Consider the following 114,813-nt stretch of genomic DNA (forward strand, 5'->3'; position numbering starts at 1 on the left):
GCCGCCGCCCACGGCGATATCGAGCAGGTCACGCCGCTGTTTGCCGCGCTGCTGTCGATCCCGACCGGCGAGCGCTATCCGCCGCTCGACTTGTCGCCGCAACAGCAGAAGGACGCCACCGTCGCAGCGCTGGTCAACCACTTCCTCGGCCTCGCGCGCGAGATGCCGATGGTGATGGCCTTCGAGGATCTGCATTGGATCGATCCGACCTCGCGCGAGGTGGTCGACCTCCTGGTCGACCGGGTGCAGAACCAGCCGATCCTGGCCATCATCACCGCGCGCTCCGAATTCCAGCCGAGCTGGAACGCGCATTCGCACATCACCACGCTGGTGCTGAACCGGCTCAGCCGGCCGCTGCGCACCACGCTGGTCGAGCGCGTCGCCGGGCGCGAATTGCCCAAGGAGGTCGTCGAGGAGATCATCGTCAAGACCGACGGCGTGCCGCTGTTCCTGGAGGAGCTGACCAAGACGGTTCTCGAATCCAACCTCCTGACCGAGCGGCATGGCCGCTACGTGCTGTCGGGCCCGTGGCGGCAGCTCGCGATTCCGGCGACGCTGACGGACTCGCTGATGGCGCGTCTCGACCGGATGGGGCCGTTCAAGCGGATCGCGCAGATCGGCGCCACGATCGGCCGCGAGTTCTCCTACGAGACGCTGCATGCGGTCGCCAACACGCCGGCGGAGCAGATCGAGGCGGCGCTGACGCATCTCGAGGAGGCCGGCCTGATCACGCGGCGCGGCCATCCGCCGGATGCGCTCTACTCCTTCAAGCATGTGATGATCCAGAACGCGGCGCATGCCAGCCTGTTGCATAGCGAGCGACGCAAGCTGCATGCGAGCATCGTGCAGGTGCTTGCCGAGATGTATCCGGAGAAGACCGAGCGCGAGCCGGAGCTGCTCGCCCATCATCTGACCGAGTCCGGCCAGAGCGAGGGCGCGGCGAGCTTCTGGCTCAAGGCCGGCAAGCAGGCGGCGAAGAGTGGCGCCAATCTCGAGGCGATCGGCCATCTGCGCCGCGGCTTGAGCGTCGTGCAGGCCAATGCGCGCATGCAGGGCGCCGACGAGATGGAGCTCGAGCTGCGGATCGCGCTCGGCAACGCGCTGATCGCCGCCAAGGGCTATGCCGTGCAGGAGGTCGAGGAGAACTACATCCGCGCCCTCGAACTCGGCCAGCAGCTGGACGATGACGAAAAGACCTTTGCCGCGACCCGCGGGCTCTGGGTCTGCCATTTCATCCGCGCCGATCTCACCCGTGCGCACGATCTCAGCGTCGAGCTGCTGAAATTCGCCAAGCGCGAGCGGGTGAACGAGGACGCTGCGCAGCAGACCGGCTATCTGATCGAGGCGCACCGCTCGATCGCGATGACCATGCTCTATCGCGGGCGCTTCGCAGCCGCGCAGCATCATCTGCACCGCTGCATCGATCTCTACAGCCCCGATCTGCACTCCGACCTGATGGAGCGTCACGGCACCGATCCCGGCGTGGTCTCGCTGTCCTATCTCGGCTATCTCCTCTGGTTCCTCGGCCAGCCCGATGCGGCGCGCCAGCACAGCGAGCAGGCGATCCTGCTTGCGGAGAAGATCCGCCATCCGTTCTCGCTCGCCTTCGCCTTGGTGTTCGGCGCTTATCTCTGCCAGCATTTGCGCGACATCGAGGGTACGCGCGATCACGCCAACCGCGCCATGATCATCGCCACCGAGCACAATTTCCTGCACTGGAAGCAGCAGGCCGCGATCCTGCGCGGCTGGGCGCTGGCGCAACTCGGCGAGGCCGACGAGGGCATCAGCCAGATGCGGTTCGGCCTCGACGAATACGAGGCGATGGATTCCTGGCTTGCCGGCTGCTGGTTCCGCTGCCTGCTCGCGGAGGCCTATGCCAAGGTCGGCATGCGCGACGCCGCCTTGCGCGCGCTGGACGGTGCGCTCGCGACCGCACGGCGGACCGGCGACCACTCCTACCTTGCCGAGGTCTATCGCCTGCAGGGCGAGATCACCCTGTCGGACGGCAATCCGGCCTCGGTGCAGGAGGCGGAGGATCTGTTTGGCCTGTCGCTCGAGACGGCGCGCAAGCAGGGCGCGCTGTCCTGGGAGCTCAGAACCGCCGTGAGCCTCGCGCGGCTGTCGCACGAGGCCGGCAAGCGCGAACATGCAAGCCTTTTGCTGGTGCCGATCGTCGGCAGGTTCAACGAGGGGTTTTTGACGCCGGACCTGAAGCTGGCCATGCAGCTCGTGCACGAGCTCGGTGGAGACACGCCGGCTCGTCCGCAGGCCGATCCGGTGAAATGAGCGATCTGCTCGCCGCCCGTGCGCGCTATGTCGAACTGATTGCGAAGCGCGAGCGGATATCCTCGCCGCGCCTGCTCTCGGCGCTGGCGACGATTCCGCGTGAAGAGTTTCTGGCGAAGGGGCCCTGGCGCATCAAGAGCGAGGCGGCGCGCAACTACCGGCTGACGCCTGACGCCGACCCCGTTCATCTCTACGACAATGTGCTGGTCGCGATCGATGCGCGCCGCAAGCTCGACACCGGACTGCCGAGCCTGTGGGCGCACTTTATCGATCTGCTCGACGTTGGACAGAAGGACCGCGTGGTCCAGATCGGTTGCGGGCTCGGCTATTTCTCCGCGATCCTGTCGGAGATCGTGGGCCCGAAGGGCAGGGTGCAGGCCATCGAGTGCGATGAGCGGCTCGCGGCGCGCGCCGCGGCCTATCTTCGCGCCTACCGGAATGTCGAGGTCATCAACGGCGACGGCTGCCGGGAAATCGGCGAGACGGCTGACGTCATCATCGTCCATGCCGGCTTCTCGCATCCGCATCCGCTCTGGCTTCAATCGCTCCGGCCCCGCGGCCGCCTGCTGGTGCCGCTGACGCAGCGGGACCGCGAAGGTGCCGCGCTCAAGATCACGCGCAAGGGCAAGGGATTCGAGGCCGAAGCGGTGCAGCAGATCCGGATCTTTCCCGGCCATGGCCGCGGCGTGACGGCGCTCGACGATCGCGTCGCCGACTGGTGGCAGCGGGCGTCGTCGCTCGCGCCGCTGCGCTTTCGCGGCATCGCGCAGGGGCTGCCGTCGGATGGCTAGATGCGGTCCCGCGCCAGGACTGACACGTCCTCTCGCACGTCCTTCTCACACATCCTTCGTGAACTTGCTGATGACGTCCATGAAGGGCTTCGGCTTGAACTCGCCATCGAGTGGCAGCGGGCGGTTCGGCTGCTTGTCGGGGCGCTTGACCAGGCCGTTGATCCAGCTGTAGCGGTCGGAAATGCCCCAGGTCAGTATCGAGCGCGCCGGCCCGCTGGCAGAGATCGCCGTCAGGAGATCGTTAACGCGCTTGGCAACGATGGCATCGCGCTCCGAAGGACTACCCGTCAGCTTCTCGTCGTTGACGTCGAGCTCGGTGACGTAGACCTCGAGGCCCCACGCGCGGAGCTCGGTCACGAACTCGGCGAGCCCGTGGGTGTCGATCTCGAGCTCGGCATGCAGATGCGATTGCAGGCCGACGGCGTGCAGCGGCACGCCCTGGTCGAGCAGACTCATGATGAGGTTGCGGTAGGCCGCGCGCTTGGCGATGAACGAATCCTTCGCCGACTCGATGTCGTATTCGTTGATCGCGAGCTTGACGTAGGGATCAGCCGCGGCCGCCGTGCGGAAGGCGAGCGGAATCCAGCGATCGCCGAGATGCTGCGTCCAGAACGTGTCGCGCTGGTCGGTGATGCCTTTGGGATTGTCGGGGATCGGCTCGTTGACGACGTCCCACGAGGTCAGCTTGTCCTTGTAATAGGACACGACGGTGTTGATGTGATCGACATAGGCGCGCTCGACGCCCTTCGAATCCTTGATCTGCTTGGTCCAGTCGGGAATGTCGTGATACCAGGCGAGCGTATGGCCGCGCATGGTCAGGTCGTTCTTCTGCGCGAAATCATAGATGGCGTCGGCGCGCTCGAAGGCGAAGGTGTGCGCGTCCGGCCGCAGCATCGGCCATTTCAGTTCGAGCACCGGCACCACCTGCGTGCAATAGGTGCTGATGGCCTCGCCGAGCCGCGGATCGGCCTGCAGGTCCCAGAGCGTGGCGGCGGCGCCAAAACCCGGACGGCGTTGCGCAAGTTTCGACACCGGAAGTGCGGATGCAGATGCGCCCGCCGCGAGCGTTGCGGCGCTGCCGAGGAGAAATTCGCGTCTGTCGAGCTTCGTCACGTGGCGGCCGTCCTTTCGGAACCAACGCGCCAATGTACCAAGCGGCGCCTTGTGACGCCGTGATTTCCCGTTGTTGGGTTAACTTTTGCGGACGGTCGTCTCAGCGCGCCCGGTGCTGCATCACGGCTTCGGCGATGGCGTAATAGTGAAGCGCGCCTTTTTCGAGCGTCAGTTTGTCCATCACATAATCGCGAGGTGCAAAGTCGCTCGCGCTGACCTGCGACCAGAAGTCGCTCCAGCCCGAGACGAAGCCGTTCGCGTCGACGAACGTGCGGCCGCAGCATGCGTCGAAATAGGGCACGGAGGACACGCCGCCTTCATATCTCACCCTGTCCGGGAAATAATCCGGATCCTGCCACGGTCCGCCGCGATTCCACGCGAACACGGGCACGCCGCTCGACAGTGCCTGCTGGCAGGCGATGCCCTGGCTCTCGTGCTCGCAAAGAAAGACCATGCTGCGGCAGCGCGCCAGTGCCGCCTTGTAGTCGTCTTCCTTGTAATGGCCGTAGCGGATCACTTCGACCGAGCGGCCGCTCGCCTCGAGATGCCGGCGGATCGGGTCGATCAGCTCGCTCTCATAGCGCCCGTGTTCCCAGCGCACCTTGTCGTAAAGCAGCACGTCGACGCTCTTCTGCGCGGCCGGCGTTGGCGTCCACAAATCGGTGTCGATGCCGACCGGCCATACTTCGATATGCGGCCAGTATGGCCGGCACATCTCCGCATACCAGTCGCAGGGCACCAGGATGGTTTGGGTCAGCAGGTCCTGGTGATGCGCGGGGACGTCCACGGGATGGTTGTACATGACGACCCCGAGCAGGAGCGGGTTCCTCCACGCGAACCAGTCGAGCACGAACGGGCGCCCGAGGATGCAGGCGAGCTCCTCCGGATGCTTCTGGATGTAGCTGTAGTCGTTGACGCGATAGGGAATGCCGACCCGGTCGAGCCCGGCGCAGAGATTGAGGAACACGCGGCGCTGGCCGCTGATCCAGGATTTTCCGAGCAGCATCCGCCGCAGCAACGGCCGGACGTGGCGGTCGCCCGGAAACCAGCGGTCGTCACGCTCCTCGAAGAACAGATTGAGCGTCATCCGCTCGCCGCCGTCCGCGGGGGACGCCGGGACCAGGGACGCATCCGTCCCGCCATGGGGCAGGGAGGCCGGATTTGCTCGCAAACGCTCGACAACGTCCATCTTAGTCACGTCCACGCATTAACCAAAGGTCGGGCGGCGACCTGAAATCATGGTTTCTTTTCGGTGATCGCGGCGGCCCGTTCAAGGACAGGGCAAATTTAACGCTAACGCGCGAAAGCGGTGGGACCGCCCCCGTTCGGCGGCCGATTTGCAGACTTAAATGACTATCTTGGGAGATGCTGCGGCGCGGTCCGACCGCCAAGCCTTTGATCGCCACGCCAAGGTCCAACTGATCAACGGCCACTGCATTTCAAGGCCGCCAGTCCCGTGCATCCATGCTGAACCGCCATTTCTCCATTTACCTCGCCAGCTACATCCTGTCCGCGGCGGTGGGATTCTTCGCGGTCACCGCCTACACGCGGCTGCTGACGCCGGCGGAGTATGGCGTCTACGTCGTCGGCATGAGCATCGCGGGCATTCTGGGCGCGATCTTCTTTGCCTGGATCAAGCTGTCGGTGTCGCGCTATCAGGCGATGTCGGCGGAGGTGGATTTTCGTGCCACGGCGATGGTCGGCTTCGCGCTGACGGTCGCGGCCATGTGCGCGGCGACCCCGCTGGTGTTCCTGTTCCGCAACGACGTCGGTGTCGAGCTGGTGCTCGCCAGCATGTTCGTCGCGATCATGTCGAATGCCTTCGACGTCGGCCAGGAGTTCGAACGCGCCAAATTCCGGCCTTTCCGGTTCGCGGCGATATCGATGGTGCGCAGCCTGTCGAGCATCGGATTCGGCCTGCTCGGGATCTGGCTCGGCTGGGGTGGCATGGGCCTGCTCGCGGCAATTGGCCTCGGCTCGCTCACCGGCGTCATCCTCAATCTCGTCAGCGACCGCGCCAGGATGGCGAGCTTTTCGCGCAGCCAGTTCATGCAGCTCGCGCGCTACGGCCTGCCGTTGACGCTGGCCGGACTGTCAGTCGCAGTTTACTCGGCCAGCGACCGGCTCATCGTCGCCTATCTGCTCGGCAAGGACTCCGCCGGCATTTTCGGCGTCGCTGCCGATCTGCCGCGTCAGTTCATGGTCATGATCGCCACCAGCGTTGCCGCGGCCACCGTGCCGATGGTGTTCCGCTCGCTGTCGGAAAAGAACAATGACACGACGCGGGAGCGGTTGACCGAGAGCCTCGAACTGCTGCTCGTCGTCGTAGCACCCGTCGCAGTCTGGCTTGCGCTCGCCGCCGACCAGGTCGCCGGCACGCTCGTCGGTGTCGATTTTCGCGCCGGCGTGTCCGCGCTGCTGCCGACATTGGTGCTCGCCCGCTTCTTCGGCATCGCCAATCAGTTCTACGTCCAGCTCAGCTTCCAGCTCGCCGAGCGGCCCTTCATGCTGGCGGCACAGTCGTTCCTCACGCTGGCCGTGAGCGTGGTGCTGATGTTCGCGCTGGTCGCGGGCTACGGCATCTACGGCGCCGCGCTGGCGACGCTCGCAACCGAGGCGATCGGCTTCGTCGTCGCCGTCGTGCTGATGCACCGCGCCCATCCCGTGCCGTTCGATGTCAACCGGCTCGCCGGCGTCGCCGCGTCGGCTGCGGCAATGGCAGGCGCCATCCTTGTCGCGCGGTTACAGGTCAACGGCGCCGGTATCGTGGCGCTGATCATCGTGAGCGTTGCGGGTGGCCTTGCCTATGTGGCCGCAGCCTGGCTGCTGAATGTCGCGAACGTGCGGACGCTGTCGCTGCGCTTCCTGCGGACATTCAATCGCAAGGCGCTCGGCGTCTGACCGCCTGACGAGGCGCAGCTTCGTCCGGAGCAACGTTCCCGCCCGCAAGTTCCTGCTTGCGTTCTATTCCTTGTCGCGGAATGCTGAGGGCCGGCCGGACAGCCGCATCACATTTCATAGCGGCGGCCCGAGCCATGTCCTGTTGCGCTTGAAAAGCAAAGTTCGTTCTGCTCATAAGAGGGCTGAAATTGCGCTGCAACATGCGCAAAAGAGCCCATCGACTAAAGTCGATAGCCAGCGAGGAAACACATTATGCGCAAGCTCACTTTGGCCATTGCCGTGATCGCCCCGATGCTCGGTCATGCAGCGTCGGCTGAGGACACGCTCAAGATCGGCTACATCGATCCGCTCTCCGGCGGCGGCGCCAGCGTCGGCGAGGGTGGTCTGAAGACCTTCCAGTATCTGGCCGACGAGCTCAACGCCAAGGGCGGCATCCTCGGCCACAAGATCGAGATCATCCCGCTCGACAACAAGACCAATCCGCAGGAGAGCCTGGTGCAGGCCCAGAAGGCGATCGACGCCGGGGTTCACTACATCACGCAAGGCAACGGGTCGTCGGTCGGCGCGGCGCTGACTGACTTCGTCACCAAGAACAATTCGCGCAATCCCGGCAAGGAAGTTCTGTACTTCAACTACGCCGCCGTCGATCCGAGCCTGACCAACGAGAAGTGCAGCTATTGGCATTTCCGCTGGGATGCGAGCTCCGACATCAAGATGGAAGCGCTGACGAACTACATGAAGGACACCGCCTCCATCAAGAAGGTGTACCTGATCAACCAGGACTATTCGTTCGGCCAGTCGGTGCGTACCGATGCGCGCAAGATGCTCGGAGCCAAGCGGCCTGACGTCCAGATCGTCGGCGACGAGCTGCATCCGCTGCTGAAGGTCACGGACTTCTCGCCCTACATCGCCAAGATCAAGGCGTCCGGCGCCGACAGCGTCGTTACCGGCAATTGGGGCCAGGATTTCGCACTGCTGCTCAAAGCCGCGGCCGATGCCGGTCTGAAGGTCAACTGGTACACCTATTATGCCGGCGGCGCCGGTGGTCCGACCGCGATCAAGCAGACCGGTCTCGATGGGCAGGTCTTCCAGATCACCGAAGGCTTCGCCAACTCCGGTAACAAGGCCGCGATGGACTACGAGAAGGCGTTCCGCGCCAAGGTCAATCTGTCGCTGTGGTATCCGCGTGCGGTCAACGAGATGCGCATGTTCAAGGCCGCGGCCGAGAAGGCCAATTCGATCGACCCCGTGAAGGTGGCGGCGGCGCTCGAGGACCTGAAGTTCGAGGTGCTGGACGGTGGCCAGGGCATCATGCGCAAGGACGACCACCAGTTCTTGCAGCCGATCTACATCTCCTCCTTCGGCAAGCTGACCGAGAGCGAGCCGTTCGACGAGGAGAGCACCGGTTGGGGTTGGCATCTGGTGTCGAAGATCGACACGCCGCAGGCCATGGTCTCCACGACCTGCAAGATGGTGCGGCCGTAATCACGCAGCCTGTCGTCGTCCCGCGACCATCATGGGCCGCGGGGTGACGGCAGCCGGACGATTTTTGATTAGGCGATGTTCACCGGGGCCATCAGGCCCCGGATATCCATGAGTGCGCTGTGCTTGAACTCATTGTCATTTCGACCCTGAACGGTGTGCTGTTCGGCATGCTGCTCTTCCTGCTGTCGAGCGGGCTGACCGTCATCTTCAGCATGATGGGCGTGCTCAACTTCGCCCATGCCAGCTTCTACATGCTCGGCGCCTTCTTCGGCTTCCAGCTTACGAAGTGGATCGGCTTCTGGCCGGCGCTGGTGCTGGCGCCGCTTCTGGTGGGCGCAATCGGCATGGTGGTGGAGCGCTACGGCCTGCGCAACACCCACAAGCACGGCCATGTCGCCGAGCTCTTGCTGACGTTTGGCCTCGCTTTCGCGATCGAAGAGATCGTCTCGATGATCTGGGGCAAGAGCCCGCTCGACTACCGCGTACCGGCCCTGCTGGACTTTCCGGCCTTCACGATCTTCTCGACCAACTATCCCGCCTACAAGATCTTCATGCTGGCGGTGTCGGTCATCATCTTCGTGGCGCTGCTAATCGTGCTCAAACGCACCCGCGTCGGCCTCATCGTGCAGGCAGCGCTGACGCATCCGCACATGGTCGGGCATCTCGGCCACAATGTCGGGCGCGTCTTCATGGCGGTGTTCGGGGTCGGCAGCGCGCTGGCCGCCCTTGCCGGCGTCATTGCAGGTCCCGCCTTGGTGACCCAGTCCGACATGGCGGCTTCGCTCGGGCCCATCCTGTTCGTGGTCATCGTGTTCGGAGGCCTCGGCTCCTTGCCGGGTGCCTTCATCGCGTCGCTCGTCATCGGACTGGTGCAGACGTTCGCGGTGGCGCTCGATGGCTCGCTGGCGAGTGCCTTCGGGCCGCTCGACCCGTCGACGGGACCGTCCGTCCTCACCGACATCTGGAACGTCACGATCGCCCAGGTCGCGCCGATCGTTCCCTATATGCTGTTGGTGCTCATTCTGATCGTTCGCCCCATGGGCCTGATGGGGACGCGCGAATCATGACCACAGCGACCACTTCGGCATCGAAGGTTGCGGCCAAGCCCGTCGGCGGAAGCCTGCGCTTCTACGGCGTCTGGCTGATCGGCATCATCGCGCTGATCGTCCTGCCGATGATCTTCTCATCGGGCGGCTCGCTGACATCCTTCAGCCTGATCGGCATCGCGATCGTGTTCGCGCTGTCCTACAACATCCTGCTCGGCCAGACCGGCCTGCTGTCGTTCGGCCACGCCGTTCACTACGGCCTCGGCGGCTTCGCGGCCTGCCACATGATGAATGCGGTGGTCTCGCATGGCTGGCCGATCCCGCTGCCGTTCATTCCGCTGTTCGGCGGCTTCGGTGGCCTCGTGTTTGCGATCATCATCGGCTGGGTCATGACCAAGCGCGCCGGCACGGTGTTTGCGATGATCTCGCTCGGCATCGGCGAACTGGTGGCGTCCTCGTCGCTGATCCTGCGGTCGGTGTTCGGCGGCGAGTCCGGCATCACCACGGACCGCACCGCGCTGCCGAAAATGCTCGGCTGGTCGTTCGGGCCGCAGCTTCAGGTCTACTATCTCATCGCGTTCTGGCTGGTGCTGTCGGCGATTGCGATGTACGCGCTGACGCGGACGCCGCTCGGGCGGATCTGCAACGCCGTCCGCGACAATCCGGAGCGCGTCCAGTTCATCGGCTACGATCCGCACGTCGTCCGCTACATCGCCTTCTGCTTTGCCGGCTTCTTCGCCGGCATCGCCGGAGGACTGGCCGCGATCAATTTCGAGATCGCGAATTCCGCCTATCTCGGCGCGATCCAGTCCGGCCTCGTGCTGTTCTCGACCTTCATCGGCGGCACCGCGTTTTTCTTCGGCCCGATCCTGGGTGCGATCCTGGTGACTTATCTTCAACTCGGGTTGACCAACCTCACTACGGCCTGGCAGCTCTATTTCGGCATCATCTTCATCGGCATCGTGATGTATGCGCCGGGTGGCATTGCCGGCCTGTTGATGATGCATCGGCCGCTGATCCGCGCCGGGACGCTGTGGACGGTGATCCCGTCCTACCTCGTCGCGATCGTGCCGACGGTCGCACTGGCCTGCGGTGTAATCCTGATCATCGAAACCGTCGCACGCTTCTCCGGCGGCGACGCGATCAATTTGTTCGGCATTGCCTTCAACCCGACGTCGCCGGTGACGTGGATGACGGCCGTGGTTCTCGTTGTCGGCGGCGCGTTCGTCGCGCGGTTGACCTGGCGGCGGATCGCGGAGGCGTGGGACCGGGCTGCCACGGTTGCTCGTGACCGGGGGTATCTCGCATGAGCGGAGCGGTATCTGAAAAGAGCGCAGCCATCGAAGTCCGCGCCGTCGAGAAGCGCTTCGGCAATGTCGGCATCATCCGTGACCTCAATCTGAGCGTCGCCAAGGGTGAGCGTCACGCCATCATCGGGCCGAACGGCGCCGGCAAATCCACCACGTTCAACCTGATCAGCGGTCACATCGCGCCGACCTCGGGCGAGGTGAAGCTGAATGGCGACCTGATCTCCGGCCTGCGGCCATTCGAGATCAACCGTCGTGGCCTGTCGCGCTCGTTCCAGGTCACCAACGTGTTCGCGCGCATGTCGGTTTGGGAGAACGTGCGCTGCGCGGTGCTGTGGGCGACGGGACATCGCTACGCGTTCTGGAAGAACGTCGACAGCCTGCCCGAGGTACGCGAGCGCACGGCGCAGATCCTCGACGACATTCATCTGATGCACCGGCGCGACGTGCCGGCGGGTCTTCTGACCTATGCCGAGCAGCGCGAGCTGGAGATCGGCATCACCATCGCGAGCGGCGCCACCGTCGTCATGCTGGACGAGCCGACCGCGGGCATGAGCAACGCGGAGACCGAACGTGCCGTGGCGCTGATCCGGCGGTTGACCGAGGGCAAGACGCTGGTGATCGTCGAGCACGACATGAGCGTCGTGTTCGGTCTCGCCGACCGCATCTCGGTGCTGGTTTACGGCCACATCATCGCCTCGGGCACGCCGGAAGAGATCCGGCGCGATCCGAAGGTCAAGGAAGCCTATCTCGGCGAGGAAGCGCACTGATGCTCGAGGTCCGGGATCTCCACGCCTATTACGGCAAGAGCCACATTCTTCAGGGTGTCGATCTCGACGTCGGCGCCGGCGAGGTCGTCAGCCTGCTGGGGCGCAACGGCGTCGGCCGCTCCACCACGGTCAAGGCGATCATGGGCGAGGTCGCCCCGCAAGGCACGATCCGCTTCAAGGGCAAGGACATCGCCGGCCTGCCCAGCTACAAGATCGCGCATCTCGGCCTCGGCTATGTGCCCGAGCATCGCGATATCTTTCCGAGCCTGACGGTGCGCCAGAACCTGCTGCTCGGCATCAAGGACACGCGCCGCCCCGGCAAATGGCGGCTTCAGGACATGCTCGACATGTTCCCCAATCTCGCCGCGCGTGCCGATACGGCCGCGGGCGTGTTGTCCGGCGGCGAAAAGCAGATGCTCACGACGTGCCGGACGCTGATGGGCGATCCGGACCTGATCATGATCGACGAGCCCACCGAAGGCCTCGCGCCGCTGATCGTCCAACAGGTCGGCGATCTCATCGCGCGAATCGCGCAAGCTGGCGTCGCCATCCTCCTCGTCGAGCAGAAACTGTCGATCGCGATGCGCATCTCCAAGCGTGTCTACATCATGGGGCACGGCCGCGTGGTGTTCGAAGGCACGCCGGACGAGCTCAAGGCCAATGCCGCCGTACGGCAGGAATGGCTCGAGGTCTGACGGCTGCGGCCTGCGCATACGCATCTGTATTCTGCGCTACATCTCACGCCCGCTAATCGAGGTATCGTCCCCGCCGCCGCCATCGTGAGCGATGCGGCCGATGATAACCAAGAACAGAAGTGGAGGACGTTGACCGCGGCCTTGCGAGGGCGCGCGTCGATGCACTCTGCCAGGGAAGGAGATGCCGCGCATGCCCGGCTACACATTCAAGTTCATCGGCGGAGCCGTCGCTCTGCTCACTGTGCTGGGCGCTGCCTCGGCCGTCAGGGCCGGAACCTACGACACCGGCGCGACCGACACGGGCATCAAGCTCGGCCAGACCATGCCCTATTCGGGACCGGCGTCGGCCTATTCCGCGATCGGCCGCGCCGAGATCGCCTATTTCAAGATGCTCAACGAAAAGGGCGGCATCAACGGCCGCAAGGTCGATCTTCTCAGCATGGACGATGCCTATTCGCCGGCGAAGACCGTCGAGCAGACGCGCCGGCTCGTCGAGAGCGACGAAGTTTTGGCGATGTTCTCGATGCTCGGCACCGGCCCGAACATCGCCGCGCAAAAATACCTCAACGTCAAGAAGGTCCCGCAGCTGTTCCCGTCGAGCGGCGCCAGCCGCTGGAACGATCCGCAGCATTTCCCCTGGACCACCGGTTCGCAGCCGACTTACAGGACCGAGGGACGGATCTACGCCAAGTGGATTCTGGCGAACAAGCCCGACGCCAAGATCGCCGTCATCACCCCGAACGAGGATCCCGGTCGCGACTATCTTGCCGGCTTCAAGGAGGGTCTCGGCGAGCACGTCAACCAGATCGTGTCGGAAGCGGTCTACGAGACGACGGACGCGACCGTCGACTCCCAGATCGTCAAGTTCAAGGCCGCCGGCGCCGACGTTCTCTTCAACGAGTGCACGCCGAAATTCGCAGCGCAGGCGATCAAGAAGGTCGCCGAGCTCGGCTGGAAGCCGCAGATCATCGTTCCGGCCGTCTCCAATTCCGTCGGCTCCGTGCTGGCGCCGGCCGGGCTCGAGAATTCCGTCGGCATCGTCACCGGCGCCTTCCTGAAGGATCCCGGTGATCCCCGTTGGGAGAACGATTCCGGCATGAAAGCCTGGCGCGAATGGATGAAGACCTATAATTCCGGCGCCGATCCCGCCGACATCTTCAACGTCACCGGCTACACCATGGCGCAGATGATGGAGATGGTGCTGCAGCGGGCCGGCAACGATCTCACGCGTGCGAATTTGATGAAGCAGGCGCAGTCCTTCAAGGAGGTCGAGCTGCCGATGCTGCTGCCGGGCATCAAGCTCAACACCTCGGCCGAGCAGGTGACGCCGATCCGTCAGTTGCAGATGGCGCGCTTCAACGGAAAATCCTGGGAGCTGTTCGGCGACGTTCTCGGCGAATAGTCTCGATCGATCGTGACAAGCGGGCAGGGCACGAGCCTTGTCCGCTTGTAACGCCCACCGTGAATGCTTCCTCCAACGACAGTGAAGAGACGATGGCACCAACCGGCCCCCTCAGCGGAATCCGTGTTCTCGATCTGACGAGCGTGCTGTTCGGTCCCTACGCCGCACAGATGCTCGGCGACTGGGGCGCCGACGTCATCAAGATCGAGCCGCCGTCGGGCGACACCTGGCGCTATACCGGCGTGTTTAGGAATCGCGGCATGAGCGGCCAGTTCATGGCGGTCAACCGCAACAAGCGCAGCCTTGCGCTTGATCTCAAGCATCCTGACGGCAAGGCGGCACTGGCGAAGCTGATCCCGACGGTCGATGCGCTCGTCACCAATGTGCGGCCGGCCGCAATGGCGCGGCTCGGCTTCGGTTATGGAGACTGCGCAAAGCTCAACCCGCGGCTGATCTATGCGGCCGCGACCGGTTTCGGCCAGGACGGTCCGTGGGCCGCGCGGCCTGCCTTCGACGAGATCATCCAGGCGGCATCGGGCCTCGCATCATCGATCGGATCCGACGAGGAGCCGGAATTCGTTCCGAGCCTGATCGGCGACAAGATCTGCGCCATGGCGATGGTCGGTGCGGTGTCGGCCGCCTTGTTCAGGCGCGAGCGCACGGGCCAGGGCCAGATGGTCGAGGTGCCGATGCTGGAGACGATTGCGGGCTTCAACAGCATCGAGATGCTGGGCGGACACGCCTTCGATCCGCCGATCGGCCCGACCGGCTACAAGCGCATGAAGAACCGGCGTCCGGTGAAGACCAAAGATGGCTGGCTGACGATGCTGCCTTATTCCGGGGACAATTGGTGCGCCTTCTTCGAGGCCGTCGGCCGGCCGGAATTGAGCGACGAGCTCGGCGTGCGCGATCCCGTGCTGCGCTCGCAGAATATCGACAAGATCTACGACCGCATGAGCGAGATCGGGCCGACCCGCACCACGGCGGAGTGGGAGGAGCTATTGCTGCAGCTGGACGTGCCGCACACCGCCTTTGCCAAATTGACCGAGATCGGCGAGCAGCAGCATCTCGCGGCCGTCGGATTGTTTGCGGATATCGATCACCCGACCGAGGGGAAGATTCGCCAGGCGCGTCCGGCGACGAAATTTTCGGAGAGCCCGGCGGGCATCCACCGCATGGCACCGCGCCTGGGCGAGCATTCGCGCGAGGTGCTGCGCGAGGCCGGCCTGAGCGACGCCGAGATCGAAGCGCTCGTCGCAAACAAAGCCGTTGGCGCGCCATAAAAGCGGCGCGCCAATCGGGGAACGTTACCGCTTGCTGCCGGCCGACGCCGTCATGGTCGCCGGTCCAAAGCTCTGCTGCCAGTACATTTCGACCTGCTGGACCAGGGTTTGCGGCAGCGGAACATAGTTGAGCGTTTCGGCCTCTGTCTTCCCGTTCTCCAGCGACCAGCGCACGAAGTCGATGGCGGCCGCCGATCGCTCCGGCGCCTTCGGCTGCTTCGGCATCACCACGAACGTCGTCGCCGTGATCGGATAGGCATCCGCGCCCGGCGCGTCGGTGAGGACGAGATGGAAATCCCTGTCCGCCGTCCAGTCCGCGCTCGAAGCCGCCGCCTGGAACGACGCGGCGTCGGGAACGACGAAATTGCCGGTGCTGTTCTGCACCACGCCGAACGAGATCTTGTCGAGCCGTTGCAGCGCATAGGCATATTCGAGGTAACCGATTGAGCCGGGCACGAGGCCGACAAGCGAGGCGACACCGTCATTGCCGCGTCCGCCGACGCCGACCGGCCATTCGACCGCAGTGCCTTCGCCGACAGCACTCTTCCATTGCGGGCTGACCTTGGAGAGGTAGTTCGACCAGTTGAAGGTCGTACCGGAGCCGTCGATGCGATGCACGACGGTGATCGGCGCGTTCGGCAGCCTCAGTTCAGGGTTGATGGCGCGAATGGCCGGATCGTTCCAGCTCTTGATCCTGCCGAGATAGATGCCCGCGAGCACCTCGCGCGAAAAATGCATCTGGCCGGGCTTCACGCCGTCGATGTTGACGACCGGAACGACGCCGCCGATCACGATCGGAAACTGGATCATGCCGAGCTTCTCGAGTTCCTTGGGATCGAGCGGCATGTCCGTGGCGCCGAAATCGACGGTGGCCTTCTTGATCAAGCCGATGCCGATGCTCGATCCAACCGCCTGATAGCTGACCGTGTTGCCGGTCTTCGCCTTGTAGGCGTCGATCCATTTCGCCATCACGGGCGAGACGAAGGTTGAGCCGGCGCCCGTGGTGTCGGCGGCGAAGCTCTGCGTCGCGACGACGAGCGCGGTGAGGACGATCGGGAGTCTGAGATGTTTCATCATGGGCGCGAAGCTAGCAGCGCGCTCCACGAGCCTCTGTGGTTTACGTCACAAAAATGTAATGGAAATCAGAACCATCTGGTTCGGTTGCAATGTGATGTGAAGCCGGTGCGACTCACGATCCGAGATTGCGGGCAACTGCGATCAGGACAGCTGCAAGCACGGCCAGCGACAGCGAGACCGCAAGGCTTTTAACCAGGCTCGTGGTCGCGCCTCTGGAAAAGACGATGAAGCCGGTCGCGAGCAGCGCCAGCCCGGCCACGGTCGCGGCAATCTGCGAGAGAGTCGAGGACACCCGTTCATCCTCCGGTGCGCTGTTTGGCGAATTTACCGCCAATGTTCCCGCGGCCTGACGCAATTCTCTGTGATTCCAGTCACATCCCGTCGGGGCGCCTCCAAGGGCTGACATTCTGCCGCAGCGCGCCGGCCAGCTCCGGGCCAGCCCCGGCCCCGAACCGCCCTTCCGCCCGCACGGACCGTCGTATATGAGAGTTTCGTCGCCGGAACGGACCGAATATCGCCGGAAACGGAACGGATGGTGGCTGCGATTTCTTAATCCAAAGATCGCAATCTGATCGGTGATCGACGCAAGTGCGGACACGCAACCGGGGAATGGCATGAAAGACCTGATGACGACGGCGCAATCCAGGAAAGCGATGCGGCGTTGGAGGGCTCCCGGAATCGTGATGTTCGCGGCGGCGGTCGCGCTGGCTGCCCCGAGCGAGGCCCTTGCCGCCAAGCAGCCGCGCCAGATCGCCGAGGCGGTGGCGCAGCGCGAGGCCGGCGAACCGATCATGGCGATCGTGTCGATCAAGAGCCAGCAGGTCACGTTCTACGATGCCGAGGGCTGGATCCTCCGCGCGCCCGTCTCGACCGGCACGACCGGACGCGAGACGCCCGCCGGCGTCTTCGCCGTCGTCGAGAAGGACAAGGACCACCACTCCTCGATGTATGACGATGCCTGGATGCCGAACATGCAGCGCATCACCTGGAACGGCATCGCGCTGCATGGCGGGCCGCTGCCCGGCTATGCCGCCTCGCACGGCTGCGTGCGCATGCCCTTCAACTTCGCCGAGGGCCTGTTCGACAAGACCAATATCGGCATGCGGGTGATCATCTCGCCGATGGATGCCGCTCCGGTCGATTTCTCGCATCCCTCGCTGTTCGTGCCGAGCAAGGAAGCCATTGCGGCGGCGCCCGCGCGTGCCGACAAGCTCTCCGCGCAGGCGGAGGAAGTAATCCAGGCCGCCGACGAGGCGAAGAAGGCCGCGACGGCAGCGGCGAAGGACGCGCAATCGCTTCCGGCGTCGCTGCGCAAGCTCGAGCAGCAGAAGGCCCGCGCCGATGCCGAGAATGCCTATGCCGACAAGCTCGTCGCGAACGCCAAGACCGACCAGGCCAAGGCAAAGGCCGATGAGCTGAAGCAGAAGGCCGCGGCAAAGGCGACGGATGCCGCGACCCAGCTGGACGCCGCCAAGGCTGCGGCGCAGCCGAAGCGCGATGCGGTTGCCGCGACAAAGGACGCCGCCAAGGCGGCCGCGACCAAGAAGGCCGAAGCCGTGAAGGCTGCGACCGACGCAAAGCTCGCGATGGAGCCGGTCTCGGTCTACATCAGCCGCTCGACACAGAAGCTCTATGTCCGGCGCAACACCCACAAGCCGGCGCCTGATGGCGGCGGCGAGGTGTTCGACACCAGCATCGAGGTTCCCGTCACCATCCGCAATCCCGACCAGCCGCTCGGCACGCACATCTTCACCGCCATGGCGAAGAACGACAGCGGCCTGCGCTGGAGCGTCGTCACCATCGACGAAGGCGACAGCGCGAAGGACGCGCTCGACCGCATCACGATCCCGCAGGAGGTGTGGGATCGCATCGGGCCGACCGCATTGCCGCGCTCGTCGATCATCATCTCGGACGAGCCGCTGAGCGCCGAGACCAACTACCGCACCGAGTTCGTCGCGGTGTTGAGCAACCATCCGCAAGGCGGCTTCATCACCCGCAAGCCGACCGCACCGCCGGTGGAAATGGCGAGCGACGATGGCTGGGGCAATGGCGGCGCATTTGGCGGCAATGGCTTCTTCTTCTTCGGGCAGCGCGATCCGAATCCGCAGCCCGTCAATCCGCGCCGCCGCGCTGGCCAGTACCAGTACTATCAACCGGCGCAGCCGATGCAGCGGAGCCTTTGGTAGGCACGGGGCGTGAGCGTAGCGGCTCCTGCCGCTACGGCCTCGCCGTGATCACCAGGGCCTGAATCTTCGCCTCGACAGGCCCGGATCCATGACGCTTCCGGATCGCCTCGGCAACGGCATCGGTCGCGGCCTCGAGCTTGCTCGCATCCCTGGCCTCGATCTCGCCGCGCAGCGGCGTGCCCTGGCAATACGCGATCGCCACGTATTCTGCCGAGGGCGCGCGGCTCATCGCCGTCAGCGTTTCGATCGATATGTCCTTGAAGCCCGCGCGTTCGAGATCGGCCTTGATGACGGCCTTGTCGTGATAGCCGTGCGGCGTCCGCGCCATGAACAGCGGCGGATTGTCGGGAAACATCTTGCCGAGCGTGATCGTCGCGTCGTCGGCGAACACATTGTCTTCGATACGATCCCAGACACTGAACAAATACGTGCCGTTCGGCTTCAACACCCGCTTCGTTTCCGCATATCCCTTGCTGCGATCCGGGAAGAACATGGCGCCGAACTGGCAGCAGACGACGTCGAACGCAGCGTCGTCGAAGGGCAGCGTCAGCGCATCGGCCTGACGCCAGGTCATGCGCGGGTCATCGCCCTGACGCTGCTTCGCGACCGCGAGCATGGGCTCGTTGAGGTCGGTCGCGACATAGCGGACACCGGCGGGCAGCAGCGCCGCCACGGCCCGCGTCACGGCGCCGGTGCCGGCGGCGATCTCGAGCAGGTCCGAGGGCGACAGCGCAGCGACGCGCTTGGCAAGGTCGTCGGCATAGATCGAGAAGATCAGCGGCACCAGATATTCGTCGTAGAGTTTTGGAACCGAGCCGGCGAAAACCTTGTCAGTGCTGGACATGCTTGCCTCGCTGAAGGTTGGCTATCACGGGCAGGATAGCACGGTTCGACCGCCCGGGAACGCGGGCGAGGTTCCGAGGCGAAGAGGTTCTACGACTTCGCGCCGCCAACCTCGCGGATCGGCCGCGTGCCGTCCCAGTTCATCGCGGCCTGCCGGACCTTCTCGAAGAAAGGTCCCTTGGTGCCGCTGATGTCGGAGATCTCGATGATCGTGCCCGGGTGGGCTTGCGTATCGAAATAGGCGAAGCGTCCTCTGTCGCCGCCGATCTGGCCTTCATGGCCGATCCTGTAGCCAAGCCCCAACGCCTTGTCGTAGAGCGCCTGGTAGTCGTGGCTCCAGTAGGACATGTGCTGCAGGCCTTCATGGCCCGCATCCAGGAACTCCTTGTAGAGTGAGGGCGCGTCGTTGCGTTGCTGGATCAGCTCGATCTGGAGATCGCCGGAGTTCGCCAGCGCGATGCTCATCTCGACGGATGAGTCCCGGCCGCGATGGCGGAACCAGTCGGTCTTGACGCGGTCCATGTAGTACCAGGGACCGACGCCCATCACCTCGATCCAGTGTGTCATCGCGGCCTGGATGTCCCGCACCACATATCCGTTCTGGCGCACTGCGCCGAAGATGCGGCTCATGCCCGCGCTCCCTCAATTACCTTGCTCACTTGACCTCGATGCCCGCGTCCTTGGCAACCTGCTTCCAGGCCGCGATATCGCGCGCATTGATGTCGCGCTGCTCGTCGCCGGGGACGAATTGCGGGGTGATGCCAAGGCCCAGCAGCTTTTCCTTCACCTCGGCATCGCCGAGCGCGTCCTTCAGCGCCGCCGACAGCTTTTGCGTGATCGGCGGTGCAAGGCCCGCCGGCGCATACATCGCCCAGGACAGGCTGCGGTCGAACGGCACGCCCTGTTCTCCGTAGGTCGCAACGTCAGGCAGGCTCGGTGAGCGCTCGCCGCAGGCGGCCAGTGCCTTGATCGAGCCGTCCTTCACCAGCGGCGTCGCGGTCGCCATGTCGAGCGTCGCGAGCGAGATGTGGCCGCCCAGCAGGTCGCCGGCGAGCTTGGCGATGCCGTTGAACGGCACGTGCTCCATCTTGATGCCGGTCTGCTGCATCAAAATTTCCGCGCAGAACTGCCCGGTCGAGCCGATGCCCCAGCTTCCGTACTGGATCGGCTCGCCCTTCTTGGCGAGCGCAACCAGCTCTTTGATGTTATTGGCGGCAAAATCCCTGGTCGCCACCAGCATGATCGCGGAGACGCCGATACGGCCGATGGTCGTGAAATCCTTGATCGAATCGTAGGGCAGCTTTGGATAGATCGCGGGCGCCAGCACATGCGTGGTCATGCCGCCGACGGTGACGGTGTAGCCGTCATTGGGCGAGGTTGCGACCATCTGCGTGCCGAGCGTCCCGGCCGCACCGGTGTGGTTCTCGATATAGATGCTCTGTCCGAGCGTCTTGCCCATCTTGTCGGCGAGCCGCCGGCCGATCACATCGCCGCCGCCGCCGGCCGCGTAAGGCAGCAGCATGCGGATCTTGTGCGTCGGATAGGCGGCAGGATCCTCGGCCCGTGTCGGCGCCGTGGCCGACAGCAATGCGAGAAACGAGAGCGTGACGGTGCGCAGCATCATGACGGCATTCCCCTATTCCCAAAAACGAAATCTGTAAGCGTCTCCGTGTCGTGTCACGCGTCCCGCAGTCGGCGACGGAAAATGGCCGGTGAGCAGATAGCTCGGCGTATCCGCGAGCTCTTCCAGCAGCGCCATCCGGGTCGCGACGGCGGCAGCCGGATCGACATCGGCGGCATTCGAGAGCCACGGTGCCGCGCACTGGATCGGATGATGGATCACGTCGCCCGACATGACCGCGTGATCGTGGCCGCCGTTGAGATGGATCTGCATGTTGCCGGCGGTGTGGCCCGGCGCCGGCGCGAAGCGCAAGGCAGCGTCGCGATCGCCAAACAGGTGATGATCGGTCTCGACGAATTCGGCGAGGCCGGCCGCAACCACCGGCAGCACGGAGTCCTCGAACGAGCCGTGGTTCACCGGGCTCTTTGGTCCCGCCTTGTGTACGGTCTCAAAATGCCGGTACTCCTCGCGCCCCATCAGATAGCGCGCATTGGGGAAGGTCGGCACCCAGCTTCCGTCGATGAGGCGCGTATTCCAGCCGACGTGATCGACATGCAGGTGCGTGCACATCACGAAGTCGACCTGTTCGGGCGCAACGCCCAGCGCCTGCAGGTTTTCCAGATATGGCTGGTTGAGATCGTTCCACACCGGTACGCGCGGCCGCTTCTTGTGATTGCCGCAGCAGGTGTCGACGATCGCGGTCCAGCGCGGCGTGCGGACCAGGTAGGAGTGATGGCTGAGGATGAAGCGGCCGGTCTCGGGCTCGATATAGCGATGATCGAGCCAGTCGCGGTTCGCCGCAATCACCTCGTCGGTGACATTGGCGAACAGCCACTTTTTGTCGAAGGCAAGCGAAGGGATCTCGCTGACGAGGTCCACCCGCATGCTGCCGATCGTCACCTGCCGCATGCTTTAGTTCTTCAGGAGGTCGCCGAACGGCACCCATCGCGTGCCGTCGAAGCGGATGAGCTGGAGGCTCGTCATCGGCGTGTAGTGGTCGGGCGCGTTGTTCACGGCAGTGCCGTTGATCAGCATCGGCAGATGCACGTCCTTCAGGCTTGTCGCCTGCTTCATCACATTGGCGCGGGTGAGGTCGTTGCCGGCGGCCTTCAGCACCGTCACCAACGTCTGCGCGATGGTGTAGCCATAGACGTTGAGCCAGTCGTTCTTGTTGGCGTCAGGCAGATACTTGTCCATGAAGGCGACCCATTCCTTGTAGCCGGCATCGTCCTTGTTGGCCGGATCGGTCGCGTCCTTCAGGTACTGGCTGGAGATGACGCCGGTGGAATTGTCCTTTCCGGCCGGCTCCAGCACGCCGCTGATCGAGGCCGAGACGTTGGAGATGATGGTTGTCGGCTTCCAGCCGATCTCGCCGATCCTTCGGATTGCCTGCGCCGCGAATTTCGGCGTGGCCGCAACCAGCACGACATCAGCGCCGGCAGTCTTCAATTGCAGGATCTGGGTATCGACCGTCGGTGCCGAAGTCTCATAGGCCGCGCGCGCGACAATCGCCTCGCCGCCGCCGAGCCCTTCCTCGAGCGCCTTCAGATAATCCTTGCCGAGATCGTCGTTCTGGTAGAGCACGCCGATCTTCGCATTGGCATGGCTCGCCTTGATGTATTTGGCGTAGGCGATCGCCTCGTCGCGATAAGTCGGCTGCCAGCCGACGGTCCACGGGAAGTTCCTGGGATCGTCCCACTTCGCCGCACCCGAGCCCAGGAAGAGCTGCGGCACCTTGCGGTCGTTGAGATATTTGTGCACGGCGCTGTTGGTCGGCGTGCCGACGCCGCCGAAGATCAGCAGCACTTCGTCGCTCTCGACCAGCTTCCGCGTCTGCTCCACCGTCTTCGGCGGGCTGTAGGCATCATCGGCGATGATCATCTGGATGCGCCGTCCATTGACGCCACCATCGTCGTTGACCTTGCGGAAATAGGCTTCCGCCGACTTCGCGATTTGCGCGAAGGCGGAGACCGGGCCGCTCAGCGGCGCCGTGGTGCCGATCTTGATCGTCTTGTCGTCGGCGCCGGGATCGTATGTCGCGGTTTGGGCAGAGGCGGTGCTGGCTGCGAGCAGCAGAACGCAGGCCGCGGCAAGGCGAAGGCGGGCAAAGCGCGCCATGAGGTCGTCTCCCCAAATTTGCTCTCCGCTTCTCGAGGGAGCGGAGTTGAAACGCGAGAACAGTGGCCACGCGAGGCTTGCGGGCCGCGACCGTCGCCGCCAGACTGGCAAAACGAACGATCGTTCGTACGCTTGACTAGCGAACGATCGTTCGTTAGTCAAGCCGCATGGCTCTCACCACCTCCAGCGCGGCGGAAGCGGCTGCGCCCACGACCCGCGAGCGCATTCTCACCGAGGCGCTCAACCTGTTCGCGCAGAGCGGCTATGGCGGCGCCTCGATGCGCGAGCTGGCACGCCGCGTCGGCATCCGCGAGAGCAGCCTGTACAATCATTTCGCCGGCAAGGCCGCGATCCTGGAAGCGATCGTCAGTGAGCACGGCCCGGCAAGCTCCGCGAGCCGGCTGGAGGAGCCGCGCTACAAGCAGCTCGCGCGCCAGCCCGCCGCGTTCTGCCGGCAGTTTGCACTGGACCTCGTCGAGCAATGGTCCGACCCGCGCGAGCACCAGTTCCAGAAGGTCATCACGGCCGAGCGCAATCGCGTGCCCGGCATCCGCGCCAAGTTCGCCGATCATTTCTATGCGCGCGAGCAGAGCATGATGACGGATTATTTTCGCGGCTTTGCGCTCGCCGGCCTGGTCAAGACGTCGGATCCGCGCGAGACCGCCCGGCTGTTCGCCGCCGGCCTCATCTATATCCGCCTCGAACATTACGTGATGGGCGCGGCGCCGTCGCCGCGGCCGAAGGTGATCGAGGCGATCGAGCGCTATCTCGCCTTCTTCCTGTCGCTGATCGCGGCGGATGGCGGGACCGACGACAACAAGAAACGAAAAACCAAGGGAGAAACGCGTGGCAAGGCTGCCCCTGATTGATCCGGACACGACGAGCGGCGACATCCGCGCTTCGTTCGACCGCATGCCGGTCAAGCTCAACATCTTCCGCATGATGGCCCATGCCGAGGCCAACATGATCCCGGCGATGCGGCTCGGCAATTCGATCCTGCACAAGCAGAAGCTCTCGGCGGTCAATCGCGAGCTCTTGATCCTCCAGGCCGCGCAGCTCGAGGGCGGCGCCTATGAATGGCGCCAGCACGTGCCGATCGCGCTCGGGGTCGGCTGCACGCAGGGCCAGGTCGATGCGGTGGAGCGTTGCGACTATGACTCGGCCGCACTGAGCGAAGCCGAGCGCGCACTGCTGAAGTTCGGCCGCGAGGTGGTCGAGAACGTCCGTGTTCCCGAGGCGATCTTCGCTGCCGCGCGAAAACATTTCAGCGACCAGGAAATCGTCGAATCCATCGTCGCGCTTGGCTTTTACATGATGATGGCGCGCGTCACCGAAGCCACCGAAACCGATCTCGATCCCGCGGCCGGCATGAAGGTCTATGACGGCGGCAAGAAGTAGGCGGCTGAGATGGCAGAGACCGATAGCAAGCCGGAGCGTTACGTCCGTCCGCCGAGCGCCGAGTCGTTGGGCGAAGCGCCGGGCAGGGGACGCCTGAAGGGCCGTCGCATCCTGATCGTTGGTGGTGGCCAGCGCGTGTTCGATGCCGCCACCGATCCCATCGGAAACGGCCGCGCCATGAGCATCTTGTGCGCCCGTGAAGGGGCGAAAGTCGCAGTCGCCGATCTCAACCACACTTCCGCGCAGCAGACGGTCAAGCACATCACTGATGAAGGCGGCGAGGGCTTTGCCATTGCGGCGGACGTCACGTCAGAGGCGGACGTCCAGCGCATGATCGAGGAAGCGCATCGCGCCATGGGCGGCCTCGACGGCATGGTGCTGAACATCGGCACCTTCGGCAAGACCGGCCTCGACAATGTCAGCCCCGAGGAATGGAACAGGATCTACGACGTCAACGTCCGCGGTCCGATGCTGTGCTGCCGCGCGGCGATGCCGAGCTTCGAGGAGGGCGGCGCCATCGTCTTCATCTCCTCCATCGCGGCGCTGAAAGCGGGATCACAGATGGCGGTGTATGACTCGTCGAAAGCCGCGCTCGGCGGCCTGATGCGCAACATCGCCCATCTCGGCGCGCGCCGCGGCATCCGCGCCAACCTCGTTTATCCCGGACTCGTCGACACCCCCAACGGCCGCGAAGCCGGCGCCGGCCGCCCCAACCGCGGCAAGGGCCACGTTCCCTTCGGCCGGCAAGCGACCGCCTGGGAGATCGCCTACGCGGTGCTGTTCTTCCTGTCGGACGAGAGCGTGTATGTCACCGCGCAAACGCTGGCGGTGGATAGCGGGCTGAGCGGGATGTGAGCCTATCGCTCCGGCGAGAGCGTGCGCCCGATCAGATAGTCCAGCGAGATGCGTCCCGGCCCGTAGGCCATGATGCCGAGCGCCATCGCGGCCCAGGTGATGTGGACCGGCCAGCCGTCAGGCACGGTCAGCTCGACGACCAGGGTCATGAACAGCAATCCGGCGCCCGCGAACCGCGTACCGAGGCCGAGCACCAGCAGGATCGGAAACATGATTTCTCCGCAGCCGGACAGGAAAGCCATCACCGTCGGCGCGGGAAAGTGATAGGGGCCGCCCGGCAAATGCAGCATGAACTCGTCGCTGAACAGCGTCACCGCGGTGTCGTTGAGCCTGAGGAAGCCGCCCCATTTCAGGATGCCCGAGCGCCAGAACGGCACGGCTAGTGCGAAGCGCAGCACGAGCTGAACCAGCGACGGCGTGGCGATTGTCTGCACGAGCTGATTGGCCTTGTCGACGAGCTGCCCGAGTGACGGCAGGCTGCCGCTCGCGGTCATGCGTTGGTCGGTGATCATCATGCCTCTCCGAGAGCGATTGAGGTGAATGCCCCGGCCGCGATCAGGCCGGCGATGTTGGTGGCAAGGTCGAAGTCCGCGTGCGCATCCAGCGCAACGCCGGCGGCCTCGCCGAGCCGCTGGCCGGATGCCAGGCAAGCGGCAAAGACGGCGCCACCGGGCGGAAGGAGTCGGACCGCGACGTCGAAGTCGGGCCGCGTAATCAGCGCGTCCTCCGGCGTGGACGCATCGATGCGTTGAGTCGATGCGCCGTCGCGGTTGGCGGCGAAGATCGTCACCGCCGAAAATGCCGAGCGCACGATCCGCATCGCATGGTGCGGGACGAAGACGGTCTCAGCCAATCGTTCAGGGGCGATCGCAGCGAGCCGTGCGGACGACAGCGGCGCCGCGTCGCGCGCATGGTAGGCGTCGAGCCAGGCCCGTTCGATGCGCGCGACGTCGGCGAGCCAGGGTATCGTCTGCGCGTATTCGTAGCTGGCGATGAAATCCGGAAAATCCCGCCCATAGTCGAACAGCAATGGTGAGGTCGGCGGGCTGCTGCGAACATGCAAGCGAGCCATGGCGCGGAAGAAATCCGGTCCGGTGATGCGCTGCGTCGCCGGGTAGATCGCGGCGAGCGCCTCGATCAGGCTCACCGTGACGTTGTTGCGGTAGACGGCGAAGCGTTTGTCCGCCGCCTTTCCGTTCGGGCCGGTCACAGTCTTGGGCGCGGCCTGTGTTGGGTCGAGCAGGGCCGGTGCGAAGTCTGCGGCAAAGGATACATGCTGCTCAGGCGGCATGACGGTTCTCCATCAGCGCCGTCTCGGCGCAATGGTCGAGAATGGTCTGCGCGGCGGCAGCCTCCGCTCGCAGCATCGGCCAGTCGGGAATCTTGCTGTCCCATTCGATCAGCGTGGGCACCGGCCCGCGACGTTGGATCACGATCTCGTAGAGCTTCCATACGGCATCGGTGACCGGGCCGTCATGGCTGTCGATCAGCAGCAGATCGCCCTCGTCGTCAGCCTGTTCGGCATGACCGGCGAGATGGATTTCGCCGACATGCGCGAGCGGAAAGTCTGCAAGGTATTCGAGCGCGGAGAAGCCATGATTGGTCGCCGATACGAATACGTTGTTGACGTCGAGCAGCAGGCCGCAGCCCGTGCGCTCGGCAACGCTACGGATGAAGTTGGTCTCGCTCATCGAAGAGTCTTGGAAGGCGACATAGGTCGACGGATTTTCAAGCAGCAGCGGACGGCGGATCGCCTCCTGCACCTGATCGATATGGTCGCAGACACAGCGCAGCGTCGCATCCGTGTATGGCAGCGGCAGCAGATCGTTGAAGAAGCTGGTCTCATGCGTCGACCAGGCGAGATGCTCGGACACCAGCGCCGGCTGGTAGCGCGCGACGAGGCCGCGGAAGCGCGCCAGGTGCGCCTTGTCGAGCGGCTGAGGTCCGCCGATCGACATGCACACGCCGTGCAGAGATAACGGATGATCGCGGCGGATCGTCTCCAGCGCGCGATGCGGTGGCCCGCCCGCGCCCATGTAGTTTTCGGCATGGACTTCGAAGAAGTCCCGTTGCGGGCCTGCATCCAGGATCGCAGGGAGATGCTCCGGCTTGAAGCTCGTCCCGGCAACACCGCCGACGGGGGTGGAATAGCGGAGTGGCACCGAAGGTGCGTTGGGCACAATGGCCGCCATCATGGTGTCTCTCCGCTGTTCCCTGTTGTCGTGGTTGCGACGCGACGCGTCAAACCGGCTTGAGCGAGCCCTTCTTGCCGCCCGGCAGGTCGATGCTCGTGCAGGTGCCGCCCTGAACGAATTTCCAGGCGTTGCCCTGGAAATCGGTGGTCGAGGTGCCCTGGCAGGTGGTGCCCGGTCCGGCCGCACAATCGTTCTGGCCCTTCAGCGCAACGCCGAAGCACTTCTCCTTCTTGGCGGCGATGGCTGCATCGGCCTCCGCCTTGGTCAGCGGAGCGGCGGCGGCGAGTGTCGCGAGCGCGGTCGACATCGCGCCGGCGAGAACGATCGAAGTGACGACATGCTTGGCAGACATTGGGTTTCTCCGTTTGAGATGGCATCGCTTGGCAAGCGAAAAGCGCATTGTCTCGTTCGCCTCGTTGACGACCCGCGTTACCGCCGCGCCGCTCACGAGTCCGTGAGACTGTTGAGGTGGGTGCGTACAGACCGTGTGGTCCGGCCGCGATTAACAGGCGAGCCGCCGGTCAAATCCAATGCCTTGACGCTATCGAGACGTTAGCAGGAGGGCATTGGCGGGCACGGGTGGGACTTGCGAGACGTAACGAACGGCCGAAGCCTGCGTACAGCGATGTCAGGAGCGGTATTTGGTCCAGAGGCGGAACCAGCGATGAATGTCGATCCCGGACGGCAGTTTCGCGAGATTGCCAGGCTGGCCGTCAGCATCCGTCTTGCCGTCTCGGCCCTGGTGCTGACCGCGATCCTGCTTACCGCGGCGCTATCGAGCCTGTTGTGGTGGCGCACGGCGGAGGCGACCAGCCGGCAGCTCGCCTCGACCATCAACGAGCAGATCGTGGCAGCGGTCCGCAAGGAGGTCTCCGCCATCGTCGACGAGGCGCGGGCCGCGCACACCGCCATTCGCACCCTGTTCCTCCAGAACGTGCTCGACACCCGTGAGGCCGACAAGCGCGAATTCGTGTTCCTGTCGCAGCTTCAGTCCCAGGCGACGATCTCGTGGGTCGCCTTCGGCTGGCCCGACGGATCGTTCTTCGCCGCGCACAAGCTCGGCGATCGCCGCCTGGAGATGATGGAGATATCGCTGACCGATCACCCGGGTGAGCGTCGCGTCGATGAATACGACGTGGTGCCCGGCGATATCGAATTCGCCAATCGCCGCTTCGAGCCGACCGATTTTCGCGTTGCCGATCAGGCCTGGTTCAAGGCCGGGCTCAGCGCGGATAACCCGCAATGGTTCGAGGTCATGGACCATCCGACCGACCGGCGGCCGTCGATCGCCTTTGCAGGACCGATCGACGTCTATCAGGAGAGGCAAGGCGTTCTTGCCGTCATCATCGAATATACGCGGCTTGCGCGTTTCCTGTCGCAGCTCGAGGTCGGGCGCACGGGAACTGCTTTCATCATCGATGACAGCGGGCAGCTTGTCGCGGCTCCCGACAAGGATGCCGATGAGCTGCACGCTGCGAAGAGTGATACCACGCTGCTGCCGCTCGCGCGGATGGCGTTGGCCAAAGCAGGGGAGGACGGACGCAAGGAAGCCTGGCGAAGCCGGTTGATTTCAGGAGGTGCGGCTTATGAGGTCGCGCTCACGCCGTTGCCGTTTCCCGGCTGGTCGCTCGCAACGGTGATCCCCGAAGCAGAGTTTCTCGGGCCGGTTGAGGCAACGTTGCGGCACCTGATCCTCGGCCTTGGCATTGGCGCCGTGCTTGCCGCACTGGCCTCGGCAATGCTGGCCCGCTCCGTCATCGCCGCGCCGTTGTCGCGCGTCGCCGGCGAGCTTCGCCACGTTGAAGCCTTTGCGTTGGAGCAGGTTCGCCGTCATCCGTCACGGCTCAAGGAGATTGCGAGCCTGTCCGGCGCGATCGCGGAAATGGCGGCGGGCCTGTCCGCATTCCGTAAATTCATTCCGGCCGATCTCGTCCGTTCCTTGCTGCGCCAGGGTGTCGAAGCGCGGCCCGGCGGCAGTATTCAGGAACTCAGCGTGATGTTCATCGACATCGCCGGCTTCACCGGGCTGTCCGAGCGTCTCGGCGATCGTGTCGTGCCGCTGCTGTCGCGTTATCTCGATGTTACGTCGGAGATCATCGTTGCCAATGGAGGAACGATCGACAAATTCATCGGCGATGCCGTGATGGCGTTCTGGGGTGCACCGCAGCCGCAGGCCGATCATGCCGTGCGATGCTGCCGCGCGGCGCTCGCCTGCCGCAGGGCCATCGAGGAATCCGGCCTGGTCGACGATCTCGGTCAGCCGCTTCAGATCCGGATCGGCATCAATTCGGGCCGCATGCTGGTCGGCAATATCGGTTCGGAGCTGCGGCTGAACTACACCGTGATCGGCGATGCGGTGAATGTTGCCAGCCGGCTCGAAGGCGCCAACAAGTCCTATGGGACCCAGATCCTGATCGGCGAGACGACCGACCGTCTGGCGGCTGGCGCCATCGTCACGCGTGAGGTCGACAGCATCGCGGTTTACGGACGGGAGGAAGGGCTCTCCGTCTTTGAACTCATCGGCATCGCGAATGAGGAACAGATCGACCGAGCGACGATCAACTGGATCGCGGACTACGAGCGCGGCCTTGCCAGCTATCGCGCCCGCCGGTTTGCCGCGGCGCTCGTCGATTTCGATTCTGTGGTGAAGCAGCGCGGCTACGATCGTCCGGCCGAGCTGATGCGCGACCGATGCCGACAGCTCGCTGCAAACGCTCCCGATCCGGCATGGCGGCCCGTGGCGGCATTGACCTCGAAGTAGGGCCGGCCCCATACGCAGACATATCTGGCCGGAATTAGCAAGATATTGGCGCGAGATCACAAGAAAGAGCGAGCGCCGCGTCAGTAAAGCGGGAGTTGCCTGAGCCGGATCGGCTCGGGCAGCCAGCCGCCGACTTATGCCTGACCGCAAGGCAAGAGCAAGACGTCTATGATCAATGATGAGATGGCCTCCGCGCAGCCAGGCGTGATCCCGTCGAATTACTTCCGCTTCCTGGAGCGACAGTTGAAGATCGGCGTCTGTCGGGTGGACCTGCAATCCGGGCAGATGACCTGGACCGAGGGCATGTACGATCTGTTCGATCAGGACCGTACCGTGTCACCGTCCCGTGCCGCCCTGCTGGAGCGAATGCACCCGACCGATCGCGGCAACCGCGCGCCGGTCAATGCGGCCCTCAAGAATCGAATTTCATTCGAGGATAGTTTTCGGGTCATCCTGAGGGATCGGAGGATCCGATGGGTCCGTGCTTACGGTGAGTTTCTGTTCAGCGAGCGTGGCAGCCCTGACGGCCTCATTGTGCTGATGGCCGACGTGACCCTGCAGCGCGCCCAACAAAATCTTCTGTATATCCGGACACAGCATCTTCACGCCGTGGCGCGGCTCGCGAGGGCCACGGTGACGACCGCGGCGGCGGACGGCAGGGTCACGGACGTCGTGCACCTGCAGCCCTTTGCGGGTGACGCGAAGCCACTCGGCACCAACTGGATGGATTGGATCCATCCGGACGATCGCGCCACCATCATGCAAGCTCATCAGAAAGCCCTCGGCGGTCGCGAGGAGGTCGAGGTGGAGGCGCGCGTCCGCCTCGCCGATGGTTCGAGCGGCTGGCGAAGGCTCCGCGCCGCTCCGATTCGCAGCGCGAGCGGCCGCTTCCTGGAATGGCTCGGATTGAGCTTCGACATCGACGGTGAGAGAACCGGCCGGACCCTGCTCGATCCGGGGCGGCCGGTCACCGGTGCCCAGCTTCGGGCCGCGCGCGGCCTTCTCAAGATATCGGTCCAGAAGCTCAGCGAGCTCGCGGATATCTCGATCGCGGTCATTCGCAGGCTCGAAGAGCTCGACGGGGTCTCGCGCGACGGCGCCGAGAGTGCGCGGAGGCTCCGTGACGCGCTGGAACGACGAGGGGCCGTCTTCATCTTTCCGAGCGACATGAAGCCCACGGCAACGCTGCGTTAAGGCCGCGTGCCACGCATGGCCCCCTCGACACGACAAGTGATGACAGCGAATTTCGCGAGAGTCTGCCGTGGCCCGTGTCCTCCATCGCGCAAATTTTGCGGCAACCTCCTGCTTCGGGCCGAAAGCGGCACAATTTCTGCCGTTTTGGAACGATGGGAGACTTCGTGTTTAGCGAAATGGCTTTACGCTTTGAAGATTTGAATCAGTTCTAATTGATTTCCACAACGGCATGCGGGGGCGACAAGCCCTGGCTTATTCGAGGGTGGAAACATGTTCGGACTGCGCAAGTCTAGGCTCGAAAACTCCCTCGCTGAAACGGAGGCGATCGCCCGCTCGCAGGCTGTGATCGAATTCCGGCTCGACGGCACCATCGTCAAGGCCAACCAGAACTTCCTCGATGCCCTCGGCTATGGCGCGCTCTCCGAGATCGAGGGAAAACATCACCGGATCTTCATGCAGCAGTCGGATGCCGAGCGGGCCGACTACAAGGACTTCTGGGCCCGGCTGAATCGCGGCGAGTATCAGACCGGCGAATTCAAGCGGATACGCAAGGATGGTCGGCCGGTCTGGATCCAGGCCTCTTACAATCCTGTTCTGGACGGTCGCGGCCAGGTCACCCGGGTCATCAAGTTCGCGACCGACATTACCGCAAGGAAAATGAAGGCGCTGGAGGACGCAGGCAAGCTGGCGGCCATTGATCGCGTCCAGGCCGTCATCGAGTTCGAGCTGGATGGCACCATCATCACCGCTAACGGCACCTTTCTGGACACGATGGGTTACACACTGCCCGAGGTCACGGGCAGGCATCACAGCATGTTCGTCGAGCCTGCGGTGCGGGAGAGTGCCGGCTATGCGGACGCCTGGGCCAAGCTCAGGCGCGGCGAATTCGTCTCCGGCGAATACAAGCGGCTCGGAAAGAACGGCCGCGAGGTCTGGATCCTGGCCTCCTACAATCCCATCCTTGACGAGGCCGGACGTCCCTTCAAGGTCGTCAAATTCGCCTCCGACGTGACCGAGAAGAAGCTGCTGGCGGCGGACAGCCGGGGCCAGATCGACGCGATCATGAAGTCGCAAGCCGTGATCGAATTCGAGATGGACGGCACGATCAGATGGGCGAACGACGCTTTCCTGAAGGCGATGGGCTATTCGCTCGCGGACGTGGTCGGCAAGCATCACCGGATCTTCGTAGAATCGGCAGAGCACGCAGCGCGGGCCTACACCGAGTTCTGGGACAATCTTCGCCGGGGCACCTACCAGGCGGGCGAGTTCAAGCGCCTTGCGAAAGGTGGCCGCGAGATCTGGATCGAAGCTTCCTACAACCCCATCCTCGATCTGAATGGAAAGCCCTTCAAGGTGGTGAAGTACGCGACCGACGTCACCGCGAAAGCCGTGGCGCGCATGAAGGCAGAGGAAGCCAGGGAGCTCATTGAATCGGTGGCGGCCGGAAGCGAGGAGATGAGCGCATCCATCCGGGAGATATCCGAGACGATGGTCAAGTCGCGCGAGGTCGTCCTGGCGGCGGTCGGGCACGTCGGGACAGCCGACGCGCAGGCCGATCGGCTCACGACGGCAGCCGATCAGATGGGAGGCATCATCGAACTGATCAACAGCATTACCGGTCAGATCAACCTGCTTGCGCTGAATGCGACGATCGAGTCGGCGAGGGCCGGCGAGGCCGGGCGCGGCTTTGCCGTCGTCGCCTCCGAGGTGAAGAGCCTCGCCAACCAGGCCAAGCACGCGACCGACCGCATCACGGGCGAGATCGATGCGCTGAAGAGCGTGTCTCGCGACGTCGTCGGGGCGCTCGACGCAATTCGCGGCGCGATCCGTCACGTCAATGAATACGTGACCAGCACGGCGGCAGCGGTGGACGAACAGAGCGCCGTGACGAGCGATATGTCGACCAACATGCAGCGCGCTGCGGCCGCACTGGCGTGATGCGCAACCCTCGCAAATCGTCGTGCCACGGATTGACCGTCCTCGTGCATGGCGCCGTGCGGAGCCACTTATGAGTTCGATGCGATGGCGTATCTACTATCGTCTGTTGAGGCTCGTGTCGCCCTTCGTGGCCGTGGTCGTGCTGCAGGCGTTCGTCGCCGGCGTGAGTCTCGACGTGCTGTCCGCCGTGCGGGCTTACGTTGCGGGCGAAGCGACCTGGTCGCGTGCGCAGAAGAACGCCGTCTATTTCCTGCATCTTTACTTGTATACGGGCCAACAATCGCTTCTTGACCAGTACAGGGCCGCCCTCGCAGTGCCGCTCGGAGACCGGACCGCGCGGCTGGCGATGGAGCAGGATCAGCCCGATCTCGAGGTTGCAAATGCGGGTTTCCTGCAGGGAGGAAATCACGTCGACGATATTCCTCAGATGATCTGGTTGTTCCGCCGCTTCAGCGGCGTGAGCTATCTGAAGGCGGCCATCGCCGAATGGGCTGCGACGGATTCCATGCTGCTTGAGCTGGCGATCTTCGGAGATGCGATCAAGTCGGAGGCCGTCGGAACGTATCCGGGCGACACATTGCGGCTGCAATCGCTGTCATCCCGGCTTTATGGATTGAACGATGCCCTGTCGGCGCGGGCAAACGCATTCTCACGGGTTCTCGGCGAGGGAGCCCGGGCCATCAAGACGACGTTGATCTACGTCAATCTTCTCACCGTCACGGTGCTGACCGGGCTCATTGTCTGGCATACGCGCCGGCTTGTCCTGCAACGGGCGACGTTCGAAACAGCGCTGATCGAGGAAAAGAAGCGTCTTGCCTGGCAGGCGTCGCACGACTCGCTGACCGGCCTGGCTAATCGCCGGGAGTTCGAGCGGCGCCTGAGGTCGGCGCTCGACCAATTCAAGGCGGGTGACATACCTCACGCCGTGATCCTCCTCGACCTCGATCAATTCAAGATCGTCAACGATACGTGTGGGCATCTCGCGGGCGACCAGCTGCTCTGCAGTCTGGCCGGATTGCTGATGCGACATGTGTCCTCGCGCGACGTGATTGCAAGGCTCGGCGGCGACGAGTTCGGTCTTCTTCTTCATCACTGCCAGGCCCAACAGGCCCTCGATATGGCCGAGCGGTTGAGGTCGGCGATCGAGGAGGGCGGCTTTCGCTGGGGCGAGGTTTCGTTTGGCGTCACCGGAAGCATCGGTGTTGCATGGATCGATCACGCCGACGCCTCGATCGAGGATGGATTGCGACGCGCCGATGTCGCCTGCTATGGCGCCAAGGACAAGGGGCGCAACCGGGTCCAGGCCTACAGCAGCGAGGACGCTGGCCTGCAACGGCGGATCGACGAGATGAGGTGGGTGCATCGCATCCAGGAGGCGCTCGATACGCAGCGCTTCTGTCTTTACGCGCAGGATATCGTGCCGCTGGGGACGGCTCGCGCCGCCGCCGGGGCGCACTTCGAGGTCCTGTTGCGGCTGTGCGATACCGAAAACCGGGTCGTGCCTCCCTCGGAATTCATACCTTCCGCGGAGCACTACGGCCTGATGCCACTGGTGGATCGCTGGGTCGTCCGCAATTCGCTCAAGCTGCTCGGCAACCACCTCGCCGGTGGCGGAGCCCGTATCGCAAATTGCAGCATCAATCTCTCCGGCCAGACGCTTGGCGACGAAAGCTTCGTTGATTTCGTGCGCGACCAGATTCGCGCGTGCCGTATTCCGGGCAACATCGTTTGCTTCGAGATCACCGAGACGAACGCCATCGCCAACCTCGATAGTGCGCGACGCTTTATCCTGGCGCTGAAATCCCTCGGTTGTCGTTTTGCGCTGGATGACTTTGGCAGCGGAATGTCCTCGTTCTCATATCTGAAATCTCTCCCGGTCGACTACCTCAAGATCGACGGGGGCTTCGTGAAGGACATGCTCGAGAGCGACACGGATCGTGTCATCGTTGAAATGGTCAACCGTCTCGGCAAGACCATGGGCATCCGGACGATCGCCGAGTTCGTCGGCAGCGAGGCGTTGCTGGAGGCCGTGCGTCAGGTCGGCGTGGACTACGCGCAGGGATTTGCGGTGGGAAAGCCACGGCCGCTGTCCGAAACCCTCCGCTCGCGCGACATGGTGCCTGCTGTGTCCGCCGTCCCGGCATAGGCTTCTAGGCAGGAGCGGGGCGGCCATCCGTCGTGTATCGGGCTCCGCTGTTTCCCAGATTCACATTGCACCCGCTGGCCATTCCCTCTAATTGTCTTGGACAAATGACCAAATAACATGGTCGCGCGCCGAAGGGCGCTGTTCGGGACGGGAATCGCGGCATGTCGCAGGATGGTTTTGGGCTGGCGGGGGTGATGGGCATGCCGGTCGCGCATTCGCGCTCGCCGGTCATTCACAATTACTGGCTGAAGGCACACGGCATCCGCGGCTCCTACGTCCCGCTCGCGGTGAGGCCGGAGCGGCTCGAGGATGCGCTGGACGGGCTGATCGCGCTCGGGTTCCGCGGTTGCAACGTCACCATGCCGCACAAGCAGACGGCGATGGCGATGCTCGACCGCGTCAACGAGACCGCCAAACGCATCGGCGCCGTCAACACCATCGTCGTCGAAGCCGACGGCACGCTGTCCGGCTTCAACAATGACGGCAACGGTTTTATCCAGAGCCTGCGCGACGCCAAGGCGGACTGGCGCAGCGATGCCGGACCGATCCTGCTGCTGGGGGCGGGCGGCGCCTCGCGCGCGGTGGTCGTGGCGCTGCTGGAAAACGGCGCGCGCGAGATTCGCATCACCAATCGCACGGCGGAGAAGGCGCAGGCGATCGCGACCGAATTCGGCTCCGCCGTCAGCACCGTTCCGTGGGACGATCGCGCCACGGCACTTGGTGATGTTGCGCTGCTCGTCAATTGCACCGATCGCGGCATGGTCGGCAAAAGCGCGCTGGAGATCGACCTGTCGCGCCTGAAGCCCACGACGCTCGCTGCTGATCTGATCTACACGCCGCTCGAGACGCCATTCCTGGCTGATGCCCGCGCCCGCGGCTGCGTCACCGTGAATGGGCTCGGCCTGCTGCTCAACCAGGCGCGGCTTGCCTTCAAGGCCTGGTTCGGTGTCATGCCCGATGTGACACCCGAGCTGATCAAGGCCATCGAGGCCACGTTCTGAACCGCGCGGGGAACTTTGCGCCATGACCTTGCCGGCGGGCCCCAAGATCGACTGCCACATTCACGCGCTCGATCCCGCGCGTTTTCCCTACGGCGCCGATACGCCGTACCGGCCGAGCGCGCAGGAAATCGCGCCGGCGGCGCAGCTCATCAGCGTGTTCGACGCCTTTGATGTCCACCAAGCGCTCGTCGTCGCCACCAACACCGGCTATGGCAGCGACAGCCGCATCCTGCTCGACACGCTGAAGCAGGGCGGCGGCCGCTTCAGGGGCGTCGCCGTCGTCGAGAACGACGTCGACATCGGCGAGCTCGAGCGATTGAAGGCGGCCGGCGTGATCGGAATCGCCTTCAACGTACCGTTCCATGGCGCCGACTATTATCGCAACACCGCGCCGCTGCTGGAGAAGGTCGCAAGCCTCGGCCTGTTCCTCCAGATCCAGGTCGAGAACGATCAGCTGCTCGACTTGTTGCCGCTGATCGACAAATCGAGCGTCAAGCTGGTGTTCGATCATTGCGGCCGGCCATCGGTCGCGCAAGGCGTGAGCGGCAAGGCCTTCCAGGCGCTGCTCGCGATCGGCCGCGAGCGCGACGCGCACATCAAACTCTCCGGCTATTACAAGTTTTCGCAGCAGCCGCACCCGTATGAGGACACCTGGCCGTTTATCGCCTCGCTGGTCGAGGCCTTCACACTCGATCGCTGCGTCTGGGGATCCGACTATCCGTTCCTGCGCGCGCCCGAACGGCTCGACTACGGGCCGCTGCTCGCGGTGCTGACAAAGCTGTTTCCGGATCCGGGCGACCGGCATCGCCTGCTGTGGCGAACGCCGGCGAAACTGCTGGGCTTCGACGGATCATAAAAAAGAAAGGGGAGGACATCATGAGGCATCTTGCAGGAGCGCTCGTCATTGCCTTGACGGCGTCGCTGTCGGTCGGAGCGGCCCGCGCGCAAAACACCGTCTACATCCCCGATGTCATCGAGCTCTCCGGCCCAGGCGCCGTCTCCGGCACCAACTGGCGCGACGGCGTCGCGCTCGCGGTCGACGAGATCAACGCCGCCGGCGGCATTCTGGGCAAGAAAATCCAGACCGAGCATCTCGACACCCAGAGCAATCCCGGCATCTCGCGCGCGCAGGTGCAGAAGGTGTTGGACAAGGATCCCTATGTGGTGCTCGGGCCTATCTATTCCGGCTCGGTCAAGGTCAACATGGCGCTGACGCAACAGGCCGAAATCCCGCAGATCGTCGGCGCCGAGGCCGCCGACATCACGACGCAAGGTAATCCCTGGGTGTTCCGCACTGCCTTCGGCCAGCAATTTTCCATGCCGAAGATCGCCAATTATCTGCACGACAAGCTCAAAGTGAAGAGCGTTGCTGTGGTCTGGGTCAACAATGATTTCGGCAAGGGCGGCCATGACAATTTCGTCAAGGAGATGAAGACGCGCAACATCGAGATCGCCGCCGATATCTCCACCGAGCAGGGCCAGGTCGATTTCGGCTCGGACGTCATCAAGCTCAAGAGCGCCAAGGCCGACGCCGTGTTCGTCTACACCAACGAGGAGGAGAGCGCCCGCTTCCTGATCGAGGCCAAGCGACAGGGGCTGTCGACGCCGCTGTTCGGGGAGACCACGCTGCTCAGCCAGAAGGTGGTCGAGCTCGCCGGCCCCGCAGCCAACGGTGTGCGCGGCCATGTCGGTCTTTCAGCCGATGCACCGGTGCCGGCGATAGAGGCATTCACCAAAAAGTTCAGCGACCGCTTCAAGTACCGGCCGGATCATAACGGCATCAAGGGCTACACCGCGGTCTATCTCGTCAAATACGTCACCGAGAAGATCGGCAAGTTCGACAGCAAGGCCTTCGGCGCGGCGATGAAGGGCCTGACGCTGACGCCCGACAAGGCGCCGGGCATGCTGATGGAGGCGAGCTGGGACCAGAACGGTGACATCGACCGCGCCAGTTTCCTGGCCGAGATCGTCGACGGCAAGCAGAAGATCGTCGAGACGCTGCCGAAGCTGAACGGCGGCAAGAGCGAGTGAGGGGCACGATATCTCTCCATCGTCGTCCTGGCGAAAGCCAGGACCCACAACCACCGTTCGATATTGTTAGAAGAAGGTGTGGCCACAGCTCGCTCCGACAATGGGCAGTCGGGGTGATGAGTCCTGGCTTTCGCCGGGACGACACCGAGGGCTGAGCATCGCAAGCCCCGCACCATCGTGCAGTGGGATCAAATTGTCGGGCAGTTGTTGCCACGTCGCGCGACGTTGAGCGGACATCGGCGTGCTCCTCGCGAGAAAGCCGATGGACATCAGCGGTGCCTTCGCAGGCACAATGTTTCTGAATGTTTCCACGCAATGATCGAAGGAGTGACGACATGACCGACGTCAGCTACACCGTCTCGCCGTATTCGACCGCAGGCTCCGGAAAATCATGCGGCGGCAAACACAAGCACGCGCACGAGACGGGCTCGGCGACGACAGGAACCTCTGGCAATCCGTTCGAGCAGTTGCTCGATAGCCAGGCCAATAGCAACGGCACCACTACGGATGCGTTGGCGCCCACGAGCGACAGCAGCCAGACCGGGACGGGCTCCGATCTCGGCAGTGCCTATCAGTCGCTGCTTGCCACGCTCCAGGCCAACGGCGGAATGAACGACACGAGCGCCGCGCAGTTCAACGACGGCGGCCCTGCTTATTTCAACGGCGTCTCCGCCAACCAGAACCAGTTCGCCGATTCGCCGGTCAACGATCTGATCAGCAAGCTCGACCTCGACGCCAAGGCGTGACAAGCGCGGACGGCACTGCTGGCTTCGTCCTGCCGGTCAGGCCTGCAGGCAAACAGGACGAAGCTGCCGGGCAATTTTTGCAGCGTGGCGCAACGCTGAGAGTCCATCGTGCGAGAAAGCCGATGAAAATCAACAGCGCCTCGCTGGCATAAATGTTGCTGAATATTTCCGCGCAATGCAGATGGGAATGAATCCGTGACCAGTGTCAGCTACACCGTCCCGCCGAACTGGACCGCAGGCTCCGACAAGTCGGGCGCCAGCAAGAACAAGAATCCGAATGATCCGAACATGCTGACGACGGGGGCCTATGGCAGCGCGTTCGAGCTGATGCTCGACAGCCACGCCAACACCGACGGCACCACAACGGAAACGCTGACCTACAAGAGCTACAACGGCAAGACCAACGGCTCGTTCTCCGCGACCGCGGAGACTGGGACGGGCGCCGATCTCGGTAGTGCCTATCAGTCGCTGCTCTCTACGCTGCAGGCCAATGGCGAGATGGACGACAAGACCGCCGCGCAGCTCGACGACGCCATGGGCAAGCTCGACACCAAATCGTCCGGCGGCAGCACGGACGCAACGGTCTCCGGCGGCGGCCTGCTGGTGCAGGCGGGTGGCCCCGTCGCCTTCAACGGCATCTCGGCCTATCAGAATCAGTTCGTGGATTCGCTCGTCAACGAGCTCAGCACCAGGCTGAACCTCGACGCCAAGGCGTGAGGCGATTAATGATGTGCGCGTGAGCAACGACCGGACGCCCGCACAGATGAAAACCACCCTGCTGAAATCCGAGGACTACACCCGCTCGCCCTGGAAGAACGGCGGCGGCATCTTTACCGATATCGCGGACGCGCATCGCGCCGATGCGGCGGTGAAGGACTGGGCCAGCCTGCTGTGGCGCTTCGCCTCCACGCCGATCGTCGCGCCCGGGCCGTTCTCCCACATGCCCGGCATCGACCGCTTGCAGATGGTGGTCGGCGGGCGCGGGCTGGTGCTGAAAGCACCCGGGCAGGAGTTCGACGAGCGTGAACCGCTCACGACCGTGCGTTTCACCGGCGAAATGGAGATCGTCACGGAGCTCGAGGCCGGCCCGGTCGAGGTCGTCAATCTGATGGCGCGGCGCGGTGCGGCGGAGATCGCGCTTGTGGCGCTTGATGCGCCCGGCGATCGGTCGTTGCCCCCGGGAACGCATTTGCTCTACGCGGCGCGCGGCGATTGCAGTATCCGCCTCGAGGGCCAGGATTTTGCGATTCCGCACGAAAACACGCTGAAGGTCGAACTGACTGCGGCCGCGACGCTGGCGCTCGTTTCCGGGCTGGTCGTGCTGGGGTCGATCAAAATCGTCGCCTGAACGGGCGTTCCTGCCGGCCGGAACGATGCGCACAATCCGTGCAACTGGCTAGGTTGACGCGGCCGCGCCGGAACACGATATGTGCCTCGATGCAGACCGTCGCCGAAGGGCAGGATATGAACGCGCCAGACATGAATCCCGCCTCTCTCTCCGACGGCGTCGTCGACTGGCTGACCAACGGCACGCGGGACCAGCGCTTCATCGACAACATCTTTGCGGAGATGTGCATCCGCCTGCAGCAAGCGGGCATTCCGCTGAAGCGGTCGACGCTCCACGTCCGGATCCAGCATCCGCAATGGCTGGGGGCGCGTTTCATGTGGTCCGACGGCATGCGCGAGGCCGAGATTGGGCGGGTCGACTTCGATGTCATGGGACGCTCCGAATATATCGGCAGCCCGGCCAACGAAATGTTCGACGGGGCAACCGAAGTGCGTGAGAATCTCGAACGGGATCCCGCGCTCGGCCGCAAGCACGCGCTCTATGACGAGATGCGGGCCAAGGGCCTGACCGACTATGTGGCTTGGCCGCTCTATCATACGCTCGGCAAGCGCCATCTCATCACGTTCTCGACCGACCGTCCCGGTGGCTTCGACGACGCCCATGTCGCCGCGTTGAAGAAAGTATTGCCGGTGCTGGCGCTGGTCAGCGAGATCCGCATCAAGAACCGCCTGGCGCGCACGCTGCTGGAGACCTATGTCGGCGCTCATGCCGGCGAGCTGATCCTGGCCGGCGCCACGCGACGCGGCACCGGCACGACGGTGCGCGCCGCGATCATGATCTGCGACCTTCGCGACTTCACGAAGATCTCCGACAACTGGCCGCGCGACGACGTCATCGATCTCCTCAACGATTATTTCGACGCGATGTCCGAGCCGATCGCGCGGCACGGCGGCGAGATCCTGAAATTCATCGGCGACGGCCTGCTCGCGATCTTCCCGCTGAGCCAGCCCAACGCCTGCGCCAATCTGCTGTGTGCGGTCACCGAGGCGCGCCAGGCGATGGCTGCGCTGAACGAGCGCAACAAGTCGACCAGTCGCGCGCCGTTGAACTACGGCATCGGCGTTCATGTCGGCGACGTCATGTACGGCAATATCGGTTCGACTAGCCGGCTCGACTTCACCGTGATCGGTCCCGCCGTCAACATGGCCTCGCGGCTCGAGACGCTCACCAAGCAGATCGGCAAGCCGGTGCTGCTGTCGCGGGATTTTGCCGAACTGGTGACGCCGGAGTTCGAGCTCGAGCGGGTCGGCCAGCACGCCGTCCGCGGTTTCAGCGAGCCGATCGAGCTGTTTGCGTTTCAAGGCTGAGGCCGAGCCCGACCAGCGGCGCGCATTGCTTCAAATTTGATCGATCTGATTAGGCGCACTTTAAGCCCAGCTCCACGAGACAGGGACGAGTTTACTTCGTGTTGAAGCGCGGAGTGATCTGATCGCTTCGTTTCGTAACGGTCATTCTTGCGATTTGATCATTTCAGAGCTGCGAGCACGTTCATGGCTGTCACTGCGTCTTTTCTGGCGGAGTTGGACGAGGCGGTTGCCAAGGGAAATCCCGAGAGTTGCCTTCGGGCGCTATGGCATGCCGCCGATGTTCTGATCGCTGGCACCTATTCCGAGGACCAGATCTGGACCTTCGGCGAGGTCATCGGCCGGCTTGCGCAGGAAATCGAGGTCGGCGCGCGGGCGAGGCTGGCGGGTAAGCTTGCCTGCAGCCCAAACGCGCCTTACGCGCTGACGCGGCAGATGGCCAGCGACGACTGCATCGATGTGGCGTGGCCGATTCTCAGCCAGTCGGAGCGGCTTGACACGGAGACGCTGATCGCCTGCGCCAAGAGCAAGAGCCAGCAGCATCTCCTCGCAATCTCCAGGCGGCAGGCGGTGCCTGCGGCAGTGACCGATGTCCTGGTGGTGCGGGGGTCTCCCGAGGTCGTCACCTCGGTGGCATCGAACGCCGGCGCGAATTTTTCCAATTCCGGATTTCTCCATTTGGTGCGGCGGTCGGAGGGCGATTCCATTCTTGCCGAATCGGTGGGGCTCCGAAAGGACATTCCCCGGCACCTGTTCCATCAGCTGATCGCCAAAGCCTCCGAAGAGGTGCGGCGGAAGCTGCAGAACGAACGTCCCGATATCGAGACGCATATCGATCGCGTCGTCACCGACGTCACGGGAGCGATTCACGCCAGGTTCGGTCCGGCCTCCAAGGATTACTTCACTGCCAAGCGCACGGTCGCCAAGCTGCATGAGAGAGGCGAGCTGACGGAAGACAAGGTCTTCGAGCTGGCTCACTCCCTCAGGTTCAACGAGACCGCCGTGGCGCTATCGTTGCTCTGTCGTCTGCCGATCGACGTTGCGGAGCGGGCACTGATCGAGAAGGATCGCGAACCGGCGTTGATCCTGGCCAAGTCTCTCGATTTCTCCTGGCCCACAACGATGGCCTTGCTGTTCCTGGGAGCGGCCAACTACCGCATAACGGCCGGCGAACTGGAGCGATTGAATCTCAATTTCTTCCGGCTGAACGTCATGGCGTGCCGCGAGGTCGTCACAATCTATCGAACGCGAAAAGAGGAAGCTTTCGGCAGCTCATCTCGACCGTCTCGTCGCGTGATGTAGAGCGTTTTCCCGCGCAGCCGATTCCGGCTTGCATTGGCATGTCGCAGCCGCCCCGTTGCCAATGCGGCAATGTCCAAGTACGCTCGATCCCGGCCATCTCGAACGGCCTTTCCATTGGCCGCAAACTCATGCCAAAATTTCTACGCATCGGCCTGCATCAGTCGAACGTGTCAGGATACACCTCGAAAGCATGGTGCGTGCGGCGGGTCGGCTCGGCGGTGTTCCTGAAATGGGGCGCCGTGGAGGTGCAGGGCGCCGGCAAGGGACGCAAGGTCTACTGGACGCGTCTGCCGCAGGAGAAGACGATCCGCTGCGGCACCGCCGCGCGCGCCCAGGACTACACCAAGTCCGCGATCGCGCGGCGGCGCAGTCATGATTATGAGCCGCTCACCGGCGCCATCGCGGCCCGGCGCAAATCCGCCAACGGCAGTGCCGATCTCAAGCAGGCGCTCGCGACCATCCTGATCGTCGACATCGTCGGTTCCACGGCGAAGGCCGCAAAGCTCGGCGACGCGCGCTGGACCAAGGTGATGGGCCTGTATTACGCGGCGGTCCGCAAGGAGCTGAAATCTGCGCGCGGCAAGGAGGTCGTGACGACCGGGGACGGCGTGCTCGCGACCTTCAAGGCGCCTGCCGCCGGCATCAATTGCGCGACCGCGATTCAAAAGGCCGTGCGCACGCTGGGTCTCGAGATCAGGGTCGGCCTGCACGCGGGCGAATACACGATCAGCGGCGGCGAGATGGTCGGCCTTGCCTTCCACATCTGCACCCGCATCGCCGCCAAGGCGCGCGCCGGCGAAGTCCTGGTCTCGCGCGCGGTGAAGGATCTGCTCGCGGTGCAGTCCCAGATCGGCCTCAGGGATCACGGCAGCCACCAGCTCAAGGGCGTGCCGGCGCGGTGGCGCCTGTACCGGGTGGAGCATTGAGGCGCATGCGTTCTCGCGGCTGTCAGCGCAGGATTGTGCTGCGGCCGGCGGGACCGCCGCGCTGACCCGGTCCTGATGCGGTCGTGTGCGGCCTATCTGACGCGACCGGCATCAGGGGGAAACCGCATCGACCCGGTGGCAAGGTTTCATCCCGGCAACGGTGCGCGGCGCGAGCGGATCAACGGGTTCGGCAACACAATTATTCGTGGGATCGGGGAATCCTTCGGCGTCACGATCGACTATCTCTATGACCACGACGGCATCGAGGCCGACCACGAGGTCGTTGCCCGCGGCGGCACCATTGTCCGTTTGTCCGAGGTTGATGCCTTGCTGCAAGCCCATTGAGCCCCTCGGGCGACCGCATTCAGGTCCATGACGCCCGAACCAGGAGATAGGCCATGACCATGACCAGACGCACATTTGCCACCATCCTTGCCGCCGGTGCGACGGCTTCGCTGCTGTCGACACGCGCGTCCGCGGCCATCGCCGCGCCCCCGAAGGCGCGCAACGTCGTGCTGGTGCACGGCCTGTTTGCCGACGGCTCCTGCTGGTCGGAGGTGATCCCGCGCCTGCAGGCGGCCGGGCTCAACGTCACAGCGGTGCAGAACCCGCTGACGACGCTGCCCGAAGCGGTGGCATCCGCCGAGCGGGTGCTGGCGCGGCAGGACGGTCCGACGGTCCTGGTCGGCCATTCCTTCTCAGGGATGATCGTGACCGAGGCCGGCGTGCATCCGAACGTGTCCGCGCTGGTCTATGTTGCGGCACGCGCGCCCGACGCGGGCGAGGATTATACGGCGCTCGCAAAGACCTTTCCGACGCCGCCGGCGAGCGCGGGCATCGTCTTCGACGGCGACGAGGGCCGCCTCTCCGAGGAAGCTTTCCTGCGCGACTTCGCCGGCGACCTGCCGGCTGCGAAAGCCAAGGTGCTCTACGCGGTGCAGGAGCCGTTCCACAAGGAATTGCTGGCGGGCAAGACCACCAATGCGGCCTGGCGGTCGAAGCCGAGCTATTACGCCGTCTCGACCGAAGACCGCACCATCAATCCCGACCTCGAGCGCTTCATGGCCAAGCGAATGGGCGCCAAGACCATCGAGGTGAAGGCGAGCCACCTCGCGCTGATCTCGCATCCCGAAGAGATCGCGGCTCTCATTCTCGAGGCGGCGGGGCAATCAGCGTGACGATCACTCGGCAGGTAGACGCGAAGACGGCTTCTGCCCCGGCTGCCATGCGGAAACCATGGTCACCAGCTCGCTCCGGAGCCGCTCGACGACACTGGCCCAGTCGCCGCGCGTCGGCTGCCTGAACAGCCTCATCGACGAATACCACGGGCTGTCGTCGCAATTGAGCAGCCAGCGCCAGTCCGGATTGAAAGGCAACATCGTCCAGACCGGTGCGCCGAGCCCGCCCGTGAGATGAACCACGCTGGTATCGACCGAGATCACCAGGTCGAGACAGGAGACCAGCGCCGCCGTATCGCTGAAATCCGTAAGCTGCTCTGTGAGGTCGATGATGTCCTTGCGCGCGTCGAGGAAGGCGCGGTCCTCGTCCCGGACGCCTTTTTGCAGGGAGACGAACTGGACGTCGCAATCGAGCAGGGGCGCAAGCGCGTGCAGCGCGATCGACCGGTTGTGATCGTTCTTGTGACCGGGATCTCCCGACCAGACCAGGCCGACACGGAAGCGCGTATGGGAGCCAAGCCGCTCCTCCCACGCCGCCACGCGGGCGGCCGGGGGCGCAGGAAGGAAGCCTTGCGCGGAAGGGATCGTGTCGAGCCGCGTCCCGAAGGCCAGCGGCAAGCTGCCGAGAGGGCAGTGCAGGTCGAATGCCAGCGATGTCGCGGCTTCCCGGCTGGTGCATTCCGCGACCCCGGCGATACCAGCCAAAAGCTGCTGGATCGCAGGCCGGACCCCCAGGATGATGCGAGCTCCGAGCGCCGCCACCATCGGCACATAACGTGCAAATTGAATGGAGTCGCCCAATCCTTCGTCGCAGTAGAGCAGGATGGTCTTGCCGTCGATCGGCTGTTCGCCACGCCAAAGCGGCTGGGCAAAGCCGAGTTCGGCGAGGTGGAGAGACGACGCCTTCCAGCGCGCTTCGCGCCCCGCCCAGCCGCGCTCGAAATCTCCGGTCAGCAGCTGCAGCAGCGCGAAACTGAAAACCGTCGACGCACGGTTCGGGTCGACCGCCAGCGATTTGCGAAACGCCGCGGACGCCTGATCCAGCAATTGCAGATCCAGCAACATCCAGGCCTTGTTGGCGAGCGCCGCGGCAAAATCCGGACGAAGCGCGATCGCGCGATCGATGCTGGCAAAGGCCTGATCGGTTCGGCCAAGCTTCCAATGCAGCAGGGCGAGATTGTTGTACGTTTCCGCCACGCTCGCATCCAGCGCAATAGACCGCGCGAAATCGGCCTCCGCGTCGGCGAGCCGGTTCGTCTCCTGGAGGCAGATGCCGCGGATCCGATACAGGCTCGCGGAATTCGGATTCAACGCCGCGGCTGCGTCCAAAGTGTCCAGCGCTTCCGCCGGCCTGCCGAGATCGAGCAGCAGCCGGCCGCAATTCTCCGCGGCCTCGAAATATCGCGGATTCAGTTGCAGCGCCTGCCGGAAGTGCAGCAGAGCCTCGTCCGTACGCTTGAGCTGCCGGAGCTGATCGCCGAGGTAATTTGAGACGAGCGCTTCCTCTTGCGTGGAGGGTAAAGTCCCCGGCCGCGCTGGCCGCGTGTCCGCCCGCCATGCCGAAATCTCAGCCTCCAACGCGTGCCGAACGTGGTCCACGACGCTGGCCCAGTCGTCTCGTGCCGGTTGCCTGAACAGCCGCATGGACGAATACCATGGGCTGTCGTCGCGATTGAGCAGCCAGCGCCAATCCGGGTTGAACGGCAGCATGGTCCAGACCGGCGCGCCGAGCGCGCCTGTGAGGTGCACGACGCTGGTATCGACCGAGATCACCAGATCGAGACAGGAGACCAGCGCCGCCGTTTCGGTGAAATCGGTGAGCTGCTCCGTCAGGTCGAGGATATCAGGGCGTTCGCGGAGGAAGGCGCGGTCCTGATCCCTGATGCCCTTTTGCAGGGAGACGAACTGGGCGTCGCAATCCAGCAGCGGCGCCAGCGCGCGCAGCGACATCGACCGGTTATGATCGTTCTTGTGGCCCGCATCTCCCGACCAGACCAGGCCGACGCGGAAGCGCGTGCGGGGACCCAGCCGCTCTTCCCACGCTGTCACGCGCTCCGCCGCGGGGGCAGGCAGAAAACCTTGCGCGAACGGGATGGTGTCGAGCCGCGTCCCGAACGCCAGCGGCAGGCTGCCGAGCGGGCAGTGCAGGTCGAATGCCAGCGACGGCGTCATCGATCGGTCGACACAATGTGCGACGCCGGGGACGCCCGAGAGCAGGGCCCGGACCGCCGGCTTGACCTCCAGGACGACCTGAGCCCCGAGCGCGGCCACGAAAGGCACGTAGCGCGCAAACTGAATTGAATCGCCCAGGGCCTCGTCGGCGTGAAGCAGGATGGTCTTGCCTTCGAGCGGCTGGTCACGAAGCCAGAAGGCTTGGGCGAATCCGCGATCGGGCAGGCCGAGGGACGACGCTTTCCAGCGTGCTTCGCGCCCCGGCAAGCCTCGCTCGAAATCGCCGGTCAGCATCTGCAGCAGCGCGAGATTCCAGATCGTGTCCGCATTGCCGGGCTCGATAGAATGCGATTGGTGAAAGGCCGCGAAAGCCTCGTCCAGCAATTGCAGGCTCCACAGCGCCCGCGCCTTTTCGTTGAGCGCTGCGGAAAAGTTCGGACGAAGCGCGAGCGCGCGATCGAAGCTCGCGAAAGCCTGCTCCATCCGGCCAAATCGCGAATGAAGCGTACCGAGATTCTTGTGCGTCTCGGCCTCGATGGGGTTCAGCGCAATCGACGTCTCGAAGTCGGCCTGCGCCTCCTCGAGCCGGCCCAGCCGCTGCAGGCAAAGCCCGCGCGTCTGATACAGCGGCGCGACATTCGGATTGAGTCTCGCGAATGCGTTGAAGCATTCGAGGGCCTCGGCATAGCGGCCGAGATTGAACAGCGCCTGACCCTGTTTCGCAGCCTCCAGGCTCTTGGCGACCGCGAGATTTTGCGGCGCGGCCTTATGGGACTGCTTGGCCGCGGCGCGGCGTTCTTGGCGGTTCATGAAGGGACCAGAAATGCTGTGTTTGCGGGATCTGCACGACCCTGGCGTCCCGCTGCGGTAGTTTCTGGCGCAAAGCTGGTGCGAAGCTGGCGCGGGCACCGCGACCAGACCAGGCGCAGATCGAGAGGTTCCGTGACAGTGCATCGCGAGGTGACGTGGCGGCGTCCAGCGCGCGTTTGACAAAGCCAACATGGCGCCGCTACCTTCTCATCGCTTGCAAAAAAGCACGTCACGCAACTCGTGCGTTGGCAAGCGGTTAACTGGTGTCATCGGCGCGTCACAGGCGCCTTGATCGACACGAGGTCAGGGAGGAGAAGGGATGAGCGGCTTCGCGCTGTCGCGTCGTTCATTGATCGGAGCCGGGATCGGCGGTGCAACGCTGGCGAGCCTCGGCGGCTTGCCCGCTGCGGCGCGGGAGTCGCGGCTGCGCATGTTCTGGTGGGGCGCCAAGGAACGGGCGGAGCGCACCGACAAGGTCAACAAGCTCTATGCGAGTGGCCATCCCGAGGTGACGATCGCCGGCGAATCGCTGGGCTGGACCGACTATTGGGCGCGGCTTGCGACGCAAACCGCAGGTCGCAATGCAGCCGACGTGCTGCAGATGGATTACCGCTACATCTTCGAATACGCCCGCCGGGGCGCCCTGCTGCCGCTCGACACTTACGTGCCGAAAACGCTCAATTTGACGGATTTCAGCCCGGCCGCGGTCGACAGCGGCAAGGTCGACGGCAAGATCTACGGCGTCAGCCTCGGCCTCAACTCGACGGCGATGGTCTACGACAAGGGGCTGATCCAAAGTCTCGGCCTGAAGGAGCCGGTCTGGAACATGACGTGGAGCGAGATCGGCGATCTCGCAGCCGAGGTCACCAAGGCGGCCAAGCGCGATGGCTATACGGGCATGGAGGACGGCGGCGGCAACGAGCCGCTGCTCGAGGTCTGGCTCGCCCAGCGCGGCAAGTCGCTGTACACGAGCGAAGGCAAGGTCGGCTACGACGACAAGGACATGACCGAGTGGCTCGCGTTCTGGAGCGACCAGCGCAAGCGCGGTGCCTGCGCCACACCGGATACCCAGGCGCTGGACCGCGGCGAGATCGATTCGAACCTGCTCTCGCTCGGCAAGATCGCCATGACGTTTGCCCACTCCAACCAGCTGGTCGGCTTCCAGGCCATCAACAAGAGCAAGCTCGGTCTCTCCACGTTCCCCGATGGCGGACAAGGCGCGAAACCCGGCCAGTATCTGAAGCCGGCCATGATGTGGAGCGTCTCGGCGCAATCGAAACAGGCCGAGGCGGCGGTTCAGTTGGTCAGTTACTTCGTCGCCGACACTGAGGCCGCCAAGCTGCTTGGTGTCGAGCGCGGCGTGCCGGCGTCATCGGCGATGCGCAACGTCGTGACGCCGACGCTCGACGACCTCGGCCGCGCCATGGTCGACTACATCAGCCTGATCAGCGACAAGGTTGGGCAGCTGCCGCCTCCGCCACCGCGGGGCGCCGGCGAGATTCAGAGCGTGCTGCGGCGCGTAAACGAGCAGGTTGGCTTCGGTCGTCTGACGCCCGCTGATGGCGCCAAGCAATTTGTCGCCGAGGCCTCCGCCGTGCTGGCCCGCGGATAGACGCGGTGGCCGACACGCTGATCGATGCTGCGACCACGAGGCAGGCCATGCCAGCCGCACCGGCGGCTGAATTGTCCTGGCGCGAGAGTGTGGCAGGCTATCTGTTTCTCGCGCCCTGGCTCATCGGCTTTTTCGGGTTGACGCTCGGGCCGGCGTTGATCTCGCTGTATCTGTCGTTCACGGACTACGACCTGCTCAGCAACCCGCGCTGGGTCGGCGCCGCCAACTACGTGCGCATCGCGACCAGCGATCCCAAGTTCAGCGCGGCGATGCACGTCACCTTTCTCTATGTGGCGCTATCGGTCCCGCTCAAGCTCGCCTTCGCGCTCCTGGTCGCCATGATGCTGAACCGTGGCCTCCGCGGCCTGCCGCTGTACCGGGCGATCTTCTATCTGCCGTCGCTGATCGGCGCGAGCGTCGCCGTCGCGGTGCTGTGGCGCCAGCTGTTTGCCGGCGACGGCCTGCTCAACCAGGCGCTGAAGCTCGTCGGCATTCATGGACCGAGCTGGATCTCCAATCCCGACACCGCACTCTACACCCTGGTGGCGCTGAGCGTGTGGCAGTTCGGCTCGCCGATGATCATCTTTCTCGCCGGCCTCCGCCAGATTCCGAAGGACGTGTATGAAGCCGCCGAGATCGATGGCGCCAGCCGCAGCCAGCAATTCTGGCGGATCACGCTGCCGCTGCTGACGCCGGTTCTGTTCTTCAACGTCGTGGTGCAGACCATCGACGCCTTCAAGGCGTTCACGCCGGCCTTCATCATCAGCGGGGGCACGGGCGGGCCGATCGACGCGACGCTGTTCTACACGCTGTATCTCTACCAGGAGGCCTTTGCCTATTTCCGCATGGGCTACGCTTCCGCGCTGGCCTGGGTGCTGGTGGTGATCATCGCGGCCTTCACCGCGTTGTCCTTCCTGTCATCGCGCTACTGGGTGCACTACGATGGCTGATCTCGCGACATCGGATCAGGTTTCTCCCCCGCGCAATCCACGCCGCCGCGCGCTGGCCTATCACGTCGTGTTGTGCCTCGCCTCGATCGCCATGCTGTATCCGCTGCTGTGGATGCTGGCGAGCTCGTTCAAGCCGGACAGCGACATCTTCGGCACCACCTCGCTGTGGCCGCGCCATTTCAGCCTCGCCGCCTACTGGCGCGGCTGGTCCGGGCTCCAGGTGACATTCGGACAATTCTTCCTGAACTCGCTCGTGGTGTCGCTGTGCAGCGTGGTCGGCAACGTGATGTCGTGCTCGCTTGCGGCCTATGCATTCGCCCGGCTGAAATTCCGTGGTCAGAAATTCTGGTTCGCGCTGATGCTCGGCACCTTGATGCTGCCGTATCACGTGACGTTGATCCCGCAATACATCCTGTTCCTCAATCTCGATTGGGTCGACACCTTCCTGCCGCTGATCGTGCCGAAATTCCTCGCGGTGGACGCTTTCTTCATTTTCCTGCTGGTGCAGTTCTTCCGCGCGATCCCGCGCGAGCTCGATGAGGCCGCGATGATCGACGGCTGCGGTCCCTGGCGCGTCTACTGGATCGTGATCCTGCCGCTGTCGGTGCCGGCGCTGGCCACGGCCGCGGTCTTCACCTTCATCTGGACCTGGGACGACTTCTTCGGGCCGCTGATCTACCTGAACGACATGGGCTCCTACACGGTGCAGCTCGGCCTGCGCAGCTTCGTCGATTCCACCGGGAAGTCCGACTGGGGCGCCTTGTTCGCCATGTCGACACTGACGCTGCTGCCGCTGTTCGCCCTCTTCCTGTTCTTCCAGCGTCTGTTGATCGACGGCATCGCCACTACCGGGCTCAAGGGTTGACGGTATCGGACGCATCCCTGCATGGACTGACAACCAAGGAAAAAAAGTCATGAGCAAACTGCGTTTCGCCGCGATCGGCATCAATCACGCCCACATCTATGGCCAGGTCGACTGCCTGCTGCGCGCCGGCGCGGAGCTGGTCGGCTTTCATGCCGTCGAGGACGATCTGGCCCAGGCTTTCGCAGCGAAATATCCGCAAGCGCCGCGCGTGGCCGAGCGGGCGCGATTGCTCGAGGACAAAACCATCGCGCTGATTCTCTCGTCCGGCATCCCCGCCGACCGCGCTCCGCTCGGCATCGAGGTGATGCGCCACGGCAAGGACTATATGAGCGACAAGCCGGGCATGACCTCGCTGGAGCAACTGGCCGAGGTGCGCCGGGTCCAGGCCGAGACCGGGCGGATCTATTCGGTGTGCTACTCCGAGCATTTCGAGACCCGCTGCACCGTGAAAGCCGGCGAGCTGATCGCGGCCGGCGCCATCGGCAAGGTCATCAACACCGTCGGGCTCGGCCCGCACAAACTGAAGAACCTGCCGCGGCCCGACTGGTTCTATTCGCGCGAACGCACCGGCGGCGTCCTGACCGACATCGCCTCGCATCAGTGCGAGCAGTTCCTGTTTTTCGCCGATGCGCTCGATGCAAAAGTCGTCAGCGCGACCGTCGCCAACCGCGCCAATCCCGACCGGCCAGAATTGCAGGATTTCGGCGAAATGCTGCTGCGGACCGGTGATGTCACCGGCTACGTCCGCGTCGACTGGTTCACCCCCGATGGCCTGCCCAATTGGGGCGACGGCCGGATCACCATTCTCGGCACCGAGGGCTACATGGAGCTGCGCAAATACATCGACGTCGCAGGCCAGGGCGGCATCGACCATCTCATCATGGTCGACCGCAAGGGTGTCCACCGCATCGACTGTTCCAACGTCGAATTGCCCTATGGCCGCCAGCTCATCGCCGACGTACGCGATCGCACCGAGACCGCGATCCCGCAGGCGCGCTGCTTCAAGGCGATGGAGCTGGCGCTCACCGCGCAGGCGATGGCGGAAGGAAGGGTTTGAGAGCATGTCGAAGCCCAGGACAGTTGCCGTTATCGGCCTTGGCATCGGTCGCAGCCACATCGAGGAGGGCTATGCGCGCTTGCGCGACCGGTTTGATCTGCAGGTGATCTGCGATCTCAGCCAAGAGCGCCTCACCACCGTCGGCGATGAATTCTCTGTGCCGCGCCGGACCACCTCGTTCGACGAGGTTCTGGCGATGGACGACATCGATATCGTCGACATCTGCACGCCGCCGACGCTGCACTTTCCGCAAGTCATGGCGGCGCTCGCCGCCGGCAAGCATGTGATCTGCGAAAAGCCGCTGGTCGGCTCACTGCACGAGGTCGACCAGCTCACCGCCGCCGAGGCCAATTCGCGCGGGCGCATCATGCCGGTGTTCCAGTATCGTTTCGGCAACGGCCTGCAGAAGGCGCGGCGCATCATCGAGCTCGGCCTTGCCGGCAAGCCGTATCTGGCGACCATCGAGACCGCCTGGTTGCGCGGCGCCAAATATTATTCGGTGCCGTGGCGCGGCCGCTTCGAGACCGAACTGGGCGGCGCGTTGCTCACCCACGCTATCCACGCCCACGACATCCTGACCTGGCTGATGGGCGACATCGCTTCGGTGTTTGCGCGCACCGCCACGCGCGTGAACGACATCGAGGTCGAGGACTGCGCGGTCGCGAGCCTCGTGATGGAAAGCGGCGCGCTGGCCTCGCTGGCCGCGACGCTGGGGTCGGCGAAGGAGATCAGCCGCCTCCGGCTGTGCTTCGAGCACGTCACCTTCGAGAGCTCGCTCGCGCCCTATGCCCCCGGCGACGATCCCTGGCAGATCATCTCCACTTCCCCGGAAGCTGAGGCGCGTATAGCAAAGGCGCTGGATGGCTTCACGTTCGTGCCGTCGCGCTTCGAAGGCTTGATGACGGCCTATCATCAGGCGCTCGAGACCAACGGGCCGTTTCCGGTGACGCTCAGGGACGCGCGGCGTTCGCTGGAGCTGATCACGGCGCTCTATCACGCCGCGGAGACCGGCACGGCGGTGGCGCTGCCGATCGGCAAGGAGCATCCGAAATATCGGGGCTGGCGCCCGGCGGCGGCGACCGCGCCACGGTGATGATGCGAGAACCGCCTAGCTCGACAGCAGCGTGCGTGCGGCGCGGACAAGGCGGCGACCGACGGTCTTCTGCCGAAGTGCCTCGGTCCAGTCGAACATGCTTGAATTGACATCATACTCGCCGCGCTGGGCTTCCGGTATCGCGCCGGCCACGATGCGTGCGATCAAGTGCGGCAATTCCCGATAGAATGTCTCGGTGCGATACGGCGGATGGAGCGAGTAGAGCCCGGCGCCCGAACCGAGAAGGTCGATGCGGGAAAGTCCCTTGCGCATCATGGCCGCGGAGAAGATCTCCTCCGCCGGCATCGTCAGCGGCGACTGGTGAAACAGTTTTGCGCGGATTCGCCGCTTGAGATTCGGGCGCACCAGCTCCAGCGCCCCGATCGATGCATCGAACTTGGCTTGATCGAGAACGAAGATGCGCGTGCTCACGGTACGAAAGCGGTAAGCCGGGTAGTCGGCGGCCAGACGCTCGGGCGGTTGGATGCCGGTCAATCCCGGAAACGCGCCGTGCAAATCGGCGAGCGTGCCGTCAGCGCGGGGCGGACCGGGAAGTGGCCCGGCGAACAGGCCATCCGGCGTCGCCTTCAACCAGCCGATCGCCTCCTCCAGCCAGGTCTGGCTGCCGCCGCCGAACAGCATGTCGCTGTCCATGTGCACCACATAGTCCGCGTCAGCCTTCGAGAGGCCGTAGAAATAGGCGTGGAACGGCCCGCCATCGAAGGCCTTCTCCGGGTAGGCACGGCTTGTCGAGAAATAGCGCTGCCGCACGGACTCGAGCGCCGCCGGCGAATAGTCGACCTCGGAGATTTCCGCCTTCGGCGACTTCCGCGCGATGGCCTCAAGCAGGGAAAACAGGCGGCCGCGGCTCTCCTCGTAAGCGTTGCCGGTGTAGCGACCGCTCTTGCTCTGTTTGGTGTCGACCGTGAAGACGATACGATCGACCTGATCGCCCCACACGTCGATCTGATGCGGAAGTGTGTGGACCGCATGGCGCACGTCCAGCGGATGCAAATTGATCTGAAGTGCGGATCTGACCTGCATCTCATCTCTCCTTGCCGGTGAGCTGGTCGATCACGACCAGGAACGGCTCGCGCCTGAATTCACCGTCCAAGGGAAGCGGCCTGTTGGGTGCGTGGTCTGGGCTTGTATCCGCAATTTATCAAAGACGGCCTTCTCCACAGAAGGCAATTCGCTCTGCGTCGTTAATAAACCGCGCCCGGTTCGCAGCATGCCGAGCGCCGGGACGATCGAAAATTGACGTTTGGTTAACAAGGGTGCGGCAATCATCAATGTCTTTCGGACTTCATGACGCGACGACGGAGACGCTTCTGCTCGACCGGAGAGATCCGAGGCGGCTCCTGGCAATCTCGAAAGCGAGAGCCATCCAACCATGACGACCTACGTGGCGCTGCTCTACAGCGTGGTGCTCCCGCTTGGCCGGCGACTGGCGATGGCCGAACTGCGTGCCATGGCGCAAGGCCTCGGCCTCCATGACCCCCGGACCATCGGCGCGACGGGAAATCTGACGTTTGAGAGCGGCCAGGCGTCGATTTCCGGGCTGGAGCACAATCTCGAAGCGGCCTTCAACGCGCGGTTCGGCAAGCACGTCGCGATCATCGTCCGCAATGCCGATGCGTGGCGGCGCCTACTGCGCGCGAACCCGTTTCGTGACGAAGCGGCCGCCGATCCGCAAAGGGTCGCCGTTCGCGTGATGCGCAATCCGATCCCGAAAGGCGGCGAAAACGCCCTGGCACGTTACATCAGCGATGAACGAATTGCCGTCGCCGGTGGCGATCTCTGGATCCATTTCACCGGCGATCCGGCGCGATCGCGTTTGCTTTCGGCGTTGGGCGCGGGACGCCTGAAAGGCGTCGGCACGTTGCGCAACGCCAATACGCTGAAGCGCATCGGTGACGCCGTGGCTCCGGCCGGCGCCGGCCTCGTTGGTCGGAAATAAACTCAGCGCACGCCCGTGCCTTTGCACCGCTGACACTTCACCACCTTGTCGCCCTTCTTGACCAAACCCTTGCCCTCACAGTTTTTGCATTTTTGCTTCTTCTTGATGTTCGGGCCTTTTTCACTCGTCATGAAATTCTCCTGCCGCGAGAGGGCGGTCAACTGGCGCATTGTAGGAGGGCGTTCGGTGGAACAACCGAGCAGCGTGGGATAAGCCCTACACCTAAGCCGGCTTCGGCACCACCAGCACCGGCACGCTTCCGTCGACCAGAAGCTCGGACGTCTCGTGCGAATTGGACATATCCGGTTCTCGGCCAACTAAACTTTTCTTCATGTGGTAACAGGCCGCGTGGCGGGCGCGTTTAGGATAGTGGATCGGATCTCTCGTATCGCGAGGGATCACCCCAATCGAAAGGAGCTGCCACGATGACGACATTCAGAAAATTGATCGGGTCAGTCCTATCCAAGGCCTTGTTGGCCGGACTGGTCGTCACCGCAATCTTTACGCCGCCGCTGCAGGCGCGCGAGAGCCGCGCCGGCGATCGACAAACCGAACAGAGCGTGGGGTCGACCATCCCTCGCATCGCGGGCGACCGGTCGATCGCGGCGCCAGCCCACCACGCGTTCGCGCCAGTGCCCTCGGATCAACCGGATGGCGTTTGCGACCACGGCGATGACCCGATGATATGCTGAAGCGGAGCTCGCAGGTGTCGAGGGGACAGTGCACGTCATTGACGGGCTTTCGAACCTCGCATTGAGTGCGCTGTCATCGCAATTCGCTGCCAGCGCAACGAGAAGGCGAGCCGGAACGTTGCTCCGCAGCTCTCGCGCACCGGTGATTGAGGTCTCGAATTTAGCTGCCCTTGCGGGGGCCACGGCCTGCTATTTCGTCACGATCCGTCGTGTTGGCGTCACGGTACTGGTAGGCGCCATCGGTGAGATCGAGAACGTCAGCCAAGTATTCCAGCCTGCCGGCCGGTTTTCCGCGGCGAATTCGCCGTAGCCTTTCAGATTGAGATAGCCCTGCATGTCGCCAACCGGAAACAGAAATCCGATCTGCGGGCCGACGCCGACGACACGTGAGCGGAATCCGCCGAGGATGGGGTTCTGACCGGAATCGTCGGTGACCTGCTGGTACGCATATCCGACGAGGCCGACAAAGAGCTGCTTCGAGAGAAACTGGGAGGCACCCCAATCGACATGGAAGTCGACGCCGCTCCGGTACTGCGTGTCCGGATTCTTGAAATTGTAGGTGAAGCCCGCGACCGCCGAAAACTCGTGTCCAGCCTGCGGGTTGAGATAGGTGTAGCCGCCGCCGCCATCGATGGCGCCGTGGCCGATGCCGAGATTGGCCAGGCGGTTCGGGTCGTAGGCCCCGACGGGAATATCGCCCGTCGCGTAGGTCATGAAGTTATGGACGCCCTGATTCCATTTCAGCGTCACTTGCGGATAGAGGTCGCCCACCGAGGTGATGGAGTCGCCGATGCTCCCCGTTCGCGTAATTGCGATTGGTCCGAACCCCGTCGTCAGCGTCCCGTTGAGGTCGGCGGCCGATCGCCCGAACAGGCCGGTCATGCCAACAGCCAATTGTCCGCCCAGTACCGGCGTCGCGAAAGTGTAGGTGGGATTGAGCAGCACCAGATCGGCCTGCGCGTTCAGATGCAGATTCAGGTTGACGTTCACGGCCGCCGGAAATCGGCCGATCTGAATTTCCCTCGACGCGGCCGCGGCACCGAACGCCGATACCGAGGTGTGATAGTAAACCTCGGCCATCGACCATCCCGGCACCTGCGGCGTTGCGGCAAGACTGCTGAAACGTCCGGGGAGCCAATACGAAACGCCGCTTTCGTCGCCGTACGCGGCGTCGGATAAGGTTGCGGACATCACCATGATTGTGCCGATGACCGCACAGATCAACCGGCGACCAGACTTGCGTTCGGGTATGCAGCGCGTCATGTGCTCCCCCATTGTCCGTTCACGACACTATGCCAGCGAGATTGTGAATGTCTCGCCTTAAACTGGTGAACCGCGAAATCTCGTCGTCGTGTTGCCCTGGGGGCACGCCAGACTCGCAAACAGCTACGGCTCTCGAGAAAGAGCTTCGATCCGTTCTGCCGCCGATGTGCAAATTGTGCCAGCTGGCCAAACGCACTGCGTCGAGCGCTCGATCAGGGCTCAAGGGGAAGCGCGTCACGACCGCGCAGGCGTCCACTATTTCAACCGCTGCACGTTCGCTGCCATATCTGGAGCGCGGCCGACCCTGTAGGTCGCGTTGCTGCATTTCAGCACCCATACGGCATGATCGGGCCTGGAGCGCTTCGCATCTCTTGTCGCGCGGAGCGGTTGATCACAGGCAAAACCCTGGATGCGGATCTGTGCAGCGAGTTCATCCTTGGGCGTTTCTTCCGCGGCTTGCGCGGCGGATATCATCAGGTCGGTATGAGACCCGCTGCCGGCCAAGAACGATGCGGTAAGGAGAAGACCGCCAGCAACCAGATGAACGGAAGCGACCACATTGCGATGCGCCATAGGCCCCCAACTCCGAAGAATAGAAGAACCCGGAATCGCCCGGGAAGCGATGCACATCAGCTTTTATAAAGGGTGCGGCAAGCCTGCGCCACAACGCCGTCTCTCTGCCTTGCGACCCATCACGGCACGTAAGCATTCCTGCCTCAGATCGATCTGAAACAGCACGTCGTCCTTCTTCACCGGCACGTTCGGCTTAACCGGGGTTGCGACAATTTGTCCCGTCACGTTCGGCGTCACCTCCACGACGCGGCCGATCACCGTCACCCGGCCCGACGGTGCGAGATAATTAAAAAGCGCAAGAAATGTCGCGAGAATGAACCCGCCGATCAACAGCGAGATTGTCCCGACACCCAGCCCCACCGCACGAGTCTGAGTTTCGAGAATACGAGCCAGAGCGCAACGAGGTAGAGGCACAGAATAATGACCATGGCTGGCCCTCATTCTCTGATTGCGCTAAGGTGACGCTCGCGGAGATAGCTGAAGCATCACTCTTTTGAAGTGCTCTTAGACTACAAGCCGATCTCGTTAGATTCCATCGCGCGTTTTTGAGACTGCAGACGCCGTGCGGCGCTAGCTGCAGCCGATATTGCACGTCTCTCGCTCGGAAGCGGGAGCGTTTCGCCAATCAGCGCTCGCTTGATTTAGGTCAACGAATGCGTCCCGCTGCTGGTTCATCCAGCATTGGCTCACGTTTCAGGTCGGACATTGTCGCCGCTACCGGCCGGCGGCACGCCATGCCGAGCCGGTTGATACCTCGACCAGTCACGTTGGATTGCGCTGCATCAAACGGGAGAAGCGCCATGAACGATGAACGGAGTAGCTGGCGACCGAAGCAGAAATTACTGTTGGCCACCGGCCTTGCGACATTGCTCATCGCTTCGCCGGGTCTTCTCGCGCCAGCGGCGGCGCAGCAGATCACCGGCACACCGGGGACGCCCAGCGCCACGATGACGCTCGATGGCAAGCAGCTTCCCCCCGAGCCTCCAAAGTTCGGCGGCGTGATCAACGAAGAGGCCAAAGACTCAAAACCTTACTGGCCACCCTCTGTCGTGCCACCCAAAGGCGCCCCGAACGTGTTGCTGATCATGACCGACGACCAGGGTTATGGTGTGTCCGGTACTTTCGGAGGCGTCGTTCCGACCCCGGCGATGGACCGCGTCGCCAAGGCCGGCCTGCGCTATACGCAGTTTCACTCCACGGCGCTCTGCTCACCGACGCGGGCGGCGCTGATCACCGGACGCAACCACCATTCGGTCGGATATGGCGTGATCGGCGAAATGTCGACCGGATATCCCGGTTACAACTCCGTCATTGGCCAGGAGAGTGCCACGATCGGGACCATCCTGCGGGACAACGGATTTGCCACGTCCTGGTTCGGGAAGAATCACAACACGCCAACCTATCTGTACAGCGCCGCCGGGCCATTCGACCAATGGCCGGTCGGCATGGGATTCGAATATTTCTACGGCTTCATGGGCGGCGAAACCGATCAGTGGACCCCCTACCTGTTTCGCAACACGACTCAGGTTTACCCCTGGATCGGGAAGACCGGCTACAACCTCATCACCGACATGGCCGACGAGGCCATCAACTACATGAACGGGCTGAACGCGGCAGCCCCTGACAAGCCGTTCTTCGTCTATTACGTGCCTGGCGGAACCCATTCGCCGCACCAGCCGAAAAAGGAATGGATCGAGAAGTTCAAGGGCAAATTCGACATGGGTTGGGAGAAGCTGCGCGAGCAGATCTTCGCCAACCAGAAGCGCCTCGGGGTTGTCCCCGCAAACACGGAGCTCACCTCTTGGCCGGATACCCTGCCGAAGTGGGACTCGCTCTCAATCATCCAGAAGAAGCTCTATGCGCGCGAAGCCGAGGTGTTTGCCGCCTACGCGGCCTATACCGACAATGAGATCGGCCGCGTCATCCAGGCGGTCGAGGACATGGGCAAGCTCGACAACACGCTGATCATCTACATCAGCGGCGACAACGGCACCAGCGCGGAAGGCACGCTCGAGGGCACCCCTAACCAGATGACCGCCTATAACGGCGTTCTGAAACTGCCCGAAGCCGAGCTGATGCTGCACTACGAGAATTGGGGCTCCGACAAGACCTATCCGCATATGTCGGTGGCATGGTCATGGGCCTTCGATACGCCGTTCAAATGGACCAAGCAGGTGGCATCGCATTTCGGCGGCACCAGGCAAGGCATGGCGATCTCGTGGCCTGGCCACATCAAGGACGTCGGTGGCATTCGATCCCAATTCCACCACATCATCGATATCGTGCCGACGATCCTGGAAGCCACGGGCATTACGGCGCCCGCGACGGTGAATGGAATCGCACAAAAGCCCATTGAGGGCGTGAGCATGGCCTATACGTTCGACCAGGCCAACGCCAACGCGCCGTCAAAGCGCGACACGCAATACTTCGAGATGTTCGCGAACCGCGGCATCTACCACGACGGTTGGTATGCATGCACGACGCCGCCCGCGCCGCCATGGCTATTGGGAACGGCGAAGCTGCCTGATGTCACCAATTACAAATGGGAGCTTTACAACATCGCCGAGGATTTCTCGCAATCCAAAGACCTCGCAGCCAGCAATCCCGACAAGCTGAAGGAGCTTCAGACGCTGTTTCTGAGCGAAGCGGCGAAATACCAGGTCTTGCCGCTGGATAATTCGGTCCTGCCGCGTCTGACGACGGCGCGTCCGAGTGCGACCGCGGGGCGAACCGAATTCACATACACAGGCATCAATCCCGGCATCCCCGACGGCAACGCACCCAACATCATGAACAGGGACTACAGGATCACCGCCGATATCACCGTCCCGCAGGGCGGCGCCGAAGGCATGATCGTGACGCTCGGTGGTCGCTTCAGCGGCTACGGGCTCTATCTGCTGAAGGGCAAGCCGGTCTTCGTCTACAACATGCTGGATTTGAAACGATACCGCTGGGAATCGGGCGTGGGTGCGCGGGACTGGCTCGGCTCCTCGCTCAAGCCGGGCAAGCACACCATCGCGTTCGATTTTAGATATGACGGGCCCGGCTATGGCAAGGGCGGCGCCGGCGTATTGTCGGTCGACGGCAAGGAGGTTTCCCGCCAGTCGATCCCGCACTCGATCTCGTTCATCATGGCGATCGACGAGTCCTTTGACGTCGGCGTCGATACCCGCACGGGCGTGGATGACAGCTACAAGCTGCCGTTCCAGTTCACCGGCAAGATCGACAAGCTGACGTTCAAGCTTGGACCGACGCAGGTGTCGAGCGACGAGCGGCGGATCATCCAGTATGCCCGTGGCAAGGCAAGCGACTAGTTCGGCACCACTGATCTGCGGGCATCGAAGGATGCCCGCAGTCGGCGCACGGCAACGAAGCAAGGCGGATCGAGTCTACAACTGAACGTAGCAGCACGCATATGAGCACGAGAGGGTTCGACATGAATCGAGGTATTCTGACGCTGACTCTATCACTCTGCATTGGCGCTCTGACTGCGCCCGCGGCGCTCGCGCAAAGCGCCGCGGCTGCAATCACCGAGCAGGAGGCGCATGCGATCGCGGTCGACGCCTATGTCTATTTCTACTCGCTGCTATCGATGGACGTCTCCCGGAAGCAGTTCACCAACGTCGCGCCCGGCAAGGAGATGGCGAAGGGGCCGATGAACATGTTCAGCAACGTCCCCGAATATCCACCCGCGGATTTCAAGGGGGTCGTTCGATCCAATTTCGACACCTTGTATTCCAGCGCGTGGCTGGACATGACCAAGGAGCCGGTCGTCATCACGGCACCGGATACGGACGGGCGCTATTATCTGCTGCCGATGCTCGACATGTGGACCGACGTCTTTGCGTCGCCCGGCTGGCGGACCACCGGGACCAAGGCCGGGACGTTCCTGATAACGCCCCCGGGCTGGCGGCCCGATCTGCGCGAGCGGTTCGCCGAAGAACTCAAGCTTCCGGCGGATACCCAGCGTATCGACGCGCCGACGCCTTACGTCTGGATCATCGGCCGCACCAAGACCGATGGTCCGCAGGACTATGATGCCGTCCACAAAGTCCAGGCCGGCTACAAGGTCGCGCTTCTCTCCGACTACGGCAAGACGCCAAAGCCGGTCGAATTCAAGCCGGACCCGAGTGTCGACATGAAGACGCCGCCCAAGATCCAGGTCGATACCATGTCGGCCGGCGTGTATTTCGCCTACGCCGCGGAATTGCTCAAGCTTCACCCACCGCACGTCACGGACGAACCGATCATTGCCCAGATGAAGAAGATCGGCATCGAGCCGGGCAAGGCGTTTGACATCGGCAAGCTCGATCCGGTGTTGCAACGCGCGCTGGAAACCGCTCCGCAGGACGGCCAGAAACTGATGGCTTGGAAAGTGCCGACACTGGCGCGGGTCGCCAATGGCTGGTCGATGAACACCGACACCATGGGCGTCTATGGCAATTACTATCTGAAGCGGGCGATCGTCTCGCAAGTGGGGCTCGGCGCCAATCTGCCCGAGGACGCCATCTATCCCCTCAACCTCGGCGACGAATCCGGCAAGCCGCTCGATGGCGCAAGCAAGTACACCATCACCTTCGACAAGGGCGCAGCCCCGCCGGTCAACGCCTTCTGGTCGATCACCCTTTACGATCCGGAAGGATTCCAGGTCGGCAATGTGCTCAACCGCTTTGCGGTCAGCAGCTGGATGCCGTTCAAATACAATGCGGATGGATCGCTCGATCTCTACTTCCAGAACGAAAGCCCTGGCAAGGACAAGGAAGCCAATTGGCTGCCGGCGCCGAAGGGCGCCTTCAACCTGACGATGCGACTCTACAGCCCGAAATCGGATGCGCTGACCGGAAAATGGAATCCGCCGCCGGTCGTGAAGACGCCGACAACGGTCGGTCTGTCCGCCCAATAGCGCCGCGAGGCGCGCCGGCGCTTCGGCGCCGGCCTCGCGTTACTGGTGCCCGGTCTAGCGCTTCTGCAGCGGCTCGCCGGGCGCGCGGTCCAGCGGCTGATGCGGTTTAGCGAGGCCGATCGTACCGGGTAGCGCGTCGTTGCTCGCCGTACGGGTGTTGACCTTGTCCATCGTGACTGCGGCTGCAACCACGATGGCGGTGGCCACGGCGAATGCAAACAGAACCAATGCTGTCCGATGCTGGTCCATCGATAAGCCCTCTGGCCCGGCGAGGCTACGGCGGCGTCTCCGGCAATGCAATAACCCGGATGAGGTAGGAGGACGTCCCTAAAGGCTTTGGGCACCGGCACACCGCCGTCCGAACGATTGAGTGTCGTCGCCGCGGAAGCCGGCGCATGAACGGCTCGCTATGCGCCGCGACCGACCAGATGCGTCGCGGAACGCCATGCGTGATACGCGAGCGCCTCGAGGCGGCGTACGGCTTCGACCCGGGCGATTGCCTCGTCTGCGCTCAACCCTTTGCTCGCCACCGAGCCGAGCGTCGCACTGCGATGGCTTGTCCGCAGTTCGCCAAGGGCCTTCGCGCAGGCTTCCAGGAGCGCGAGGGTTTGCGTGGTCGACGCTTCCGTTGCGGGCAGATCTTGCTCCGCATCGACCGGCTCCTTCGCGCCGTCTGGCGGCCCGCCGGCGACCTCCGCGGCGAGTGTCGCTGCGCCACGCATGGCCTGCGCGCACAACTCAGTGGCACGGATATCCTCGGGCTCCCCGTCGGGCGTGCCGAGTTCGGCTTCACCCACGGTTTCGGCGAGGCGAGAGGCGTGATCGAGCGCATGCAATGTGCGCGTGAGCCGCTCCTGCTCATCCTCCGATTCGGGCGGGCCACTCACGGCCGACATGAACTCCTGGGCCTGGCGCAGCGCATCGGCTGCCGCTGCAACGGAGAGGCCGTTTCTGGCGCGGGCGGGTGCACCCTGATGCCCCGCAGCGAGAGCCCGCGCGAGTGATCCGCACATCGTTCCAAGGGCGCGCGCCACGGTCCGCCGTACGGCTTCCTCGGTCGCAATCGGTGTCGCCAGCGCCACTGGATCGAGGCACCGCGTGAGCGGTGAGCCGCGTTCGGGAAGGAGGCGCTCAACCAGTCGCGTAAACCCATCGATCATTGGCAGCAGCACCATGACGCCGACGAAATTGTAGGCGGTGTGATAGGCGGCAAGCAGCGTCACGCCGTCGATCGTGTCTGAAGCGCGGACCAGAAGGGCAAGCGTGACCGGAAACAGCACCAGGGCGATCACGGCTGCGATCAGCTTGAACAGGATGTAGGCGAGGGCCAGTCGCTTGGCGGTGCTGCTCGCGCCGATCGCTGCCATGGCGGAGCTGGTCGCTGTTCCGATGTTCTGCCCGATGATCAGCGCGCAGGCCTGATCCAGTCCGACGGCTCCCGCATGATATGCGGACAGCGTGACCGCGATGGCTGCCGTCGATGATTGCATCACGGCCGTCATCACCAGTCCGGCAACGACCAGCGCCAGCACGCCATACAGGCCCGACCACCAGGTCGTGCCGAGAACGGCCGGCAGATCGGCCGGGTGCAACCGTTCGGCCAGTCCTCCCATGCCCTGCTGCAGGGTCGTCAGTCCAAAAAGCACAAGCGCGAATCCGGCCAGCGCCGCGCCTGCTGCGGACACACGCCCGCGGCCCAGCAATTTGATGAGGGCGCCGACGAAGATCATCGGCAATGCAGCGGCAGTGAGCGAGACGCGCACCCCGATGAGCGCCACGAGCCAGCCGGTTCCCGTCGTGCCGACATTGGCGCCGAAGACGAGCGCCAGCCCTTGCGGAAAAGTCAGCACGCCCGCGCTCACCAAACCGATGGTGGTCATTGTGGTGGCGCTGGAAGATTGCACGATCAGCGTAACGACGGCGCCCCAGAACGCACCGGACAGCGAGGTCGCCGCCGCCTTGCTCAGCACCATCCGCAATCCCGATCCGGCCAGTCCCTTGAGGCCGGCGGTCATGACGCTCATGCCCAGCAGGAACAGGCCAACACCGCCAAGGACCGAAATCGCCGTCGACATGTGCTCCCCTCCAGGGGATACAGGCAATGGCGCTGTCTAGCACAACGCAGCCGCAGTCGATATCGGCGACCGCGAATTGTCGGGCGTTCGGGAGCCAAGCTTCGCAGCGCAAGCTCCGCACGCGCTGCCGTCAGCGCTCGCGTTCGTCCGACGCGGATTACGGTGATAGTGCACTCAATGGATAGCGAGTGCGGTTATTGCGGTGCCGGGTGAGTGGAGAGGTCCACCGGGGATGACGGGGTTAGCCAAGTGACCTTGGCCAGGGTGATGCGCGTCGGCGCGAGATTCTGCAGCGACGCATTGGCATCGCTGGCTGGGGCGACTGCGACACGGCAATCACGCCGGTGCTAACCACCCCATCCCGCAAACGGATTATGACCTGGTTCCGGTCGCTCATTGTAGTACGGGTCCGGCTCAGCTCGGGCCGGCCGTGCCGGTGAATAGGCCCAGGCCGCAGCGGAGCCCGCTGTCCCCCCACGCGCGGAGTGAACAGTTGCATGGTGCCGATGCACCTGGGCTGCCGTGGCGGCGCTGGCAGATGCGCACAGGACAATCAAAAGGCAGAGAACCAGACCCGACCGCATGGCAATTTCTCCGATGGACCAACAAGCACGAGTCAAAGTGAGATTTGGTTCACGCCCTCGCAATCCGCGACACCTTGCACGGCCGGTCACATCCGCGGCATCGCATGCGGGCGGCGGACGAATTCGTGCGAATCTGCAAACCGGCCGTCATCCCGCGTCAGACTTTATAACCTCGGCTAGGTCGTCCGGGTCACGCCAAGGGTGCTCATGTCTGAGTGCTGCTGCCGAGATGGCGCGCTTGCGGCCGAGGGTGGAGCTTGCAGCTCGTGGCCGCGCAGGCCTAGGAACGCGATCAACACGACGGCCGTCAGAGCGACACCGCCGACCGCGACTTCGGGCGCGGCGTCCGAAGACGCTGCCAGGATGCTTGCGCGCAGCGAGACTTGGTGCGGGACTTCGGACGGAATTTGGCGCACGAGATCCTGCGCGCTCTCGTGGCATGTGTTGCCCGGACCTTCCGCGAACCGGCGCAGGCAAAGGAAGACGAGGAGCAGCAAAGCCGTGCCGCCCGCGAGCGGCGCGATCGGGCTGGTCAAGGATGTGAAGGAGAGCGTGTGAGCGCCGGTATAGAGAAGGAGCGTGGCCGGCAAAGCCATGCTGCCGACAAGCGGTGCGAGCGCGGGACGATACCGGACGGGCCTGTCGTCCCGATCGGCGAATACCGCGAAAAGTATGGCGATCATCATCAAATGACCGATGCCGTCCACCTTGCCGAAATCCAGCGTTGCGGCGGTCAACACCATCACCAAAGCGAGGGCGGCGAAACGCCGGACCAGCGGTGTCCAGAACAGCGCGAAGGCCAGGCCGAATTCCACGACCCCTGCGGCGGTCACGACAGTCGGGACATCGAAGCCCAGCGTCAGCTCCGGATGAGCGATCGCGATCGGCGCGACCCAGGCCGGGTACACGAATTTCTCCATCGCCGGCCATAACAGGGACAGCGCGACGGTCCAGCGCAGGAAATCAGATCGAAAAGCAAGCAGCTTGGCATTGCGCGACGAGGACAGCGCGAACCAGACCCCGAGCCCCGGAAAGACCGGGTAGTCCAGCATGTGGAACAGTCCATAGCTGGCGGCACCATAGACATAGAGCAGCACGATGCCCGCCCCTGCTGCCGGAAGCGTGGCCCGCGCGCCCAGGAAAAGCGGGATCAGCAACTGAATGGCCGAGAGCCAGAAACTGTTTGCCTCGAGTTCCGGGGTGAGGATGAGACCGCCATGAGCCCACAGCAACGCAAAGAACACCGCAGCCGCCGCACGCAAAAGGTCGTCGGCGCGACGGCGCAGAGGCTCGGTCAATTGATCCAGAAATTTCGAGACCATGGCGCTGAACCTGGTCTGCTCGGCCGCGCAGGCGAGATAGAACAACACAAGGAACAGCGCCAGGAACAGAAAGAATGTCGTCGTCAATACCGCCTGGACGGGCAGCGGATCGTCGGAGACGGCGCATGGCACGAACCACTTCACATGAGCCGATGCAGCGCCGGTCATCGCGATGAAGTTGACGACCAGACACAAGGAGAAAATCAATCCTTTCGTGACTCTTGATCGCGCGCGTCCAGCATTGGAGATGGTCGAAAAATCATTGCGGCTGGCTGCGCGATCGATGCTCATGGGCTCACCAAAATAATTTCGTCCAAACATTCGTCACCCCCGAGGAGAGTGGTTCAAAGACACAAGAATACGTTCGCCGATTTAGCCGACGCTCAGGCTTTTTGGATGTGAAGTGGCTTACTGGTGCCGGGTCACACGTTCGTTAGGCGATCGTGACGCCCTGTGAGACAGCGCTGCTTCCGCTTCGCGTTCAGCAGCTGAGTCAGATTTGCCTCGCCCGCGGCAAACCGGTCCGTGAGCGGCGCTTAGCTGCTTCATGCAGCCGCTGCCGTGCTTGCCTTCGCCCTGCGGGTTTCGGCGTGACAGCCTTCGCTGGCTTCGCTCGGAGTTCGTTGCGTTGGCTTGCCGAGCCGAAGGTCGTGAACAGTCCGTCTTCGCGTTCGCTTCGCTGCAGCTAGGCCGGACACGCTTCGCCCTTTGGTCTTGGTGTCCTTTGCAACTTTGCGTGCGCCGATGCTTGAAAGTGCGAGCTTGAGGGGATGACGAAAATGGACAATCGAGCTGACGGCCAGGTCGCCTGCATCTCGCCGGCCGCCAAAATGAATCCACTGCATTGCCGGATTTAAGTCGCATTGCGACCTAGGTCACGGCCAAAACTGACGTCCGGCAGGGGGCGCAACACCGGGGTTTTTCATGTCCGGTCATTTGCGATTTTGTTACACGGCTTTTGCGCTTCTTGCGGGTCTGTCGACATCATCCGCGTTTTCGGCCTCCCTTTCCGAACTCTTCAATGCTGGTCCCGCCACAGCCCCTGCGCGCGCTTCCGCGGAATCGGAGTGCTTGACGCGGCCCGGCAAGTCGACCGCCGATGGCCTGCACTGGGTCTATCGGGTGGAAGGCCAGCGCAGATGCTGGTTCCAGGTCGCCGAAGGAACAGAGACGGTGAAGAAGCTGGTTCAGCAACGCGCCACCAAACATCGTGTCGCCACGGCCGAAGAGAACAAGACCGCGGCGCGCGAGCGGAAGGCGGTGGGGGATGCGCGCGCGGAGCTGCCGCGCTCCGCACCTGCGGATACGTCCCAGCCGGGCCCGTCCGTGCCCGCGCAGGTGGTTGATGCCAGTCCCGTCCTCGCCACCGGGATCGCAACAAGCGCGTCGCCGGCCCCCCTTTCCAAACGCGACCGGCTCACGGCTGACGCGATCGCGCTGCGCCAGGTCGACGTTGAGGCACTCCTGTCGGCGACGCCGGTCGCCGGTGAGGTCGTTGCCGCTGCGGCGATGCCGCTCGCACTTGCCACAGCCGAGGCGGTCGATGACGGGTGGGTCTGGACTTGGCTTGGCATGCTGCTGATGGCCTTGGGGCTTGTCTCCATCCTGAGCGCTGGTCAAATCATTCGGTGGGATGTGCTGCTGCACCAGCTGAGGTCATCTTTCGCTGGCCAGAGGCTGCTGCTGGTCCAAACGCGACCTCGCGGAACGGTGCGGCAAAGCAGCCATTCGGCCTGAGCCGCGCATTTCAGATCGGCCCGGCATCACTGATCTTCTTGGTGGGCCCGGCAGTTCTGCAATCGATATGCCGTTTCAAGTGGTTGCGATGGCTAACCCGGACTTGGTGCGTACTAAAGTGGCTTAGCGTTTTTCCTTTTATGGCGAACCGAGATGCGCTCTCGCGCGGCTGGCAATGCTGGGGCGCCGCGATGGACGCGCCATAAACGCCGGTCTGCTCGATCGATCGCGATGGGAGCGGCAGCCATGAAACCGAGGCAACAACAGAGCGAGGCCAATCTGACTTGATTACAAAAAGCACCCCTTCGGAGGGGCATCATTCTCCGAAGGGGCCTGCAGTGATCGCTGCCGCCAGACAAGCGCTCATCATTGCAGAAACTGAAGCCTGAATCGTGAGTCTAAAAAAACTGAAACAACACAGGAGATAAACAATATTTTCAGCAGGAGCACGATCATGCACAGTCGTAACGACGACGAGCGCAAACCTAAGTCTAGATCCAATGTCAAATTGCCGTCTAGCCCTGATCTGACCGACGCCGAGCCGATCCGCGCGCACTTCTTTTCGGAAGTACCTATGTGGTCGTGGCAAGGGCAGGCGCCGAAGCTGTAGGAGGTGGGGCAGGAGCAGCAGGAGTCGGTGGCTTATAGTGGTTCAGTACAGCGGAAATGCGGTCCAGGATTTTTCCAAACAGTGAAAAGTCGATTGTGGCCGCGTTAGGTCGAACGACCTTTTCGGCAAGCACGACCTTCCCGAATTCCTTGGTCGTATCAATTTCTGGTGCTGGATTAAAAGTCTTTCCATCAACCGGGACTTTGAGAACTGAAGGGTCAAAAAAGCTTTCAATGCACGACGTGCCTTTTGCTCCGAGCTCTGGCGTCTTCACTAAGTAAAGATTGTGGCCGAGATGGTAGAAAGGTGCAGCGCTTGTGAGCGTAATAGTCACGCCGAACGCTTTCTTGACGGAGTCAAATATGCTGGTGGTGTCGTTATCAACCAGCAGAATGACTGGATGCAAGAGCGGCAGGTATGTGAAATGTTTCAGGTATTTCTTATAGTCTTGTATCAATAGTTGCATCCCGCCGACGCCACCGCCAAGCTTCATCACTTCGTTCGCAGTCTTGGAGTGGTTGAAGAAACTTATTTTGTAGCTGAATGTCTTGCCGGCCGGAGATCCGAACGCCGGATAGAGCGGGAACAACGAGCGAATGGCTAGTCTAAGAAAAACATTGTCAGTCTTCCCTTCGCAGACAAGCAAAGGCCGGTTTAGCGCGACGAAGTATTTGAAGAACAAGAAGGTTCTGTAGAGTTTTCGGACGCCGGTGTCTTTCTTTTCGTCCGGTATGTCGGTGATGCGCGCGCGAGCAACCGTGCGCTTCACGTGAAAGACGTGCGTCATCATTCCGCTGATGAGGTTCAGGGACGTTGTCGGCGACGCGCCCGGGCTAAAGTAGGAGCCGGAGGCAAAAACAGCATGGGCCATCGAGCGCAGTCGTCGGTAGTATTGAGCTTCGATGTTCACCTTTCTGTTGACCGTTAATCCGGTGACGGATTGACGGTTAGTTTTCGACTGCATCCGCGTCTTGGCTGGGTTGGGAGTGAAGCCCGCGCGTTGTATGGCCTTTACCAACGGAGCACCCAATTCCCATTGCGATGGGGCTGTCAGTGATTGGGAAGCAAGGTCAGCGGGAAAAATCTTCAGGTTCGTCGAAAAGGTTATGTCATCGGCATAACGCGAGTACGAGCAAGTATTAGCTTTCGCAAGCTGCACTAAGCGAACGTCCAATAGGTGGGCTATCAAGTCTGAAATTATTGGAGATGTCGGAGCGCCCTGGGGAAGCTCGTTGTTGTGGCAAGCAATCTGCGCGATGATGGTCGCGACATTTGGATGAAGTTTAAAGTCATTGTTGTGAACAAAAAAGCCGCGAACGCGGCCGAAATTGAACGACGGAAAGAAATCCTCGATATCCAGATTGAGAACATAACGCCGTTTGATGTGTGGCCTTGCGTTGGTGATTATCGAATGCGCTTTGCGAAAGCCGTGAGAGAGGGAGCTTCTTTTCGGCGACGTGGTCTCGATCTCTTCCCTGCATTGATATAGTACTTTTGAAAGGTGGCGCTGAAGCCGCTTGAGCCGATCCTCCGGGGCGCTGATGACCCTGACGCCACCGCTCTTTTTTGGCACCGAAAATTGTACGTATCGGGCGGATGGTGGGAGTTTGTAGATCAGATAGGCAAGGGCTTTTGGCTGGTAGCCCAAAATGGCAGCGAGATCGTGCAGGGTAGTCGCAGCCTTAAGCTTTGCTAAAACGCTCAATTTCCACCTTGGAGAAAAGCGGCTTACAGGCACTCCTTTGCGGTCCCATGTACATTCGTATCATTTCGACCAGTTGCATTATTCGAGTGCCCGGAAGCCATCGTAGCCGGACCTTGAATCTTATATTGCGATGCGCAATAACGAATCTGCCTGTAAGCCTTGCTGAAGAGCTACTAGACCTCACCAAGGAAATCAACCTGAAGTAATAGTTCGACTTTAGTTGCAATTAGCAAGCCGCCACGCGAGGTTCTTCTGACGGTCGTGCTCTGACTAAATCCCAATAGAAAACTGTTCGCCGCCTATCACTTCAATAATCTCAAGCACCTTGGTGATCTCTATATACTCTTCGATCATATTTCCTTTGTCATCGAAGACGTAGGTGAACTTGACATTGCATCGCATCGCGTCACCCGAATGCAAGCCTTTCACTCTCCGTTCGTGAAAGTCGCGCAACCAATCTTCATCAGTGATCTTTGCAAAGACTGGAAACTTGCCTCTCGAAAACTGCCACTTTGAATTTCCGACCATGTCTGGCTTGCGGATCGTCAGGATTATTTCGCCGTCGCTGTGCTTTTCAGTGAACGTCTTTTCAAACGGAATGATTTCGGCCGGGTCCCAAGTTTGGGACAGGTCAACTTTGTAAGGCTTGATCCCGGGAGCTTCCAGCAACAGTTGATCTTTGGGTCCCGTCAATAGTCGTTTGCCGTCTTGCAAGGCGTCGAGCGCCGCTACCAATTTTGCTTCATGTATGGGAGGATAGTCACCTAGGCGTCGCAGGTCACTCGTGGAAGCTAGCTTGCGTAGATCATCGCGCAGTTCGATGGCCGCAGTAGCTGCTGTTTCCTTGTCTTTATCGAGCCATTGTATCGCGGCGTACTTGGCCTTCACCAAAGCCGGACCTATCGCCTTTTTGATTTCGCCTTGCTTCAAACCCTCATCATCGATGTGCTTCAAAAGGCTGCTGAGCAGAACGCGAATTGATCCGGCCTTGATATCCTCCAGCACCATGGTCGGCTGCAATCTGACATCGACCGTTCCGGCAACCGCTTCGTCCAATTGTTCGAACCCGCCGATCAGTTCGCTGGCGGCGTCAAAGATGCGTCTTGGATTGCCTTGACCTCTTTTGAAAGAGATTCTGAATGAAAAGTCCGCAGTCGCAGTCGGCATTTTACGGGCCCCCTAGTCTCGCGAGCGATTACGATTTCACAACCTAGCGTGATTGGGTAGCCCGACGATTTGCTTTGGCTGTGGGCCGATTTGACGGCCCGGGCCGCATTTTGCACCGTGGCGAGCGTGGCCAGATGGCCAGCGGGCGCCAGCCAGCGGCCTCTCGGCCCAAGGCAGGTCCAAAGACCGGCCAAGATGCCCGAGGCTGAACATCGCCGCGCGGCGCCATGACGTGCATGAGATCGGACAGCAGCACATCAACAGCGACGGAAGCTGTGGCGCCCCCATAAGACGCTACGGACAACCGGCAAGCTGTTGAAGATCGGTATGCTGCCTGAATTGCGGGCGGCGCTCGAAGCCCTGTCTAAGCAGACGAGGGCGGATGGGGTGTTGACGCTCCTGGTGACCGACCACGGGGATTACGGTGACAGTACACTTAAATGACAAGACTTCTGGTGATCGATAGTGGTCGAGATCATCGAGTGCACTGCCACCGTAATTCAAGCAGTCCGGTTGGTTGACAGTGGGAGACGAGCTAGCCAAGCAAGGCATGGCCGCGATGATGCGTATCGAGGCACCGCGGGTCAGATGTCCGCGATGGAAATCGCCGCATGGCTCTCAGCCTAATCTTGGTTTTGGCCATCTTCTCTCCACTCTGAGAGAGTCTTTCCCTCGTATTTCCAATAGTCCGGCCCGGCTACGGCCGACCAAGCAAACCCCTTTTCATGAGCGATCTCCAATGCCGAACTGGAGAGGCTGTGCTCTTGCCCGCGGAACTCCACCCAGCGCTCACCTTTGACCGTACAGCTGATCTGATCGTCGAACACAGATTGAAGAATTGTTCCAGGTGCTATCCCAACCTTTGCGAAGCTGAAGTTCGCTCGCCGCTTTTTCGCTTCACCCAAGGCTTCCTTGTCGCCCGGTTCGGTGAAGATTTCGGCGCCAGGTGTGACCTCGTTAATGCACAGAAGTTCGAGGATCGCCTTCGGCTTATCAGGAGATAGTCTAAAGAACTCGCGACTGGGGCGAACACGATGATCGCCGAACGCCGTGTGAATAGCCCTCTCCGCCTTTGCGGCGTTGCTTACCTCTGCCGCATAAAAGCACTCAAAGGGAAGTGGTGCGGAAGTATTGTCTAATTGCTTCACTCTCTGCGAAACGTCACCGTTGGTAATGCCGATCTTCACGAGTCCAGGCATTGCTTCGTTCGTCAGAATGTAGACAATTTCAGCCAATTCGTGTCTCCTCCTTTACGGTGACTAAGCACTCGTCGAGTGTACGCAGGCGCCCGGAACGACGGAGTGCACTGGCGCTGTAACTCTCGTAGTCCTGCTTAACATCGGTGTGCATGGACTGATGGATCGCACAACGCTAGCGATCTCTGCCGGGTAAAAGACTCATTATCTCTCGGATGTTGGCGAGAATTGCAGCGTTTATTGATCTGTTGCCGTCGCGGTTTTCGGTGAAGATGCGACGAACTCTCGCTCGTTTCTCCTTCGCAAACCGCTCGACCTCTTCAAATGTTGCCTTTTGGGATCGGCTCGCAACAATCATGACCCCGAGCTTGCGGTAGAGTTCGATGAACTCTAGCCCCTCTCTGACAACGGTAGCGTTGTCTCCGTAGCTATTCACGCCTATAGCATAGTTTCGTCGGGGCATCGGAAAGACGCCCAGCACATCACCTGCGAGTTTCTCGTAACCGAGATGCTCAGTAGTGAATTGGCGGATGGTGCTACTCTTGCCGGTATTGGCAGGTCCGGTCACGCAAATGATTAAAGCCATTTCGGTACCCTAGTCTGAAGTGCGTTTTAGAAAACGCCAACGTATCTGCGACCTGGCGCAACGTCTAGATGTGCCGCGAGCTCAACCACGACCAGTCGTCTCAGCGTCGGTGCGCGCCACGCGAAGTCTGAGAGCTGCTTACCAGCCACAGCTGTCGTGTTCAGTTGCCCGCCTTCGCCCTCAGGGCTTCGGCGCGGCAGCCTTCACTCGCTTCGCTTTTTGATGTGTGGCGCTGGCTTGCCAAGCCGAAGCCCGCGAAGCGAGCGAAGGCTGGTGGGCCCGGCAGGACTCGAACCTGCAACCAGACCGTTATGAGCGGCCGGCTCTAACCATTGAGCTACAGGCCCCGCCGCGAGACGGCCTGCGGGAATGCGAAGCCGGCAACGGTGCGCGGTTCGTTTACAGGGATGGAGGCGGGCGTGCAATGCCGGGGCTCGCCGATCTGAACGTCGGCGCCGCGTTGCGGGTGATTTCCAAATATCCGAATTTTGCGATGATGGGCTTATGCCACTGTTTTGCCCGACGTGTCAAACGTGTTTTGGGGCGACTCTCGCTTTCGCTTCTGTAACTTGCTGAAATCGCCGGATTTTTCTACTGTGCATGGGGTTGTTTTCAGCTTTTTGGTCAGAGGGCCCGGAGGTCCCTCTGTCTTGCGGGCGCATGACCGGCGCCGACCTGCCGCTCAGTCCACCGAGACCCCGGCGAACTCCACGACCTTCTTCCACTTCGCGGTCTCATCAGTGACGAGCTTGCCGAACTCGGCCGGCGTCATCGGCTTGGGGATGCCGCCGTTCTCGGTCAGCCGTGCGATCACCTTTGGGTCCTTCAGCGCATCGCCGACGGCCTTGTTGAGGATCTCGACGATCTCGCTCGGCGTGCCCTTCGGCGCGGAGATGCCGTAGAAGCCGACCGACTCGAAGCCCGGCACGGTCTCGGCGATCGCCGGCACGTCGGGCACGGCGGGCCAGCGCTGCGGCGAGGTCACGCCGAGTGCGCGGACATTGCCGCCGCGCGATTGCTCGAGCGCGGACGGCAGATTGTCGAAGATCAGCTGCACCTTGTTGGAGATGATGTCGGGGAAGGCGATCGCGGAGCCGCGATAGGGCACGTGCACCATGTCGCACTTGGTCATCGCCTTGAACAGCTCCGCCGACATGTGCACCGAGGTGCCGTTGCCGGAGGAGGCGAACGAGATCTTGCCGGGGTTGGCCTTGCAATAGTCGATGAACTCCTGAACCGTCTTCACCGGCATCGCATTGGAGACGACCAGCATGTTGGTGAGCTGCATGATGCTCGCCACGGGGGTGGTGTCGCGCAAGAAGTCGAACGGCAGCTTCTTGTAGAGCGAGGTCGAGATCGCGTTGTTGGGCGCGACGAACAGAAGCGTGTAGCCGTCGGGGGGCGAATTGATCGCGGCGCCGGCCGCGATGTTGCCGCCGGAGCCGGCACGGTTCTCGACGATGAATTGCTGGCCGAGCCGATCCGACAGCGCCTGCGCCATGATGCGCGCGACGATGTCGACCGGGCCGCCGGCGGCAAAGCCGATCATCCAGTGCACGGGGCGGTCGGGGTAGGCGGCGGAGGCGGGAGGGGAGGCTGCGAAAACACCGAGCAGAAAAACCAGCCCGAAAACAGCGCACCGCAAAATTCGCAACATGATGCCTCCCATTGTTCTATTGTCGTTGCGGAGCATGCTTTCACAAAAACCGCCCGCTGCCTACATCGCCTCAAGTCGATGTTGACGCAGGCGCAGCCGGAACGACCATGACATTCGCAATCACGATTCTCGTCAGTGCGGCGCTGCTGTTGAGTCCCGCTGCTGCTCAAACCGGAGGCAACGCCATTTCGACCAGGACAATCAGCTTGGGGACCGCGACGCCAGGCGGCGGCTTCCCGCTCTATGGCAACGCCTTTGCGGAGGTGATGAACGCGGCGGACGCCTCGCTCACGATCGCCCCGCGCAACACCAAGGGCAGCAACGAGAACATTCCGCTGCTGGAGAAGGGCGAGCTCGATCTCGCGCTGGTCGCGGGCGAGCCGGCCTATGAGGCCTTCGCCGGCATCGGGCGGACGCCGGTGCGGTTGAAGATCCTGACCGCGATCTACTCCAACCCCGGCATGTTCGTCGTGCGGGCGGACAGTCCCTACAAGACCATTCACGATCTCGTCGGTCAGCCGGTTGCGTTCGGCGCGAAGGGATCCGGCCTGCCGATCCTGGCGCGCTACGTGCTCGATGGCCTCGGCCTGAAGCAGGACGAGGATTTCAAGGCGATCTATCTCGATCGCGCCGGCGACGGGCCCGCAATGGTCGAGGATGGCCGCGTCGCCGCACTCTGGGGTGCCGGCATCGGCTGGCCGGGTTTTGCCGCGGTGGCATCGAGCGCGTCAGGCGCGCGCTTCATTGCACCGAGTGCCGAGGAGATCGCGCGCATCCGCGCCAAGCACGCGTTCCTCAAACCGCTGACCGTGCCGGCCGGCTCCTATCCGAAACAGTCCGAGCCGATCGCCTCGCTCGGCTCCTGGAGCTTTGTGCTGACGCGCGAAGACCTGCCCGACGACGTCGCCTATCGTCTCGCCAGGACGCTGCACGGCCTTGAGGCGGATTTCTGCAAGAAGCTCGCACAGGCCTGCGAGACCACTGCGGCGAATACGGTCGCCGCGGCCCCGAAGCCGGAGCTGATTCATCCGGGCGTGCTGAAGTACTTTCGCGAGATTGGCGTGGTGAAGTGACGGTCGCCTGAGCGACCGTCACGCTCTCACTTCTTCAGCATCGGACACGCCGGATCCGGCGGGCCGAACGCCTTGTCGCCGGAAATCGTCGTGAGGATCTTGTAATAGTCCCACGGATATTTGCTTTCCTCCGGCGTCTTCACCTGCACCAGCCAAAGGTCGTGCACCATCAGATTGTCTTCGCGCAAGTGGCCGTTGCGGGCGAAGAAATCCTCGACCGGCGTCTCGCGCATTTTCGCCGCGACCTTGAGCGGATCGTCGGTGCCGGTCGCCTTGATGGCGTTGAGATAGTGGATCACGCTGGAATAGACGCCGGCTTGCCACATCGTCGGCATCTTGTTCATCTTGGCGAAATAGCGCTTCGACCATTCGCGCGTCTTGTCGTCCATGTCCCAATAGAACGACGTCGTCAGCAACAGGCCCTGGGCCGCTTGCAGGCCGAGGCCGTGGATGTCGGTGATCAGCGCGAGCAGTGCCGCCATTTGCTGGCCGCCCTTGAACACGCCGAACTCCGAGCCGGTCTTGATCTCGTTCATGTTGTTGGGCGGACCTGCCGCGATGCCGATGATCTTGGCCTTGGAGGCCTGCGCCTGCAGCACGAAGGAGGAGAGGTCCGGCGTCGCCAGGGGCGGCTTCACCGATCCCAGCACCTTGCCGCCATTCGCCGTGATGACGCTGGAGGCGTCGCGTTCGAGGGAGTGGCCGAAGGCGTAGTCGTCGGTGATGAAGAACCAGCTGTCGCCGCCGCGCTTGACCACGGCATCCGCGGTGCCGACCGCGAGCGCGCGGGTGTCGAACACCCACTGCATGGCATAAGGCGAGCAGAACTTGCCGTGGAAATCGGCGGTGCCGGTGGAGTGGGTGATGAACAGCCGCTTCTTTTCGTTGGCGATGTTCTGCACCGCGAGGCCAACGGCCGAGACCGGCACGTCGACGATCAGATCGACCTGATCGACATCGTACCAGCGCCGCGCGATTCCGGCGCCGATGTCGGCCTTGAGCTGGTGGTCGCCGATCACGATACTGATCGGCTTGCCGAGCACGGTGCCGCCGAAATCGTCGATCGCCATCTGCGCTGCCGTCACCGAGCCCTGGCCGGTCGGCGCGGAGGCGGGGCCGTTCATGTCGGTGAGCACGCCGATCTTGACGATGTCGTCGGACACCTGTGCCGTTGCGGCACCCGACAGCAGCGCCGCCGTCAAGGCAGCCGCGACCGGCAGTCCAAATCTCGCTGGATTCACGCTTGTCCTCCCCTGATCCGGCTCGTTGGCCGAAAGTTGCCTGTCCCGGGTATGGCCCGGCTGAATTGGTTTCTTTTGCAACTATTTTGGGGCAGGCGTCAATCTCAGGCGGCGAACCGGATCTGCCCGGCGGGCGAGGGATCGTAGCCGGTCAGCTCCTCGGCGCGCTGGCGCAGCCGCCGTTCGCTGAGGAACCGGATCAGGGCCTGCATGGCGGGGCGGAAATAGCTGCGCTGCCGCATCGCCAGGTCAAAATTCTCCCAGACCAGCGGGACGAAATCGAGACCCGCCGAGCGCGCCGCGGCGCGTGTCGCAACGCCGCAATCGGCCTGTCCGGCGCGGACCAACTCGGCGAGATCCGGCCCGGTGAGCGCCGGTGTCTCCACCCGGCGCAGATCGCGCATCGAGGCGCCCGCGCGCGTCAGCAGAACGTCGAGCAGCATCTGCGCGCCCGTGCCTTGCTGCCGCATCGCCATCCGCGAGCCGAGCGCGAGCACGTCGGAGAGGCCGCGCAGCCGCTTCGGATTGCCCGGCGGCAACACGAGACCCTGCTCGCGGCGCACGAAGGCAACCAGCAGCGCGTCATGCAGGTCAGGTGCGTCCCGCAGCGCCGTCACGCTGGCGTCGGAGGCGAGATTGCCTTCGGTATCGAGGCTGTGGAAGTGCACGGCGGCCGCCATGACCTCGTCGCGCTGCAGGCGCTCGAGCCCGCGCGCACTGCCTTCGGTCATCGATCCCAGGCCCGAGCCGGATTCACGCAGGCTCCAATCCAGCAGCTCGTCCTGGCTGCCGCCCACGACCGGCGGCGGATCCGCCGTCAGCATGCCGGCCGGTCGCGCCATGCCCGATAGCACCCAGAGATCGAGCTCGTGACGCGGGAAGAGCCATTTGCCGGTCACCTTGGTGCACGGGATCGCGCCGTTGGTGACGAGTTCGTAGAGCTTGCGTTCGCCGAGACGGAGATAGTCCGCGGCTTCACTGGTCGTCAGGAATTCCATCCTGCATTCCTATGCAAATTCTTGCTTCTTTTTGACGTTTAACGCAGGTGGAATTCTGCACTTCGATTTTTGTCCGCGCGAACCATGCCTGATGATCTCGTTGCTTTGCAACACATCCTGACACGTGTTTTGATTTTGGTTGACGATCTTGCGAGGCTCGAATGGTGCGGACCTTGCGACCCGCGTTTTGCGCGTGATTGCAATCAACGTGCCGGTTGATTGATTGCCGAAACTTCCCGGATGACTCGTCTCATCGTGGCCGCGGAGGCGCCGTGAACTTGCCTTTCGGTAGTGCTAAAAGCCGCACTCTATCTCCTGTTGCTGCCGAAGCGAGGCAAGACCGTCACGAGTGTGGCGCAATCGATCATCAAGATCGCGTCGCATCCAATGGGAACCCGTCATGGCCGTTCGCCGATTGACCATCGCATTTGCGCTTCTCTGCAGCCTTGCCGGGGGCATCGCGGCTGCGTCTGCCGAGGAGCGTGCGATTGTCCTGGCCTCGACGACATCGACGCAGGACTCCGGCCTGCTCGACTATCTGCTGCCGATTGTCCGCGACAAGACCGGCATCGAGGTGACGGTGATCGCACGACGCAGCGACGAGGTACTCGACGGCGCGCGGAGAGGGGAGGCCGACGTGGTGCTGATGCATGCGCGGCCGCAGGAGGAGAAATTCGTCGCCGACGGCTTTGGCGCGAAGCGCTACGACGTGATGTACAACGACTACGTCCTGATCGGGCCGAAGAGTGATCCTGCCGGCGTGAAAGGCAAGGACATCGCGACCGCGCTGAAGGCGATCGAGGCCAAGGGTGCGCCGTTCATCACGCGTGGCGATCGGTCCGGCACCCACGCGGCGGAGCTCGCGCTCTGGATCGTCGCCGGCATCGACATCGCCAGCACCAAGGGCGCCTGGTATCGCGAGAGCGGGCAGGGCATGACCGCCGCCCTCGACGCCGCACGCACGGCAAATGCCTATGTTTTCGCAGACCGTGCCAGCTGGATCGCCTTCAGGGAGCGCGGCGATCTCGACATCGTCGTCGAGGGCGACAAGCGGTTGCTCAACCAATACGGCGTGATGCTGGTGAATCCGGAGAAGCATCCGAACGTCAGGAAGGAACTGGGACAGGCCTTCATCGACTGGTTGATCTCGCCGGAGGGGCAGGCGGCGATCGCCGGCTACAAGGTCGAAGGGCAACAGGTGTTCTTTCCGAATGCGGACAAGCCGGGCGGCTGATTGGTCGAGGCGCGAGCGGTTGCCAAACCGCACGATGCGTGATCCATCATGAAGCATGACCCAGCGCCTGCCGCCCTCGCTGACGCCGCTCGATACCGCGCTCGCTATTTTGCTGCGCGGCGTCGGTCCGGTCGCGCCGGTCGAATTGCCGCTGGCTGAGGCGGTCGGCTGTATCGCCGCGGGGATGCCGCAGCTCGCAGCCTGCCCGCCGCACGACATCGCCGCCGCAGATGGCTGGGCGTTGCGCGCCAACGATCTCGTCGGTGCATCCTCCTATTCGCCGTTACCTTTGAGCGAGCTACCCGTGTGGGTCGATGCCGGCGATGCAATGCCGGCAGGATGCGACTGTGTACTCGATGCCGGCGCGGTCGAGGTGTCGGGCCCGCTCGCCCAGGTGCTGGCGGAAGCCGCGCCGGGGCAAGGCGTCGGGCGTGCCGGTGGCGACATCGCAGAGCGCTCGCCGGTGGCGACGGCGGGACGTCCCATTGATGCAAAAGCGCTGTTGCTCGCGCGTGTCGCCGATGTCGAAAGGCTGAGCGTCAGGCGACCGCGGCTGCGCATCGTCAACGTGCCGGGCGCAACCGCGACGATGCAGACGATCACCGGCCTTGCGCGCGCGGCAGGACTTGATGTGATCGCGCATGAAGCCGGCACACGCGATGCGGCGTCGATCGCGGAGGCACTCGATGTCTCCGCCTGCGATCTGCTGTTGACGATCGGCGGCAGCGGCGTCGGTCGCGCGGATGCTGCGATGACGGCGCTGGCTCAGCGCGGAGCGGAGTTCGCCCATGGTCTTGCGCTCCAGCCCGGACGCACGGCGGCCGCCGGGCGGCTCGGAAAAGTTCCCATCGTTGCCTTGCCCGGGGCGCCCGGTCCGGCACTCGCGGTCTGGTTCGCACTGGTGCTTCCGCTTATCGACAAGATGGCGGCGCGGCAGCCGCGCCGCCAAGTGATCCTGCCGCTCGCGCGGAAAGTCGCTTCCAGCGTCGGTATCGCCGAGATCGTCCTGCTGGCCGAGGAACATAAGACATGGATGCCGCTTGCAGTCGGTGAATGGCCGCTCCACGCTATTGCCGGAGCGGATGCCTGGCTGCTCATTCCCGCCAGCCATGAGGGATTTGCGGCAGGCGAGCCGGTCGATGCTTATTTGATGCGGGAATGATATGGGTTCCGGCATGACGATGATCCCCAAAGCGCCAGATCGCAGCGCGCTCGAACAGGAGCAATTCCTCAAGATCCTCTCGCGCGAGGAGGCGCTCGCGCGCTTCGAGGCTGGCCTGTTTCCGCGCGCAATCCCAAGCGAGCAGCGCAAGCTTGGCGATGCACTCGGCACAGCGCTCGCCGAGGACATCACCGCCCCGATCGACGTGCCGCCCTTCGACCGTTCCAATGTTGACGGTTTCGCCGTGCGCTCGTCGGATCTTTCCGCTGCCGGCGAAGGCGCACCCGTGCGGCTCGCGCTGAACGGTGAGACCATTCACTGTGGCACCGCGCCTAAGCTGCAGGTCGCGGTGGGGACCGCTACGCCCATCGCCACGGGCGGCCCGTTGCCGCGTGGTGCCGACGCGGTCGTCATGGTCGAGCACACCCAGCCGGCCGGCCCCGATGCGATCGATATTCGTCGCGCCGTCTCGCCGGGCCAATTCGTGTCCTATGCCGGATCTGACATCGCGCGCGGCGAGGCGCTGCTGCGCGCCGGCACGATCATAGGCTCGCGTGAGATCGGCATGCTGGCGGCTTGCGGCATCGCCGAGGTGAAAGTTGCGCGGAAGCCGCGCGTCGCGGTGATCTCCACCGGTGACGAACTGGTACAGCCCGGCGAGGTGCTTGCGCCGGCCGCGATCTACGACACCAACGGCGCCATCGTGGCGGCCGCGATCGACGAGAACGGCGGCGACGCCGTCTTCCTCGGCGCCATTCCAGACGACGAGGCCAGGCTCGAAGCCGCCATGCGCCGGGCGCTGGCGGATTGCGACATGCTGGTGCTCTCCGGCGGCACGTCGAAGGGGGCTGGCGATCTGTCTCATCGCATCATCGGCCGGCTCGGCCAACCCGGCATCATCGCGCATGGCGTTGCGCTCAAGCCGGGCAAGCCGCTGTGTCTCGCTGTGTGCGACGGCAAGCCGGTGGTGATCCTGCCGGGCTTTCCGACCTCGGCGATGTTCACCTTCCACGACATGATCGTGCCGGCGCTGCGCAAGATGGCCGGCCTGCCGCCGCGCTCCGACGCCAAGGTGAGTGCGACGGTGCCGGTGCGCATTGCGTCCGAGCTCGGCCGCGCCGAATTCGTCATGGTTTCGCTGGTCGCCGGCAAGGATGGCCTGATCGCCTATCCTTCCGGCAAGGGCTCTGGCGCGATCACGTCCTTCGCGCAAGCTGACGGCTTTCTGCGCATCGATGCGCTCGCCGACCAGATGCCGGCGGGGGCCGAAGCCGAGGTCACTCTATTCACGCCGCATGTACGGGTGCCGGATCTCGTCATCGTCGGCAGCCATTGCACCGGCCTCGATCTCGTGACCGCACCGCTCGCGCATGCGGGCCTCGTTGTGCGCTCGATCGCCGTCGGCAGCCTCGGCGGACTTGCGGCCGCGAAGCGCGGCGAGTGCGATCTCGCGCCGATCCATCTGTTCGATGACAAGAGCGAGACCTACAACACGCCTTACCTCGCCGAGGGGCTCGAGCTCGTGCCGGGCTGGCGGCGGATGCAGGGCATCGTCTTCCGCAAGGACGACAAGCGTTTCGAGGGGCTCGGCGCAAAGGAAGCGGTCGCTGCCGCGCTCGCCGACCCTGCCTGCATCATGGTCAACCGTAACCAGGGCGCGGGCACGCGCATCCTGATCGACCGGCTGCTCGCCGGAGCCCGCCCGGAAGGTTATTGGAACCAGCCCCGCTCGCACAATGCGGTCGCCGCGGCTGTCGCGCAGCACCGCGCCGATTGGGGCATGACCATTGCGCCGGTCGCCCATGCGGTCGGCCTCGGTTTCATTCCGCTCGCGGAAGAGCATTATGACTTTGCCTTGGTGACGGCACGCAAGCAGCGTCCAGCGGTGCAGGCGTTTCTCGATGCGCTCGGCTCGGACGAGGCGCGCACGGCACTTGAGCGCGCGGGTTTCCGGCCCGCATAGACGACAGACGACGCGGTATCCAAGCCGCGCGTAAGACGGGGGGGGGACGCGATGGCAAGGCCGCTTTCGGTTGCGATCGTCGGTGCCGGCATGGGCGGGCTCGCGACCGCTGCGGCGCTCAGGCGCGTCGGCGTCGACGTGACGGTCTACGAGCAGGCCTCCCAGTTCGCCCGGATCGGCGCCGGCATCCAGATCGGCTGCAATGCGATGAAGGTGCTGCGCGCGCTTGGTCTCGAAGCGCGGATGCGCGAGCACGCGTTCTATCCGCGGTCCTGGAATAATCGCGACTGGAAGAGCGGCGACATCAAATTCGACATGATCTTTGGCGAGAGCGCGGAGGAAAAGTTCGGCGCGCCCTATCTGCTGGCGCATCGTGGTGATCTCCACGCCGCGCTGGCGAGCGCGGTGCCGGATGAGCTCGTGAGGCTCAACCACAAGCTCGTCGGCCTCGACGAGACCGGCGAGGGCGTTCGGCTCAGCTTTGCCAACAGCACCAGCGCTGTTGCCGATGCCGTGGTCGGCGCCGACGGCGTGCATTCGGCGGTGCGCGACATTCTGTTCGACACCGCGCCGGTCAAATTCACCGGCCGTATCGCCTACCGCACCACCTATCCGGCCGCGCTGCTCGGCGAGAAGATCGATGACTGCACGAAGTGGTGGGGCGAGGACCGCCACATCGTGATCTACTATGTCAAGCCTGACCGTAGCGAGGTCTATCTCGTCACCAGCCAGCCGGAGCCCGACTTCCGCATCGAGTCCTGGTCGGCGAAGGGCGACGTGCGCGATCTGCGCGCCTCGTTCGAGGGCTTTCATCCGCAAGTCGGCCAGGTGCTGGCGACGTGCCCCGACGTGCACAAATGGGCGATCATGGATCGCGATGCGCTGGAGCGCTGGGCCGACGGTAGGGTGACGCTGCTCGGCGACGCCTGTCATCCGATGACGCCTTATATGGCGCAGGGGGCCGCGATGGCGATCGAGGATGCCGCGGTGCTCTCGCGCTGCCTCGATGGTGTCGACCGCGACGGCGTCGCGGATGCCTTCCGCCGCTTCGAGGCGACGCGCAAGGTTCGGACCACGCGGGTGCAGGAGACCTCGCGCGCCAACATCTGGCTGAAGGAGCGGACCGATACGAGCTGGGTCTACGGCTACGACGCCTGGTCGGTGCCGCTGGCGGCCTGAGCGGCCCGTTCGCGTACGCGTTCCCGCTCCTCGGCTTCAGCGATGGCACGCTGCGCGGCGGGCGGCAGCGGCTTCGGGTCCACAGGGACCTCAACAATCTCATCGCTGCCCGTGGCCTGTCGGCTCAGCCGTTTCGTGCGATCGATCGCGACCGAGAGGTCGAATACGAAATCGACGACTGCGAATATGGCATTCAGGAGAGAGTCGGCCATGGCTGATCCAGGGGCATGTCCCGACCAGTAGTCGCCGCCGGCCTCGGCCCGGTTCGACGCCCTCGTGAACGCGAACGGCCGCCGCTGCGACCAAGGGGCATGAGCCAGGCCATGACCGCGTTAACCTCCCTCAATTTCCGCAAGATCGCGGCCCTTGTGGCGGCCACCGGCACGCTGTTCTGGCTCTACACGTTCTATGCGATTGCCCATGTCCCGCAGGGCGACGGCACCGGCTTTCAATGGCTCGCGGTGTTTCCGCTCGGCATGGTTTTTGGGCTGTTCTTCCTGCCGGCCTGGCTGCTGGTCGCGATCAACCGGTTGCCGCGGTTTACCACCGTGGTCGGCATTGCCGGCCTGATCGCCTTCGCGATCATCTGGGCGCAGCTTCTCAACGAGTTTCCAAAGTCGTAAAGCGGCTCAGGCCGCGTCATCCAGCGCTGCGAGCCGCTCGGCCTCGGCGATGTCCTCGACCGTGTTCGCATTGAAGAACGGATCGAGCGGCTCGGCCGGCCACGTCACCGTTGCGAGCGGGTAGCGCGCGGTCCAGCGGTCGATCTTGCGGAGATCCTCGACGACCAGCGCATGACGCAGCTCGTCGCGCAAGGCGACGCGCCACAGGCCGATCACCGGATGCGACTGGTCGCCGGATGCGGCGACCGCAAGCTGTGCGTTCTCCCGAGCCCGCGCCTCATGCAGCCCTGCGACGAGGTCGCGTGGCAGGAACGGGCAGTCGCCGGCGGCGCTGAGCACCCATTCGATTTCCGGCCGGTTCGCCGCGGTCCAGTCGAGCGCGGCCAAAATGCCGGCGAGCGGGCCGGGAAAGCCGGGCACGTCATCGGCAATGACTTGCAAGCCGAACGCAGCGAAGCGTGCCGGATCGCCATTCGCATTGAGGATCAATCCGTCGCACTGCGGCTTCAGGCGCGCGATCACGCGCTCCAGAATGGTGCGGCCTCCGATGGTCCGCATCGGCTTGTCGCCACCGCCCATGCGGCGTGCGAGGCCGCCGGCGAGCAGCACGCCTTGCGTGGCGGGAATTTCAGTCGTCACCAGCCTCACCCTTGCGCTTGTGCTTCGCCGACTCCTCTTCGACGTAATCGAGGTTCTGGTCGTAGATGATCCGCTCCTCGCCCGCGAGCGCGATGAAGCGCTTTCCGCGGGTACGTCCGACCAGCGTCAGGCCCACTTGCCTCGCGAGATCGACGCCCCAGGCGGTGAAGCCGGAGCGCGACACCAGGATCGGGATGCCCATCCGCACCGTCTTGATCACCATCTCCGAGGTGAGACGTCCTGTCGTATAAAGGATCTTGTCGGCGGCATCGACGCCGTGGCGATACATCCAGCCGGCGATCTTGTCGACTGCGTTGTGGCGGCCGACGTCTTCGGTGTAGCAGAGCGGCTCGCCCGCCTTGCACAGCACGCAGCCGTGGATCGCGCCGGCCTCCAGGTACAGCGAGGGCATGGTGTTGATGGTCTGCGTCATCTGGTAGAGCCAGGAGGTGCGCAGCTCGGCCTTCGGCAGCGCGACGCTTTCGACCGCCTCGAGCAGGTCGCCGAAAGCGGTGCCCTGCGCGCAGCCCGAGGTCTGCGTGCGCTTCTTCAGCTTGGCCTCGAAATTGGTGTGGTGCTCGGTGCGCACCACCACGACCTGGAGGTCGTCGTCGTATTCGACCTCGGTGACCGCGTCATTATATTTCAGCATGTTCTGGTTCAGCAGGTAGCCGAGCGCCAGATATTCCGGATAGTCGCCGATCGTCATCATGGTGACGATCTCCTGCGCATTCAGGTAGAGCGTCAGCGGCCGCTCCATCGGGACCTTGATCTCGACCCTGGCGCCGGTCTGGTCGGTCCCGGTCACGCTCTCGGTCAGGCGCGGATCGTCGGGGTTCGGGACGATCAGGGGGACCGGGGCTTTGTCGATCTTCATCATGGGGGCGACGTTAGCATGACATTCGGGTCAAGCCGATATAAGCATGCGCACGACGACAGAGAAGCGGTTCCGGCGCGTTATGCGACCGGCGGAGATCGAGTTGCGATGAAAGTCATCGGCCTTGCAGGCTGGAGCGGTGCGGGCAAGACCACGCTGTTGACGCGGCTGATCCCGCATTTCAACGCACAGGGCCTGCGCGTCTCCGTGATCAAGCATGCGCATCACCAGTTCGACGTCGATGTGCCCGGCAAGGATTCCTGGCGCCATCGCGAGGCCGGTGCGGCCGAGGTGCTGGTGGCCTCCGCGAACCGTTGGGCCCTGATGCACGAATTGCGCGGCGCGGCCGAGCCGCGGCTGCCGGAACTGTTGAGCAAGCTGTCCGCGGTCGATCTCGTCGTGGTCGAAGGGTTCAAGCGCGAGCCGCATCGCAAGATCGAGGTGCATCGCGCTGGCAACGACAAGCCGCTGTTGTTCCCCGACGATCCCGGCATTGTCGGGATCGCGACCGACGTCGCGGTTGAAACCCGGCTGCCGACTGTCCATCTCGATGACATCGAGGCCGCTGCGGCACTGCTGCTGCGCGCGGCGATGCCGGTCGAGGAAGCGGTGGCAAGAAGCGCCGCGACGCGCTGACGAGGCACCATGGCGCAACTGTCGGACGATTGCTTTGCCTTCGGTGGACCGATGATGTCGGTCGACGAGGCCGTTGGCCTGATTACGGCACGTGTCAGCGCGATTGCCGATCTCGAGACGGTCGCACTCGTCGATGCCGACGGACGTGTCCTGGCGCGCGATATCGCGGCGCCCCTGCCATTGCCGCCTTTTACCAACTCCGCCGTCGATGGCTACGCCGTTGGCCATGCCGACCTGCCGCGGGACGCGGAACGGGCGTTCCCGCTCGATGGCCGCATCCAGGCTGGTGGCTTGGCGCAGACCTCGATCAAGCCCGGCCACACCGCGCGCATCTTCACGGGCGCGCCGATGCCGCCGGGGGCCGAGACCGTCTTCATGCAGGAAGATGTCCGCATCGATGAGGCCGGCAAGATCGTGCTGCCGCCCGGGTTGAAGCGAGGTGCCAATGTTCGTCCGGCAGGCGAGGACATTCCAGTGGGACACGTCGCGTTGCGCGCCGGCCAGCGCTTGCTGCCCCAGCATGTCGCGCTTGCCGCAGCCTTCGGCCTGACCCGGCTCGATGTCGTCCGGCGTATCCGTGTCGCCGTCTTTTCCACCGGCGATGAGCTGGCCTCGCCCGGCGAGCCGCGCGCGGGCTCGCAGCTGTTCGATTCCAACCGCTTCATGCTCATGGCGATGCTGCGCCGTCTCGGCTGCGAGGTCTCGGATCTCGGCATTCTGCGTGACGAGCGCACCTCGCTTGCCGACGGATTGAAGCAGGTTGCCGGTCACCACGATCTGATCCTGACCACCGGCGGCGTCTCGACCGGGGAGGAAGACCACGTCAAGGCGGCGGTCGAGAGCGTCGGCTCACTCGTGCTGTGGCGGATGGCGATCAAGCCCGGCCGGCCCGTTGCGATGGGCGTCATCGGCGGCACGCCGTTGATCGGGCTGCCCGGAAATCCCGTCGCGAGTTTTGTCACATTCGTCCATGTGGTGCGGCCGACCGTGCTGGCACTTGCCGGCAGCGTGTCGGAGCCGCTGTTGCCGATCCCGCTGCGCGCGGCGTTCACCTACAAGAAAAAGCTCGGCCGTCGCGAATATGTGCGCGCATCGTTGCGGCGTGCAGAGGATGGCTCGCTGGAGGCGGTGAAGTTTCCGCGCGAAGGGGCAGGCCTGCTGTCGTCATTGCTCGAGACCGATGGCCTGATCGAACTGGGCGAAGACGTTGTGCGGGTCGAGCCGGGCGAGAGCGTAGGTTTCTTGTCCTATGCTGATCTTCTCTAGGCCGTTGCATTGACGTGCTCGACCCCTCCCGCCATGTTGCGCCCATGACAAGAGCAACGACCAGAACGACGCTTGATCTCACCGGGCTGAAATGCCCGCTGCCAGCCCTAAAGACGCGCAAGGCGCTGAAACCATTGCAGCCGGGCGATCAGCTCGAAGTGCACTGTACCGATCCGTTGTCCGTGATTGACATTCCGAACCTGATCCGCGAGACGGGCGACACGGTGGAGATCACCGAGCGCAACGAGGCGCGCATCGTGTTCTTGATAGAAAAAGCAAATGGTTCGATAGACAGCGCCAATGCTGCGCTGCGTTCTTGAGCGCGTTACCGCGCTGATACCGACCATTTATCTATCGACATCGATGACGGCTTCTGCCCCAATTGACTTTCTCCGTGCAGGCGCGGAGGTTGAGTCTTGTCCGCGATACGCGGATCAGCGGGCCACGTACGAAGCCTGCAAATCGTATCGGGCATAGAGCGCCGATCAAGGGGTTAACTTTTCAGACGCGCGTGACGATCCTGGCGCGTGTCGGTGATTGTGCGGAGCAGCAGGGACAACAGCTGCACCGCAATGGGCTGAGGACCAGGATGGTAGCGGCAGTTTTGCTCAGAAGGGCAGCTGCAGGGGAGGAATGCATGGCTACAATTGAGAGCGCTGGAACGATTTCGGGCGCCGGCGCGGGGTTTCTTGATCGCGAGCGAACCATCGCGACCGCCGGCTTCAACCGCTGGCTGGTGCCGCCGGCGGCGCTGTGCATCCATCTGTGCATCGGCATGGCCTATGGCTTCTCGGTGTTCTGGCTGCCGCTGTCGCGCGCGATCGGTTTGACCGCGCCGAAGGCCTGCCCGGACATCTCGCTGTGGTCGGAGCTCTTCACCACCACTTGCGACTGGAAGGTCGCAAGCCTCGGCTGGATGTACACGCTGTTCTTCGTCGTGCTCGGCCTCTCGGCCGCGATGTGGGGCGGCTGGCTCGAGCGTGCCGGCCCGCGCAAGGCAGGCTTCGTCGCTGCGCTGTGCTGGTGTGGTGGCCTCGTGCTCGGCGCCATCGGCATCTATCTGCACCAGCTCTGGATCATGTGGCTCGGCTCCGGCGTGATCGGCGGCATTGGCCTCGGCCTCGGCTACATCTCACCCGTGTCGACGCTGGTGAAATGGTTCCCCGACCGGCGCGGCATGGCGACCGGCATGGCCATCATGGGTTTTGGTGGCGGCGCCATGATCGGTGCTCCGCTGGCCAACTGGCTGATGGACGTGTTCAAGAGCCCGACCTCGGTCGGTGTCTGGGAAACGTTCCTCACCATGGGCATCATCTATTTCGTCTTCATGATGATCGGCGCGTTCCGCTATCGCCTGCCTCCGACCGGGTGGAAGCCCGAGGGCTGGACGGCGCCGAGCGAGAAGAAGACGATGATTTCCGAGCATCACGTCCATCTCAACAATGCGCACAAGACGCCGCAATTCTGGCTGATCTGGTGGGTGCTGTGCCTGAACGTGTCCGCCGGCATCGGCGTGATCGGCATGGCCTCGCCGATGCTCCAGGAAATCTTCGCGGGCAAGCTGATCGGCCTTCCGGACGTCGGCTTCAACGCGCTGAACGCGGCACAGAAGGCGCAGATTGCCGGTATCGCCGCGGGCTTTGCCGGCCTGCTCTCGCTGTTCAACATCGGCGGTCGCTTCGTTTGGGCGTCGCTGTCGGACTATATCGGCCGCAAGAACACCTACTACACGTTCTTCATCCTCGGCATCGTGCTCTACGCGCTGGCGCCGACCTTCGCGGCGATGGGCTCGAAGCTGCTCTTCGTGCTCGGCTTCGGCATCATCCTGTCGATGTATGGCGGCGGCTTCGCGACCGTGCCGGCCTATCTGGCCGACATGTTCGGGACCCAGTTCGTCGGCGCCATTCATGGCCGGCTGCTGACGGCGTGGTCCACCGCGGGCATCATCGGCCCTGTCGTGGTCAACTACATCCGCGAGTTCCAGCTCGCGGCCGGTGTGCCGCGCGACCAGCTTTACAACACCACCATGTATATCCTCTGCGCGATGCTGATCGCGGGCCTGATCTGCAACTACCTGGTCAAGCCGGTCGATTCGAAGTGGTACATGAGCGAAGCCGAGGTAGCGAAACTGCAGGCCTCAACGGCCGGAGCGAGTGCGGGTCAGCAGAGTGGCTCGTTCGGGATCGGCACCGGCGGTCTCGACGGCAAGGCCGCGCTGTTCTGGGCCTTCGTCGCCATTCCGCTGGCCTATGGCGTCTACAAGACGCTCGAGAGCGCGGTGAAGATCTTCTGATCGCAAACCCACATCGTCGCGGGATGCTGGCACCTCAGCATCCCGCGACGCTCGCCTGACAAAACTGAGAATGGGATCTAGGGGGATTCTGATGTTACGTACCCGTATCTGTCTTGCCGCCATGCTGCTGGCCGCAAGCGTTCATGTCGTGTCCGCGCAAACTGCAGCGGCGCCCGCCACCACCGCTCCTGCCGCAACGACCGAAGCCAAGCCGGGCAAGATCAAGCTGACCATGCAGAAGCTGAAGGACATGAAGGCCAAATGGTCGGCCAACAAGCCGAAGCTGAAGGCGTGCCGCGCCGACGTAAAGGCCAAGGGCCTCGCCGGCGATGACCGCTGGTTCTACATCGAAGAGTGCATGAACAAGACCTGAGGAGTTCCGCCATCAACTCGCTTTGGGGGCGTGGCAGGGCAGCTGCCCGCCCTCTAAATGATTATAGAGACGTTCTAAATTTGCTTGGCCTCTGGTATACCAGCGGCTAGAGTTGCGTGGAATGAGACTTGGTCTCAGGGCCGCGTGCGACGCGGTTCCCGAGTGTCAGGTCTGGAAATGAGGGTGGATCGCGACGGCAATCCCGCCCTGAGATCATCGCGCTTTTGAGGAGAACGCGACGTTTCCATGAGCAGCAACGACGACGTTCACAAGGTCAGGGAATTCGAGCATCCGGGCGAGGGCCGCCGGCGCGCCAAGGCTACGCCCAAGGGCCGGCAGGTCGATCCGACCGCCTTGCATCAGATCGAGCAATTGCTCGGCGACAGGCCGCGGCGGCGCGATCTCCTGATCGAATATCTCCACCTGATCCAGGACAAATATCACCAGATCTCGGCCGCGCATCTTGCCGCGCTCGCCGACGAGATGAAGCTCGCCTTCGCCGAAGTGTTCGAGACCGCGACCTTCTACGCGCATTTTGATGTGGTGAAGGAAGGCGAGGCTGGCATCGCGCCGCTGACCATCCGCGTCTGTGACTCGCTGACCTGCGCGATGCTTGGTGGTGAAAAGCTGCTCGAGGATTTGCAGAGCGCCTCAGGCCCCGGCATCCGCGTCGTGCGTGCGCCCTGCGTCGGCCGCTGCGATACGGCGCCGGCCGCCGAAGTCGGCCACAACTTCGTCGATCATGCGACCGTCACCAATGTGATGGCGGCCGCGAAGAGCGGCGACACCCACACGCATCTGCCGAACTATATCGACTACGACGCCTATGTCGCCGGCGGCGGCTACAAGCTGCTGGGTCGTGTGCGTTCGGGCGAGATGTCGAAGGACGATCTCTTGAAAGCGCTCGACGATGCCTCGCTGCGCGGCCTCGGCGGCGCCGGCTTCCCGACGGGGCGCAAATGGCGCGCGGTGCTCGGCGAGCCCGGTCCGCGCCTGATGGCGATCAACGGCGACGAGGGCGAGCCCGGTACGTTCAAGGACCGGGTCTATCTCGAGAGCGATCCGCACCGTTTCATCGAGGGCATGCTGATCGGCGCGCATGTGGTGCAGGCCTCCGACGTCTACATCTACCTTCGCGACGAATATCCGGCCTCCCGCGAGATCCTCGAGCGCGAGCTCGCGAAACTTCCCGCGGGTGGTCCGACGCTGCACATGCGCCGCGGCGCCGGTGCTTACATCTGCGGCGAGGAGTCTTCGCTGCTCGAAAGCATCGAGGGCAAGCGCGGCCTGCCCCGGCACAAGCCGCCTTATCCGTTCCAGGTCGGCCTGTTCGGCTTGCCGACTCTGATCAACAACATCGAGACGCTGTGGTGGGTACGCGACATCGTCGAGAAGGGCGCCGACTGGTGGAAGGGCAATGGCCGCCACGAACGCCATGGCCTGCGCAGCTTCTCGGTCTCGGGCCGCGTCAAGAACCCCGGCATGAAGCTCGCACCCGCCGGCATCACCGTGCGCGAGCTGATCGACGAGTATTGCGGCGGCATGGCCGACGGCCATCAGTTCTATGCGTATCTTCCGGGCGGCGCGTCCGGCGGCATTCTGCCGGCGTCGATGGACGACATTCCGCTCGATTTCGGCACGCTGGAGAAATACGGCTGCTTCATTGGATCGGCCGCAATCGTGATCCTGTCGCAGAAGGACAGTGTGCGTGCGGCGGCGCTGAACCTGATGAAGTTCTTCGAGGACGAAAGCTGCGGCCAGTGCACGCCGTGCCGCGTCGGAACCCAGAAGGCGGCGCAACTGATGCAGAAGCCGGTCTGGAACCGCGCATTGCTGGAAGAATTGAGCCAGGCGATGCGCGATGCGTCGATCTGCGGGCTTGGACAGGCAGCATCGAATCCGTTGTCTTCCGTGATCAAATATTTCCCTGACGAGTTCAAGGAAGCCGCCGAATGACCAAGATTACGTTCGAGCTCGACGGCAAGCAGGTCGAGGCCAAGCCCGGCGAGACGATCTGGCAGGTCGCAAAACGTCAGGGTCGCGAGATTCCGCATCTCTGCTATTCGCCCGCGCCCGATTATCGCCCCGACGGCAATTGCCGCGCCTGCATGGTCGAGATCGAGGGCGAGCGCGTGCTGGCCGCGTCCTGCAAGCGCACGCCGTCGGTGGGCATGAAGGTGAAGACCGAATCCGCGCGTGCGGTGTCTGCCCAGAAGATGGTGATGGAGCTGTTGGTCGCCGACCAGCCGGCGCGTGAGACTAGCCATGACCCGGATTCGAAGTTCTGGCACTGGGCAGAAACCACTGGTGTCACCGAGAGCCGCTTCCCCGCTGCCGAGCGTTGGGAAACCGACGCCAGCCATCCGGCGATGCGCGTCAATCTCGACGCCTGCATCCAGTGCGGCCTCTGCGTGCGCGCGTGCCGCGAGGTCCAGGTCAACGACGTCATCGGCATGGCCTACCGCAGTCATGGCTCGAAGATCGTGTTCGACTTCGACGATCCGATGGGCGAGTCCACTTGCGTCGCTTGCGGAGAGTGCGTGCAGGCCTGTCCCACCGGTGCGCTGATGCCGGCGGTGATGCTCGACGACAAGCAGACCCGCGTGACCTACGCGGACAAGAAGGTGGATTCACTCTGCCCGTTCTGCGGCGTCGGCTGCCAGGTGACCTATGAGGTCAAGGACGAAAAGGTGATCTATGCCGAGGGCCGCGACGGCCCCGCCAATCACAATCGTCTTTGCGTCAAGGGCCGCTTCGGTTTCGATTACATCCATCATCCGCATCGCCTGACAAAGCCGCTGGTGCGGCTGCCGAATGCGAAGAAGGATTCCAACGACCAGGTCGATCCCGCCAACCCCTTCACGCATTTTCGTGAAGCGAGCTGGGATGAAGCGCTCGACATCGCAGCCAAAGGTCTCGTCAAGATCCGCGACGAGAAGGGTGTGAAGGCGCTGGCCGGCTTCGGCTCGGCCAAGGGATCGAACGAAGAGGCCTATCTGTTCCAGAAGCTGGTCCGCACCGGCTTCGGTTCGAACAATGTCGATCACTGTACGCGCCTGTGCCACGCCTCATCGGTCGCGGCGCTGTTCGAGGGCCTGAGCTCGGGCGCGGTGTCGGCGCCGTTCTCGGCGGCGATGGATGCCGAGGTGATCTGGGTGATCGGCGCAAACCCGACCGTGAACCATCCGGTCGCGGCGACCTTCATGAAGAACGCGGTCAAGCAGAACGGCGCAAAGCTGTTCGTGATGGATCCGCGCCGGCAGACGCTGTCGCGTCATGCGACCAAGCATCTGCAGTTCAAGCCCGGCTCCGACGTCGCCATGCTGAATGCGATGATCAACACGATCATCACCGAAGGCCTGACCGACGACCAGTACATCGCCGGCTACACCGAGGGGTTCGAGGACCTCAAGGAGAAGATCAAGGAATTCACCCCGGAGAAGATGGAGGCGATCTGCGGCATCCCGGCACAGACGCTCCGCGAGGTGGCGCGAACCTATGCGCGCGCCAAATCGTCGATCATCTTCTGGGGCATGGGCATCAGCCAGCACGTCCACGGCACCGACAATGCGCGCTGCCTGATCGCGCTGGCGCTGATCACCGGCCAGGTCGGCCGGCCCGGCACCGGGCTGCATCCGCTGCGCGGCCAGAACAACGTGCAGGGCGCCTCCGACGCCGGCCTGATCCCGATGTTCCTGCCGGACTACCAGCCCGTCGGCCGCGACGATCTACGCGGCAGTTTCGAAAAGCTCTGGCAGCAGGAGCTCGATCCCGTGCGCGGCCTGACCGTGGTCGAGATCATGAATGCGATTCACGCCGGCGAGATCACGGGCATGTATATCGAGGGCGAGAACCCCGCGATGTCCGACCCCGATCTCCACCATGCGCGCCAGGCGCTCGCGATGCTCGATCATCTCGTAGTACAGGATCTCTTTGTCACCGAGACCGCGTTCCATGCCGACGTCATCTTGCCGGCGTCTGCTTTTGCGGAGAAGGATGGCTCCTTCACCAACACCGACCGCCGCGTCCAGCTCGCGCGTCAGGTGATCAAGCCTCCGGGCGATGCGCGGCAGGATCTCTGGATCATCCAGGAGATCGGCAAGCGCATGGGCCTGCCGTGGAATTATTCCGGCCCGGGGGATGTCTATACCGAGATGGCGGAACTGATGCCGTCGCTCAAGAACATCAGCTGGGAGCGCCTGGTGCGCGAAGGCGCCGTCACCTATCCGGCCGATGATCCGAACAAGCCGGGCAACGAGATCATCTTCACCACGGGATTTCCGACCGCGAGCGGTCGCGGCAAGATCGTGCCGGCCCATGTCATTCCGCCGGACGAGGTGCCCGACGACGAATATCCGATGGTGCTCTCGACCGGCCGCGTGCTGGAGCACTGGCACACCGGCTCGATGACGCGTCGCGCCCAGGTGCTCGACCAGATCGAGCCCGAGGCGGTCGCATTCATGTCGCCGAAGGACATGCGCAAGAAGAAGCTGGTGCCCGGCGATTTCATTCGGCTCGAGACCCGCCGCGGCGCCGTCGAGGTCAAGGTCCGTTCCGACCGCGACGTGCCGGAGAACATGGTGTTCATGCCGTTCTGCTACGCAGAGGCGGCAGCGAACTTGCTGACCAATCCGGCGCTCGACCCGTTCGGCAAGATCCCGGAGTTCAAGTTCTGCGCCGCGAGAGCCGAACGCGCGGAGATGCGGGACGCGGCGGAGTAGCGTCTTTCTGGTGGTTGACGCGACGGCTTGGCCAACCAACCGCTGTCGTCCCGGCGAACGCCGGGACCCATACCGCGTGGTCCATCAACTGCTGACGGTCGCAGTCCCGGACTACAAGTCTTAGCCAAACTCCTTCCTGGGGTTATGGGTCCCGGCGTTCGCCGGGACGACAGCTACACGTGCTGCGGCCTATGCCGCTTCACCGCTGACGGTGCTACACATCACCCATGTCCAAGGTCACCCCCGCCACCCGCGCACTCACAGCTGCCCGCGTTGCCTTCACCGTTCACGCTTACGACTATGATCCCGATGCCGAAAGCATCGGCCTCCAGGCCGCCGCGGCGCTCGGCGAAGATCCCGCTCGCGTCCTGAAGACGCTGATGGCGCTGGTGGACGGCAAGCCGGTTTGCGTCATCGTACCCTCCGACCAGGAAGTCTCGATGAAGAAGCTCGCCGCTTCCGTGAGCGGCAAGTCGGCGCAGATGATGAAGCCACCGGAGGCCGAGCGTGTCACCGGCTACAAGGTCGGCGGTATCAGCCCATTCGGGCAGCGCAAGCCGGTCCGCACCGTGATCGAGCAGAGCGCGCTCGCGCATGCTCTGGTCTATCTCAATGGCGGCCAGCGTGGCTTGCAGGTGCGGATGAAGCCGACCGATGTGCGCGATGTCGTGAAGGCGGTGGTGGCGGACGTGCTGGCGTGATGGCACTCAAGAAAACAGAGAAAGGTTGGCGTCCTGCCCCCGCGTTCTCTCTCGGGATGCCAAGGTCGGCTATGGGAGCGACATGGACTTGTCTAGCATTTCCGATTTGGATCATTTAATCCTCAAGATCCGCCAGAGCGCCAATCCCGGCTCTGTGGAAACGCGCGATTTCGCAGACAAACAGATCAAAGAGCTTTCAAAGGCAATGAAACGACCGTAGCAAATCAGATGGGATGCCGATGGCCTCCATGGATGCGAGTGCGGAGCGGAACGCCGGGGAGCGGCTTGAGCCAACCTCCAACCAGGTCAGGAAGATCAACCTTGCGCTTCAGGGAGGTGGCGCGCATGGCGCCTTTACCTGGGGTGTACTCGATCGGCTGCTGGACGAAGAGAAATTGGCCTTTGATGGACTGAGTGCGACCAGCGCCGGCGCGATGAATGCCGCGGCCTTCGCATACGGGTTGACGGTTGGCGGTCGTGATGGCGCGCACAAGGCGCTCACCGACTATTGGAAGCGTGTCAGTGAGGCAGCGAGGCGTGGGCCGTTGCAGCCGAGTCCGTTCGACCGGATGCTGGGCGATCACAAGCTGTCATGGTCGCCGATATTCTCAATGATCGGCTTCGTGACACGCATGCTCTCGCCCTATCAATTCAACCCGATCAACTACAACCCTTTACGTGAGGTGGTCGAGCAGTCGATCGATTTTGGCGTATTGCAACGAGCGAACTGTCCGGTCAAACTCTTCCTGTCAGCGACCAATGTTCGCACTGGCAAGGTGAAGATCTTTGCGGAAAAGGAGATCTCGGTCGATGCAGTGATGGCTTCGGCCTGCCTCCCGACTATGTTTCATGCGGTGGAGATCGACGGTGAAGCCTATTGGGACGGCGGTTACATGGGGAATCCTGCAATTTTCCCGCTGATCTACAACTGCGAGAGCGCCGACACCGTCATTGTCCACATCAACCCGTTGCTGCGCACAGATGTGCCCCGCACGGCCGACGATATCCTCAACCGCATCAACGAGATCAGCTTCAACTCGTCCCTGATGCGGGAGATGCGCGCGATCGGCTTCGTCACCAGCCTGATCAGGCAAAAGCGTGTCACGGATGGCGGGCTGAAGAGCGTGCTGATCCACAGCATCTCGGATGACGGCTTCATGGGCGCGCTCACGCCGACCAGCAAGTACAACGCCGACTGGGATTTCCTGATTTTTCTTCGCGATCAGGGCCGCAAATGCGCGGACGACTGGCTCGCGAAGAACTTCGTCAAACTCGGCGTCGAATCCTCGGTGGACCTCGATAAGATCTACCTCTGATATCAGACGCGTCCCGGCGGCATGCCCCGCGGACGCTTCAGGTCATAAGCAGTCGATGCCGACCAAACGGGGCGACCTCCGCTAAACCCGCGGGAGCTGACTTTCATGCGCAAACGCCCTACTGCTTCTGCAGCAGCTTGAGCCGGCAGCGCAGCGCCTCGCGAATGTGGGCGCGCGCGAGCTGCTCGGCCTTGTCGCCGTCGCGCGCCGCGATGGCCTCGATGATGCCCTGGTGCTCGCCATGGCTGGTCGAGGGCCGTCCCGTCACGGTGAAAGTGGTCGGGCCGAGCAGGGCGATCCAGTCCTGCAGGTCGCGCGAGGCATTGTCGAGATAGCGGTTGCGTGCAGCGCGGCAGATCGCCTCGTGGAAGGCGCGGTTGAGCCTCGCTCTTTCTTTTGCCGTCTCGGCGGCGTCAGTCTCGGACACATCGACAAAAGCCTGTTCGATATCCCTGAGCGCATCGACCTCGGGTGCCGATGCGTGCTCAGCGGCGAGGCGCGCGGCGGCGCCCTCCATGATCTCGCGCATGGCGTAGAGCTCGAGCACCTCCGAGATGTCGAGGTTGCGCACGATCAGCCCGCGGCCGCCGGCGGGCTCAACGAAGCCGCGTGCGGCGAGCCGGCCAAGCGCCTCCCGCACCGGTGTGCGGCTGACCTTCAGCCGTTGCGCGACCTCTTCCTCGCGCAGGCGATCGCCGGCGCGGTAGCTGCCGGCCTGAAGGGCCTCGCAGAGCGAGCGGAACACCGCTTCGCCCAGCGCGACGCCACCGCCGCGTGCGATCGATCCGCCTGCCTTTGCCGGGCGTCTGGCCATGATTCCTCGGGCTCGCAATGCGCATCCTGCCCATGCAGAGATGCGGCTTGCATCGCGTCTGTATATCTTTGTATACAAAAGTACGCAATGCCTACCAGCCTTGACCGGGGCTGCCTGCGGGCAGAATGTCTCTAACTTCATCGCATCGGACTGACGGTATGAGCGGCAAATACGATGTGCTGGTGATCGGCGGCGGCAACGCAGCGCTGTGCGCGGCGATCGCGGCGCGCCGCGGCGGCGCCTCGGTGCTGGTGCTCGAAGGTGCGCCAAAGTTCTATCGCGGCGGCAACACCCGCCACACCCGCAACATGCGCTGCGCCCATGACGCTGCGACCGAAATCCTGACCGGTCCCTACACCGAGGATGAGTTTTGGGAGGATCTGCTGCGCGTCACCGGCGGCCAGACCGACGAGGTGCTCGCCCGCCATATGATCCGGGAGTCCAAGGACATCCTGAACTGGATCGTGGAGCAGGGCGTGCGCTGGCAGCCCTCGCTCGGCGGTACCCTGAGCCTCGGCCGCACCAACTCCTTTTTCCTGGGCGGCGGCCGCGCCATGCTGAACGCGCTCTATCTGACCGCCGAGCGGCTCGGCGTCGACGTCGAATATGACGCCGAGGTCACCGATCTCGTGATCGAGGACGGCATGTTTCTCGCCGCGCGCCTGAAGCGGCCGATCAACGGCGAGGCCGAGGTCCGCGCGACGTCGCTGGTCGCCGCCGCCGGCGGGTTTGAGGCCAACATCGAATGGCTGAAGCAATATTGGGGCGAGGCAGCCGACAATTTCCTGATCCGCGGCACGCCCTACAATCGCGGCTCGATCCTGAAGATGCTGCTCGACAAGGGCGTGCAGGAGGTCGGCGATCCCACCCAGTGCCATGCGGTTGCGATCGATGCCCGCGCGCCGAAATTCGACGGCGGCATCATTACGCGGCATGACTCCGTCGTGTTCGGCATCGTCGTCAACAAGCATTCGCAGCGCTTCTACGACGAAGGCGAGGACATCTGGCCGAAGCGCTACGCGATCTGGGGCCGGCTGGTCGCGGCGCAGCCCGACCAGATCGCCTACATCATCTTTGACTCCACTGTCGTCACCTCGTTCATGCCGACGCTGTTTCCGCCGATCGCCGGGCAGACGATCGCCGAGCTTGCCGGCAAGCTGACGCTCGACCCGGCCGCGCTGGAAAAGACCATCACCGAATTCAACGCGGCGGTGCGGCCCGGCACGTTCGATCACACCATTCTGGATGATTGCCGCACCGAAGGCATCACGCCGCAAAAGACGCACTGGGCGCGCAAAATCGACACGCCGCCTTATCTCGCCTATCCGGTGCGGCCTGGCATCACCTTCACCTATCTCGGCACGCGTGTGAACAAGGAGGCGCGGATGCTGATGGCTGACGGCAAGCCGTCGGCCAACATGTTCGCAGCCGGCGAGATCATGGCGGGCAATGTGCTCGGCAAGGGGTATGCCGCCGGCATGGGCATGACCATCGGCAGCGTGTTCGGGCGGATCGCAGGACGGGAAGCGGCGAAACATGCACGGAACTAGAATTCTGGACGAGGCCGACCGTCTGATGACGGTCTGCAATTCCTGCCGGTATTGCGAGGGTCTTTGCGCGGTATTTCCCGCGATGGAGATGCGCCGCGCCTTCTCCGACGGCGATCTCAACTACCTCGCCAACCTCTGCCATTCCTGCGGCGCCTGCTACGTCGATTGCCAGTTCTCGCCGCCGCACGAGTTCAACGTCAACGTTCCGAAGACGCTGGCGGTCGCGCGCGCCGAATCTTATGCCGCTTATGCTTGGCCGCAGGCGCTGTCCGGCGCCTTCGCACGCAATGGCCTCGTCATCAGCATCGTCGCTGCACTGAGCATGGCGGCCTTCATCTTCGGCTTTGCGGCCCTGAACGATCGCAGCGTGCTGCTCGGCGTGCACACCGGTCCTGGCGCCTTCTATAAGCTGATGCCGCACAATGCGATGGCCGTGCTGTTCAGCGCTGCCTTTCTCTATGCGATCCTCGCACTGGTCATGAGCGTCCGCGCCTTCTGGCGCGACATTGGCACGCCGATCGGCGGGCGGGCTGATGGTGGCTCGATATTCCAGGCCATCCGGGATGCCGGCGAGTTGCGCTATCTCCATGGCGGCGGGGTCGGCTGCTACAACGAGGACGACACGCCGACCGACCGTCGCAAGCTTTTCCATCATTTGACGTTCTATGGCTTCCTGCTGTGCTTTGCCGCGACCTCGGTCGCTACGCTGTACCACTATCTTCTCGGCCGTGAGGCGCCGTATCCGTTGTGGGATCTGCCCGTGGTACTCGGCACACTCGGTGGCATCGGGCTCGTCGTTGGTCCGATTGGCCTGTTCCTCGCGAAAACGCGCCGCGATCCGGCCCTGCTCGACGAGAACCGCTACGGCATGGATGTCGGCTTCATCGCCATGCTGTTCCTGACCGGTTTCACCGGCATGCTGCTTCTGCTCCTGCGCGAGTCTCCGGCCATGGGGCCGCTGCTGGCGCTGCATCTCGGTGCGGTGTTCGCGCTGTTCATCACCATGCCCTATGGCAAGTTCGTGCACGGCATCTATCGCTTCGCGGCGCTGGTGCGCTACGCTCAGGAGCGGCGCAGCGAAGCCGGCTCTTGAGGGGCGTGCAGGGCTGACGTATCTCTTGCGCGGTTCGCGCGATGCGCGAATCGCCTGGGGGAGCCCGCGCTCATGTACATGTTTCTGCCTTTCCTGCTGGCGCTGGCAGGCTGCGCGTCGGTCTGGTGTTCGCGCGCGGGACTGAGCTATGCGCTCTGGAGCGCGACGATCGTCGTCACCATCGCGTGGTTCTTTCACCACGCGACCGATCCGCTGAAGTTCTCGTTCTGACGGGGGCGAGATGAGCACGACGGAAATGAGCGAACAGCGATCGGTCGGTGCGGTCCTGAACATGCTCGGGCTGCTCGGGATCTCGCTGGTTCTGGCGATCGCGTTCTTCTATCAACTTGCGTTCGGCGAGCTGCCATGTCCGCTGTGTCTGCTGCAGCGGGCCGGCTTCATCGCGATCGGCATGGGGTTCCTGCTCAACATTCGCGTCGGTGAGCGGCCGTCGCACTATGCGATGATCCTGATCGCCAGCCTCGTCACGGGAGTCATTTCGATGCGGCAGGTCTCGCTGCATCTCGCACCCGGCGACGCTGGATATGGTTCGGCGCTGTTCGGGCTGCATTTCTACACCTGGGCGCTGATCGCGGCCGTCGGCATGATCTGCTATGTCGCGCTGGTCTTCGTCCTGAAGGATTTGGCCGGCGAGCGAGATGCCGCTGCGCCGATAAGCGGGCCGGCATCGAACGCGGTGTTCGCCATCTTCGCGTTGCTGGTTGCCGCAAACCTGCTATCCACGGTGCTGGAGTGTGGCGCCGGCCAATGCGATGACAATCCGGTTCGCTATCTCTTGCTCAGGTGATCGGGCTGAAGCGGCCGTCGTGCAGGAAGGCGATTGTCTGCTCGATCGCAACGCTATGGCGCGGCAGCCCGGTATGGGACGCCTTGACGACGATGTGATCGGCCATATCGTCGAGCTTCGCACTCGCGACGGAAACCCTGCCGTCATTGGGCCGTGGCAGGACGAAGGCCGAGGCGATCGGCGCGATGGTGCGACATCCCGCGATGATGCCGACCGCATAGTCCGGCGACGGCAGAGCGGCGAGCACGGGATCCAGGATGGTCGTCAATTGCTGGCCGGACGGCCCAAACGCTGCGCGGTAGACGGAGAGATCCTTCACGAGATCCGCGACCTCGCTGCCGTGATTGGGCGTGCCCAGCATCACGACGCGGCCGAGCCGCGCCGGCCGGTGCCTGAAAATATAGACGCGCGCGAGCAAGCCACCCATGGAATGAGCGACGAAGTGGATCGTGCCGCCGCATTGCTCAGCGAATGCGGCGATTGGCGCGTGGATGTCCTCCGCAAGCTGTTCGAGAGGCCTCTTCCGGCTGGCATAGTCGAGATTGAGCGTCGTGAAACCGCGGCGCTGCAGCGTTCGTTCGAGCCGCTTCAGCGTCCAGGAGCCAACCCCGATGCCGTGAAGCAAGACCACGCCGTCGCGCCGGAGGTCCGGCGCGACGGCGATGGGTTTGATCTCACGCAACCTCGCGCTCCGATGCTGGCGTCGCTTGCTCGCGGGCCATCGTCGTTGCCGTGACGTAGTCGGTCTTGCCGGTTCCGAGCAGCGGCACCTTGTCGACCACCATGATCGTTGCGGGCACGGTCAGCTCGGAGGCCCCGATCGTCTTGGCCTGGGCCTGCATTGCGCTGCGCTCGGCATTCTTCTCCGTCGTCAGCAGCACGATGCGCTCGCCCTTGCGCTGGTCGGGGATCGACACGGCGACCGATGCGGCCTGCGGCCACAGCGTCGTCGCGATGCTCTCGACCGCCGACAGCGAGACCATTTCGCCCGCGATCTTGGCAAAGCGCTTGGCGCGCCCCTTGATGGTGATGAAGCCGGCCGGGTCGATCGCCACGATGTCGCCGGTGTCATGCCAGCCCTCGGCGAGCGGCTCAAGCACGCCGGGGTTTTCGGCCCGCAAATAACCGAGCATCACATTCGGTCCGCGCACCGAGAGGCGTCCGCCTTCCTCGATGCCGGGGACCGGATCGAGGCGGCTTTCCATCAGCGGCGACAGGCGGCCGACGGTGCCGGGGCGGTTGGCCATCGGCGTGTTCATCGCCAGCACCGGCGCCGTCTCGGTGACGCCATAGCCTTCGAGAATGCGGATGCCATAGCGTTCCATGAACACCTGCCGCGTCCGGTCCTTGACCGCCTCGGCGCCGGCGATCACCAGGCGCAGGGTGCGGAAGTCGTAGGCATGCGCCGAGCGAGCGTAACCGGTGAGGAACGTATCGGTGCCGAACAGGATCGTGGCGCCGGTCTGGTAGATCAGTTCCGGCACGATGCGATAGTGCAGCGGCGAGGGATACATGTAGATCGGAATGCCCGCGAGCAGCGGCATCATCATTCCGCCGGTCAAACCGAACGAGTGGAACACCGGCAGCACGTTGAACACCTTGTCATTGGCATTGGCATCGACCCGCGCCAGCGCCTGCGCTGCGTTGGCGAGGATGTTGCGGTGGGACAGCACCACGCCCTTGGGCGTGCCTTCCGAGCCCGATGTGAACAGCACAACCGCGGGATCGTTGGCCTGGCGGGCAACGCGCGGCGCGGTGCCGGCGAGCAGGCCCTTGATCTTGTCGGCGGTGCCGATCGAGGCGCGGACGTCCTCGAGATAGACGACGCGGGCCTCGGCCGAAATCGCGGCCATCAACTTGTCGAGCTTGCCCTTCTCGATGAAGGCTTTCGACGTCAGCACGGTCTTGACCTGCGCGGCCTTCATGGCGGCGAGGACGTTGACCGGCCCGGCCGAGAAATTCAGCATCGCCGGAACCCGGCCAATGCTCTGCAGTGCCATGAAGACGACGGCGACGCCCGCGGAGTTCGGCAGCAGCACGCCGACATTCTCGCCGGCCATCGTGCCGGTCTCGAGCTTGCGGCTCAGGACCTGCGCGCCGAGGATCAGCTTGCGATAGGTCAGCTTGGTGCCGAGCGCGTCTTCGATGATGACCTTGCCGGTGTCGCGGTCGCGATAGGCGTGGCCGAGCGCTTCGAACAGCGTGTGGTCGAGCATGGCGTTCTTGACCATCGCGTCGATCATCACGTCCTGGAGCGCGGCGCCCGCAGCGTTGCGGCGCGCCTTGCCCTTCAGGGCCGGATCGACCGGCAGCTTGACCGGCGGTAGGATCGTCACCGTCACCCGCGGAAACCACGAGCGCTTGATCTGGCTGCCGTTGAGGTAACTGAGATGCGAGCGTTGCGCGCCTTCGATGCGAACCGGCACGACCACGGCGTCGGCCTTGTCGGCAATCATCGCGGTACCGTCATAGACCTTCATCAGCGAGCCGGAGACGGTGATGCGTCCTTCCGGGAAGATGACGACCGGTTCGCCGGCGGCGACGAGCTTGATCAGGTCGCGCGCGGCCAGCGGCTTGCTCGGGTCCATGGTGTAGTGCTTGACGACGCGCAGGAACGGCTTGGCCCACCAGGCCTTGGAGATGCCGGTATCGACCGCGAAGCTCGCGTCGATCGGCAGCACGGCATGCAGCAGCGGGCCGTCGATCAGGCTGACATGATTGGGCGCGATCAGCATGCGCGTGCCCGGAGGCGGCAGGTTCTCGAGCCCGCGCACCTCGGTGCGGAACAGGGCGCGGAACAAGAGCCCGCCGAAATCGCGCACGCCTTCCTTGCCCCATTTCGTCAGCACGAACCACACCGCGCCGAAGCTCGCGACACCCAGGCCGAGGAAGATCCAGCCGACATGCAATCCGGCCGCCTGCAGCAGTGCGACGAACAGCGAGCCGATCACCATGAAGGCGGCCTGCAGCACGTTACCGGCGGCGATGATGCGGGCACGCTCGTTCGGAGCCGACCAGGCCTGCACGGCCGCAAAGGACGGAACGACGAACAGCCCGCCGCCGAAAGCGAAGACGACGAAGTCGATCAGCATGCGCAGGCCGGCAAACGAGGTTGCGAAATCGACCGCCGCGATGTCGTTGCCCTTCACCGTGACGCCGATGGCCCAGGCGAGGTCAATGCCGGCAAATCCCATCATGATGGCGCCGATCGGCACGAGCGCGAGGTTCGGGCGCACATGGCTCAGGCTGGCGGCAAACAGCGAGCCGATGGCGATGCCGATCGCGAAGATCGCCAGGCACAGCGTCACCACGCCTTCGCTGCCACCGACGACGTCCTTGACCAGCGCCGGCAGCAGCGACAGCACGATCGCGCCGACCAGCCAGAACCAGGAGACGATCACCGTGCCGTCCCACAGCCGATGGTCGGCATGGAGCGTCTTCAACAGGTTGAGCGTCGAGGTCCAGGGATTGGCATCGACGGGCAGATCGGGCGCGGACGGCGTCGTTTGCGGAATGCGGGAGGCGAAGGCCCACGACAACAGCGCCAGCACGACCACGGCCGATGCGACCCAGCCCATATGGGCGGAGCCGGCCACGAACTGGCCACCCGCGACGGTGCCGAGCAGGATGGCCATGAAGGTCGCGCCTTCGACCAGCGCGTTGCCGGTCGCGAGCTCACCGAGCTCGAGCTGGTCCGGCAGCATGGAGTATTTTACGGGGCCGAACAGGGCGGCGATGATGCCGAACAGCGCAAGCGCCGTGAACAGCAGCGGCACCGAGTGCATGAAGAAGCCGGCGGCGGCGAAAGCCGCAGCGAAGATCTCAGCGAATTTCAACCGCCTTGCGACGACCGATTTGACGTATTTGTCGGCGAGCTGGCCGCCGAGCCCGGACAGGATGAAATAGGGGAAGATGAAGACGGCGCCTGCGACCGTCACCAGCGCATCGCCGTGGCCGGTCGCGGCACTGTAAAGCAGGATGATGACGAGCGCGTTCTTGAGCACGTTGTCATTGAGCGCCGAGAAAAATTGCGCCCAGAACAGCGGCGCGAAGCGGCGAGACGACATCAAATCCCTGATCATGACGAGTCCTGTTTTCGGGAGGCAGCCTGAGGTTGTTGCGTTGTCGGTGAAACGTCACGACCGGAAGGGTGTGGGCGGAGCGATCGCAGGGTGACGACGGTCATCGGCCTGCGCAGTCCCCTCGATCCTTCCGATCCTGTTGGTCTCCAGGTGGTCTCGTTAGGTTCGCAATTATCCGGTTGCGGCCGCGGTTTCGGGCGGAATTGCCGCGCTTACGGGGGATATCGCGACGGCCGATGAGGAAAAGCTGAACGGCATCTCCGACATCCGCGGCATCGGCCACGAATCTCCGGACATATTGAGTCTTTTGTTGCGGCCAATCCTCGCATTCGAGTGGATTCGCATGCGCACCGGCTTCCCCTCAGGTGAGGTGGGCGAGATGGCGGAAGGGGTTCAAGCGGCCGAGCAGGCTGAAGCGGCGGCGCTCGTGGCGGGCACGGGCGCGGCTGGACCGCCACATCCGGAAGGTTGCGCGGCGCTCGGCGAGGACGCCGGCAATGTCGCAGGCATTTGCGATCCGATCGATCGGGGCCATGACGATCCGCAGCACGGCGCGGCCGAAGCCGCTCAAGAGGGCCGCGGCGTCATCGAGAAAGGTGGCGGCGATATCAACAGCGAGGGTTTGCATTTTGCTGGTCTCCGAGTTAATTTGAACAATGTTCACATGAGTAGCTTGAAAATGAACAATGTTCAAGAAGAATCGCTGCGAGACCAGAAAAAAAATCGACGGCGTCTCCAGATCCTAGAGATCGCCCGCAGCATTATCGCGACTAAGGGATTGAGATCGTTGAAGGTTCGGGACGTGGCCGAGGCCGCGGGTTGCTCGGTCGGCAGCGTCTATAACGAATTCGGCGACTTCGACGGGGTGATCCTGACGGTTAATCGGGAAACGGTTCAGGCGCTGACGGCGCGGCTGGGGAAGGTTCCGGCTGAGGATCCGGTCCGCCAGCTCTATGGTCTGGCGGAGACCTATCTCGAATTCTTCGCCGAAAACGCCAATCTGTTGCGCTCGCTGTTCGAGCATCGGATGGAAGACGACCGTCCCTATCCCGACGACATTCTTCAGATGGTGATGGACGCCTTCGCGTTGATGCATCCGCCTCTGGTGCGCGTGTTGCCGGATGCGGATGACGTGAAGATCGCACTATTGTCGCGCACGCTGTTCTCCGCAGTGCATGGAATCATCTCGCTCGGCCTCGAAGAACGAATGATCGCGGTGCCGCCACAGATGCTTCGCCAGCAGGTCACGCAGTTCCTGGACGCGCATCTCCTGGGTCTCGGGATCCTGCCGGCGCGGTAATTGCGACGATCACGCGCGGGCAGCTTCGCGCGGCCGCGCGGCGACGAGCACGACGTCCGGTTTTCCGTTGTCGACTTGGACCCGGTTGCGTCCCTTTTCCTTGGCGCGATAGCAGGCCACGTCCGCCCGGCGCATCGCCTCTTCGAGCGTGGTGTCGGCGTCGGCAATGCAGGCGACGCCGATGCTGGCGGTCACCGCAAAGCATTGATCGTCCCAGGCGAAGTTGAACAGCTCGAGCGACCGCCGCAGCCGCTCGGCGATGTCGACGGCGTCGTACGGAGCGCATTGCGGCAGGATCAGGCCGAACTCGTCGCCGCCGAGCCGTGCGACCAGATCCTGTGGCCGCCGCTCCTGCTGCAACAGTCGCGCGACCTGACACAGCAGCCGATCTCCGGCGAGATGACCGCAGCCGTCGTTGACGCTTTTGAACTGGTCGAGGTCGAGCAGGATCAGGCTCAGCGTATTTTCGCCGCGACCATCGAGCTCGCTCTGCAGGCGCGCCTCGAAGGCCCGCCGGTTGGCGAGGCCGGTCAGCCAGTCATGCGAAGCCTGAAAGGCGAGGCGCTCCTTCTCGGCATGCAGCGCATCCTCGAACGCCTGCCGTTGCAGCACCAGACGCCGCGTGTGCCAGATCAGGAGCAGGATCAGGGTAGCGGCGGTGACGATGTTGAGGCATGTCAGCGTGAACTTGATGGCGCGGGAGCCTTCGCCCAGCACCGTCGAGAACCGCTCGGCATGACCCGTGAACTGCCTGTTGAGCTCCGACAGCCGCGACGACAGGAATTGCAGCCGGTCGCTATCTCCAATGGGGCCGTTCTTCAGTTCACTCTTGATGACTTCACCGAACACGCTGAGCTCCAGCAGCATCGGATCGGTGGCAGTCCACTCGCGGATCGCTTCGCGCAGGAAGCTGACCTTGTTGAAATAGCGGAACAGCCAGATCAGGCCGGGAACATCATCGGGATGGTTGCCGCCTTGCAGGAAGCCGATGCGCGCGAGCTCGACGTCGACCGGATCGCCCTCGAGGGCCCATCTCGCATATTCGTCGCCGATCGGCACGGCGAGAGAACTCTGATACCGCGCGAACTGGTGGGCTTCGCCCGAACGCAGATAGAGATTGAGGGAATAGACGGCGTTCTTCTGCGAGCGCGACCACATCGCTTCGCCCGCGACATAGGCGCGAACCGATGACATCACCTCCAGGCTGAATCCCGCGATCGCCGCCTGAAGTACGACGACCATGACGAAAGGCGAGACGAGCTTGATGACGTGAAGGAAGCTGCGTTCCTTCGCCGACGCTGCAGTTCTGCGAAACACTCTGCGTTCCCCAAATCACTCAACGATCCCAGCGGAGCGTTCCGCTGATAACGCCAATGAGGCGGGAACGCTGCTTAACTCAACCTGAAAGAGCAGAGAGACTGTCTCGCAGGGTGAAAGCGCTGTGAAACGGATGCGCGCAGATCGTCGCAAATGCCGCTGAACCGGAACCGACGCGGCATCGGCGCGCCGATGTCGCGAATCCGATCCTCGCGATTTACCCGATTGAGAGAATTTGGATCGGGACTAGACCAGCACCGGCTTGCGGACACGGCCGGCATCGCCGAACACGCGCAGATAACGCTCGATCTCCGAGGGCATGCCGGTCGCCTTCTCCGGATTGTCGGAGAGCTTGACGGCCGGATGTCCGTCGACCGACGACACCTTGCAGACCAGCGAGATCGGATCGAGGTTGAACGTGCCGTCCGGCGCGCAGCCGACGAAATCATTGGTGAGGTTGGTGCCCCAGCCGAACGAGAGGCGCACGCGACCGGAGAAGTGGTGATAGGTCTCCTCGATCGAGCCGACATCCATCGCGTCGGAGAACACGAGCAGCTTATCCTTTGGGTTGCGGCCCTTCTTCTCCCACCAGGCGACGATCTCCTCGCCGGCCTGGATCGGCGGCGCGCTGTCGGGGCGGAAGCCGGTCCAGTCGGCCACCCATTCCGGCGCGTCGCGCAGGAAGGCTTTGGTGCCGAAAGCATCCGGCAGTGCGATCAGCAGGTTGCCGCCATAGGTCTGGCGCCACTGATCGAGAATGCGATAGGGCGCCCAGCGCAATTCCTCGTCGTCCTTGGCGAGTGCGGCGGCGACCATCGGCAGTTCATGCGCGTTGGTGCCGATGGCCTCGAGATCGTTGTCCATCGCGAGCAGCACGTTGGAGGTGCCGATGAAGGACGAACCCAGCCCTTCCTTCACCGCCTCCACGCACCAGCGTTGCCACAGGAAGCCATGCCGGCGGCGGGTGCCGAAGTCAGAGAGCCTCAGATTCTCAAGCTTGCGCAGCCGCTCCACCTTGGTCCACAGCTTGGCCTTGGCGCGGGCATAGAGCACGTCGAGCTCGAAACGGCCGCGGCCCTTCATCGCCGAGCGCGAACGCAACTCGTTGAGGATGGCGAGCGCTGGAATCTCCCACATCGTGGTGTGGGCCCAGGGCCCGTGGAAATGCAACTCATACTGCCCCTCGACCTTGCGCAGCTCGTATTCGGGCAGGCGGAATTCGGACAGCCAGCGGATGAAATCCGCCGAGAACATGTGGGTCTTGCCGTAGAAGGTGTTACCGGCAAGCCAGATCAGCTCCTTCTTGGTGAAGCGGATGGTGCGGGCATGGTCGAGCTGGGCGCGCAGCTCGCCCTCGTCGATGATCTCGGCAAGGCGGACATGGCGCGAGCGGTTGATGACCGAAAATGTCACCTGCTGATGCGGGTATGATTCCCGAATCATCTGTAACATCAATAGCTTATAAAAGTCGGTATCAAGCAGGCTGCGGATGATGGGATCCAGCCGCCAGCTGTGATTGTAGGTTCGGCTCGCGATATCGGTCACTGTCATGGCCGAATTCTAGCGTGGCCGCCCGCGCGCAACCAGTGGGTTTGGCGAAGGGCAGGCCACCGCCGCGGCTGCCGGCAAGCACTATCGTGACCGGCGCTGAAACAACGTCTTGGTCCAGCGCAGCGGCGCTGTCACCCGCCAGGACGTCGAGCTGTGGACCGCCGCCAATTGCGCCCGCGCCTGATCCCGCTCCGACGCGAGCTCGTACCGTTTGGCGAGGGCGGAATCCCGCTCGCCGGTGACCCAGTCGCGCATGGCCGCGTCCTCGCGCCACAGGCCGAACTGGCGGGCGATCGCCTGACGCACATCGGCATCGAGCCCTTCGCGCATCGACGCCGTCAGGGCATCCGCCTCGACCATCTTGAGCCGCGTCGACGGATTGCTGATCCCGGCATAGTGGTGAACAATCGGGTCCGGCGCGGTGGCGAGCCCGGGGATCGAATTCCAGGCCGTGTCGAGACGCGCGACATGAGACCGGTTGGGTTCGTCCGGGCGATCCGGTCCAAGTCCCAGACAGTCATCATAGCCGAGCGCGTGAAGGATGGTCGCCTGGTCGAACCAGGCATGCTGCACCTGGCCGATCTCCCAGACCCGTTCGAAAAACGCGCGCGACCAGTCGGTCACGCGGATCAGCATGACGCCTGAATTGAAATGCGGCACGAAATCGGCGGCCATGATCTCGGATGTATCGGGACCGTGCCAGGCCATGTGCAGGTCGGCGGCATCTATCGCCGCGGTCCTGACATCGACATCGTTACGGAGCACGACGGCATCGACGTCCATCCAGAGCACGAAGTCGAAATTGTCTTCGAGAGCGGCGCGGATCACCTCGATCTTCAGCCATCCGCGCGGACGTTTCCAATCATTGCGGTGAACGAAACGCTGCTGGTATCCCTGTGCTGCCGCGAAGGCTTGCATACGGGGAATCGTGAAATCGGCAAGCGGCCTCTGAAGGGAATCGCAGGCCGTCAGAAGGCACAGGCTGGACTTCACAAGGCTTCTCCGAACGCCTTCGCATCGGCGTTGCCTTCGCACGTCCTTGTGGTGTCGCCAATGAACCGTCGTTCGCAATCGACGCGTCGGATTCAGGCGGCGGCCGTCGCTGCCATGGACTCCAGTTGCGCGCGAATCCAGCGATGGGCCGGGTCCTTCTGATAACGCTGGTGCCAGACCATGAACATCGGCAGTTCGGCCAGCGTGCGTGTGCGCGAGGCTAGCGGAATCCGCGCGTGCGCGAAGCCGTGCATCACGCCGGGCGCCAGCAGGCTCGGCATGCTCGCCAGCATCTGCGTCCCGCGCAGGAACGACGGCACGCCGGAAAAGCTCGGCACGGAGATGGCGATGTCGCGGTGAAAGCCGTTCGCGGCGAGCCGGCGGTCGAAGTCGAGCCGCTCGTTGTCGGTGTAGACCACGGTGATGTGGCGCGCGGCGAGATAGGCGCTGCGACTGCCCGGTGCGGCCCGTGCCTTGGGATCGAAATAGCAGACGTAATGATCCCGCAGCAGTCGCTTCTGCACGATGTCGATGCCGGACGGCGGCAGCGGTGTGATCAGGAGATCGCACCGATTCTCGCGCAACATGGCAGGTGAGGGCGACTGCGACGGGATCACGCGCAGATTGAGGCTCTTCACCTGCGCGGCGACATGTCCGAAGAAGCGCGGCAGCAGCAGGTCGCGCTGGAAATCATTCGCAGCGATCGTCAGCGAAAGCTGGGCGCTTGCCGGTTCGAACGTGACGCTGCCGGCGAAGCTGCGCATCTCGTCGATCAGCGCCCGCGCCTTTGCGGCCAGCGCCTGGGCATGCGCGGTCGCGACGATGCCGCGGCCGGATTTGGCGAACAGCGGATCTCCCGCGATCCGCCGCAACTTTTTCAGGGCGTGACTGACGGCCGATTGCGTCAGGCCGAGCCGGGTCGCGGCGGCCGTCACCGAACCCTCCTCCAGCACGGCGAGGAACAGTTCGAGGGCGTGGCCGTCCAGCGCCAAATGATCGATTTCTTTCATGCAATATATTATAATCGATCTATTTATCTGTGGAATAGGTCGGCCCATGATCTCCCGATAAGCCGCGCGCCCGGACCGAGGCGCTACAGGGAGAGACAACGCCGATGAATGCCCAGGCGCCAGCCTTAAGGGATCCCCGCCTCAACAGCCCCGAGCCGTTCACCCCGCGTGACGGCGGCTTCTTCCAGCGCGACCGCACCATCCATCCGCCGGCCTACGCGCCCGGCTACAAATCCTCGGTGCTGCGTTCGCCGCGCCAGGCGCTGCTATCGATCGAGAACTCGGTCTCGGAGATCACCGGGCCAGTGTTCGGCCACAACGATCTCGGGCCGCTCGACAATGATTTGATCCGCAACTACGCCAAGGACGGCGATCCCGTCGGTGAACGCATCATCGTCCACGGCCGCGTGCTGGACGAGACCGGCCGCGGCGTGCCGAACACGCTGGTCGAGTTCTGGCAGGCCAATGCCGGCGGCCGCTACCGGCACAAGAAGGACACCTATCTCGCGCCGATCGATCCGAATTTCGGCGGCTGCGGCCGCGCGCTGACTGACGACACCGGCTACTATTATTTCCGTACCGTGAAGCCGGGCCCCTATCCCTGGCGCAACTTCGTCAATAGCTGGCGTCCTGCCCACATCCACTTCTCGGTGTTCGGCTCGGGCTTTGCACAGCGGCTGATCACGCAGATGTACTTCGAGGGCGATCCGCTCATTCCGGTCTGCCCGATCCTGACGACGATCCCGGACAAGGATGCGCTCGAACGTCTGGTCGCGCCGCTCGACCTTAACGCCTCGACGCCGTTCGACTCGCTCGCCTATCGCTTCGACATCGTGCTGCGCGGTCAGCGCTCCACTTATTTCGAGAACCGCCCGGAGGGGAACTGAGCCATGCCGCAGCCGCTCAACTATCTCAAGGAAACCGCCTCGCAGACTGCCGGGCCCTACGTCCATATCGGCCTGATTCCGGCCATGGCCGGCTTCGACATTTTCGAGAAGAATTTTTCCAACGTGCTGGTGACGCCGAACACGCAAGGCGAGCGCATCACGCTGGAAGGCAAGGTGATCGACGGCAGCGGCTCGCCGCTGCGCGACGTTCTGCTCGAGATCTGGCAGGCCAACGCGGCGGGCCGCTACAATCATCCGGCCGATCGCTCCGCCGGCGCTTTGGACGGGGATTTTCGCGGCTGGGGCCGCGGCGGCTCGGATTTCGAGAATGGGCTCGTCACCTTCGAGACCATCAAGCCGGGCGCCATCACCGACAAGGCGGGGCGCAAATGCGCGCCGCACGTCAACATCTGGATTGTCGCGCGCGGCATCAATATCGGGCTCAACACGCGGCTTTATTTCTCCGATGAAGAAGCCGCAAACGCCGCCGATCCGGTGCTCAATCTGGTCGAACCTCCAATGCGTCGCAAGACGCTGATCGCGACCCGCAGCGAGCGTGCCGGCAAGGTTGTTTATTCCTTCACGATCAATCTGCAGGGGCCCGACGAGACGGTGTTCTTCGACGTCTGACGATCCGGGGATCGTCGCGCCGGATCAATCCGGCCGGTCGCTTCGATTCACCGACCCGCGCGCGTTGAATTGTGGCGGTTGCTGACGCATCTCGCGCGATCCCGGCCGTTCCGCCGGATCGCGTCCCACTTTCGGCTTCAGTTCCGCCAGGTCAACGAAGATGTCCGCCTGCCGGCGCAGTTCGTCGGCGATCATCGGCGGCTGGCTGGCTAGCGTGGAGATGACGGTCACCCGGACGCCGCGGCGTTGCACCGCCTGAACCAGCGACCGAAAATCCCCGTCGCCCGAGAACAACACCATCTGATCGACGTGCCCGGCGAGCTCCATCGCCGTCACGGCGAGGTCCACATCCATGCTGCCCTTCATCTTGCGGCGGCCGGTGGTGGCGTCAACGAACTCCTTGGAGAACTTGGTGACGACAGTATACCCGTTATAGTCGAGCCAATCGATCAATGGGCGGATTGACGAGTATTCCTGATCCTCGATGACGGTCGTGTAATAGAAGGCTCGCAGCAACACGCCCCGGCTGCGAAATTCGCTGAGCAGACGCCTGTAATCGATGTCGAAACCGAGCGCCTTGGAGGTGGCATGGAGATTGGAGCCATCGATGAAGAGTGCGATCTTCTCAAACGAAGACATTATGCACG

General features: G+C 63.5%; 102 protein-coding genes, 1 tRNA gene and 2 pseudogenes (1 of these 105 only partly in view). 62 read left to right on the top strand and 43 right to left on the bottom strand.

Features of this window, described 5'->3' with window-relative positions; all coding sequences use genetic code 11:
- Both NLM32_RS11310 and NLM32_RS11315 read left to right on the top strand, forming a co-directional pair.
- Positions 1–2,286, top strand: the 3' portion of a protein-coding gene (locus tag NLM32_RS11310; RefSeq protein ID WP_254129053.1) for an AAA family ATPase. 1,173 nt of this gene lie to the left of the window's left edge; the window shows 2,286 of its 3,459 coding nt (coding positions 1,174–3,459); its start codon lies beyond the left edge, outside the window; it ends in the stop codon at positions 2,284–2,286.
- Complete coding sequence (locus NLM32_RS11315; protein WP_254129054.1) at positions 2,283–3,077, top strand: protein-L-isoaspartate O-methyltransferase; 795 nt, start codon at positions 2,283–2,285, stop codon at positions 3,075–3,077. Before NLM32_RS11310 ends, NLM32_RS11315 begins: the two co-directional genes overlap by 4 nt.
- Positions 3,078–3,122: 45 nt before the next feature.
- On the opposite strand, the gene NLM32_RS11320 is transcribed toward NLM32_RS11315, so the two are convergent.
- Both NLM32_RS11320 and NLM32_RS11325 read right to left on the bottom strand, forming a co-directional pair.
- On the bottom strand, positions 3,123–4,190 hold the full coding sequence (locus NLM32_RS11320) for an endo-1,4-beta-xylanase (protein WP_254129055.1): 1,068 nt from the start codon (positions 4,188–4,190) through the stop codon (positions 3,123–3,125).
- Positions 4,191–4,290: 100 nt separating this feature from the next.
- Positions 4,291–5,379, bottom strand: coding sequence for a glycosyltransferase family 1 protein (locus NLM32_RS11325; RefSeq protein ID WP_254129056.1), 1,089 nt, complete (start codon positions 5,377–5,379; stop codon positions 4,291–4,293).
- A gap of 275 nt (positions 5,380–5,654) precedes the next feature.
- On the opposite strand from NLM32_RS11325, the gene NLM32_RS11330 reads away from it, so the two are divergent.
- The 8 genes from NLM32_RS11330 (at position 5,655) to NLM32_RS11365 (ending at position 15,079) form a co-directional block, all read left to right on the top strand.
- Positions 5,655–7,091: a lipopolysaccharide biosynthesis protein gene (locus NLM32_RS11330; protein WP_254129057.1), complete on the top strand. Its 1,437-nt coding sequence runs from the start codon at positions 5,655–5,657 to the stop codon at positions 7,089–7,091.
- Between the two features lie 252 nt (positions 7,092–7,343).
- Positions 7,344–8,576, top strand: coding sequence for a branched-chain amino acid ABC transporter substrate-binding protein (locus tag NLM32_RS11335; protein ID WP_254129058.1), 1,233 nt, complete (start codon positions 7,344–7,346; stop codon positions 8,574–8,576).
- A 119-nt stretch (positions 8,577–8,695) separates the two neighbouring features.
- Positions 8,696–9,643: a branched-chain amino acid ABC transporter permease gene (locus NLM32_RS11340; RefSeq protein ID WP_254129059.1), complete on the top strand. Its 948-nt coding sequence runs from the start codon at positions 8,696–8,698 to the stop codon at positions 9,641–9,643.
- Entirely contained in the window at positions 9,640–10,932 is a 1,293-nt protein-coding gene (locus NLM32_RS11345) for a branched-chain amino acid ABC transporter permease (protein ID WP_254129060.1), read from the top strand. The genes NLM32_RS11340 and NLM32_RS11345 overlap by 4 nt, the downstream gene beginning before the upstream one ends.
- The gene (locus NLM32_RS11350; RefSeq protein WP_254129061.1) at positions 10,929–11,699 is read left to right on the top strand and encodes an ABC transporter ATP-binding protein; all 771 of its coding nucleotides are present in this window, start codon (positions 10,929–10,931) and stop codon (positions 11,697–11,699) included. Before NLM32_RS11345 ends, NLM32_RS11350 begins: the two co-directional genes overlap by 4 nt.
- Complete coding sequence (locus NLM32_RS11355) at positions 11,699–12,394, top strand: ABC transporter ATP-binding protein (protein ID WP_234685767.1); 696 nt, start codon at positions 11,699–11,701, stop codon at positions 12,392–12,394. The genes NLM32_RS11350 and NLM32_RS11355 overlap by 1 nt, the downstream gene beginning before the upstream one ends.
- A gap of 190 nt (positions 12,395–12,584) precedes the next feature.
- On the top strand, positions 12,585–13,796 hold the full coding sequence (locus tag NLM32_RS11360; protein ID WP_254129062.1) for an ABC transporter substrate-binding protein: 1,212 nt from the start codon (positions 12,585–12,587) through the stop codon (positions 13,794–13,796).
- A gap of 92 nt (positions 13,797–13,888) precedes the next feature.
- Positions 13,889–15,079, top strand: a complete 1,191-nt coding sequence (locus tag NLM32_RS11365; RefSeq protein ID WP_254129063.1) for a CaiB/BaiF CoA-transferase family protein — start codon at positions 13,889–13,891, stop codon at positions 15,077–15,079.
- Between the two features lie 24 nt (positions 15,080–15,103).
- Here NLM32_RS11365 and pstS read toward each other — a convergent pair whose 3' ends face one another.
- Entirely contained in the window at positions 15,104–16,156 is a 1,053-nt protein-coding gene (gene pstS, locus NLM32_RS11370) for a phosphate ABC transporter substrate-binding protein PstS (protein ID WP_254129064.1), read from the bottom strand.
- A gap of 112 nt (positions 16,157–16,268) precedes the next feature.
- Positions 16,269–16,448, bottom strand: coding sequence for a hypothetical protein (locus NLM32_RS11375; RefSeq protein WP_254129065.1), 180 nt, complete (start codon positions 16,446–16,448; stop codon positions 16,269–16,271).
- A 322-nt stretch (positions 16,449–16,770) separates the two neighbouring features.
- Here NLM32_RS11375 and NLM32_RS11380 point away from each other — a divergent pair, with 322 nt between their 5' ends.
- Positions 16,771–18,342 carry a L,D-transpeptidase gene (locus NLM32_RS11380; RefSeq protein WP_254129066.1) on the top strand — a complete coding sequence of 524 codons (1,572 nt, stop codon included), beginning with the start codon at positions 16,771–16,773 and terminating at the stop codon, positions 18,340–18,342.
- Between the two features lie 31 nt (positions 18,343–18,373).
- Here NLM32_RS11380 and NLM32_RS11385 read toward each other — a convergent pair whose 3' ends face one another.
- From NLM32_RS11385 to NLM32_RS11405, 5 genes are all read right to left on the bottom strand, one after another.
- Positions 18,374–19,186: a class I SAM-dependent methyltransferase gene (locus NLM32_RS11385; RefSeq protein WP_254129067.1), complete on the bottom strand. Its 813-nt coding sequence runs from the start codon at positions 19,184–19,186 to the stop codon at positions 18,374–18,376.
- Between the two features lie 89 nt (positions 19,187–19,275).
- Entirely contained in the window at positions 19,276–19,815 is a 540-nt protein-coding gene (locus NLM32_RS11390; RefSeq protein WP_254129068.1) for a VOC family protein, read from the bottom strand.
- Positions 19,816–19,840: 25 nt separating this feature from the next.
- A complete protein-coding gene (locus tag NLM32_RS11395; protein WP_254129069.1) occupies positions 19,841–20,809 on the bottom strand; it encodes a tripartite tricarboxylate transporter substrate binding protein in 969 nt (322 codons plus the stop codon).
- A gap of 12 nt (positions 20,810–20,821) precedes the next feature.
- Positions 20,822–21,715, bottom strand: coding sequence for an MBL fold metallo-hydrolase (locus NLM32_RS11400; protein ID WP_254129070.1), 894 nt, complete (start codon positions 21,713–21,715; stop codon positions 20,822–20,824).
- 3 nt (positions 21,716–21,718) lie between these two features.
- Positions 21,719–22,924 (bottom strand): ABC transporter substrate-binding protein, encoded by a 1,206-nt coding sequence (locus tag NLM32_RS11405; RefSeq protein WP_254129071.1) that lies wholly within the window; start codon positions 22,922–22,924, stop codon positions 21,719–21,721.
- Between the two features lie 167 nt (positions 22,925–23,091).
- Between NLM32_RS11405 and NLM32_RS11410 the strand changes: the two genes are divergently transcribed.
- The 3 genes from NLM32_RS11410 to NLM32_RS11420 are packed head-to-tail and all read left to right on the top strand — an operon-like array spanning position 23,092 to position 25,177.
- Positions 23,092–23,793 (top strand): TetR/AcrR family transcriptional regulator, encoded by a 702-nt coding sequence (locus tag NLM32_RS11410; protein WP_254129072.1) that lies wholly within the window; start codon positions 23,092–23,094, stop codon positions 23,791–23,793.
- Positions 23,771–24,322 (top strand): carboxymuconolactone decarboxylase family protein, encoded by a 552-nt coding sequence (locus tag NLM32_RS11415; protein ID WP_254129073.1) that lies wholly within the window; start codon positions 23,771–23,773, stop codon positions 24,320–24,322. Before NLM32_RS11410 ends, NLM32_RS11415 begins: the two co-directional genes overlap by 23 nt.
- Before the next feature lie 9 nt (positions 24,323–24,331).
- Positions 24,332–25,177: an SDR family NAD(P)-dependent oxidoreductase gene (locus tag NLM32_RS11420; RefSeq protein WP_254129074.1), complete on the top strand. Its 846-nt coding sequence runs from the start codon at positions 24,332–24,334 to the stop codon at positions 25,175–25,177.
- Positions 25,178–25,179: 2 nt separating this feature from the next.
- Here NLM32_RS11420 and NLM32_RS11425 read toward each other — a convergent pair whose 3' ends face one another.
- Genes NLM32_RS11425 through NLM32_RS11440 form a run of 4 tightly spaced genes read right to left on the bottom strand, consistent with a single transcriptional unit; the run spans position 25,180 to position 27,724 of the window.
- Positions 25,180–25,689 (bottom strand): DoxX family protein, encoded by a 510-nt coding sequence (locus NLM32_RS11425; RefSeq protein WP_254135289.1) that lies wholly within the window; start codon positions 25,687–25,689, stop codon positions 25,180–25,182.
- Positions 25,689–26,468: a DNA-binding domain-containing protein gene (locus tag NLM32_RS11430; protein WP_254129075.1), complete on the bottom strand. Its 780-nt coding sequence runs from the start codon at positions 26,466–26,468 to the stop codon at positions 25,689–25,691. The genes NLM32_RS11425 and NLM32_RS11430 overlap by 1 nt, the downstream gene beginning before the upstream one ends.
- Positions 26,458–27,372: a DUF692 domain-containing protein gene (locus NLM32_RS11435; RefSeq protein ID WP_254129076.1), complete on the bottom strand. Its 915-nt coding sequence runs from the start codon at positions 27,370–27,372 to the stop codon at positions 26,458–26,460. The genes NLM32_RS11430 and NLM32_RS11435 overlap by 11 nt, the downstream gene beginning before the upstream one ends.
- Before the next feature lie 46 nt (positions 27,373–27,418).
- Entirely contained in the window at positions 27,419–27,724 is a 306-nt protein-coding gene (locus tag NLM32_RS11440; protein WP_254129077.1) for a DUF2282 domain-containing protein, read from the bottom strand.
- A 312-nt stretch (positions 27,725–28,036) separates the two neighbouring features.
- Here NLM32_RS11440 and NLM32_RS11445 point away from each other — a divergent pair, with 312 nt between their 5' ends.
- The 15 genes from NLM32_RS11445 (at position 28,037) to NLM32_RS11515 (ending at position 45,247) form a co-directional block, all read left to right on the top strand.
- A complete protein-coding gene (locus tag NLM32_RS11445; RefSeq protein WP_254129078.1) occupies positions 28,037–30,133 on the top strand; it encodes an adenylate/guanylate cyclase domain-containing protein in 2,097 nt (698 codons plus the stop codon).
- 168 nt (positions 30,134–30,301) lie between these two features.
- Entirely contained in the window at positions 30,302–31,327 is a 1,026-nt protein-coding gene (locus NLM32_RS11450; RefSeq protein WP_254129079.1) for a PAS domain-containing protein, read from the top strand.
- A gap of 270 nt (positions 31,328–31,597) precedes the next feature.
- Entirely contained in the window at positions 31,598–33,265 is a 1,668-nt protein-coding gene (locus NLM32_RS11455) for a PAS domain-containing methyl-accepting chemotaxis protein (protein ID WP_254129080.1), read from the top strand.
- A gap of 70 nt (positions 33,266–33,335) precedes the next feature.
- Positions 33,336–35,411, top strand: a complete 2,076-nt coding sequence (locus tag NLM32_RS11460) for a bifunctional diguanylate cyclase/phosphodiesterase (RefSeq protein ID WP_254129081.1) — start codon at positions 33,336–33,338, stop codon at positions 35,409–35,411.
- 161 nt (positions 35,412–35,572) lie between these two features.
- Positions 35,573–36,412, top strand: coding sequence for a shikimate dehydrogenase (locus NLM32_RS11465; RefSeq protein WP_254129082.1), 840 nt, complete (start codon positions 35,573–35,575; stop codon positions 36,410–36,412).
- Positions 36,413–36,434: 22 nt separating this feature from the next.
- Positions 36,435–37,268: an amidohydrolase gene (locus tag NLM32_RS11470; protein WP_254129083.1), complete on the top strand. Its 834-nt coding sequence runs from the start codon at positions 36,435–36,437 to the stop codon at positions 37,266–37,268.
- A 20-nt stretch (positions 37,269–37,288) separates the two neighbouring features.
- Positions 37,289–38,443, top strand: coding sequence for an ABC transporter substrate-binding protein (locus NLM32_RS11475; protein ID WP_254129084.1), 1,155 nt, complete (start codon positions 37,289–37,291; stop codon positions 38,441–38,443).
- A 335-nt stretch (positions 38,444–38,778) separates the two neighbouring features.
- Positions 38,779–39,189 carry a hypothetical protein gene (locus NLM32_RS11480; RefSeq protein WP_254129085.1) on the top strand — a complete coding sequence of 137 codons (411 nt, stop codon included), beginning with the start codon at positions 38,779–38,781 and terminating at the stop codon, positions 39,187–39,189.
- Between the two features lie 195 nt (positions 39,190–39,384).
- Positions 39,385–39,906, top strand: a complete 522-nt coding sequence (locus tag NLM32_RS11485; RefSeq protein WP_254129086.1) for a hypothetical protein — start codon at positions 39,385–39,387, stop codon at positions 39,904–39,906.
- A 46-nt stretch (positions 39,907–39,952) separates the two neighbouring features.
- Positions 39,953–40,537 carry a HutD family protein gene (locus NLM32_RS11490; RefSeq protein WP_254135290.1) on the top strand — a complete coding sequence of 195 codons (585 nt, stop codon included), beginning with the start codon at positions 39,953–39,955 and terminating at the stop codon, positions 40,535–40,537.
- 116 nt (positions 40,538–40,653) lie between these two features.
- Positions 40,654–41,844, top strand: coding sequence for an adenylate/guanylate cyclase domain-containing protein (locus NLM32_RS11495; RefSeq protein WP_254129087.1), 1,191 nt, complete (start codon positions 40,654–40,656; stop codon positions 41,842–41,844).
- A gap of 183 nt (positions 41,845–42,027) precedes the next feature.
- Positions 42,028–43,143 carry a DUF2336 domain-containing protein gene (locus NLM32_RS11500; protein ID WP_254129088.1) on the top strand — a complete coding sequence of 372 codons (1,116 nt, stop codon included), beginning with the start codon at positions 42,028–42,030 and terminating at the stop codon, positions 43,141–43,143.
- Positions 43,144–43,271: 128 nt separating this feature from the next.
- A complete protein-coding gene (locus tag NLM32_RS11505) occupies positions 43,272–44,069 on the top strand; it encodes an adenylate/guanylate cyclase domain-containing protein (RefSeq protein ID WP_254129089.1) in 798 nt (265 codons plus the stop codon).
- 75 nt (positions 44,070–44,144) lie between these two features.
- Positions 44,145–44,414, top strand: coding sequence for a malonyl-CoA decarboxylase domain-containing protein (locus NLM32_RS11510; RefSeq protein WP_254129090.1), 270 nt, complete (start codon positions 44,145–44,147; stop codon positions 44,412–44,414).
- A gap of 53 nt (positions 44,415–44,467) precedes the next feature.
- On the top strand, positions 44,468–45,247 hold the full coding sequence (locus tag NLM32_RS11515) for an alpha/beta fold hydrolase (protein WP_254129091.1): 780 nt from the start codon (positions 44,468–44,470) through the stop codon (positions 45,245–45,247).
- A gap of 3 nt (positions 45,248–45,250) precedes the next feature.
- On the opposite strand, the gene NLM32_RS11520 is transcribed toward NLM32_RS11515, so the two are convergent.
- Positions 45,251–48,229 (bottom strand): tetratricopeptide repeat protein, encoded by a 2,979-nt coding sequence (locus NLM32_RS11520; RefSeq protein ID WP_254129092.1) that lies wholly within the window; start codon positions 48,227–48,229, stop codon positions 45,251–45,253.
- Positions 48,230–48,548: 319 nt separating this feature from the next.
- Between NLM32_RS11520 and NLM32_RS11525 the strand changes: the two genes are divergently transcribed.
- The 5 genes and pseudogenes from NLM32_RS11525 (at position 48,549) to NLM32_RS11545 (ending at position 53,806) form a co-directional block, all read left to right on the top strand.
- A complete protein-coding gene (locus tag NLM32_RS11525; protein WP_254129093.1) occupies positions 48,549–49,841 on the top strand; it encodes an ABC transporter substrate-binding protein in 1,293 nt (430 codons plus the stop codon).
- 92 nt (positions 49,842–49,933) lie between these two features.
- Positions 49,934–50,791 (top strand): annotated as a pseudogene (locus NLM32_RS11530) (carbohydrate ABC transporter permease); the annotation flags it as partial.
- Positions 50,784–51,656, top strand: coding sequence for a carbohydrate ABC transporter permease (locus tag NLM32_RS11535; RefSeq protein ID WP_254129094.1), 873 nt, complete (start codon positions 50,784–50,786; stop codon positions 51,654–51,656). The pseudogene NLM32_RS11530 and the gene NLM32_RS11535, both read left to right, overlap by 8 nt.
- A 49-nt stretch (positions 51,657–51,705) precedes the next feature.
- Positions 51,706–52,713 (top strand): Gfo/Idh/MocA family protein, encoded by a 1,008-nt coding sequence (locus NLM32_RS11540; RefSeq protein WP_254129095.1) that lies wholly within the window; start codon positions 51,706–51,708, stop codon positions 52,711–52,713.
- A 4-nt stretch (positions 52,714–52,717) separates the two neighbouring features.
- A complete protein-coding gene (locus NLM32_RS11545; RefSeq protein ID WP_254129096.1) occupies positions 52,718–53,806 on the top strand; it encodes a Gfo/Idh/MocA family protein in 1,089 nt (362 codons plus the stop codon).
- 15 nt (positions 53,807–53,821) lie between these two features.
- Here NLM32_RS11545 and NLM32_RS11550 read toward each other — a convergent pair whose 3' ends face one another.
- Together NLM32_RS11550 and NLM32_RS11555 are read right to left on the bottom strand one after the other, a co-directional pair.
- Complete coding sequence (locus NLM32_RS11550) at positions 53,822–54,850, bottom strand: glycosyltransferase family 2 protein (protein ID WP_254129097.1); 1,029 nt, start codon at positions 54,848–54,850, stop codon at positions 53,822–53,824.
- Positions 54,851–54,880: 30 nt separating this feature from the next.
- Positions 54,881–55,096 (bottom strand): hypothetical protein, encoded by a 216-nt coding sequence (locus NLM32_RS11555; protein ID WP_254129098.1) that lies wholly within the window; start codon positions 55,094–55,096, stop codon positions 54,881–54,883.
- 115 nt (positions 55,097–55,211) lie between these two features.
- Here NLM32_RS11555 and NLM32_RS11560 point away from each other — a divergent pair, with 115 nt between their 5' ends.
- Positions 55,212–55,766 carry a DUF1697 domain-containing protein gene (locus NLM32_RS11560; RefSeq protein ID WP_375143554.1) on the top strand — a complete coding sequence of 185 codons (555 nt, stop codon included), beginning with the start codon at positions 55,212–55,214 and terminating at the stop codon, positions 55,764–55,766.
- A 2-nt stretch (positions 55,767–55,768) separates the two neighbouring features.
- Here NLM32_RS11560 and NLM32_RS45800 read toward each other — a convergent pair whose 3' ends face one another.
- Positions 55,769–55,897, bottom strand: coding sequence for a hypothetical protein (locus NLM32_RS45800; RefSeq protein WP_256561183.1), 129 nt, complete (start codon positions 55,895–55,897; stop codon positions 55,769–55,771).
- Between the two features lie 294 nt (positions 55,898–56,191).
- On the opposite strand from NLM32_RS45800, the gene NLM32_RS11565 reads away from it, so the two are divergent.
- Complete coding sequence (locus NLM32_RS11565) at positions 56,192–56,458, top strand: hypothetical protein (RefSeq protein ID WP_254129100.1); 267 nt, start codon at positions 56,192–56,194, stop codon at positions 56,456–56,458.
- 189 nt (positions 56,459–56,647) lie between these two features.
- Here the strand turns inward: NLM32_RS11565 and NLM32_RS11570 are convergent, their stop codons facing one another.
- The 3 genes from NLM32_RS11570 to NLM32_RS11580 form a co-directional block, all read right to left on the bottom strand.
- Positions 56,648–57,649 carry a transporter gene (locus NLM32_RS11570; RefSeq protein ID WP_254129101.1) on the bottom strand — a complete coding sequence of 334 codons (1,002 nt, stop codon included), beginning with the start codon at positions 57,647–57,649 and terminating at the stop codon, positions 56,648–56,650.
- A gap of 327 nt (positions 57,650–57,976) precedes the next feature.
- Positions 57,977–58,294, bottom strand: a complete 318-nt coding sequence (locus NLM32_RS11575) for a hypothetical protein (RefSeq protein WP_254129102.1) — start codon at positions 58,292–58,294, stop codon at positions 57,977–57,979.
- Positions 58,295–58,357: 63 nt separating this feature from the next.
- Positions 58,358–58,654 carry a biotin/lipoyl-binding protein gene (locus NLM32_RS11580; RefSeq protein ID WP_254129103.1) on the bottom strand — a complete coding sequence of 99 codons (297 nt, stop codon included), beginning with the start codon at positions 58,652–58,654 and terminating at the stop codon, positions 58,358–58,360.
- A gap of 343 nt (positions 58,655–58,997) precedes the next feature.
- Between NLM32_RS11580 and NLM32_RS11585 the strand changes: the two are divergent.
- From NLM32_RS11585 to NLM32_RS11595, 3 genes and pseudogenes are all read left to right on the top strand, one after another.
- Positions 58,998–59,105: pseudogene (locus NLM32_RS11585) on the top strand (formylglycine-generating enzyme family protein); the annotation flags it as partial.
- Entirely contained in the window at positions 59,095–61,608 is a 2,514-nt protein-coding gene (locus NLM32_RS11590; protein ID WP_254129104.1) for an arylsulfatase, read from the top strand. The pseudogene NLM32_RS11585 and the gene NLM32_RS11590, both read left to right, overlap by 11 nt.
- A 122-nt stretch (positions 61,609–61,730) precedes the next feature.
- Positions 61,731–63,197, top strand: coding sequence for a DUF1254 domain-containing protein (locus tag NLM32_RS11595; protein ID WP_254129105.1), 1,467 nt, complete (start codon positions 61,731–61,733; stop codon positions 63,195–63,197).
- A 54-nt stretch (positions 63,198–63,251) separates the two neighbouring features.
- Here the strand turns inward: NLM32_RS11595 and NLM32_RS11600 are convergent, their stop codons facing one another.
- The 3 genes from NLM32_RS11600 to NLM32_RS11610 all read right to left on the bottom strand — a co-directional run bounded on the left by NLM32_RS11600 (position 63,252) and on the right by NLM32_RS11610 (position 67,469).
- A complete protein-coding gene (locus tag NLM32_RS11600; RefSeq protein ID WP_254129106.1) occupies positions 63,252–63,446 on the bottom strand; it encodes a hypothetical protein in 195 nt (64 codons plus the stop codon).
- 158 nt (positions 63,447–63,604) lie between these two features.
- The gene (locus NLM32_RS11605) at positions 63,605–65,272 is read right to left on the bottom strand and encodes a Na/Pi cotransporter family protein (RefSeq protein ID WP_254129107.1); all 1,668 of its coding nucleotides are present in this window, start codon (positions 65,270–65,272) and stop codon (positions 63,605–63,607) included.
- 760 nt (positions 65,273–66,032) lie between these two features.
- The gene (locus NLM32_RS11610; protein ID WP_254129108.1) at positions 66,033–67,469 is read right to left on the bottom strand and encodes a hypothetical protein; all 1,437 of its coding nucleotides are present in this window, start codon (positions 67,467–67,469) and stop codon (positions 66,033–66,035) included.
- Positions 67,470–68,102: 633 nt separating this feature from the next.
- Here NLM32_RS11610 and NLM32_RS11615 point away from each other — a divergent pair.
- Positions 68,103–68,915 (top strand): hypothetical protein, encoded by an 813-nt coding sequence (locus NLM32_RS11615; RefSeq protein ID WP_254129109.1) that lies wholly within the window; start codon positions 68,103–68,105, stop codon positions 68,913–68,915.
- 572 nt (positions 68,916–69,487) lie between these two features.
- On the opposite strand, the gene NLM32_RS11620 is transcribed toward NLM32_RS11615, so the two are convergent.
- From NLM32_RS11620 to NLM32_RS11645, 6 genes are all read right to left on the bottom strand, one after another.
- Entirely contained in the window at positions 69,488–71,263 is a 1,776-nt protein-coding gene (locus NLM32_RS11620) for a retron Ec67 family RNA-directed DNA polymerase/endonuclease (protein ID WP_254129110.1), read from the bottom strand.
- Between the two features lie 237 nt (positions 71,264–71,500).
- Positions 71,501–72,397 (bottom strand): hypothetical protein, encoded by an 897-nt coding sequence (locus NLM32_RS11625; RefSeq protein ID WP_254129111.1) that lies wholly within the window; start codon positions 72,395–72,397, stop codon positions 71,501–71,503.
- A 623-nt stretch (positions 72,398–73,020) separates the two neighbouring features.
- A complete protein-coding gene (locus NLM32_RS11630; RefSeq protein ID WP_254129112.1) occupies positions 73,021–73,632 on the bottom strand; it encodes a GIY-YIG nuclease family protein in 612 nt (203 codons plus the stop codon).
- A gap of 136 nt (positions 73,633–73,768) precedes the next feature.
- Positions 73,769–74,179 carry a hypothetical protein gene (locus NLM32_RS11635; protein ID WP_254129113.1) on the bottom strand — a complete coding sequence of 137 codons (411 nt, stop codon included), beginning with the start codon at positions 74,177–74,179 and terminating at the stop codon, positions 73,769–73,771.
- A 271-nt stretch (positions 74,180–74,450) separates the two neighbouring features.
- Positions 74,451–74,526 (bottom strand) — tRNA-Ile (locus tag NLM32_RS11640).
- Positions 74,527–74,861: 335 nt separating this feature from the next.
- Positions 74,862–75,836: a tripartite tricarboxylate transporter substrate binding protein gene (locus tag NLM32_RS11645; RefSeq protein ID WP_254129114.1), complete on the bottom strand. Its 975-nt coding sequence runs from the start codon at positions 75,834–75,836 to the stop codon at positions 74,862–74,864.
- A 107-nt stretch (positions 75,837–75,943) separates the two neighbouring features.
- Between NLM32_RS11645 and NLM32_RS11650 the strand changes: the two genes are divergently transcribed.
- The gene (locus tag NLM32_RS11650; protein ID WP_254129115.1) at positions 75,944–76,909 is read left to right on the top strand and encodes a TAXI family TRAP transporter solute-binding subunit; all 966 of its coding nucleotides are present in this window, start codon (positions 75,944–75,946) and stop codon (positions 76,907–76,909) included.
- Positions 76,910–76,935: 26 nt separating this feature from the next.
- Here NLM32_RS11650 and NLM32_RS11655 read toward each other — a convergent pair whose 3' ends face one another.
- Both NLM32_RS11655 and NLM32_RS11660 read right to left on the bottom strand, forming a co-directional pair.
- Positions 76,936–78,150 carry an ABC transporter substrate-binding protein gene (locus tag NLM32_RS11655; protein ID WP_254129116.1) on the bottom strand — a complete coding sequence of 405 codons (1,215 nt, stop codon included), beginning with the start codon at positions 78,148–78,150 and terminating at the stop codon, positions 76,936–76,938.
- 104 nt (positions 78,151–78,254) lie between these two features.
- A complete protein-coding gene (locus NLM32_RS11660) occupies positions 78,255–79,148 on the bottom strand; it encodes a helix-turn-helix transcriptional regulator (protein WP_254129117.1) in 894 nt (297 codons plus the stop codon).
- A 400-nt stretch (positions 79,149–79,548) separates the two neighbouring features.
- Here NLM32_RS11660 and NLM32_RS11665 point away from each other — a divergent pair, with 400 nt between their 5' ends.
- Genes NLM32_RS11665 through NLM32_RS11680 form a run of 4 tightly spaced genes read left to right on the top strand, consistent with a single transcriptional unit; the run spans position 79,549 to position 84,686 of the window.
- Positions 79,549–80,382 (top strand): substrate-binding domain-containing protein, encoded by an 834-nt coding sequence (locus NLM32_RS11665; protein WP_254129118.1) that lies wholly within the window; start codon positions 79,549–79,551, stop codon positions 80,380–80,382.
- Between the two features lie 55 nt (positions 80,383–80,437).
- Positions 80,438–81,544, top strand: a complete 1,107-nt coding sequence (locus NLM32_RS11670; protein ID WP_254129119.1) for a molybdopterin-binding protein — start codon at positions 80,438–80,440, stop codon at positions 81,542–81,544.
- A 13-nt stretch (positions 81,545–81,557) separates the two neighbouring features.
- Complete coding sequence (locus NLM32_RS11675; RefSeq protein WP_254129120.1) at positions 81,558–83,507, top strand: molybdopterin biosynthesis protein; 1,950 nt, start codon at positions 81,558–81,560, stop codon at positions 83,505–83,507.
- 51 nt (positions 83,508–83,558) lie between these two features.
- On the top strand, positions 83,559–84,686 hold the full coding sequence (locus NLM32_RS11680; RefSeq protein WP_254129121.1) for an FAD-dependent monooxygenase: 1,128 nt from the start codon (positions 83,559–83,561) through the stop codon (positions 84,684–84,686).
- On the opposite strand, the gene NLM32_RS11685 is transcribed toward NLM32_RS11680, so the two are convergent.
- Positions 84,653–84,898: a hypothetical protein gene (locus NLM32_RS11685; RefSeq protein ID WP_254129122.1), complete on the bottom strand. Its 246-nt coding sequence runs from the start codon at positions 84,896–84,898 to the stop codon at positions 84,653–84,655. The genes NLM32_RS11680 and NLM32_RS11685 overlap by 34 nt on opposite strands.
- Before the next feature lie 111 nt (positions 84,899–85,009).
- Between NLM32_RS11685 and NLM32_RS11690 the strand changes: the two genes are divergently transcribed.
- Positions 85,010–85,309, top strand: coding sequence for a hypothetical protein (locus NLM32_RS11690; protein ID WP_254129123.1), 300 nt, complete (start codon positions 85,010–85,012; stop codon positions 85,307–85,309).
- Positions 85,310–85,315: 6 nt separating this feature from the next.
- On the opposite strand, the gene mobA is transcribed toward NLM32_RS11690, so the two are convergent.
- Positions 85,316–85,951, bottom strand: coding sequence for a molybdenum cofactor guanylyltransferase MobA (gene mobA, locus NLM32_RS11695; protein WP_256562094.1), 636 nt, complete (start codon positions 85,949–85,951; stop codon positions 85,316–85,318).
- Positions 85,938–86,828, bottom strand: coding sequence for a formate dehydrogenase accessory sulfurtransferase FdhD (gene fdhD / locus NLM32_RS11700; protein WP_254129125.1), 891 nt, complete (start codon positions 86,826–86,828; stop codon positions 85,938–85,940). The genes mobA and fdhD overlap by 14 nt, the downstream gene beginning before the upstream one ends.
- A 105-nt stretch (positions 86,829–86,933) precedes the next feature.
- Between fdhD and mobB the strand changes: the two genes are divergently transcribed.
- The 9 genes from mobB to NLM32_RS11745 all read left to right on the top strand — a co-directional run bounded on the left by mobB (position 86,934) and on the right by NLM32_RS11745 (position 98,131).
- Positions 86,934–87,461 (top strand): molybdopterin-guanine dinucleotide biosynthesis protein B, encoded by a 528-nt coding sequence (mobB, locus tag NLM32_RS11705; protein WP_254129126.1) that lies wholly within the window; start codon positions 86,934–86,936, stop codon positions 87,459–87,461.
- A gap of 9 nt (positions 87,462–87,470) precedes the next feature.
- Positions 87,471–88,727 carry a gephyrin-like molybdotransferase Glp gene (gene glp / locus NLM32_RS11710; protein ID WP_254129127.1) on the top strand — a complete coding sequence of 419 codons (1,257 nt, stop codon included), beginning with the start codon at positions 87,471–87,473 and terminating at the stop codon, positions 88,725–88,727.
- 44 nt (positions 88,728–88,771) lie between these two features.
- Positions 88,772–89,047, top strand: coding sequence for a sulfurtransferase TusA family protein (locus NLM32_RS11715; protein ID WP_254129128.1), 276 nt, complete (start codon positions 88,772–88,774; stop codon positions 89,045–89,047).
- 317 nt (positions 89,048–89,364) lie between these two features.
- Entirely contained in the window at positions 89,365–91,020 is a 1,656-nt protein-coding gene (locus NLM32_RS11720) for an OFA family MFS transporter (RefSeq protein ID WP_254129129.1), read from the top strand.
- Positions 91,021–91,111: 91 nt separating this feature from the next.
- A complete protein-coding gene (locus NLM32_RS11725; RefSeq protein ID WP_254129130.1) occupies positions 91,112–91,393 on the top strand; it encodes a hypothetical protein in 282 nt (93 codons plus the stop codon).
- A gap of 246 nt (positions 91,394–91,639) precedes the next feature.
- Positions 91,640–93,349 carry an NADH-ubiquinone oxidoreductase-F iron-sulfur binding region domain-containing protein gene (locus tag NLM32_RS11730; RefSeq protein WP_254129131.1) on the top strand — a complete coding sequence of 570 codons (1,710 nt, stop codon included), beginning with the start codon at positions 91,640–91,642 and terminating at the stop codon, positions 93,347–93,349.
- Complete coding sequence (gene fdhF / locus NLM32_RS11735) at positions 93,346–96,114, top strand: formate dehydrogenase subunit alpha (protein ID WP_254129132.1); 2,769 nt, start codon at positions 93,346–93,348, stop codon at positions 96,112–96,114. The genes NLM32_RS11730 and fdhF overlap by 4 nt, the downstream gene beginning before the upstream one ends.
- Before the next feature lie 227 nt (positions 96,115–96,341).
- Positions 96,342–96,815 (top strand): Cys-tRNA(Pro) deacylase, encoded by a 474-nt coding sequence (ybaK, locus tag NLM32_RS11740; RefSeq protein WP_254129133.1) that lies wholly within the window; start codon positions 96,342–96,344, stop codon positions 96,813–96,815.
- Positions 96,816–97,063: 248 nt separating this feature from the next.
- The gene (locus NLM32_RS11745) at positions 97,064–98,131 is read left to right on the top strand and encodes a patatin-like phospholipase family protein (protein ID WP_254135292.1); all 1,068 of its coding nucleotides are present in this window, start codon (positions 97,064–97,066) and stop codon (positions 98,129–98,131) included.
- A gap of 118 nt (positions 98,132–98,249) precedes the next feature.
- Here the strand turns inward: NLM32_RS11745 and NLM32_RS11750 are convergent, their stop codons facing one another.
- The gene (locus tag NLM32_RS11750) at positions 98,250–98,945 is read right to left on the bottom strand and encodes a GntR family transcriptional regulator (RefSeq protein ID WP_254129134.1); all 696 of its coding nucleotides are present in this window, start codon (positions 98,943–98,945) and stop codon (positions 98,250–98,252) included.
- 158 nt (positions 98,946–99,103) lie between these two features.
- Between NLM32_RS11750 and tcuA the strand changes: the two genes are divergently transcribed.
- From tcuA to NLM32_RS11770, 4 genes are all read left to right on the top strand, one after another.
- A complete protein-coding gene (gene tcuA, locus NLM32_RS11755; RefSeq protein ID WP_254129135.1) occupies positions 99,104–100,495 on the top strand; it encodes an FAD-dependent tricarballylate dehydrogenase TcuA in 1,392 nt (463 codons plus the stop codon).
- Positions 100,482–101,588, top strand: coding sequence for a tricarballylate utilization 4Fe-4S protein TcuB (gene tcuB / locus NLM32_RS11760; protein ID WP_254129136.1), 1,107 nt, complete (start codon positions 100,482–100,484; stop codon positions 101,586–101,588). Before tcuA ends, tcuB begins: the two co-directional genes overlap by 14 nt.
- Before the next feature lie 72 nt (positions 101,589–101,660).
- Complete coding sequence (locus NLM32_RS11765; protein WP_254129137.1) at positions 101,661–101,819, top strand: DUF5993 family protein; 159 nt, start codon at positions 101,661–101,663, stop codon at positions 101,817–101,819.
- Positions 101,820–101,829: 10 nt separating this feature from the next.
- Positions 101,830–102,396: a disulfide bond formation protein B gene (locus NLM32_RS11770; RefSeq protein WP_254129138.1), complete on the top strand. Its 567-nt coding sequence runs from the start codon at positions 101,830–101,832 to the stop codon at positions 102,394–102,396.
- On the opposite strand, the gene NLM32_RS11775 is transcribed toward NLM32_RS11770, so the two are convergent.
- From NLM32_RS11775 to NLM32_RS46085, 3 genes are all read right to left on the bottom strand, one after another.
- The gene (locus NLM32_RS11775; protein ID WP_254129139.1) at positions 102,389–103,078 is read right to left on the bottom strand and encodes a triacylglycerol lipase; all 690 of its coding nucleotides are present in this window, start codon (positions 103,076–103,078) and stop codon (positions 102,389–102,391) included. The genes NLM32_RS11770 and NLM32_RS11775 overlap by 8 nt on opposite strands.
- Positions 103,071–106,478: an acyl-[ACP]--phospholipid O-acyltransferase gene (locus tag NLM32_RS11780; protein WP_254129140.1), complete on the bottom strand. Its 3,408-nt coding sequence runs from the start codon at positions 106,476–106,478 to the stop codon at positions 103,071–103,073. The genes NLM32_RS11775 and NLM32_RS11780 overlap by 8 nt, the downstream gene beginning before the upstream one ends.
- Positions 106,479–106,839: 361 nt before the next feature.
- Positions 106,840–107,106 (bottom strand): hypothetical protein, encoded by a 267-nt coding sequence (locus NLM32_RS46085; RefSeq protein ID WP_309144841.1) that lies wholly within the window; start codon positions 107,104–107,106, stop codon positions 106,840–106,842.
- Between the two features lie 51 nt (positions 107,107–107,157).
- On the opposite strand from NLM32_RS46085, the gene NLM32_RS11785 reads away from it, so the two are divergent.
- Positions 107,158–107,778, top strand: coding sequence for a TetR/AcrR family transcriptional regulator (locus NLM32_RS11785; protein ID WP_254135293.1), 621 nt, complete (start codon positions 107,158–107,160; stop codon positions 107,776–107,778).
- Positions 107,779–107,787: 9 nt separating this feature from the next.
- Here NLM32_RS11785 and NLM32_RS11790 read toward each other — a convergent pair whose 3' ends face one another.
- The 4 genes from NLM32_RS11790 to NLM32_RS11805 form a co-directional block, all read right to left on the bottom strand.
- The gene (locus NLM32_RS11790) at positions 107,788–109,095 is read right to left on the bottom strand and encodes a GGDEF domain-containing protein (RefSeq protein ID WP_254129141.1); all 1,308 of its coding nucleotides are present in this window, start codon (positions 109,093–109,095) and stop codon (positions 107,788–107,790) included.
- 246 nt (positions 109,096–109,341) lie between these two features.
- A complete protein-coding gene (pncB, locus tag NLM32_RS11795) occupies positions 109,342–110,646 on the bottom strand; it encodes a nicotinate phosphoribosyltransferase (protein WP_254129142.1) in 1,305 nt (434 codons plus the stop codon).
- Between the two features lie 81 nt (positions 110,647–110,727).
- Positions 110,728–111,564, bottom strand: a complete 837-nt coding sequence (locus NLM32_RS11800) for a putative nucleotide-diphospho-sugar transferase (protein WP_254129143.1) — start codon at positions 111,562–111,564, stop codon at positions 110,728–110,730.
- A gap of 167 nt (positions 111,565–111,731) precedes the next feature.
- On the bottom strand, positions 111,732–112,697 hold the full coding sequence (locus NLM32_RS11805; protein WP_254129144.1) for a LysR family transcriptional regulator: 966 nt from the start codon (positions 112,695–112,697) through the stop codon (positions 111,732–111,734).
- 56 nt (positions 112,698–112,753) lie between these two features.
- On the opposite strand from NLM32_RS11805, the gene pcaH reads away from it, so the two are divergent.
- Both pcaH and pcaG read left to right on the top strand, forming a co-directional pair.
- Positions 112,754–113,536: a protocatechuate 3,4-dioxygenase subunit beta gene (gene pcaH / locus NLM32_RS11810; protein ID WP_254129145.1), complete on the top strand. Its 783-nt coding sequence runs from the start codon at positions 112,754–112,756 to the stop codon at positions 113,534–113,536.
- A 3-nt stretch (positions 113,537–113,539) separates the two neighbouring features.
- Entirely contained in the window at positions 113,540–114,166 is a 627-nt protein-coding gene (pcaG, locus tag NLM32_RS11815; protein ID WP_254129146.1) for a protocatechuate 3,4-dioxygenase subunit alpha, read from the top strand.
- A 24-nt stretch (positions 114,167–114,190) separates the two neighbouring features.
- Here the strand turns inward: pcaG and NLM32_RS11820 are convergent, their stop codons facing one another.
- A complete protein-coding gene (locus tag NLM32_RS11820; RefSeq protein ID WP_254135294.1) occupies positions 114,191–114,805 on the bottom strand; it encodes an NYN domain-containing protein in 615 nt (204 codons plus the stop codon).
- Positions 114,806–114,813 lie beyond the last annotated feature (8 nt).

The organism is Bradyrhizobium sp. CCGUVB14, assembly GCF_024199935.1.
Classification (GTDB): domain Bacteria; phylum Pseudomonadota; class Alphaproteobacteria; order Rhizobiales; family Xanthobacteraceae; genus Bradyrhizobium.

Bases quoted from the DNA above. Each gene is read 5' to 3' on its own strand.
- NLM32_RS11315 (WP_254129054.1), top strand. From the start codon at position 2,283: ATGAGCGATCTGCTCGCCGCCCGTGCGCGCTATGTCGAACTGATTGCG.
- NLM32_RS11325 (WP_254129056.1), bottom strand. From the start codon at position 5,379: ATGGACGTTGTCGAGCGTTTGCGAGCAAATCCGGCCTCCCTGCCCCAT.
- NLM32_RS11330 (WP_254129057.1), top strand. From the start codon at position 5,655: ATGCTGAACCGCCATTTCTCCATTTACCTCGCCAGCTACATCCTGTCC.
- NLM32_RS11335 (WP_254129058.1), top strand. From the start codon at position 7,344: ATGCGCAAGCTCACTTTGGCCATTGCCGTGATCGCCCCGATGCTCGGT.
- NLM32_RS11345 (WP_254129060.1), top strand. From the start codon at position 9,640: ATGACCACAGCGACCACTTCGGCATCGAAGGTTGCGGCCAAGCCCGTC.
- NLM32_RS11350 (WP_254129061.1), top strand. From the start codon at position 10,929: ATGAGCGGAGCGGTATCTGAAAAGAGCGCAGCCATCGAAGTCCGCGCC.
- NLM32_RS11355 (WP_234685767.1), top strand. From the start codon at position 11,699: ATGCTCGAGGTCCGGGATCTCCACGCCTATTACGGCAAGAGCCACATT.
- NLM32_RS11360 (WP_254129062.1), top strand. From the start codon at position 12,585: ATGCCCGGCTACACATTCAAGTTCATCGGCGGAGCCGTCGCTCTGCTC.
- NLM32_RS11365 (WP_254129063.1), top strand. From the start codon at position 13,889: ATGGCACCAACCGGCCCCCTCAGCGGAATCCGTGTTCTCGATCTGACG.
- pstS (WP_254129064.1), bottom strand. From the start codon at position 16,156: ATGATGAAACATCTCAGACTCCCGATCGTCCTCACCGCGCTCGTCGTC.
- NLM32_RS11380 (WP_254129066.1), top strand. From the start codon at position 16,771: ATGAAAGACCTGATGACGACGGCGCAATCCAGGAAAGCGATGCGGCGT.
- NLM32_RS11385 (WP_254129067.1), bottom strand. From the start codon at position 19,186: ATGTCCAGCACTGACAAGGTTTTCGCCGGCTCGGTTCCAAAACTCTAC.
- NLM32_RS11390 (WP_254129068.1), bottom strand. From the start codon at position 19,815: ATGAGCCGCATCTTCGGCGCAGTGCGCCAGAACGGATATGTGGTGCGG.
- NLM32_RS11395 (WP_254129069.1), bottom strand. From the start codon at position 20,809: ATGATGCTGCGCACCGTCACGCTCTCGTTTCTCGCATTGCTGTCGGCC.
- NLM32_RS11400 (WP_254129070.1), bottom strand. From the start codon at position 21,715: ATGCGGCAGGTGACGATCGGCAGCATGCGGGTGGACCTCGTCAGCGAG.
- NLM32_RS11405 (WP_254129071.1), bottom strand. From the start codon at position 22,924: ATGGCGCGCTTTGCCCGCCTTCGCCTTGCCGCGGCCTGCGTTCTGCTG.
- NLM32_RS11410 (WP_254129072.1), top strand. From the start codon at position 23,092: ATGGCTCTCACCACCTCCAGCGCGGCGGAAGCGGCTGCGCCCACGACC.
- NLM32_RS11420 (WP_254129074.1), top strand. From the start codon at position 24,332: ATGGCAGAGACCGATAGCAAGCCGGAGCGTTACGTCCGTCCGCCGAGC.
- NLM32_RS11425 (WP_254135289.1), bottom strand. From the start codon at position 25,689: ATGATCACCGACCAACGCATGACCGCGAGCGGCAGCCTGCCGTCACTC.
- NLM32_RS11430 (WP_254129075.1), bottom strand. From the start codon at position 26,468: ATGCCGCCTGAGCAGCATGTATCCTTTGCCGCAGACTTCGCACCGGCC.
- NLM32_RS11435 (WP_254129076.1), bottom strand. From the start codon at position 27,372: ATGATGGCGGCCATTGTGCCCAACGCACCTTCGGTGCCACTCCGCTAT.
- NLM32_RS11440 (WP_254129077.1), bottom strand. From the start codon at position 27,724: ATGTCTGCCAAGCATGTCGTCACTTCGATCGTTCTCGCCGGCGCGATG.
- NLM32_RS11445 (WP_254129078.1), top strand. From the start codon at position 28,037: ATGAATGTCGATCCCGGACGGCAGTTTCGCGAGATTGCCAGGCTGGCC.
- NLM32_RS11450 (WP_254129079.1), top strand. From the start codon at position 30,302: ATGATCAATGATGAGATGGCCTCCGCGCAGCCAGGCGTGATCCCGTCG.
- NLM32_RS11455 (WP_254129080.1), top strand. From the start codon at position 31,598: ATGTTCGGACTGCGCAAGTCTAGGCTCGAAAACTCCCTCGCTGAAACG.
- NLM32_RS11460 (WP_254129081.1), top strand. From the start codon at position 33,336: ATGAGTTCGATGCGATGGCGTATCTACTATCGTCTGTTGAGGCTCGTG.
- NLM32_RS11465 (WP_254129082.1), top strand. From the start codon at position 35,573: ATGTCGCAGGATGGTTTTGGGCTGGCGGGGGTGATGGGCATGCCGGTC.
- NLM32_RS11470 (WP_254129083.1), top strand. From the start codon at position 36,435: ATGACCTTGCCGGCGGGCCCCAAGATCGACTGCCACATTCACGCGCTC.
- NLM32_RS11475 (WP_254129084.1), top strand. From the start codon at position 37,289: ATGAGGCATCTTGCAGGAGCGCTCGTCATTGCCTTGACGGCGTCGCTG.
- NLM32_RS11480 (WP_254129085.1), top strand. From the start codon at position 38,779: ATGACCGACGTCAGCTACACCGTCTCGCCGTATTCGACCGCAGGCTCC.
- NLM32_RS11490 (WP_254135290.1), top strand. From the start codon at position 39,953: ATGAAAACCACCCTGCTGAAATCCGAGGACTACACCCGCTCGCCCTGG.
- NLM32_RS11495 (WP_254129087.1), top strand. From the start codon at position 40,654: ATGAACGCGCCAGACATGAATCCCGCCTCTCTCTCCGACGGCGTCGTC.
- NLM32_RS11500 (WP_254129088.1), top strand. From the start codon at position 42,028: ATGGCTGTCACTGCGTCTTTTCTGGCGGAGTTGGACGAGGCGGTTGCC.
- NLM32_RS11505 (WP_254129089.1), top strand. From the start codon at position 43,272: ATGCCAAAATTTCTACGCATCGGCCTGCATCAGTCGAACGTGTCAGGA.
- NLM32_RS11510 (WP_254129090.1), top strand. From the start codon at position 44,145: ATGCGGTCGTGTGCGGCCTATCTGACGCGACCGGCATCAGGGGGAAAC.
- NLM32_RS11515 (WP_254129091.1), top strand. From the start codon at position 44,468: ATGACCATGACCAGACGCACATTTGCCACCATCCTTGCCGCCGGTGCG.
- NLM32_RS11520 (WP_254129092.1), bottom strand. From the start codon at position 48,229: ATGAACCGCCAAGAACGCCGCGCCGCGGCCAAGCAGTCCCATAAGGCC.
- NLM32_RS11525 (WP_254129093.1), top strand. From the start codon at position 48,549: ATGAGCGGCTTCGCGCTGTCGCGTCGTTCATTGATCGGAGCCGGGATC.
- NLM32_RS11535 (WP_254129094.1), top strand. From the start codon at position 50,784: ATGGCTGATCTCGCGACATCGGATCAGGTTTCTCCCCCGCGCAATCCA.
- NLM32_RS11540 (WP_254129095.1), top strand. From the start codon at position 51,706: ATGAGCAAACTGCGTTTCGCCGCGATCGGCATCAATCACGCCCACATC.
- NLM32_RS11545 (WP_254129096.1), top strand. From the start codon at position 52,718: ATGTCGAAGCCCAGGACAGTTGCCGTTATCGGCCTTGGCATCGGTCGC.
- NLM32_RS11550 (WP_254129097.1), bottom strand. From the start codon at position 54,850: ATGCAGGTCAGATCCGCACTTCAGATCAATTTGCATCCGCTGGACGTG.
- NLM32_RS11555 (WP_254129098.1), bottom strand. From the start codon at position 55,096: ATGATTGCCGCACCCTTGTTAACCAAACGTCAATTTTCGATCGTCCCG.
- NLM32_RS45800 (WP_256561183.1), bottom strand. From the start codon at position 55,897: ATGACGAGTGAAAAAGGCCCGAACATCAAGAAGAAGCAAAAATGCAAA.
- NLM32_RS11565 (WP_254129100.1), top strand. From the start codon at position 56,192: ATGACGACATTCAGAAAATTGATCGGGTCAGTCCTATCCAAGGCCTTG.
- NLM32_RS11570 (WP_254129101.1), bottom strand. From the start codon at position 57,649: ATGTCCGCAACCTTATCCGACGCCGCGTACGGCGACGAAAGCGGCGTT.
- NLM32_RS11575 (WP_254129102.1), bottom strand. From the start codon at position 58,294: ATGGCGCATCGCAATGTGGTCGCTTCCGTTCATCTGGTTGCTGGCGGT.
- NLM32_RS11590 (WP_254129104.1), top strand. From the start codon at position 59,095: ATGAACGATGAACGGAGTAGCTGGCGACCGAAGCAGAAATTACTGTTG.
- NLM32_RS11595 (WP_254129105.1), top strand. From the start codon at position 61,731: ATGAATCGAGGTATTCTGACGCTGACTCTATCACTCTGCATTGGCGCT.
- NLM32_RS11600 (WP_254129106.1), bottom strand. From the start codon at position 63,446: ATGGACCAGCATCGGACAGCATTGGTTCTGTTTGCATTCGCCGTGGCC.
- NLM32_RS11605 (WP_254129107.1), bottom strand. From the start codon at position 65,272: ATGTCGACGGCGATTTCGGTCCTTGGCGGTGTTGGCCTGTTCCTGCTG.
- NLM32_RS11610 (WP_254129108.1), bottom strand. From the start codon at position 67,469: ATGAGCATCGATCGCGCAGCCAGCCGCAATGATTTTTCGACCATCTCC.
- NLM32_RS11615 (WP_254129109.1), top strand. From the start codon at position 68,103: ATGTCCGGTCATTTGCGATTTTGTTACACGGCTTTTGCGCTTCTTGCG.
- NLM32_RS11625 (WP_254129111.1), bottom strand. From the start codon at position 72,397: ATGCCGACTGCGACTGCGGACTTTTCATTCAGAATCTCTTTCAAAAGA.
- NLM32_RS11635 (WP_254129113.1), bottom strand. From the start codon at position 74,179: ATGGCTTTAATCATTTGCGTGACCGGACCTGCCAATACCGGCAAGAGT.
- NLM32_RS11645 (WP_254129114.1), bottom strand. From the start codon at position 75,836: ATGTTGCGAATTTTGCGGTGCGCTGTTTTCGGGCTGGTTTTTCTGCTC.
- NLM32_RS11650 (WP_254129115.1), top strand. From the start codon at position 75,944: ATGACATTCGCAATCACGATTCTCGTCAGTGCGGCGCTGCTGTTGAGT.
- NLM32_RS11660 (WP_254129117.1), bottom strand. From the start codon at position 79,148: ATGGAATTCCTGACGACCAGTGAAGCCGCGGACTATCTCCGTCTCGGC.
- NLM32_RS11665 (WP_254129118.1), top strand. From the start codon at position 79,549: ATGGCCGTTCGCCGATTGACCATCGCATTTGCGCTTCTCTGCAGCCTT.
- NLM32_RS11670 (WP_254129119.1), top strand. From the start codon at position 80,438: ATGACCCAGCGCCTGCCGCCCTCGCTGACGCCGCTCGATACCGCGCTC.
- NLM32_RS11675 (WP_254129120.1), top strand. From the start codon at position 81,558: ATGACGATGATCCCCAAAGCGCCAGATCGCAGCGCGCTCGAACAGGAG.
- NLM32_RS11680 (WP_254129121.1), top strand. From the start codon at position 83,559: ATGGCAAGGCCGCTTTCGGTTGCGATCGTCGGTGCCGGCATGGGCGGG.
- NLM32_RS11685 (WP_254129122.1), bottom strand. From the start codon at position 84,898: ATGGCCGACTCTCTCCTGAATGCCATATTCGCAGTCGTCGATTTCGTA.
- NLM32_RS11690 (WP_254129123.1), top strand. From the start codon at position 85,010: ATGACCGCGTTAACCTCCCTCAATTTCCGCAAGATCGCGGCCCTTGTG.
- fdhD (WP_254129125.1), bottom strand. From the start codon at position 86,828: ATGATGAAGATCGACAAAGCCCCGGTCCCCCTGATCGTCCCGAACCCC.
- mobB (WP_254129126.1), top strand. From the start codon at position 86,934: ATGAAAGTCATCGGCCTTGCAGGCTGGAGCGGTGCGGGCAAGACCACG.
- glp (WP_254129127.1), top strand. From the start codon at position 87,471: ATGGCGCAACTGTCGGACGATTGCTTTGCCTTCGGTGGACCGATGATG.
- NLM32_RS11715 (WP_254129128.1), top strand. From the start codon at position 88,772: ATGACAAGAGCAACGACCAGAACGACGCTTGATCTCACCGGGCTGAAA.
- NLM32_RS11720 (WP_254129129.1), top strand. From the start codon at position 89,365: ATGGCTACAATTGAGAGCGCTGGAACGATTTCGGGCGCCGGCGCGGGG.
- NLM32_RS11725 (WP_254129130.1), top strand. From the start codon at position 91,112: ATGTTACGTACCCGTATCTGTCTTGCCGCCATGCTGCTGGCCGCAAGC.
- NLM32_RS11730 (WP_254129131.1), top strand. From the start codon at position 91,640: ATGAGCAGCAACGACGACGTTCACAAGGTCAGGGAATTCGAGCATCCG.
- fdhF (WP_254129132.1), top strand. From the start codon at position 93,346: ATGACCAAGATTACGTTCGAGCTCGACGGCAAGCAGGTCGAGGCCAAG.
- ybaK (WP_254129133.1), top strand. From the start codon at position 96,342: ATGTCCAAGGTCACCCCCGCCACCCGCGCACTCACAGCTGCCCGCGTT.
- NLM32_RS11745 (WP_254135292.1), top strand. From the start codon at position 97,064: ATGGATGCGAGTGCGGAGCGGAACGCCGGGGAGCGGCTTGAGCCAACC.
- NLM32_RS11750 (WP_254129134.1), bottom strand. From the start codon at position 98,945: ATGGCCAGACGCCCGGCAAAGGCAGGCGGATCGATCGCACGCGGCGGT.
- tcuA (WP_254129135.1), top strand. From the start codon at position 99,104: ATGAGCGGCAAATACGATGTGCTGGTGATCGGCGGCGGCAACGCAGCG.
- tcuB (WP_254129136.1), top strand. From the start codon at position 100,482: ATGCACGGAACTAGAATTCTGGACGAGGCCGACCGTCTGATGACGGTC.
- NLM32_RS11765 (WP_254129137.1), top strand. From the start codon at position 101,661: ATGTACATGTTTCTGCCTTTCCTGCTGGCGCTGGCAGGCTGCGCGTCG.
- NLM32_RS11770 (WP_254129138.1), top strand. From the start codon at position 101,830: ATGAGCACGACGGAAATGAGCGAACAGCGATCGGTCGGTGCGGTCCTG.
- NLM32_RS11780 (WP_254129140.1), bottom strand. From the start codon at position 106,478: ATGATCAGGGATTTGATGTCGTCTCGCCGCTTCGCGCCGCTGTTCTGG.
- NLM32_RS46085 (WP_309144841.1), bottom strand. From the start codon at position 107,106: ATGCAAACCCTCGCTGTTGATATCGCCGCCACCTTTCTCGATGACGCC.
- NLM32_RS11785 (WP_254135293.1), top strand. From the start codon at position 107,158: ATGAACAATGTTCAAGAAGAATCGCTGCGAGACCAGAAAAAAAATCGA.
- pncB (WP_254129142.1), bottom strand. From the start codon at position 110,646: ATGACAGTGACCGATATCGCGAGCCGAACCTACAATCACAGCTGGCGG.
- NLM32_RS11800 (WP_254129143.1), bottom strand. From the start codon at position 111,564: ATGCAAGCCTTCGCGGCAGCACAGGGATACCAGCAGCGTTTCGTTCAC.
- NLM32_RS11805 (WP_254129144.1), bottom strand. From the start codon at position 112,697: ATGGGCCGACCTATTCCACAGATAAATAGATCGATTATAATATATTGC.
- pcaH (WP_254129145.1), top strand. From the start codon at position 112,754: ATGAATGCCCAGGCGCCAGCCTTAAGGGATCCCCGCCTCAACAGCCCC.
- pcaG (WP_254129146.1), top strand. From the start codon at position 113,540: ATGCCGCAGCCGCTCAACTATCTCAAGGAAACCGCCTCGCAGACTGCC.
- NLM32_RS11820 (WP_254135294.1), bottom strand. From the start codon at position 114,805: ATGTCTTCGTTTGAGAAGATCGCACTCTTCATCGATGGCTCCAATCTC.